Genomic DNA, 103,629 nt, shown 5'->3' with positions numbered 1-103,629 from the left:
AATCACACACGCGAAAACAACGAATGCGGGGACGGCAGAATGGCTAAACAAAATTTACGAAGTCAAATTAATCACTTATAATTTCGTCCCTCGTCATTCGTCCCTCGTCACTCGTCACCCTTAAGGCGCTAGTCATCAAGTATAACGATCTCCGGCACCAGCCTTCCGTTTTGAATGACCAGCTTGGCAACCGATAGGGGCTTTCCGGACCTTCGCGGCCCGGCGCTGCCGGGATTGATGTACAGGACGCCTTTGTGTTCGCTGATTGCGGGCTGGTGCGTATGTCCGGAGATGACCGCGGCGATGCCGGCCGCTGTCGGATCCAGGTCCAGATGGTGAAGGTCGTGAATCACGCACAGCCTGTTTTCAGCTATTTCGGTAAGATCGAATGCTGCAAAACCTTCCGCCCAGGTTCCCCTGTCCATGTTGCCCCGGGCGGCCAAAACCGGCGCAATTTTTTTTATTTCCGCCAGAACCTCGGGCGTATCAAAATCCCCGGCATGAACGATCAGGGCTGAACCATTTAATTCATCCACAACACTATTACGCAACAGACCATGGGTGTCTGAAACAATCCCGATAACTGTCTTGTTTTTTTCCACGCGCGAAATACCTTTTGAAACGAATTTAAAAAATAAAACGCCTTTCACCGGCGTTTTTTAGAGGGATTATAACTGGATTTAAAATTTATTAAAACAGATATTTTACTAATGGATAAGTTTCTGGGGGTCGATCTCTTTCCGGCGGATATCCAGCATTTCCTGTGTCGGCGGTTCGGATTCCATAAAACGCCGTTTTTCGTGCTGCATGAAAATGGAACATGTCTCAAAAAATGAGATCGGTTATAGAAGCCATTTCAAAACCTTGGATCAGGTCTGAGAACAAGGCGCAAGCCGATAAAAAAGCGCCGTCCCGCCAAGGCGGGAGGAGTTGTGAGCATTTTGAAGAGGCTCGCAATCCCGCTTACAGCGGGACTATCAGACCTCAGACGGGGTTTTGAAGTGACTTCTAATCACTTCTGCGGCAAGACAGCCGGCGTCATGAATTTATCTGCCGCCAAAGCCTGTTGTTTCATTGTGCCGGCAGCGGTATTTCAACATCCAGCAGCGGCGGGTACTGCTGGCAGCCGAAGATGTCCGCATCACCCGGGCTGCCGCTGGGCTGTTCGCGCCGGATGGTGAACTTGATCGCATAGGCCGGATCGAATTCAAGAAAATCGCTGATACGGTCCTCCGGGATGCTGAATAGCTTTGCCATCGTTTTTTTACTCAACGCCCGGCTCTTTTTCACCAGTTCGTAATTTTCCTTTTCCCGAAAAATAATATCAAAGGTAATCCGGTCCGTGCCCGCATTCTTGCTCCGGATCGTTTTGGCAAGTTCCACCAGCTTTTTTGTTTTCATCAACGCACCTCTCATGATTGGATCGTAAATTCATTGAACCGGATAAATTCCAGCGGATCATCCACCGGCAGTACATGGTTCATGGTCCACATATAGGCCGGCGGCGCCGGCAGAACGCCGTCGACGAGAAATGCGGCCGTGCCGGCGGTCCCTTTCACCTCCGGCAGCCGGGCATAAAAAATCTGCCGGGAACCGATCAGCGCCACCTCCTCGGCCATCTCTTTCGATGGAGCGATGCCTTCTGTGACAACGCAGAGTTCGTGGGACCGGATCTCCTTTACCGGCTCCAGCGCACCCATGACGCCGTTTTTACCGTAGATGTGATAGAAGAGCTGGTAGGTCTGACCGGCAAACCGTTCGTCCACCTGGCTGCGCGCCCAGTCGATGACCTTGTCGATATTGGCAATGGTGTAGGGATCGCGAATACCGACAATGCCGATGAATCGCTCGCCGACTTTTCCCGACCCCTCAAGCTTTACCTTGATTTTTCCCTCGGTGGGAAGAAAGACCTGGCCGGTGATTCGGGTGGTCTTTTCATCCACCTGCTCGTAGCGGCAGTGGGTCATATCGAGGGTGCCGCCCGCAAAATACTCGAAATAGGCATTCGATCGTTCGTACATGGCATGACCGGCCACCGAGGCGATGGTGCAGCGCTGCTTCGGGTGCATGGCCGTAACCTTTACGTCGTCGCGGGTAACGGTTCCGATTACGGTTTCCTTGGCCATGTACGGTTCTGCGCAGAACGAGGCGCATTCCAGGACCTTGCCGACATAATAGGCATGGTTTTCGGGAATCCCCTCGAATATCGCTGCTGCGGCAAAAATAGCGGCATCGCTGCTTCTGCCGCCGATCACCACGTCGGCGCCCATCTCCAGTGCCCGGACAAAGGGATGCACGCCGGCCATGGCCACAATCCGGTCGGTTTTTTCAAGCGCTTCCAGGGTCAGATCCGGGCGGCCTTCCAATCCCGCCACCACGGAGCCTTCTTGCATCTTGTGCTGTACATACGATTTTTCCAGCTCCGAATAGAAGCTGACCAGCTTAAAAGGCGCCAGGCGGTGCTTTTTTGCCAGATCCCGGATCATCTGTACGTACCGGTCGACCCGGCTGTTGGTTCCCGTATCGCCGGCCGAACCCACCATCATGGGCACCCCCTGTTTACGCGCCGCAAGGAGCATAAGCTCCAGATCATGTTTTTGCCACTCATAGGGGCTCACGCAGATATCGCTGCCCAGCGGGTTCGGACCGATATCATCGCTGCCGGAATCGCAGCAGTAATAATCCGGTTTTGTTTCCGCGCCGATCCAGAAGCTTTCCTCCTTGGTCGGCGCAAACCCCATATGTCCGTTGGGGCAAAGAATCCGCATCTGACGCTTCTTCATCTTCTAACCTCCTTAGATTGACTGCTGTTTTTGTTGTAATTTTTTATACGATCCCAATACTTTTGGTATAAAATGAGTGCTATCCCAAGCGCAAAACCGATAATGTCGGTATATACCTCCGGAATAATCAACACCAACCCGGCAAGTGCAAGCAATAGACGTTCAACGAAGCCGCATGCCTTAAAAAAGTATCCGATGACTCCAGCGGCCAGAAAAAACATCCCAATCAGTCCGGTCACGAAAGAATAAACAACTTTTAGAGGAGTTGCCATTCCCAGAAGCGCATTGTTGTAAACGAACATATAAGGAAGAATCCAGGCAGGAAGCGCCAGCTTTATTGCCACACCGGCTGTTTTCAACCAATGCGCCTCTGCAATACCCGCGGCCACATACACGGATAAACAAACCGGCGGTGTAATGGTCCCGAGGATGGAAAAATAAAATATAAACATATGCGCCACAAGCGGTGGAACGCCAAGGGCTATAAGAGCCGGCGCCGCTGCAGCGGCAGCGATAACATAGGCAACGGCCGTGGGTAATTCAAGACCCAGAATTAAACTGCTGAGCATGGAAAGTAAGAGCGCGTAAGGTAAATACCCTCCGGACAACTCGACAATGAGCGTTGTAACCTTGATGCCGAGCCCGGTCATGTTCATTACGCCTAAAACGATTCCGGCACAGGCACATGCGCTGGCGATACCCACAACGTTTTTTGCTCCTTCTTCCAAGGCCTTAAGAATTTTCTTGTAGTTCAGCCTGGTTTTTTTCTTAAAAGAACTTACCAAAAGCGTTGTGATGATTCCATACCAGCAAGCTTTCATGGGCGAATGCCCTTCAATAATAAAATAGATGATGACGATAACCGGGATAAAGAGGTAACCCTGCTGAAATATAATCTTAGTCATCTTTTCACTTTCATGGTCTGAGACCAGGTTGGTTCGATAAGCTTCAAATCTTACGGCCAATAGAACCCCTAAGAAATATAAAACAGCAGGCAGTGCGGCAGCTTTTATAATGTTTGAGTAAGGAATATTGAGCATGTCCGCCATGATGAAGGCGCCGGCTCCCATAATCGGCGGCATGATTTGGGCCCCGGTTGAAGCGACCGCTTCTACCCCAGCGGCAAAGTGAGGTTGATACCCTTTGCTTTTCATCAAGGGTATAGTAAACGAGCCGGTGGTGGCCACATTTGCGGTGGAACTGCCGGTTACGGTTCCCAGAAGCGCGCTGCTGATGACCGCTACTTGTGCCGGACCGCCCGCCAGCCTCCCGGCCAATGCAAAAGAAAAATCCGTAAAAAAATTTCCAACCCCCGCACTATTGAGAATAGAACCAAAGATCATAAACAAAACAAGTACGGTCGACGATACCCCAAGTGGAAGGCTCCAAATGCCGTCGGAGGTCAGGTAAAGATAGCCAAAGATTCTGTCAAACGAAAGACCGGGAAATCCCCAAGAGCGGGGAAAAATATTTCCGAATTTAGCATAAAATAGAAAACAGAATACCAGAATAGGAAGAGCCCATCCGGTGCTGCGACGGGTTGCTTCCAGTATTAACACCACGGTGACCAGGCCGATAAGGGACTGGATGCCTAAGGGAATGCCGCTCTGTTCTCTAATTGCCTCCCAGTTCAGGATAAAGTAACCGCAGCACAACCAGGCGAGCAGCACAATAAAAAAGTCAATTTCAGAGGGATGGTTTTTGTTTAAAGGCTTAAGGAAAAACACCATCGCCAGCACAAACGACAGGTGAACACCGCGCTGAACGAAAACGTCAAAAGGAAGCGTGGCAGCCGTGTACAAATGAAAAATTGCAGTGATCAATGCGATAACACGTAAATAATATGTGATGTGTTCTTGCCTGATAAAGAAAAACAGTTTGCGTGGTTGCATATTTTCCCTCACCTATTGGATGGGTTTTCTACCCGGAAATATTTTTCCGGGTAGAAAACAGCAGCATGAGGTTTTAAGGCATCGCTGCTGCAGGTATTTCAGCCCCCTTTTCTTTGTAATACTTAATGGCGCCTTTATGCACCGGCACCGTTACATATCCGATGTTTTTCAGATCGATTACCTCAGCGCCTTTGGCTGCTTCAACGATAAGTTTCTTGTGTTCATGAATTCCTTTGGCGATTGCGTATACAAGATCGTCAGACACATCGGCCCTGCACATCATCAGTGCCCAGGTGGCGATATTTTGAACAGAGTCCGGGGTTCCCTTATAGTAGGCGCCGCTTGGAAAGCGGCTGGGAGAAAGATGCGGAAGTTTTTCTTTAATTTTTTTTACGTCAGCATCTGAAAATTCGATGACCCTTATCGGTGTGCTCATGGAATATTCCATAAAAACCGGGGTCGATCCACCTAGAAAGTGGGCATCAATCATACCGGTCTTAAGCGCCTGGGCCGCTTCGCTATGGCGATGGTAAGAGGGCGTGATGGGGATATTCAGTTCACTGAATATGCTGGTGCCTGTCTTTTCCGCAGAACTGCCCTTGGGCTGGAGATTAACGCGTTTGTCCTTAAGGTCCCATATGGTCTTAATGGGCGAATCGGCATTGACGATGATATGCCACTGCAATTGGTGAATAGGCGCAATAACATACAGCGGAGTCCCTTTACCCGCGAATACGCCCTTTTTGGCATGCGCCATTCTGGCGGTATCATGTGCGACCAATCCCATGTGTCCATAACCGACAAACATTCTTTTGGCATTATCGATATAACCAGAGGTTGATTCCATCGTAAGGCGAATATCCGGAGCAACTTTTTTGATAACCTTGGCAACCCCGGTGGAATACTGAAATCCTACCCCTCCCACAACCGACGACATAACGACCAGATCCTCTTCTTTAAAAGAAAAGGCATTTATTGCGGTCCCCGCGACCATCATGCTCGCCAAAATTGCTCCGGTTAACCATAGTAGAAACTTTTTTTTTCTCATTTTTTTTCCTCCTTTTTTTATATGTTTGGATATAGGTGCTCTCAAATCCCGATAGACATCAGCGGGAAAGATAGCCTGGAGAAATAGCGGCTTCGACCACTCCCGACAGGAGAGTAATCATGGCCATATGCATCCCGTCTTCCATACCGTCCGCCCCGGGAATGCAAAAACCCGTCATGCCGTCGATGAGCCCTGCATCTGCGCCCATGCGTAGAATTCGAGCCTCCACCCGGGGATCATGGAGTATTGCTGAAGATTTGGATAAGACGGCCAAGGCTGCTAGTATTCCATAGGCGCCCCAGTTGGAGACCGTTGCCGGAACGACAGCATCGGTGACAGTGGCCGGTGCGAGCCCCCCGCCGCAGGGGCACTGACACTTGGCGCCATATGGAATATGTTTTCTGATAACTTCACCAATGGTGCCCATACCAATCTCGTTGCCGCCGTCGCCGATCCCAATAGTTAAAATATTTTTGGCGGCAGCCGCTTCCATCAGCATATCGACTTTTGCCATATCTGCAGTCGTATCAACCCCCCTGCTATTATGAATGACACCCTTTTCGTTCATGCCACCCTTTTCAATGGCGATAACCGCTGTGGGAGAAAAAGTCTCAATCAGCTCAAAAGCGCGCTCTTGCGCCTTTTGCCGGTCTACGGGAAAAGGCAGCACCGCGCATCCATGAATCGGTGACGGCGAGGAGATAGCGGCCACTGCTTCGGGTGCTTCCATAATCCTGAAACCGGCCCCGGTCAGGCATGCTTTCATAGCTTCCGTTAATTGTTGCTCAATTAGAACGATGGGTACCGCATTGAGACCGATATGCAGCCCGCGGGCCAGCGCTGCTGCACCGGGAGGACCGTCCAGCTCGGCAATTGCCGGGTTTATCCAAGGGCGATCAGGCCAGCCTGTCGCAATCAGGACAACACTTCTTTTTGTGACGCGCTCTTTCAATCGTTTGGCGGCCAGCATCGTCAACGGTTCATTAAATTTTTCTCTGGCAAAATTATAAAGGATAGGGATACTTCCCCTTGCCTTCACATCCACAGTAATGAGTCGATCGAGTGCATCTCCTATTTTGGTAAGTCGTTCATTCTCGCCCATATTGTTCACCTCAAATAGTATGTTTTATTATTTTCACTCTTGTCCAAAATAGGCTTAAGAGAGTAATGTTATAAGTCATAAAAAAATCCTCTTTGAGGGCAATATTAATTGATTACCCTAATTCTCAACTCAGGCGGACACTAAGGCTCTCGGCGTAATCAGCTTGTTCAAAACCAGCGCGACGACCGTCAGGCCAAATCCGCTCAGCGAGAGTGTAAAACCGGGAAAAAGCAACAACGCACCGCCGATGAAAAACAGTCCCCGCAGCGGGATGTTAAAGTCGCTGTCTTTCCATCCGAAAAGACCATAGGCCATGGTGAGCGCCCCGATAAAACCGGTTACCGCTGCAAAAACGATGTCCCCAGGCGCTCCCCTTGCAGCAAGCGCCGGATGAATCACCATGAAGTAGGGCACGCAAAAAGCGACCGCCCCGAGTTTCATCGCTTCGAGGCCGGTTTTCATCCAGTCTCCTTTTGAAATGCCGGCGGCCACCACCGCCGCTTCGCATGTCGGCGGCGTGATGGCGCCCAGCACCCCCCAGTAAATGAAAAACAGGTGTGCCGCCACTACATCGACCCCCAGCTTTAACAGCGCCGGTGAGAGGATTGAAACCGAAAGCAGCGCACCAAAAACCACGAACATAGCGATGAAGGTTGCCGACATGCCGGTCACCGAGCCGTAGATCCCCAAGGGTGAATAATAAATGGAGTTGAACAGAAATCGCCAGGAGAGCCCCCGCATCTGCCAGACTCCCCCCAGATAAGGCGCAATAAAAATATAACCAAACACGCTTAACCTTGTAAAGCTGATTTGGATTGATGCCGTTTTGACTGCTGCCGGATTACGAACGTTTGATGCCCTCCCTTAATGGAGCATAAAAGTGAAGTGAAAAGACGGACTGGTAATTACCAGTTATGCTGGTAATTACCAGTGTTGTGGGCAGCGTGTCAAGAAAAATTTTAAAAAAATTAATTTCAAATTATATTATTCTGTTACACACTTTTTCGTAAAATTCTTTCCGATTTGAGCGACTCAAGACAGGCATCAGATGCAGCAATGAAGTATCAGTTGGAGGAAGAGAGTTGATCGACTTTTAGCGGACATCAATTTAGCTTCAGCTATGCGGAGAATTCTCTGAGGATATGAAATTTATATCTGTCGGCACGATAGGTGGCCTTGCGGAACTCAAGGGGTTCCTGATTTCCATTCAGGAAAATCGATGTAATCAGCAATACCGGCGCACCCTTTTCCAGATTCAGGACCTGGGACAAGCGGTCATCGGCTGCCGTCGCCTCAAAGGTCTGATTGACCGTGGCCGGGAAAATACCGGTGGGTTCTCCGTACAGATCGTATGTTGAAAAAGGAATTCCCTTTTTTCCCCGACCTATCGCTTCCCCGATCATCTTCCGACCGATTTTCGGATGAAAAAAGGATTCATACAACACCAGGGGGTCTTCATCCCCCTTGCCCAGTAACGCCAGCTTTTGAAAAAGCGTGGCAATGGGCAGATTAAAGACCTTTGACACATGCGCATCGGCGGCGATCGACTCCATGGACAGAATCGCAGTGGAAGGCTTCAAACCCAGCTCCAGAACCGTCCGGCTGAAATTGACGATGCGCGCCAGCCCCTGCTTAATCTTTGACGGGGCGACAAATGTCCCCTTTCCATGTTTGCGGTAAAGCATGCCTTCATTGGTCATCTCTTCAATACAGCGCCGCACCGTGATGCGGCTCATACTGTATTGCTGACAGAGACTTCTCTCCGAAGGTATTAACTGGCCCGGCTTGAAAAGCCCGGTTTCAATCTGATCGTAAAGACTTTTTTTAAGCTGCTTGTACAGCGGTACGGATCCGTTGATTTTTTCCAATGAAAACTCCTGTGAGCCTTTTATTTGTTTCATAACATCAATTAGCGTTTTTTTTCAACACCCGGGTGAATATCGGTAGAATAAAAACACTGGTTATCTATAAAATCTAACTGGACTTAAACGAAGTCGCCATGGTGATTCGATTTGAAGCGTGTGACTGTCTGAACGGATTAGGGCGCGTTGGATGGAACCGCATAAAGATCGTTTTCGGTATCATCCATTATCGAATTCATGCTTGAAGGGATGCTGCGGGTTCGATCCGGTTCCGTGCACCGCCCCCTTATGCGTGAGTTTCACACGCGCAGAATCGGATTATTATGGCGGCCACGCACCTTGCTATGGCTTTTTGGATGACCATGTAAAAAAATGCTTGACAAAAACTGCGGCGCTGACTATAGTTCGATATATGCCGAACAATAAAACCAAAAATATTGAAAAATTTGCTGATATTTTCAAAGCCCTGTCCAATCCCAACCGCCTGCGGATCTTCCTGCGGCTTGTGAGCGGCTGCCGACCCGGGACCGTCAGCGTGATCGACGCCAATGATTCAGCCTGCGTGAGCGATCTCGGCCAAAACCTGGGGATCGTAAAATCAACGATTTCACATCACATCAAGGAATTAAAACGGGTCGGTCTGATCCGGACCCGGCGCCAGGGCCAGAAAATCGAATGCTGGGTTGCGCCGGACATCGTGGACGCGCTCAGAGAATTTTTTTCATATTAACCTGAACCAAAAAATTTTGGCTTATTTGTTCGATAGTTGTCGAACAGACGGTCAAGGGAGGTGGCCCATGGAAAAACAGTCCAGCGACAGTATACGGAACACTGTCAGAAAATATTACGGCAAGGTGACGGAAAAAAATAATCCTGCGCCCGGGTGGGGCAGCACCTGCTGCGGCAATGGGCCCGGGTCGTTTCCGGTGGACACAATCGGCCGCACCATCGGGTATTCAACTGAAGACCTGGCCGCTGCCCCAGTGGGCGCCAATCTGGGGCTCGGCTGCGGCAACCCCCATTTATTGGCCGGCCTGAAACCGGGGGAAACCGTTCTGGATCTGGGCAGCGGCGGCGGGTTCGACTGCTTTATTGCCGCCAAAAAAGTCGGTGAAACCGGCCGGGTGATCGGGGTGGACATGACCCCGGAAATGATAACCAAAGCACGCCGGAATGCCGCCACGGTTGGGGCAACAAATGTGGATTTCAGGCTTGCGGAAATCGAACGCCTGCCGGTGGAAGACGGCTGCATCGACATTGTCATCTCCAACTGCGTCATCAACCTATCACCGGACAAACCCGCTGTAATCAGCGAGATCTTTCGGGTTTTAAAGCCCGGGGGGCGCCTGGCAATTTCAGATATCGTCGCCACCACCCCTCTTCCGCCGGACGTTTGCAGCGATCCCCTGCTCCTGTGCGGATGCATCGGCGGGGCGGCAGCGGTCGATGAGCTGTCTGCCATTCTGCGCAAGACCGGCTTTACAGACATTGCCATTCAGCCCCGTGAAGAAAGCCGCCGGATCATTCAGGAATGGTTCCCGGACCATAAAATAGCGCCGTATGTCGCCGCAGCAACCATCACCGCCATAAAACCATCAGCCTAAGGAGGAAACCATGAAAACCAATCTTAAGGGACTCGATCCGGAAACCCAGATATTAATCTCACTGGGGGCTGCCGTGGCCTGCGGTTGCCAGCCCTGTCTGGAAAAAATCGTCGCCCAGGCCCGCACCGCCGGCATCAATGAAGCCAAACTTAAAAATGCGGCCATCATCGGTCAGTTCGTTAAAGACCAGCCCGCCGCGCACATGAAGCAACTGGCAGATCGGTTGCTGGGCACCCATCTGTCCGCAGGGCAGCAGGGTGCCGGATGTCCCATGGACCCGGCGGAGGCTTCCGCCAGACCGGACAAACCGGCAGCCGCCCCCGCCGGCTGCGGTTGTTCCGGCTAAAGATATATTTTTTGTTATCAGTTCGGATATATTGCGAAATTGAAGAGCCCTGCAGTCCCGCCACCGCGGGACGGGGAATGCGCTCGCTGCTGCGATTCATGCTTTTTTGCTGAAAAAACGGTGCCTTTTAAAATGCATGGCAGGGATGAATCTCGGCCCTGATGACTTGACGGTCTTTTTTCTACAGTCCGTTTCCCCACAGGGCATGATAAAGGCCCCGTGCAGCGCTGCGAATTAATCTTGTGATTATTCGACGCGGCGCTGCCGCGCCAGTGAGCACCGCATTGGACCATGAGGGCAATACCAAAAGATAATGAATAGAGGAGAAAAACCATAATGCATGTACTTCGTTGTTTTCGACTATCCTAACATATGTTTCGCCCTGTTGGTTGCAGGTTTTTCTTTATTGCATGTAACGGTTCACGGCCGCCACGAATACCGTATAACCTCTTCTTTGCAGCCGTCCACGCATGTGCCGCATAGAATGCACTCTACGTTTTCCATGCGGCCCTGATTCACCATATCCTCAACCGGGAGGCTCATGGGGCAGTGCGCCGTACAGGCATGACAATGTTTGCAGATTTCCGGGCCAGACTTTAGCTGCAGCGAATTCCATTAATATGATGCCTTTTCGTATTTTCTGCCTGGTTTTCACATGACACCTGAAATGGGTCTGGAAGCTGTTGTGGCGGAAAATTGCGACTGCAGACAGCAGGCTTAAAAGTTGGCCAGGATGCCGAAAAATCCATGAATGCAGGCTACAACAAACAGCAGGATACCCGTTTTTCGGTGAACGCCGAACTTAACCTTGACCCAGTGCAGGCCGGTAGAAAGCTGAAACAGCAGCAGCAAAAAATTGACAACTCCCAAAATTAAAATAATTGAAACGCCGCCAATGACCATAGCAAAACTTTTTTTTATTTTTTTCCCTTCTCCCTATCCGCTGAAAAGGGGGGCCGAGGATTCGAGGCGTCAGGGGCTTGCGGCGAGCCCTACGGCAGTGGGCTCAGGGCCGAACGACTCAGCCGAACGGTTCAAGGGTTGGGTCATTTAATGTTTCCAACCCTCCAGCTTCCCTCGTCACTCATTACTGCAGTTGGATCATTTTTTTGGCCGGCCCCTGGCCGCCGTGCAAATTGCAGTTTGCCTCGGCCACAATCTCCATCGGCTCGGTGACCGTCAGTTTTATTTCCTTGGTGAATTTGGCGTCCTCAGGCCGGTTGCCTGCGGAATATTCCCACAAAGCCGCATCCTTGCCGTTTACGATGACTTTTACCCAGTTCGTATAATGGAAGTAGTTGTTGGCGCTGTGGGTGATATGGATCTTGACCGTAATTTCCGTTCCCTTCGCCGCCTGGTCGGGTGCCTCAATGGTCACCGCGGATTTATCAGCCAGGGAGACCCCGCTACAAAAGGTAATTACCAGGACCATCACCGCCATTAATATTCCGACCCTTTTGATTTTCATACGTTTAATCCTCCTGATCATCAGCTTAACCGTGTTGTTGCAAAAACCGAGGATGCCCGGAGGCAAGACGTCCAAAGGCGCGCCAAGATCAAAAAAACAGCAGCGTCCGTGCCCCCCATGGCACCTCCCATATCGCTCATTGTTCCTGATTTACAACACCGCCGCCCGACCCCGATAGTCATCCGTCAAAGTAGTCCGGATAGTACTTTGGGCAAAAACAATTCTTGTTGTTTCTAGGCGGGTCCAACACCCTTAACGGCGCGGTTACCAGGACCTTTTCCAGCGCTTCTGCTTTAGCAACGTTTTCGTCCGTAACCTCATAGCTGCCGCCGCTGACAGACAATCGAATTTTACCCTTCTCACACCAGATAAAAACCGGAATACCCCCAACCCGGCAGTGACCCGGTTGCTCTATCCATTCGGTGTCTTTTATCAGCCGGGGAAAGAGCGCAAACACATTGCCGGGATATGGCACCCCTGTTTCCGGTTGGGGGGGTTTTGTGGCGTGCTGCACCAATTCAAAACCAAGGAAGTCAAGGAAGTTTTTAATGTCCTGGGCTGACCCATAGGAAAATGTTACTTCTAAAGAATCGCCGTCATTGGCGTGGCCGCCGTATGCCCGGCAGTAGCGGAACAGTTTAAGCCGCTTGGCCCACCTGCGCAGTTCCGCTTGAGAATGCGCTTTAAAAAAATACTGGTCCCCGCTGTCCATCGTTATCTCCTTTCCTTCGGCGGTAACGGGTGGGGTTGGCTTGCGGTCCCGGACCGCAAATTTTGTACTGTTTTCTACAGGGTTTCTCCTTCTTCGTATACATTACAGATACAGCACAGGAACATGCCCGGCTCGCTGCCGATATTCTTCATGCCGTGGGGCTCCATGCTGGGGATGTAAATGGCGGTGCCGGGGCCGCAGACTATTTTTTTTGCCTTTTCGCCGGTTTCCGGGTTGAATTCCCAGCATTCAAATTCACCGGCCAGGATATACATGGTCTGATGATAAAAGTGGTTATGGATGGGAATCTGGCCGCCGGGCTGGGTGGTAAAAAATCTCAAGCCATACTCGGGATATCCGTTACCGTCATCACCGTGTTTCGACAGCCAGCGAATGCTGGTGCCGATCACCTCATTAAACTCCCCCTTGTAGGGAAACTTGTCGATTTTAACGTCTTCACAGTCCTTCCAGTGTGTTACCTTCATGAAAATTCTCCCTTTCTGAGTCGAAATATCACAATCGGTTCATGCTATCAATCAGAAAATCTGACGGATGCTTGAGAATTAGGACTTTCGATTTTTCAACTGCTGTAATATAGATGGTTAAGCGCCGGGCGTTGCCGCCCAAATCATCTGCGCCGAATCCACAGCCAACTTATAGCGGACATAAGGAGATAAATGATCCCATGACAAAACTTCGAAGCCAAAAAATTCTTCAGCGGCCGCGGTGGTCAAAGGTTCGCGCGCTTTTTAAATCCATGGGTTACAGCGACACGGATTTGGACCGCCCGTTGATCGGAATTGCCAACTCCTGGAACCGTTTGGTGCCCGGTCACTATAACTTGAAGCAGGTCGCCGAGTATGCGGCCCAAGGGATACTTCAGGCGGGCGGCACCCCCATAGAGTTTGGAGTCATTGCCGCCTGTGACGGCGTCGCCAACGGGCATGAGGGCATGCGCTATATCCTGCCTTCGCGGGAGCTGATTGCCGGCAGCATCGAAATCATGGTGCAGGCGCATCGATTGGACGGCATTGTGTTGCTGGGTTCCTGCGATAAGATTGTTCCGGCCATGCTCATGGCTGCTGCACGGCTGGACATTCCGGCAATCCTCGTGGTGGGGGGGCCTGCCGAAGGCGGCTGCCAATTCGACGGGCGGGCGGCTGATACGACCTCCATTGCCGAGGGGTTGGGCATGCTTAAGGCCGGGCGGATCGATAAAGCGACTTACAACCAGCTTGAAAACGCTGCGATGCCCAGCTGCGGGTCCTGTTCTTTTCTGGGAACGGCCAACTCCATGGGTTGTGTTGCCGAGGCCATGGGCATGAGCCTTGCCGGGTCTGCCACCATTCCGGCAACCCATGCCGACCGCCTTCGCTACGCCCAGCATTCCGGACGACGGATTGTCGACCTGGTGCTGAAAGGAATCACGGCACGCCAAATGATCAATCGAATGGGGATAGAAAACGCCATCCGGCTGACAGCCGCCATCGGTGGTTCCACCAACGTGGCCCTGCATCTGCCTGCCATCGGATACGAGGCCGGTGTTCCGGTTCCCATGACCCTTTTTGATGAGCTCTGTCGAACCACACCCCATATTGCCAAGATGAATCCGGCCGCAGCTCCCAACGTACCCGACTTTCACCGGGCCGGCGGCGTCCCGGCCGTCATGAAAGAAATATTACCCCTGCTTCACGCCGGGGCGTTCACCGTGTCCGGCAAGACCGTTGCCGAGAATTTGGTTCATACGCCTCCCGGCGATCCGGCCATCATCCGCTCCCGCAAGGACACATGGAGCAGCCAGGGCGGCCTGGCGGTCCTGCGCGGCAACCTGGCCCCCGATACCGCCGTCACTAAGCCTGCCGCCATCCATGCGGACATGCATACTTTCGCAGGCAAGGCCCGATGTTTTGACTCTGAGGAGGAGGCCAACCAGGCCATCCTGGAGGGGAAGATCCAGGCAGGAGAGGTATTGGTGATCCGCTATGAAGGCCCCAAAGGGGGACCGGGCATGCGGGAAATGGCGACGGCCATGAAGCTGCTTTACGGCTGCGGACTTGCCATGAAAACCGCCGTGGTTACCGACGGGCGCTTTTCAGGTACAAACAACGGCTGTTTCGTCGGCCACATATCCCCGGAAGCTGCCGAGGGCGGTCCTATCGCTGCCGTTCGTGACGGTGATATCGTCACCATCGACATTCCCAACCGGAGCCTTCGGCTGGAAATCAAAGATGATGAGCTACAGGCGCGATTGTCCAAGTGGCAGCGGCCGCCCTCAAAGTTCACCAAAGGCTTTTTGAGCATATACGCCAAACTGGCTGCTTCTGCAGCAGAGGGCGCCATTCTAAAAACCGATTAGTCCGAGCCCCCGACCCATCGTCATTCGGGCAGGATTTCAAGAATCCGGCCGGAATCTGTTTCGAGATTAAACCAGGCCTGACGCAGCGAGGCCAGGGCCAGGGCCAGTCGGCTCTGGGCGGTGGTCAGGTCCCGCTGGGCTTCATTCAGGCGCACCAGGGAAACCTGTCCGGCGGCATATTCTTTTTCCACCAGGTCCCGGTTCTGCCGGTTCAATTCCATGTTGGCCCGCTGCAGGATCATCTGACGCTGGGTGGCGATCACCTGGGTGCTCGAAATCCGGACCTTCGCGCCGGCCCTAAGGCGCAGATCTTCAAGGCCTTTTTGCAGTTCGAGCTCCCGGGCCTTAAGCTCCCGGGTCCTGGCGCGGTCGTATCCGCCGGCAAAGAGGTTGTAGGTGAGGTTAAAGCCGATCGTATGGCCGAAATCGTCCTGCTCGAATGCAGGATCGTCCCGTCGCAGGCCGTCGGCCGACGCCGCAAGATTGATGGAGGGATAAAATCGGCTCTTTGCGTTTTTTATCTGGGCCCCGGCCTGTTTTAAAGCGAACTGACTTTCCTGAATATCCGGCCGATGGGTCAGGGCATAGCGGGCCAGCACATCCGGGTCGGGCGCCGCCATTTCGTCGGCTGTCTCCTGTTCCAGGCGCGCAATCTGCACGCCGGAAGGAAAGCGCGACGCCGGGGCTCCCAGCAGGGCCGCCAGTGCGAAAAGGGTTTCTTCAAAAACCCGCTCGGCGTTGATCAAACGGGTTTTGGCCTCATTGACCCGGATCTTGAAATTGAGCACATCGCTGAGCGAACCGGTTCCGATTTTATGTCGGGCTTCGGCGTCCACCAGCTGGCGCAGGTTAAAGGTTTCGTCGGCCCTGGCAATGGCGATGTCCTCCAGGGCCAGTTGGGCCGCAAAATAGGACGCTGCAACCGCGGACAATATCAGGCGTTTGGCTTCATTTTGGGCGGACTCGCTCTGATCCCGGCCGTAACGGGCTGTGGCATTGGAAAATTTTCGCGAAAACCCGTCGAACAAAACCCAGGTGGCGGTCATGGCGGACTGGAAGCGTTTTTCCGGATCGTCTCCTAAAATGTTGGGGTTGTTTTCGGCATATGAAATCCTGGCGCCCGATAGGGTGGCGTCCAGACTGGGCCAATACCTGGCACGGGCCTGCTCCAGGCGCTCCCGGGCCTGCTCGACCCGGGCCTCGGCCGCCGCCAGGGTCGGGTTGTTTATCAGCGCTATTCTGGCGGCCTGCACTAAATCGAGCGTTCGGATCTCATCCCAGCGCACGGCTTGGGTTTGTCCGTCCGGCGCCATTTGCGGGAAAGGAATTTTATCTGCGGCGGGTGCGTGCCCGCCGGCAAACAACACCAGGCTTAACGCTGCGATCAACCGCAAAGGGTTCCATAGCTTTTTAGGTGACATCGGTCTTTTTCTCCCGTAATCAAATTGGTTTTTCTGTAAATCAGGTCTGCACCCCGGCTGTTTCCGGGCGCTGCGGTGTTTTCGGATCGTCGGCCAGCGGGTCGTCGTGCCGGTTGCGGGCCGGCTCCACATCTACCCGCTTGGGCCAGACACCGTATCGCAGGCGATGAATCAGCAGGCGCAGGTCGCTGAGTATCGCCAGCAGGCTGGGTATCAGCACCAGGGTCAGGACCGTGGCAAAGGCAACGCCGGCAGCCAACGACAGCGCCATGGGAATCATAAAACGGGCCTGGAGGTCGGTCTCCATGATCAACGGCGCCAGTCCGCCGATGGTGCTGAGGGACGTCAGGAAGATGGCCCGGAAGCGGCGCGCGCCGCCCTGGATAATGGCCTCGAAAAACGGCAGGCCTTCGGCCATATTTTCATTGACCCGTTCGATCAGGACGATGGCGTCGTTGACCACGACCCCGGTCAGGGCCACCATCCCGAAAATGCTCATAATAGATAACTCAAACCCCAAAACCGGATGCGCCAGAACAGCGCCGATGATGCCGAAAGGAACCGTAAACAGGATCACAAACGGCTGGGTGTAAGAGCGAAACATGGTGGCGATGATAATGAAGATGCCCACCACTGCCGGGGGAAAACCGATATAAAGGGATTCAAACGATTCCCGCATTTTTTTCTGTTCGCCCTGCTGCGCGACGCTCAAATTTGGAAAATGGTCTATGAGCTGCGGAAAGTAGTTGGCGTTGAGCTCCTCAAAAATTTCATTGGCATTGGCATTGTTGGTATCGATATCGGCGCTGACGGCTATCCGGCGCAAACCATTGGTGCGTTTGATGGTGGAGTAGCCGGGTGAAAAATAAATATCCGCCACCGACAGCAGGGGAACCTCATGCCCTGCGGGCGTGCGGATATATACTTTTTCAAAATCCGACAGCCGGCGCCGTTCGTCGGCTGTGTAACGGACCTTTATCCGGACATCGTCCCGCCCCCGCTGAAGGCGGACGGCTTCGTCCCCGTAATAGCCCGCATACACCTGGCGGGCCAGGTCGTCCACCGTCAGGCCCAGGGTTTGGGCCTCGGGTTTCAGTTTCAGACGCAGTTCGTTTTTGCCGCGGGAATAATCGGAGCGAATCTGAAAGACGCCTTCGAACTTGCGCAGGCGCTCTAAAAGGTCTTCCGAGGCCCGGATGATGGTGTCCATATCATACCCCTGCAGCCAGACTTCAATGGGCGCCCCCGGAGGGCCGTGCTGCATCCCCTCGAAAATCAGCGATTTCACGCCCGGGATTGCACCGACCTCCTTTTCCCACGCCACCATCAGGTCCTTGGTATGGATGCCGCGCTTATCGGATTCCAGCAAAATAGCCTGTACCGAGCCGACATGGGGGCCGGTATCCGGGATCTGCTGCAGGGTCTGGCCCACCAGCGAAAGCCGATCCTTTATAAGGGGATCCCCCGAGCGGGTTCCTGTTCGCCGGGCCAGCCCTAAAAGCGCTGCGTCTATTTTATTGACGGCATCTTGGGTGATCTCCACCGGGGTTCCGTCCGGAAATTCAACCGTGGATGTGATGATAAAACCGTCCACAGCCGGGAACACCTCGAACTTCAGCAGTCCGCTGCGCAGAAGACCGACGGTCAGCAGTAAAATGGCAATGGCCGTGGCAAATGAAATATAGCGCCAGTAAAGCGTTTTTCCCAGAAAGGGTTTATAGACCCTGTCCACGAACCATTCCATGCCCCGGGCGGTCAGGTGGTGCAGGGCTTCCAGCCGGCGCGTAATGGGGTTTATATGTTTTTCTTTCCTGTTGGGATTTGGCAGGTCGCTCAGGTGGGCCGGCAACAGAAACAGGCATTCCAGCAGCGAGATCATCAGGCAGGCGATGACCACCAAGGGCAGGATGGCGATGAATTTTCCCATGATCCCACCCACGTAAAAGAGCGGAACAAAGGCCACAACGGTGGTCAAAACCGCCGCCACCACCGGCATGCCGACCTCGCTGATGCCGTCCACGGCAGCCCGCAGGGGCGGCTTGCCGCTTTTGCGGTGGACGTAAATCGCTTCACCCACCACAATGGCGTCGTCCACCACGATCCCCAAGACCATGATCAGGCCGAACAGCGACACCATGTTGATCGTTCCGCCCGCAGCCCACAGGATAAACAGGGCGCCGGCAATGGAAATGGGAATCCCCATGCCGGACCAGAAAGAAAGCCGCGCGTTTAAAAAGGTCCACAACAGCAGAAACACGATGCCCAGGCCGATGATGCCGTTTTTCAGGAGCAGGTTGATGCGCGAGCGCAGCATCTCGGTGTTGTCGTAAAGGACCTTTAGATTGGCCCCGGCCGGAAGCACCTGCTGTTTTATCTTGACGAACGCCTGCACGGCTTTGGATATTTTCAGGGAGTCTTCTTCCGAGGTCTTCCAGACCATGACGAGAACCGACGTTTCGCCGTTGATGGTGGCGGCGATGGGATCTTCGGTAAAGCCGTCTTTAATAACGGCCAGCCGGTCGAGGGTGATGATTTCACCTTCCGGCCGGGCCAGAACCACGATCCGGGCGAGCTCTTTGCCGGTGTATTTTCTGCCCACCGTGCGGATGCGGATTTCTTCTCCCCTGCTGCGGATGGTGCCCCCGGCCAGGTTAAGGTTGCTGCGGCGTACGGCGGCCGCCACATCGCTTAATTTAAGGCCGTATTTGCGCAGCTGCGCCTCAGAGACTTCGATGGAGATTTCATATTCCCGGGAGCCGAAAATACTGACCTGGGAGACTTCCGGCAACTGCTGAATTTCATCTTTGATCCGTTCGGACCATTCCTTGATGCGGCGCTCGGTCATCTCGCCGGAAAGGTACAGCAGCATCACGGCGTCCTTGATGGTCAGTTCGTCGATCACCGGCTTTTCAGCGTCGGCTGGAAACGTGGAGATGGCGTTGATCCGGGTGCGAACATCTTCCAGGACATCCGCCACCGGGTAGTTTTCCTTGACCTCGATCAGGGCCGTGCCCACGCCCTCTTTGGACGTGGTGGTATACTGTTTGATCCCTTCGATCTCTTGAACGGCTTCTTCGATTTTCTGACTGATCCCCTCTTCAATTTCTTCCGGGTCCGCCCCGGGGTAGACAACGGAAACGGTGAGCATCTCCAGGGAAAACTCCGGAAAATTTTCCCGGATCATGGACATGGCCGCGATGCCGCCCCCCAGAAAAATCAGGATAAACACAATATTGGCAAAGACGGTATTTCGGGCAAATTGGGCAAACAGGCGTCTCATGAGCGGCCGTCTCCTTTGGTGTGGCGGGTGATGTCAATCAGAGAATTTTCCAGGGGATCGATCAGCCGGGTGGTGATGACCGTGTCGCCGTTTTTAAGTCCGGCCGAGACGTATGTGGTTTCCCCGTCGATGCGGGCCACCTCCACCGGGAGGGTCTTGAGGCGGCTGTCGATGACCACGTGAACCGTATTTTCAAAGCTGACGGCCTCGCGGGGGAGCTGGAAAACATTCTCAAGGGTCCGGCCCGGAATACTCACCGTACAGAACATGCCGTCAACAAGGGGCAGCCGGCCGTCGGTGTTTGAAATCACATCCCGGCCGCTGACCCGCACGGCAACGGTCAGGGTGCGGGTCTTTTGCTCGAACTTGACCACCCGGTGCAGGGTCCCTTTCCAGAAATGTCCTGCTTTGTCTTCGGTCCAGCGGATCCGGCATGAAACCGGTTTGAGCGCAGAGAACCAGGCCGTGTTTTGCGACGGACTGCTGTTTGTAAACTGAAGCCATTTGCGGGCGTCCAGACTGTCCAGGGAAATCTGAATTTCAAGGGCGGAATCATCCGCCAGGGTCAGAACATGCTGGCCCGGGGATACGAACTGGCCTTTTTCCAGCCCGACGAACTTGACCCGGCCGTTAAAGGGCGCCCGGACCCGGCAGCGTTCGAGATTGGCCCTGGCCAGCGACAGGCGCGCCTGGGCCGAAGCCAGGCTGCTTTGGGCTTCTTTGATCTGAATCGGGTAAAGCGCCAGGGCCTGATTCATCTGGTCCACCCCGTCGGTGGCTATGTTAAACCCTTTTTCGGCATTTTCAACCCCGGTGCGGGTGCCGACGTTGTCGTCGGCAAACAGTTTACGCAGCCGTTCGAACTCGGCCCCGGCCAGATCCCGGTTGCGCTGGAGGGTTTTCAGCCGATCACGGTCGAGGGCAAATTGCTTTTCGAGCCTGGCGATGACGTTTTGAAACTGATTTACTGCGGCCTGGGCTTCCGCAAGTGCCGCCTGATAGTTGGTATCATCGATCTTAAAAAGCGTCTCGCCTCCGGGAATCGTTTCGCCCACGTCCAGCCGGGGGTGAATTTCCACAACCCGGCCGGATACCTCGGGGGCGATCATCACTTCTTTCTGGGCCCGGGCTTCGCCAAATCCGGTGATAAAAACCGGGGTGTCCTGGGACTGTACGGTCATAACTTCCACCCGAACCATGCGCTCCTTGACGACCTTTTCAGCCGGTGGTTTTTTTAAACCCGCCAGTTTGGACATGCCGAACAAACCGAAGCCCAGGATGATGATACAAATGAAAATCCGGAAAAAAATATTCAGTACCGGTCGCTTGGTCTTTTGGTGATTATTTAGCGTCATTTTTGTTAACCCCTTACTCCGATTCCAACACCGTTATTATTTTTTCGAGAACTTGGCACCATTTGCGGGTGGTTTCAGGACCGATTTTTTCCACCATGCCGACAAAAAATGCCAGAATGGTGTTTTCAATTTCGCTGCTGGTTTTGGTTGTTTCCGGCGAAATCTGTACAACGACTTTGCGCCGATCCTCGGTGCTCTGCCGGCGGACCAGAATCCCTTTGTCCACCAGCCGGTCCACCATCACCGAGGCCGACGGCGGGGAAACCCCCATCTGCCGCGCGATATCTGAGATGCTCATGGCGCCCTGGTTGCGGATATTCATGACCACATGGAGCTGAACCAGGGACAGATCCTTAAACGTTTTAGCGCCCTCGCAGGTTACCAGGTGCGAAGAAATTATCCGGTCGATACGGTCGTGTATGAGTTTGCCGGTGGTGAAAATATAGCGGGCCTGTTGCCATATTTCGTCATTTTTCATTGCCGTCTTCTCCGCCAAAAGAAACAAAGTCAAATACGTAAATCGCTTAATAATTAGTCTAATTAATGTTTAGTCAAACTAAATATTAATTAACCTATGCTTTGTCAAGCATTTTTTTCAACCTTGATGACCTGCTTGTTCCAGGCCAAATCCACCGAACTACCCCCGTGGCCATTTTTTCCTGTTTCCTTTTAAAATGGTGGGGTGTATCATCAGCGTCATTTTTTCCAACCCCGTCTTTATAGCAGGAGGATATATGTCTTTGACCTTTCGACAAGCGGCATTTACGCTTTGTTTCGCTTTTTTTCTTTTATTGCTGCCGGCGCCTTCAGCGCAAAGCGCTGCCAAATCGGAGGCGGAAAAACTGTGGGACCAGGGCCAGGCCGAATACGAGAATGGCCGCTACGAGCAGGCCCTGCGCTACTACGAAAGCGCCCTTGCAGCCTCCCGGCGCACAAACGATCTTGACGGCGCCGGAAGCACCCTCTACAGCATCGCCCTTACCTACGAGGGCCTCAACCGATTCGACCGGGCCCTTGCCAGCTACGAGGCTTCGCTTTCAATTTACCGGCAGCTCAAAAGCGCCCCGGACATGGCAATCAACCTGCTCAACATGGGCTCCATCGAGTACCGCACCTTTGCCAGGTACGACGCCGCCCTTTCCCATCTCCAGGAGGCCCTGAAAATCTTCCGGCAGATCAACGAGGAGGAATTCGGCGCCCTGGCCGCCTTTCAACTGGGAACCCTCTACGTGAACACCGGACAGTACCGGTCGGCGATGGGCTACCTCGAGGATTCTCTGCAAACGAACCGGAAACTCAAGAGCGCCGAAGGAACGGCGTCGGTCCTTCACAACCTGGGCAGGGCCCATGCCGGTATGGGTGAATACCAGCGGGCGATCTCCCTTTACGAAGAGGCTGTTTCCATCGACCGCAGGCTCAACCGTTTCGACGATCTTGCCGCAGGCCTCACCAGTCTCGGGTATGCCTACAACGATCTTTACAAGTACGATAAGGCGCTTGATTATTACCGCGAAGCCCTCGATCTGGCCCGCAGCCGCAAGCTGCCGGGCCGGGCTGCGACCGCCCTGAACAACTTGGGCACGCTTTATTTCGACCTCGGCCGGTATGAAACAGCCCTGGCCACCTACCAGGATGCCCTTAAAATCAACCGGGAGCTTTCCCGGGAGTCGGAGATCGCCGTCACCCTCAACAATATCGGCAACCTCTATGCCGCCATCGGCCTGGACCACAAGGCCCTCCCCTATTTCAAGGAGGCCCTGGCCATCAACCGGGCCCGGCAGCGGCCGGCCGAAACCGCCGTGAACCTCAACAACATCGGCACGAACTACTACCACACCGGCCGCTACGACAGCGCCCTCAAATACCTGGGCGAGGCCATGAAGATTCGAAAACAGCTCGGCAACCCCCACGAGGTTGCCCGCATTCTGGACAACATCGGTGCGGTCTACCTCTTCCAGAAGCGATACCAGGAAGCCGAGGCGACGTTTCTGGAAAGAAAGGCGCTCCAGCCCAAAATCCAGGGGATCCGCCTCAACTATTCGGGCCTGGTGGAAACCTGCATTGCCACCGGCCGGTTTGCCGAAGCCCGCGCTTACCTGATGGAAATGCCGCTGCCCGATGCCCGCCAGCGCGATGCCTACCGCATCGACTACCACAGCCAGCTCGGCCGGTTATACAAGGGAGAAAAGCGATACGCCGATGCCTCCGCCGAACTGCTCAGCTCGGTCCTCATCATCGAGGAGATGCGCCAGACCGCCGGTGAAAAGGGCGGTTTTCTCGGCGGAGGCAGTGCCGGCGGCCGGGCCCGCGCATACAGGGCGCTCATCGAATCCCTGACTGAACAGGCCATCGCCGGCAAAGCCGTCGATTCCCGCTTTTCAGCCTTTGGCCGGGATGCGGCTGCTGCGGCCTTCTATTTTGCCGAGGCCACCAGGGCCCGGACGCTCCTTGAAGCCCTGGCGTCGTCATCGAAAAAGCAGGGCGGCGCGCGGCTGACGGACCACCTGAAGGAAAAGGAAGCGGCCCTGCTTTCCCGGCTCGACGAACTGGAAAAGCGCTGGGAAGCCGTCTACCGGCAGGGGGGTGCGGCCCTTGACGAGATGGTCCGGGAAAAGGCGCGGCTCACGTCCCAACTGTCTTCCCTCGTGGCCAAATTGAGAAAAGACGCGCCGCTGTATGCCGCCCTGTACTACCCCCGTGCCATGGCCCCGGAAAGCTTGTCCCTCAAGCCGGATGAGGTGCTTCTGGAATACGCCCTGGGGGAAACGGCCTGTTATGTCTTTGTGGTCGAAAAGGGCGCTATTTCCCGGATCATCCGGATTCCCGAGGGGCGCGAGGCGCTGGAGGCAAAGGTAAAGCGTCTGGTGGAATCCATATCTGAAAATTCGGGCGCGGGGTTTTCGCCCCCCAGCGCCCGGGAACTCTACGACCTTCTCCTTTCAAAAGCCCTGGCCCCGGTGGCCGACAACACCAAAGTCATCATTGTGCCCGACGGTATTCTCGGACTGCTCCCCTTCGAGGTGCTGGTGGCCACTGAAGGCGCCCCGACAGTATACGCATCCGACCGCTGGAACTTTACCTACACCCAGTCGGCCACCATCCTGGGACTGTCGCGGATGCTCCCGGCGCCCCGGTCGGACCGACCGCTCTTTGCCCTTGGAAACCCCATATACTCCAAGGACGATCCCCGCTATGTCGCCCGCCTGTCCGGCAGCCCGACAACCCCTTCACCGGCCGGTGACGACCCCCGCTACGGCTTCAGAGGGGTGACGGTTGTGCCCCGGGACGACTCGGACCGAGACGAGTGGCAATCCGTCTATTTCCCGCCACTTCCAGAAACCGAGGACGAAGTCAGGGCGATTGCCGCTATCCTGGGTGTTTCCGTGGGAACGCCGGATGTGCTCCTGGGCATTAACGCCAGCGAGACCCGGCTGCGGAAAGCACCCCTGCGCGAGTACCGGACGCTTCACTTTGCCACCCATGCCGACCTTCCCGGGAAGGTACAGGGTATCCGTGAGCCGTTTCTCCTGCTCGGCCAGGTTGAAAACCAAGGCAATGACGACGGGTTCCTGACCCTGTCGGAGGTGCTCGACCTCGATCTTGACGCGGACCAGGTGGTGCTTTCAGCCTGCGTCACCGGAAAAGGCAAAGTCATGGAAGGCGAAGGGGTGGGTAGCCTGGCACGGGCCTTCATCCACGCAGGCGCACGGAGCGTGGTCGTCAGCCTCTGGAACCTGGCGTCAGTGGAAGCGGTCGAATACATGACGCGCTACTATGATTATCTCAAGGTGGAAAAGGACCTGTCAAACGCCCTCCGGCTGGCCCGCAGGGACATGAAAGCCAAATACCCGAATCCGTTTTACTGGGCCGTCTTTGTCATGCACGGGGAGGATTGATCGCAAACTGCGACCGCCTTGTATATGTGTATAGGGGACATATCGAGTTTTAAATTCTTGAGGACGGCCGGATCACTTCAGTCGGTAGACAGGGGAATCCTTTCCGAAATTGATGATCAGGGGCGTCTGCGGGTGCCCGATTGTTTTTGATATGTCTGTTGTGGCCTGTTTCGAGTATACGCCAAGTTCTGTCAGACTGACCGCCCCGTCCTGGTTGCGGTCCGCCGCCTGCTTGTTACTCAGGCCGTCCAGCAGCGTGTGGGTGAAAAGCCCGTTGCCCCGGTAACCGTCCAGGGCCGCCTCTTTTGAATTCGCAGATGCATACAGGTGCAGCCCCATCTTTTTGGCAAGAACCGACATCCGCGCATCATACAACCCGCTGACGATATAGTCGATCCCGCCCGCATGGCAGGTATCGAAGATTAGCAGCTGAGAGAGGGATTTAATCTTCTTTGACATCTCGACGATCTCGTTCGAACTGAGCATGGCGTCCGGCCTTATCATGCCGTCGTAGTCGTGGGTGAGCATGTAGTACTGGTTCTGAAGAAGGATGCCATGGCCGGCTGCAAAGAAAATAAAACTGTCATTGGGCCTTATCTGTTTTGAAAGGCTGCCGATCGTGTCCGTTATGTTTGACCGGGTCGCATCGGCATTGGCGAGAACGGTGCGGTGGATGTTCCGGGAGGGGTAAAGGGTCTCTGCTTGTTTGACAAGCCTTTCTTCAATGTCATTTGAATCTTTTACGGCATACTTGAGGTTGATGGTATCGTCTTTGTAGCGGTCGATGCCGATGGTGAGGATATACAGACGGGGTTCTTCTCCCGCTATCCGGGCATTGAATTTTGCCGTCTTCATATATCCCTGGACCGTGTTTTCCCTGTTAAAGGCGGTTACGCTGATCTCGTTTTCTCCTGAAACAGCCTCGATTTCCCTGCAGTCTTTGAACACCTCTCCTTTTGATCCTGCCGATACCGGGCCGATGTCGACCTTTTCGTTTATTTTGATGCTGCGCATATCCGCATAGATCGCCCGGCTGTTGAGGGTCGCCAACTGCGTTTTTTCAGAGGTTGTCCGGACGATGTCCTTATAATAGCCGTCCGATTCAATCAGCTTGCCGTTATGGAACAATCTGACTTCGCCGATGCCGCCGCCCGTGCTGTTGATCTGGTAACAGACCTTGGCCGTCGGAGATGCGGCAGATACCGAGACCGGGCTGATGTCAACCACCGGCGGCGGGCTTTTGGCGGCGTCCTTCATCGTGATCGTGATCAGGTCTTTTATGTCATCTCCCCTCAATTTTGCCGCCACAATATCCGGGCGATAGAAAACGTCGTAGAACTGGTCTACGCTGTAATCTCTCCCCTCATAGTTGACCTTCAGGTATTGCGCACCTTTCGATGAGGCGTTGTAATAGCCTTCCGGTGCAACCACCAGCCATTCGCCGTCGTCAAACAAAACCAGCGTGGCGATTTCGTCGCCCGTCGTGACGTCGAAGATCCTGAACGAGGCGTCCGATCCCATGAAAATGATCCGCTTGCTGTCCGGTGTGAAGGAGACCCAGCCGTTGACGATCCCGCCGAATCGTCTGATATCGACAAAGCGGTCGTCGGAAACCTTGAATGCCCTGAACAGTGATCCGGAAGAGATATCCCACAGCTTGGCAAGACCGTCCGATCCGCCGACGGAATGAATCCACCTGCCGTCGGGAGAAAAGGCCACCGCCTTGGTTCCCACGCTCCCGGCGTGGCCCTGTATGGTTTTCAATTCCACTCCGGAAGCGATATCCCAAAGCCGTACCGATCCGTCTGTCCCTCCCGAAAGTGCGTATTTTCCATTCGCTGAGAAAGCCATTGCCAGGACGGCATGTCCCAAACCCTTATTTGCTCCTGTGCCCGCAAAGGTGCGGACAAGCGCCCCCCTGGATACATCCCACAGACTTATGGTTCCCCTGTCGGCTTCCACCGCTTTGCGGCCGCCGCCCCCTGTGGACATCGCATAGTTCCCGTCGGGTGAAAGCGCGATGATGCCGCCGCCATGCCCGGCATTCCATTCGGCTATCTTGGCGCCGCTCCGTGCGTCATAAAGGACCATCTTGTCCTCACGGAAGGTGAATTCCGCTGGATCGCATATCAATACCCTTTTCCCGTCCGCCGACACACCGATGCTTTCCGCAGGGTCGTTCCCTATTTTCCTGATGAGTCTGCCCGATGACAGATCCCACAAGTTTAGCTCTTCCCCGCCGGACAAGGCGTGCCGGCCGCCTGAAGCAAAGGCGACGGGAATCAGACCCGTTGTCAGCAAGGTGCCCATGATTTGGGGAAGCTTCGCCGAGTACCTGCTGATCAGCACGCCTCTCGAAATATCCCAATATGTGAAACCGTCCATTCCTCCGGTCAACAGATATTTTCCGTCTGGAGAAATATCCGCTCCTCTTGCAATAGGTGCCGATTGCGTCAGGCTCATACGCGTTTCGCCGACGACGACATGGAGATTGGGGGTCGCCGTCATGCAGGATGCCAGGAGTATCGTCAGAAAGACACAGAAAAAAGACCTGAAACGCATGCACGCCTCCTGTCATATGAAGGGGGTGTAAATAAAAAGTGAGGAAAGGTGGAGAGATAGTGCTCTTTTTTCGGGGTGAAATTATAATGGGATTTCGCCAGGGGTGTCAAGGGAAATGCAACGAGGGTCGAGGGTCGGGCCATGGCGATTGCTTGATTTTTCGTTATTAAGGTCCCGCAAAAAAGTGTTTTCAATGCCTATTTCGTTGTTTTCGGCCCAGAAAAGAGCATTATAGGAAGCAGATCCATCCCGGAGCCGATACCCTTCACTGCCCCCTTTGACATCCCTTCCGACAAAAACAGCGTTTTTGGCCTCGAAAAAGTTGTTATTGCCCCTATCCAGGCTACAAATTCAAAACCATTTCATACAATATCAGTCTCTTACCGTTGCCCGACCCCAGACCCGCATTTATCAACACCATTTCTATTTCTTAAAGTCTATAAGATCCTGACTATCAGCTGCCCCTGTGGCCTTCCATTTTCTACTTTTTTTCAGCCAGGCTGATACCACATCTTCATGCTGACGCGCATATTTCTGATTGATGAGAACATCCACATCGAACCATTCCAGCGCTGCATACCAAGGAGGCTGGCCGGTTTTAAAATCTTCATCGAGTGTAACATCGTAAAAAAACAGAACATCAAAATGCATTTCGCCGGGAACAATGGACAGTTCATAGTAAAAAGTCTGCACAAGGGGTTCCGAATACGTCAGACCTTTTGGGAGCAGCAAAATTTCTTCGGCGATCCTCCGGGCGGCGTCCAGCGGATCTTCACCGAATTTCAGGTGGCTGGCAGGCACGGTGAAGCCATGCTGGTTGGCCTTTACACGTTTTTCATCCATGCCGGCGATCTTTTCCCAGGCCGGATGCTCTCTGTATTTTCCGAGAAGAACTTCGCGCCCCTTCACGACAAAAAGGAAAACGCAAAGGCACATCCCGCCTGCCGGCACACTTTTATATCCTTTGGGCGGAGCAAACGGGGCCAGCCACAAAAAGGTGTCATTCCGGTCTGTTTTTTGTGAGCACATGTCCTTTACTCCCTACCTGTTTTTTTCACCCCTGAAAACTACATCTTTTCCTGATTCATATTGATCAAAAAGGCAAATAAAGCCATACTCGCCAATGGACATTTTTTTCGCTGAATATGTCCGCCGAATTCGGCGGCGCGGCTTTCCTCAATTGAACAACGGAATAGTTATTTACTTATTTGCGGACGTCCCTGTTGTCTGAAGATATTTTATTCGGATAGCCACCTCAACGTGCTAAAATTTTTGACAAGCGGATTCACAAAACGGACGCCTTCAATGACGCCGCCGACATTAAAATCTTCAGAAAAAATTGTTGGAATTTGGTGAAGTCGCGCTGATGCCCAAATCTGCGCATCCCAATAGGCCATCTTATGCTCACGAACGCCCCGGACAGCCTCCAGCACGACCGGTCCCGTTACATCCAGGACTTCCCAGGCAAGCAGGTAGTTTTGAATTCGCTCGTATGCCTCTTTAACTGTCAGCGGCGGAGCGAGTTTCTGGGTGGCATTGACATAAAATTCACCCAGTATCTGAGACGAGAGAACGCCCAGCCCCTCTGCTACCAGATCCTCCAGAACTGCAAGGGCTTGTGGCTGTTTCTCCGGTTCTGCCTGGTCGTAAGCATAAAGCAGGATGTTGGTGTCAACTAGTATCTTATTTGCCGCCATAACGTTTTAACCTGCCCTCGTAAGCATCCTCGCGTCGGAATCGGCGCCCGCCTCGGCCTGCCGCCATCCTTTTTGAAATAAAAGCCTTTTCCTTCTCCCAGGCTCCTAAATCTCGAACGCCGGAGGTGAGCAAAACCGTTTGCCTGTCAATGACACTGCGAATGACCTCCGCCTCCGTAACACCCAGCATGCGTGCTCTTTTTTTGAGTATGACATCCTGTTCAGCTTTTATATAAATCTGCTTTCGAATCATCTGAGCCATATTGACACCCTTTCTTCAAAATTATACATCGCATTATACATCGCGGATGCGGACCTGTCAATCATTGCGATTGCGTCTATATGTTAATAGATCCTGTCTCAAAAAAGTCTTTCCTCAAAACCATTCCACACGAGATTAGTCACTTGCCGTGGCCCGACTCCAGATTCTGATAGCTGTACATAAAGTTCAGCGGCTCGAGCCAGGCAAATCAGAATTCATATGAGATAGTATTGTTACTTTCAGAGATCAAATTGTTTGCAAAGAGAATATCAATGATCCTGTCGACGTCGCTCTGCGTAATGTTCTTCTGAAACATTGATGAAATGTGCTGAGACAGCGTTGCGTGCCTGCGGGGGCGCGACTTCTTTTCCGATTTGCTTAACACTTCAAAAACCCGCTTGTAATTTGGTTCTTCCGTAGCGGCAGATTTAGGCTCAAGTTCAAGCAGGCTGTTAATCCGCTTACATTTCAGGCCATTCTTGTTCAAGTGCCGAAGCAACGGATCAAATCCTTTATCTTTTGATAGAACAATGCAGTGAAGGTCTGGCGACTTCTCGACCACACGACCGAGATGGCACGCGATGTAAAAATCAAGGGCATTGCTGCCGTTACCCTCGACCCGTTGCCACTCAACTCGGTCGCCAAGTCTCTGAGCACAAGCGACAAGATCGATTGGCACACTCTTCTGGCTCGACCCGACAAAGATAGTGACGTGGATGTTTTCCCCAAGATGGGTCAAATCTACTTTCTGAATGTTTTCGAAATCTATGAGAAGTAATTTTTGAGTCATTTCAACCTCAACTGTTAGTCGAGACGTCCACGGACACGGCCTATCCTTAGTTATTTAATTATTTAAAAACGTCCCCATTGTCCATTGTCTAAAACAGGACGAAGAACACGCCGTTGCCTACCAGCGCCAGCCCGATGAACACTGCCAGCAGTCGATCGCTCATGTCGCCAAGCCCGAGCCGCAACGCCAGAAATATTGCCGGGATTACAAGCACATATGTGCACAAGGCCATGCCGAAACGCTGCAGCCGCACCCGCTGCGCTTTACGGACAGCGTTGTCCGGCGACACGATTTGTTCACTCGTTGTGTTCTGTTCGTTCGTCGTCATCGATTCTCCGCCCGGTAAAGCGGTTACTTGCAACGGCATCTCCGTGCAAGACAATTACGGATCATATAATCACTTTTCTCCAAAGAATGAATCAGGTTATCGGCCAGCCTCAAATTTCAACCATCAGCTTTGGAGGAGCAAGGGCTTTTATTAATCCCGGATATTTTAATCTGCCCAAGGCAGACATGTGCGGCAGGTTAAGATTTATAGGCGTGAAAGCGAACATTAGATAAATGAGGTCAGCTTGTCAACTGATTTAGGAAAATTAAAGCCCAAGGGCCGATGTGCCAAGAAAAGGTCCTAAAAAAATCCTTAAAAATCATACCGTATCTGAAAACCGACAACCTGCATCGTGTTTATTATTGTTTCGAAGAAACCCCTCTGTTCCCGGTCCGAAAACGGCTCTTCAAGGCCGAAGTCTTCCGGGGGGTGATGCCAATCTTTATAATTTGAAATATAAAGACCCAGGCCGAAAGCAACGTTCCAGTTGTTGAGTTTGCCTGCATCGCGATCCCAGCTAAAGCCCAAAAGCGGCTGGCTGGCGAGGCTGGGGTTGTAAAGATCAGGCGGTTCGAAGAGAGACGGGGGGTAAATCATTTTGGCCGGCATCCACTGCATTTGATGCAATTCACTTGGCAGCAGCATCAACGCATTTGCCGGCAGGAGGTCTTTTTTAATCTCTTTTTTTTCATCAGCGCCGCTGCGGACGAGATCAGGAGATAGAGTGCCTGGCGCCGCCGTCTGTTTTAAGTTCGGCACCGGCGGCGGATTGGCATAAAGCGCCTCGGAAAAGGCCGGCTCCCCCGCAGCAGCAAATCCAGGCGCACCGAATATCATGACGGACATGCTTGCGAAAAGGACAATCTTTCTTTTGTTTTTTTGTTTCATCGGCGACCCCTTTTTGAGGTTTTTTTGCCGCTGCTGCGCGTCCAGCACCAACTAACGATCCTCAATAGATGCTTTTCGATGTATTTAAGATGCAACTACCATGCCGTCCGGAGAAATTTCGCTGTATCGATTAATACGTTGAATAAACAGTTGGTTATGCCGGTTTTCGCTGTCGGATCTTCCGTGCTTTCCTGAAAATCTGTATCCTTTTTTGAACGGGTGTGAGTTTTAATGTACTTTTCGGCGATAAGAAAGGGGCGTAAGGCTCACAGCGCAAGGCGCAGAGGGAAAGGACAGAAAAGACGGAAGTAACGAATGACAAGTGACGAGGGAGAAGGGGTGGCGCGTAGAAGCTGATAAGAAAAGAGGGCATAAGGCGAACGGCGCAGGGCGAATAGAAGTGACGAGTAACAAGGGACGAGGGAAACGACAAAAGGCGTAAGGCGCACAGCGAAAATCCTGGGAGGCTGGGACTATCTATTATCCAAAAGATTTAAAGATCCCCGTTCTAAAGCTATTTGTCTCGCCAAAAACATTTTTGCAAGGCTCTGATAGGGTACATCTTTCTTGTTGGCCAGGATTTTGAGTTCCTCCAGCATGGCCTCAGGCAGACGAATTGAAATTGATTTAAGGGAGGGTTTTAGGTTCGGAAACTTCGCTTTTTTAAAACGGCCTGCTTCAAAATAATCAAGCGGTGAATGTTTAGCCCAAAATTCGCGCTCTTCATCTTCATTGCTAAACTTCGGAATTTGTTTGTCCGTTTTCTTCATAATATTTCTTTTCCTTTTTATTCATGTCTCTTGCCGAAATAACTCTCAGCAGCTTGCCTCTTTTAGTAAAAATGCCGGTAAGAAGCCGATCAAAATCAGTATACATATCAAGATTTTTTTTCCAATGCGCCGGGAAAAAGTGGTAACGCTGGGGGGTTTAGACAATGTTTTTTAGCTGTCTGCTGAAACCGGCGGCCGTTTGTCAAACCAGGGCTGGGCTTTCTCCAGTTGCCCGGCCAGCCGGAACAGGGTATCTTCCGCGCCGAAAGGTCCCATGAACTGCGACCCGCAGGGCAGATTGTCCGATGTCCAGTGGAGCGGCACGGTCATGGCCGGCAGCCCGGTCAGGTTGGCCAGCTGGGTAAAGGGGGTCCGCTCCAGGCTCTGCTGCGCCATCTGGTCCACGAAGTCCGCCCGTTTTAACAACCACCCCAGTTTCAGGGTGCTGACCGTTTTCATTAATAAAACCTCTACGGGTTTGGGCTGAAGTTCGCCGATTTTGGCCGGCGGAAAGGCTGTGGTGGGCGTCAAATAAAGATCATACCTCTGGAAAAAGCGTCCCATGGCCCGGGCAGCCCGGTCCCAGCGGCGCAGCGCCGTTACCATATACCCGGCTGAAAAGCTGCGGCCCAGTAGACCCAGTGTCCAGGTTAACAGCTCGACATCCCCTGGTCCGGCCTTACGCTTTAAAATTATTTCCAGCTCTTCGATGTCGGCAGCCGTTTCGCCGAAATATAAGGTAAGAAAGCTCCGGACCAGGCCTTTTCCGTCAATGTCCGGCCGGTCCTCCGTTACATCGTGTCCCAGCTCCTGCAGCAGTTTGGCGGTATTTTCCACGGCCCGGATGCATTCCGGGTGAACCGGCCTGCCGATGGGAGATTGGGTGTTAAATGCGATCTTCATTCGGCCGGGGTCTTTGCCCGCCTCCGCCAGATACGGCCCGTCAGGCGGCCGGATTTCATAGGGCGCGCCGATATCCGGGCCCTGAAACGCATCCAGCATGGCGGCGCTGTCCCTGACCGAGCGGGTAAGGACATGATTCTGGACCGCCCCCTGCCACACCTGTCCGTAATCCGGGCCGGTGGGATTGCGTCCCCGGCTGGGCTTGAAGCCGAACAGCCCGCAGCACGCCGCGGGGATGCGGATGGACCCGCCGCCGTCGCCGCCGGTGGCCAGCGGCACCATGCCGGCGGCCACCGCTGCCGCCGAGCCGCCGCTGGAGCCCCCGGGTGTATGGTCAAGATTCCAGGGGTTGCGGCAGGCGCCGAAAAGTTCCGGCTCGGTGATTCCCAGAAGGCCGAATTCCGGGGTGTTGGTCTTGCCGATGATTACCGCGCCGGTTTTTTTCAGGCGCACAACGATTTCGTCGTCATGATCGGGAACATAATCTTTAAGCGCCCGGCTGCCCAAAGTCATGGGTACGCCGGCATAGGCATAGGCCAGGTCTTTGATCAGGACAGGAACGCCGGCAAAGGGCCCCCCGGGCCGGGAGGCTGCCGCCGCCCGGCGGCCCTCTTCGTACATGGGGGTGACCACCGCGTTTATCTTGGGGTTGATCTGCTCGATTCTGGCGATGGCCTCTTCGCAGAGCGCCTTCGGGCTTACCTGTTTGCTTTGAACCAGCTCGGCCAGACCCAATGCGTCGTAAGTGTCGTATTCCTTGAATGCATTCATGATTCTTTTCCTCGTTGCTTTGTTAACATCAACAGACGCGGCAAATAGAACCGAAAATATCCATTGTTGATTCCCCGGATATTTATACGCTGAAGCGTATTCATGTTTTCACGGCTTCATCCGGAAGCCGTGAAATTAATCCAGTCAGAAAATATTTTGGCTTTATGTCTAAATATCTCTGAAATCATAGATAAAAAGCTCTTTAAGGATATTTGAAAAACACTGCCGTCCCGCCACTGTGGGACGGGGAATGCACTCGCCGTTGCGGTTCAGCTTACAACTTGAAGTGCACATCAACCCACACTGCCCCCCAAAAAAATCAAGACATACCCGGCCATCAGCAGGAGGAGGGACCGCTTTTCTTTAGGGTTGAGCGGGTCGAGAGAGACAAACAGATACAGGATCGCGAATATGCCGAAGGTCCAGAAAGGTTGTCGGACAGCCGCCCGTCCTCCCTTTACAAAAGGGGGCCAGGGGGCTTTGGGCTGTTTTCTCATGCGGCCTTGCGCTTGGGCCAGGCTTTGACAGATTGAATGATTTCACGAACAAATGCGCATTCGCAGTGGGCCGGGCATGGGCTTAAGTCATTCTCGTGAATACAATGCTCGGGACATTCCTCGCTGCCGGTGGCCCGCTCGCTGAAAACAGGACCGTCGTACAAATCTTCAAATGCTTCAGCAGGTATGGCAAGGGTCGTCATGCAGGAATGGTTGAACAGAAAAAATCCCGCTAAAAGCGCTTCAAAGTTAACTTGGTATCCGATCAGTTTAATGGACGGATCTTCCAGAAACCGGGTGCGGTTTGACCATTTGGCGCCGCACGAGGAGCATTGCTTGAAACCGGTGTAATCTTCTTCAGGTCTTTTTTGGGTTTTCATATGGCCCTACTAGGATACCATTAAAAAGGCGTAGCGGTTCATTTCCTGACTATAATCGGTACACACCGAAATGGGAAACCCGAACTTGCGGACCGTCGAATACACATCCACGGCCATGGCTTCGGGGGCCGGGCGCGACATGCGCGGCTCCCGGCACGCTTCACGGCTGCCGCTGCACTCCTTGCAAAAGCAGCAGCTGTCCATAAAGAGCAGAAAGGCGCGCTCATACCCGGCCAGAAACACCTCCCGCTCCAGTTTCAGCAGCTTTAGATTCACCTTGCGGGTCCAGCTAAAGCGGTCCTCGGGTTTTTTGACCTTCTGGGGAAACCGCAAAATAACGGCATCGCTGTATTCGTGAAAAAATCTTTCGCATTCCGCCACGGTCGGGGTGTTGGGGGGACAGGCGGCACAGTGGCCGTACTCCCGGCAGCCGAACATGCACTTCATCCGGACCCACTGCGACACCACAATCTGGTCGGGGTCCATCCACTTGTAGTCGCGATAGCCCTGCTTCCTGATGAGCGCATCCAGGATTTTACGCCGGCTTGCGGCAATTTGTACCCGGTTTTCCATAAGGTCACTCCAATAATTTTCTCTGAACCAAGATCGCGTTCATCATAAGTACATAGATTCGTCTGTTTCGGCAAGAAAAAATTGGCACCTGAACCTTGGAAGAAAATTTGAAATAAATACTGCTTTTCTTTTAAGGTTGACAGTCCGGCAGGGCTCCACTATTGTGCCTGTCCCGCAACGGAAATACGTATGCATCCTAGTTTAAGAAGACATTATAGCGAGGCAGCGTCATGCAGGTCTTGAATTCTATCTCCATAAAACTTTGGGGTCACACCGGGTGACGCCATGAAGCGGTTTACCCTTTATGGGCTGATGGCCCTTCACGTGGGGCTTTCGGCCGGAACCTACGTCTTCAGCAAAAAGGCGGCTGTCGGATTTTCCAATCCCGAGGCCCTGACCCTGGCTCGCGCCCTGGGGGCGGCCGTCATATTTTTGCTGCTTTCCGGCTGGGCCATCCCAAAACCGCGCTTCGGCGTCAAGGACTGGATGAAGATCATCGGCCTGGGCATCCTGCTCGTCCCGGCCAACCAGTATTGTTTTCTACGGGGGCTTCAATACACCGTGCCCAGCCATCCGGCCCTTTTTTACGCCCTGACCCCCCTGGGGGTGCTGCTGATGGTCACCACCCTGCGGCGCCAATTGCCGCCCCTTGAAAAGACCATCGGGGTTCTGCTGGCGCTGGCCGGTGTGGTCATCGTTCTGCGGCCATGGGAGGCGGGCGGTTTTGCAAGCGAACTGCGCAGCGGTGATTTCTGGGTCCTGGCGGCCGTGCTGTGCTGGATCATATACACGGTTGCCGCCAGGGGGATGTGCCGGGACCACGATCCCCGCGTGGTGACCGCCTGGAGCCTGATTGCCGGCGCACTGGCCATGACGCCCCTGGCCGGGCATGCTCTTTTAACCCTGAACTTTGCGGCCCTTGAAGCCGGCGCCTGGCTGGGACTGGTCTGGCTGGTGGTAATCACCAGCGTCACCATGATGCTGGTCTGGAACATCCTGCTGCGGCACCTGGAGCCCGTGGCCGTCGCCATCTGCGCCAATGCCCAGCCGCCGGCCACGGCCGCACTATCGGCCTTTCTGGCCTGGACCGGGCTGCTGGCCAGCGACCAGGACCTGGGCCTGCTCTTTTTCCTGGGAATGGTTTTGGTCATCAGCGGAGTTTGGCTGGTCCAGCGTTCCGGCCCGCCCTTCTGGCGGGCCTTCGGCAAGGTGTTTCACCCTAAATAAACAACTGCGCCCCAAGCCGCCATGCGGCGGTGTGCGTTTCCTGGCCTTGAACCGCTCGGCCGAGCTCGCCGCAAGCCCTTGAGCCCTTTTTTCAAATCAGTCGGTTTCGTAGCATTCCAGAATTTCCCCGAAGTATAGGGTGTGGTAATCTTTTTCCGGATAAAGGAACTGATCATAGTCTTTGTCCAGATGGGACGGATCCATGGCGGATTTATAAACAATCTTGCACTCGTAGTGGCGCCCTTTGGTGGCGATAACGGGGGAGTCCACCTGGCGGCTCTTGGCGGTTTTAAGGTTGCATTCCTTGAATTTATCATAATCGCGCCCGGACTTCGAACCGCAAAAGGCAACCGCTTTGCCCATATCTCCCAGGGGGATCGTGACCGTAAAATCCTTGGCCGCTTCAATGATCCCAAAGGTATGCCGGGTAAGCCGCACGGCCACCATCATGATGGGTTTTCGCCAGACAAAGCCAAAGGTTGCCCACCCAATCGTCATGGTGTTCAGTCCGTTTTCGGATTTTACGGTCAAAAATGCTCCCTTTTTGATCTTTTTGACGGCATCGTCCGCAACGCCCATATAATCCACAGTTTTCATAAAAAACTCCTTTTCTATCCGCCAACGGTTTCCGAAAACAGGCCGGCCGGCGCTTCACAGGCTGCGGCCGCTTTTTTGGTTTCAACATGATGCGCTGCAGCCAGGGCGGCTGTGGCGCCGTCAGCGGCAGCGGTGATGATCTGGCGCGCGTATTTTTCACGCAGATCGCCGATGGCAAACATGCCGGGAACATTGGTTTCGCACTTATGATCGGTGATGACCTGGCCGTTTGGATTCAGGCGAACATCCGGGGGAACCAGCCCGTTGTTGGGATCAAAGCCGATAAAAATAAACACCCCTTCGGTGACGACTTCTTTTTTCTCCCCGGTTTTGGTGTCCTGCAGCGCCACCGAACAGACGCCGCCGTCATCGCTGTTGATGGCAGTGGGAATCGAGTTCCAGAGGATTTCAATCTTGCACTCGTCCTTGACGCGCTGCTGCAGGAGCATGCCGGCCCGCAGCGCATCGCGCCGGTGTACGATATACACCTGTTTCGCAAGCTTTGCCAGATAGAGGGATTCTTCGGCGGCGCTGTCCCCGCCGCCGATAACAACGACGGTTTTATTGCGGAAGAAAAACCCGTCGCACACGGCGCAGTAGGAAACGCCTTTGCCGTAATTGGTTTCTTCCCCCGGAATATTAAGTTTGCGCGGGTTGCCGCCGGTGGACAATATAACGGCGTGTGCGCTAAGGCGCTCTTTATTGTCCAGCACGACAGTATGAAGCTCCCGGCCGGGCTCCACGGCAACCACCTCGCGATTCAATATTTCAAGACCGTAAGACTGGGCGTGCTGCGTAAAATTCATGGCCAGATCCGCCCCTTTGATGCGCTCGGTCCCGGGCCAGTTTTCCACTTCATCGGACAGCGTTATCTGGCCGCCGGTCAGTCCCTTTTCAATCAGGACTGTTTTAAGGGCCGCCCGCATGGCGTAAATCCCGGCAGTAAGCCCGCCAGGCCCCCCGCCCACAATAATCAGATCATAGATATCGTTTTGCGACACTGTAAGTCTCCTTAATTATAATTATTTTACCCGACAATCCTTAGCCGGCATTCGTTGTTAAATTTAGACCTTTTTCTGGGTATCCGGGAGAAAGGGGTTTGGAAACGCTTCGCGTTTCGCTGGGACGCCAGGATGCTTGGATGCCCATCTGTCAGGAATTCTTCTTGTTATCTTTGCTGCTTCACAGCTTCATAGCGTCCCAGCTTATAGCTATTCTCTTTTCCCTTGAACCATAGAACCCTTTTTTATGAATATTATATGACTAATTTAAGATACCGCAACCTGTTTTTTTAAATCCCTTGGACGGCCGGCTCTCTTGGCAGCCTGTTTTCAAGATTCTTTTTGCGGGTGTAGGAAAAAAGTTCGATGAGCTGATCCCGGCGAAGGTGCTCGGTTTCAACGGCAAAAGCGGTGGAGCGGTAAAGGTTCCAATTTAGACGGATTTTGTCCGGAACATTCAGGGTATCGAACAGAGCGCTTCCCGGCGGCAGATAAAACGGGGAAGGCCCCACCAAAACCCCCAATTCCAGCAGGTAATCGATGCTTTCCTTGACTTCCGCGTAGGTCTGTCCCGGCAGGCCGATGATCACATAGACCGTGATCATAAAACCAAGCTCCCGGGCGGCCGTAATGATCGATCTAAAATCCCCGCGCGGCATTGGGCGATGGTAACGTTGCTGGAGACCGGCGTCGCGGGTCACGAAAGAAAGGTTTATCCGGGTGAAACCGGCCCGGCGCATCAGCATGAGCAGGGCGCTGTCAAGGGTCGGAAAGCACATCCCGTTCATAGCGGTCAGTTCAATTTCTTTCAGAATCGGGTTGTCGATCACGGCCCCGAGCAGCTGACGGAACCATTCCTTATCAAAAGAAAGGTTGTCGTCTTCGAAATTAAAAATCCGCACGTCCCGGTTCAGATAGTTCCATTCCATTTCACGAACGACCGCAGCCACCGACCGGTATTCAATTCCGCGACCAAACATGGCCCGAACGCTGCAAAAGTCGCACCCGTAGGGACACCCCCGCCCGGCGGTAAGGGACATATAGTTTTTTTTGCCCATGCGGTAGGCCCCCGCCGCCAGCAGATCGTGGGCCGGCGCAAGTGTTTTCCAGTCCAGCGGCTCCGGATCCGCCCCACGCCCCCTGAGACGGGAATATATAAAGGCGGGTAGACTCGACTCGGCCGGACCGGTTAAAACGGCATCGATCTGGGGGGCGCGCAGCCGGATCTGGTCGGCAAAAACACTGGCATGGTTGCCGCCGATAAAAACAGGCACGTTCGAATGCAGCTTGATCAGGCTGGCCAGCTTTTCCACGCTGCTGAAATAAGCGGTAAACTGGGAGGATATGCCCACCATGTCCGGGGCAAATGCATCAATGCGCCGGAGCGTTGCCGCATCTGAAATGCCGAAGCGGTAGAAGCGCTTGAATAATAACGGGTCCTGCTCTAAAAACGGCTCCAGGTAGCGAAACTCCGGCGGCAGCGGCAGGTGCTTTTTCCTTAAGGGGTTGAGACAGTCCAGTATCCCAACCGCAACACCCAACGTGCGGAGCACGGCGGCGGCATACACCAGCCCCAGGGGGTACAGGCGGATGGCGGTGGTATAAAAATCCTCAAGGGGTGGTTGAATGAGCAGGACGCGCATGTCTTTTCGCTGCAGAGGTCGGCGTTGTTTGTAATTTGGTCTTTGGATTTTGTATTTTTAAACACAAAAATCCAAGGCAAGCCGGTTAACGCTGACCGGACCATATTCACCCGGTTTTTCTTGTTAGAATAAAATCGCTCTATCGCCCGGGGACAACAATACGGGACTGTTCCTGCTGCTGGGCTTTTTTGGCCTCTTCGATGAGGTGGTCCATGGCCGCTTTCATGGTTTCGGGGAACTTCTTGAACGCCTGCTGCAGGTCTTTGGCCTGAATCATGCTCTGGATCGGGATCGGTCCGGCCGGGGTCACCACGTGGGTCTGGCCCACATAAAGAATTTTGCGGCCCTTGTCCGGTGAACCGTCCGGATTGACCGGGGACAGTTGCCTGACGGTACAGGCCCTCATATCGGTATAGGATTCTTCCTTGAACAGATTGGCTCGGTTTACCGTTAAATTAAAAGATTCGTTCTGTTCGTCTGCCATGAGATGTTGCCTCCTGTGTGATGAATAGACGCTTTCAGCCTGTCGGCCGCCTGCACCTCTATCAGATCAACCCCCGGAACGCAAACGAATAGCGGTCGGATCGGCATTTCTCTGAAAATAAAATGAACCGCCATAAATTGCTCATGCAAGCCGGCGGATCGTTCCCGAAAAGGACCTGAAAACGGCTTGACAACTTTCGGACATGTCGATTATCCTTAACACTGCAACAACTATAACGGTTTTATCTTTTTACGTTTGTTATAAACATTCGGTTCGGGCGGAATTGTCCGTCACCCATTTCGATTCACAGGAGGAGGCAATATGGCAGGAAAAATTAGATGGTTGGGTCATTCATTTGTTGAATTTACCACGTCCGACGACAAGGTGATTCTTTTCGATCCCTGGACCAAGGATAACGGCAACCCGGGTTGTCCCGTCGACACCGAAGAAATAGAGCGGGCAGATCTGGTGCTTCTGAGCCACGACCATTTTGACCACATGGGTTCTGCCGTGGACCTCTGCAACAAGACCGGCGCGCTGCTGGGCGGTCCGGTCCAGACCGTCAAGCGGCTGGTGGCGGAAGGTTTTAATGAAAAACAGGTCGTCAACTTCGGCTTCGGGTACATGGTCGGCGGTGGGGTCCAGCTGGACTGGGTCAAGGTCACCTCCACGCCGGCATTTCATGCATCGGATACGGCCTGTGCCCTGGGCAATATTGTCCAGGCGGCCGACGGCACCACCGTTTATCATGCCGGCGACACCAGTCTTTTCAGTGAAATGGCCCTTTACAGCCGGCTCTATCCCTTGGATGTCGCCATCGTGCCCATGGGCGGCGTTTTTACCATGGATGCCTATCAGGCGGCCGAAGCGGTTAAAATGCTCGGCCCCAAGAAAGCGATGCCGATCCATTACGCATCCTTTCCCATCGTTGCCAAAACCGCCGATGAGTTCATCAAGCTGTGCGGTCAAAAAGCGCCGAACGTGAAAATCATGGCCCCGGCTGGCGGCGAGAGCGTGTCCATCTAATTGATTCGGATGCATCAGAAACCTGTTCTTAAGAATGAAGCTCCCCGCAGCCCCGATAAACCGGGATCTTCGACAAGCTGCGGGGTATCAAAGCGGGGAATTCGACAGGGGCACCGCTTGACTTGCCGCTTCCGGGTCTTATGGTTTTGTTAATTTTATGAAACAGGAGTTTGGTATGCCCATTTTTGAATATGTTTGCGAAAAATGCGATCACTGCTTTGAACATCTCACGTTTTCCAGCAGCGACCCGGGGCCGTTTTGCCCCCAGTGCCGCGGTAAAAAAGTACAAAAACTTATGTCGGCGGGATGCGTCCGTCCCAATGGAATCCCCACCGGCGCCGGTGGGTTCACGCAGCCGGCCTGCAAACCCGCAGGCGGCGGTTGAGGCATCTAGCAGATCCCCTGGAAGGGGATCCACACCTTGAGATCTTTATAGAAATTTTATAATTTGGTTGATATGAGGATACCGGCTAGCGCTGCCGCAAACCGGCACGATAAATGTAAATGGCCACTATCGCAGCGACGGCGTATATGCAGGCGGCGGCCAGAAAAACACTTCGCACCCCGAACCAAATGGCCATCGAGGCCCCCAGCATCGGCGCCAGGCTGCGGCCGGCTGCGGTAATACTGGCGTTCAGACCGAAAATAGCGCCCTGGCTGCCGGACGTATCCTGTAAATTCATCAGGGCCGCCACTGCCGGAATCATACCGCCGTTGGCCAGGCCCGTCAGGGCCTGCAGCATCACCAGCTGCCACGGGGCGGTGACAAAAGACTGGGGCAGGTAAAAGACGATGGCCGCCAGCGCCGACACCAGCAGTATCCGGCCGTGGCCGATACGGTCGCCCATCCGTCCCATCAAAGCCCCGCTGACAGAACTGGTCACCGCCATGGCGCCCATCATGATTCCGGTTACGGTGGCAGCCCCAACCGTTGTTCCCATCAACTGCATGATAAACAGCGCCGCGACCGGCATGATGATCATGCGCCCAAGGGCCTGCAGGAAGGTAATGGCATAAAGTTGGATCATGACGGGCGTCTGCAGCAGCCAGCGATAACCGGCTATAAATCGCGGCCGTTTAGCTTTATCCACCGGATGAAAGTCTTCCTGAACCCATAACAGCACCGCGGCGCCGGAAATGGCCAGCAGTGCGCCGGTTATCCAGAAGCTTTCCCTGAAACCAATGGCATCACCGATAACGCCCCCCACCAGGGGGCCGACGGCAACGCCGATCCAGGCGCCGGTCTGGAGCAGGCCAAGGGCTTCGCCGGAATGTTCCCTGGGGGCTGAAGCCGCCACCAGCGCATTGGCAGCCGGAATGGTGCCGGTTACCAGCCCCTGCAACGCCCGCAGCAGGACCAGCTGCTCGGCGCTTTGGGCAAACCCCATGGCCGCCAGCAACACCGCGCCGCCGAATGTGGCCCGCGCCAGCATCAACTTTCGGCCGAAACGGTCCGCCACCGCGCCCCAGATGGGTGCGGAAATCATCATGGTGAGGGCCTGGGCGGAAAAGACCAAACCCGACCAGAATTCCGTCGAGCCTCCCGTTGATATGCCCAGCTGTTTTATATAAAGCGGCAGAAACGGAAACACCAGACTGAACCCCGACATGGAAACCAGCTGTACTGCAAACATGATATAAAGATTTCTGCGCCATGGCCGCATCTAAATTTTTCCTTCCAAAAAATTTTTTCAAAAACCCGCTAGGATGGATATAACCCATCAGGGTATATTTCGCAAAAGATTCTTGCGATACGATCAACCCGGATCAGGAGGACTTGTTCGCGTCGGCGGGTCGTTTGACCGGTCAAAAGATCAGCCCCGTGTCGGATTATAGCCCTGAAAATGATTTCCGAAAGTATAGCGCTGTTTTATTTGTGCGATGGTTGGGGGGTCGGGGTTAAACGGCACGGTAGGGATTGGCGTCAAATCCATCCGGTGGCTGCTGGCAAACGGGGTTTCCTTGATTTTCAGGTTGTAAGCCATCACCATCAGGGTCTCAAGGTTGACCGCATCCTGGATATTGTAGGCCAGGAGCGTTTGCAGGGCTTTTGTATTTTTATATTGCCGATACTCGTTCCACAGCAAGACGGCAAAAAAACCATCCACCCCGGCCAGATCCCCCCGCGCAAGACCCAGCTTGGCTTCACAGCGTTTGAGGCCCCCCGTAATCCCAAGGCCGGCCAGTACATAGCGCAAATCAATATGGGCCTGGGGGAGCCGTATATTCAGATCCTTTTCGACAAACGGAATATCGAAACATTTCCCGTTGTAGGTGACGATCAGGCCGTAACGGGTAATATCGGATTTAAACCTCTCCAGGTTTTGTCCCGCGATGTAATAAAACACCGATCGTCCATCGTAGAGGGCGATGGTCGTGATGGACTGATCATAGGGGTCCATGCCGGTGGTTTCGATATCCAGATACGCCGTCGTGTTTCTGAACTCGGGAAAAATACGCCAGTGCTGGCTTGAAGGCAAATGACCGGTAAAGTAACCCGGATGGTTGTCTAGAAGATATTTTTGCGATGTTTGCAGCCCGACCCTACAGGCCGCCGTTCGGGCCGAAGACCATTTTAAGGGGTTGGGTTCCTTAAAATCATCCCAGGCAAGAATGCCGGCCGACCAGATTTGCCGCTCGGTGAGTGCGCCGATTCCCGGCAGATGATGAAACGTGTTTTTCAGCATCAGATCAGTCCCTGCTGTTTTAACACCGTCATGGCGCGCTGGCCGATGGTGGTCACCCGGCTGAGCGCCCGTGTCAGATGAAAAGTCGCTTCCGGCAGGACCTGTGAATCAATCATCACCAGGGCCATATCCAAATGCTTTTCAATTTCGCGCCAGGAATCCCCGCCGCCCAATTTCCCGGCAAGGTGCAGCTCGTGATAGATCATCGCCAGCGTCGACCGGATCACGCCGGCCGCTCCTTTTTTTTCAAGATCCGGCAGGGTGACGCTTTGGTTGACGGCCTGGGAAACCCAGATCAGACCGGCTTTTATTTTTTCGCTTTGAGAAAACGCCATGACGGCTTGCCGGAGCGTCATGGGCGGTGTTCTGTCACCCTGCTGTGCTGTCATTTTATACTCCCTTTGTTTCGATGAATTTATTCCATATAGGTCCAGACCGGCCGTGGGCTCGTCCAGAAAGATAATTTCAGGATCGTTGATAAGGGCTTTGGCAAGGTTCAGCCTTGTCATCTGGCCGGTGGACAGTTGTCCGGTCCGCGTACGGAGCGTGTTCTGGATGCTGAAAAGCTCCAGCAGCTCCTTGATCTTGCGCTCCGGTTTTCTGAGACCGTAGCACTTTGCAAAGACATTCGGATTTTCCCATACCGTCAGATTGGTGGGCAGATTTGTATAGGTTGAAGAAAAATTTACCCGCTGCAGGATGCGCCTGCGATCCCGGTTCAGATCCAGGCCAAAAATGAGAATCTGCCCGGATGTGGGCGTGGTTACCCCCAGCAGGAGTTGAATGGTGGTTGTTTTTCCAGCCCCGTTCGGTCCGAGCAACCCCAGTATTTCTCCCCTTTGAACGGAAAACCGGATATCGTCAACGGCCGCTATATTGCCGAATTGCTTGATCAGGCCGCTGACCTCAATCAGGGGGACGTCGGCGGGGGTTTCCGCTGTTTCGCTGCGCACGATCATCGGGTATCATGGACTCCGGTAAATATTACCAAACAGCATATCCGCCATCTCCGCATTCAGGCCCTTTAAAATCTTATATTCCCCGAGCGCGGCGGCCTTATCGCCATTTTTTAAATAGATAATCCCCATGTTAAAATGGGGCGGCGCATAATCCGGATCAATCCGTATGGCCGCCGTATAGGAGGCAATTTCATCGGCAACATTACCGAGTTTCCCAAACGCAATGCCGAGCCGATACAGCGTCGGCAGCGACTCCGGATCGATCTTAAGGGCCTGTTGATAGGCCTGTACGGCGGCGTCATAGCGGCCGCGTTCGCTGTAGCCCAGCCCGATAAAATAGTATGAAAGCGCATGCCACGGTTCTATCCGCAGAACCTCTTTAAACGCCTGTTCGCCCGCACCAAACGCTTCCTGTTTGCTGTATATGATTCCCAAATCAAAGTACGACATGGCGTGATCCGGATCCACTTCAACGGCTTTTTTATAAAACGAAATGGCCTCGTCGTAACGTTCCAGCGAGCTGTAGAAGCGGCCCAGGTTATAGTAGGGGGTTGGGTTCTGCGGGTCTACCCGAACCGCCTGCAGGAAAGCTGCGATGGCCGCTTCGGGGTTGTCCAGCCCCACATAACAGCTTCCGAGGCCATACCAGGCCAGGGCATCTCCCGGGCTTTTTTCAGCGGCTTCCTTATAATAATTGAGCGCTTCTTTGAACTCCCCCCGGATAGAAAAGTTAAAGCCCTTTTTACACAGTTCCTCGGCAAGCCGTGGGGTCTTGCGGCCGGTGTCATAGGTCCATTCCGATAGGGACTGGGCCTTGTCCGTATTCTTTAAATTAAGGACCCCCTGGCTGGCCACTGCAAAATTTAAATTTTGCCCCATCATTGCTTGAAATGAAACCACCCCGACCACCTTGCCCTTCATGTTCACAACCGGTCCGCCGCTCGAACCCGGTGAAATCGGAGCTGACAGCTGAAATACCTTTCCCACGAGCGGCAGATCCCGAACCGCCGACTCAATCCCTTCACTGACGGTCTGCTCAAGGCCCAACGGGCTGCCCACAACCAGGATCCGTTCTCCGATAACCGGTTCCTGTTCCGTGAGCTTTACCCAGTGAAATTCTTTTTCGCCGATTGAGACTTTGACCTTGATAATATCCGCCTCTTCGTTTTCGGCAACAACCGATTCGATGGAATATTTTCTGCCGTCACGGGTCTTTACTTCGGCACTGTAGGCGCCTTTGAGCACATGATAGTTGGTAATCAGGTGGCCCTTTGCATCCATAAAGAAAGCACTGCCCAGGTCTGCTGCGACGCCGTTTATATCGTAGGTAACGACAGTGACGACCGCGGGCTGAACTTTTTGAACCAGCCCGATCAGATCCGCTGACGCCTGTCCGCGCTTTATGGTAAAATCCGCACAACCGAACAGAAATAAAAGTATACCGACGCAGACCATCCAGCCGTTATTGTTTTTTACATTCATTTTTTTGACCGCCTTGGGCGCTGCCCGCGCATTCTAACAACCCGGGTGTCGCCGATTGAAAACTGAACCCTGCCCGGGGGTATTCTGTGCCCGCCGCCAAGCTTTTTCCAATTTTCGCCGTTTCAATTACAATATAAATCCTGGCGGTACAACCTGTCAACATAGGGCTGCTTCTGCCGTGCAACAATAAGATCCGGAAGTCCATGCGCTGCAGGCGACCTTGCTCGCCGTCGCCCGCTATTGCGGATAGGGGCTGAGGGTGATATAATGGTCACTGTTATTCACGCTGACGACATCGACAGAATTTGAAAATAATCTTTCAAACACGAGCAGCCGTTTGAAATAAACCTCAGGAGCATCAAATGACCCGGAAAAAAGATCGACCCGAGACTGTTACGGCAAAAGACATGAGCGGATACAAGAAAAAAATTCTGCCGGTCAACAAAGGATCCCTCACCCTTGAAAGGGATCTCTATTTTATCGGTACGACCCAGCGGGGCTATGAGGTGGAATATGATCCCAAGTATGAAGAGGGCTGTTCGCCCACGGAAACGCTTCTGCTGAGCGTTGCGGGCTGCCTGGCCATCGACGTGGTGACCATATTACGAAAAATGCGCTGTACCGTGGCCTCTTTTCGCGTTGATGTTGAAGGGATTCGAAAATTAACGCCGCCCCAATATTATACCGACATCACACTCATGATCCACGTCTGCGGAAAAGACATCACACCCCAAAAAATAGAGCGCTCCATCGCGCTGTCCCGTGATACCTACTGTTCGGTATATCATTCCCTGCGAAAAGATCTAAAAATCGATATTCGCTATGAAATAGAATAACGGTTTTTTGGGCTTATCGCTGTGAATGCCCAAATTGTCAAAAGAGACCCGTTCACCCTAAAGGGTCTAAGCTTGCGCGCCGACAGGCATTTCACATGGGTTGTTCTGCTTGGTCCCGCCGATCAGCAGGCTTTTTTTGAAGAACCCTGCAGTCCCGCAATGGCGGGACAGTCCCGCTGAGGCGGAATTCGACCGTAAGGACTATTAATCTAATTTTTATATTCGCTTGCTATTGCGGTTCAATCAGCGTCCGCCGGCACCCGCCCACCAGCAGACCGTCAGCACTCCGGAAGCAATCAACAAGCAGACGATTTGATAAGGCGTTGACGCCGGCCGCTTAGGAAAATAGCCATAAAAAAAACCTGACACCAACCCGCTTCCAAAACCAAACAGGTGCGCCGCCAGATCCGCATGCGGCGCCGTCCCCAATATACCCAAAAGAGCAAGACCGCCGCCCAGCGGAACCCAGGCCCTGATTCGACGCCCCGGCGCACGGTACCGTTTCAGAAACTGCGCTGTCGCCAGAAATCCCACGGCGCCAAATACGGCCGTGGAAGCCCCGATGGACAGATGGTCTGTTTGAAAAAATACCGCTGTCAATAAATTGCCCGCAGCGCCGCTCATGAGGATTATCAGCCCCCCCACGCCCCACCCGGTCACAGCGCAAACGGCCGTTCCAAACAGGGCGATGCCCACCATGTTTCCTGTTAAATGAACGCTGTCGAGGTGCAGCATCAGGGCCGTCACGGCCCGGTAATACTGGCCGTTTATAATGTCTTGGGCAGAGGCGCCGTACCGGACGATAAACGCCCGGTCACCGACCGTCTGTGTTATAAAGATATGAACCAGCAGCAGCAGCAGCGCGGCCCACACGCCGGCCATTGTTTTTTGATGTGCCTCCGGGGGGGCTGTCGCTTTCTGGTGATGACCCTCATTTTCCGACAGATACGATGTGATCGCCTTGCAGGCGCGCTCGTAATCTTCGGAATCGACCCGAAGGTTCCAGCCCCTGGACCCCCTGATAAAATCAAATTCAATTCCGGCGGCGGACAACACCACGGCATACGTCCGGGCCTCTTCTTCCTTTAGATTTTCAAACATAAAGCTCACTGGATCCTCCGGACTTCCATCCTTTCCCCTCGCAGCCGGGCCGGTAATCACCGGCCGGTGCATGGGGTTTGACGCCTCTCGCCGGGCGAACCATCCGACACCATGGGTACCACGCCCTAAAATCTTGCTTGTAATACCAGTCGACTTGTGGTTTTTTGCTTTTGTTTATTCGCTTCCTTTAATTTCGGATATATCCGATTTGCTTTAACGAAAGCTTAAAAACGAAATACCATGTACAGAATCTCATACGAGTTTTGCTTTGAATCCGGCGACAGTAAACACTTTCATGCCGATCTGGATGCCGACACGCTGATCATTGCAGCGCCGGATCCAACGAATGCGCCGGGCTGGACGCGGCTGGATTTCAAGCCGTGCCCCTGCTGTCCGCTCCAAAAAGAAAAACACCCCCACTGTCCCATTGCACTGAACATTGCCTCGGTGGTGGATTCTTTTAAAAACACGCTCTCTTATGAAACCTGCGCGGTCCGATGCGTAACGCCGGAAAGAATCTATCTTAAAAATACGTCCCTGATGGAAGGGCTTTCCTCTTTGCTGGGACTCATCATGGCCGCCAGCAGCTGCCCGATAATGGCGCTCTTCCGACCGATGGCGCGTTTTCATTTGCCGTTTTCATCGGTTGAGGAAACGACCGTTCGCGCAGTTTCGCTGTATCTTCTTAGACAATATTTCATACATAAAAGCAAACGGGTCGTTGATCTGGATCTGAAAAAACTGCAGAATCATTACGAAACGATTCAAAACTTAAACACCGGACTGCTGGAAAGAATCCGGGGGCTTCACCAGAGCGACGCGGACAGAAACGCCATCTGCATCTTCCATTCACTTTCGCAACTGCTGTCCACGGAAATCGATACGGATTTATGTTCGCTTAATTATCTGTTCCCGGCTTGATTTCATGAGTTTATCCCCGCCCGAAATGCGCTCTCTGCGGGCGGATTATGAGATAGGTTCTATTAACTTTTCAAAACTTGAGGATCGTGATGGACCGAACCGTATATACACGAATTGACGCGGATCTCTGTGTCGGCTGTGGGGCGTGTGTGCGGGTGTGCCCCTCCCAGACGATTACCATGGCGGCGGATAAAGCGGTTGTCAGCGGCGACCAGTCGCTCTCCTGCGGTCACTGCGCGGCGGTTTGTCCCGCAGATGCCGTTAAAGTAACCGCTATGGATGAGAACGTATCCCGTTTTAAAACGTTTCCCGCTGAAGATCGCTGGCTGCCCCACGGAGCGTTTGATACCGCCGGTCTGGTGAGGCTGATGCGCTCGCGCCGCTCCTGCCGGAATTATCTCGACCGGCCGATAGACCGCCCCGTGCTGGAAGATCTGGTTAAAGTCGGCATCACCGCCCCGTCCGGGACCAACAGCCAGAAATGGACATTTGCCGTTTTACCGACCCGTTCCGCCGTTATGGATGTTAGTCTTCGCATCGCCGGATTTTTCCGGCGCATGAATCAAATGGCCCAAAGAACCTGGCTGCGCCGGCTGCTGAAGCTGGCGGGAAAAACCGACCTGGATCATTATTACCGGGAATATTACCGCTCGGTGAAAGAAGCGCTGGAAGAATGGGAAAAAACCGGCCGCGACCCTCTGTTTCACGGGGCGCCGGCGGCCATACTGGTGGGTTCCGGACCGGGCGCCTCCTGTCCCATGGAAGACGCCCTTCTGGCGACCCAGAATATACTGCTGGGCGCCCACAGCATGGGGCTGGGAACCTGCCTGATCGGATTTGCCGTTGCCGAACTGAAAAACGATCCCTCCATCGCTCGCTTTATGAATATACCTGAAAACGAAAAAATCTATTCCGTGATTGCCCTGGGATATCCCGATGAAACGTATATGCGGACGACCGGGCGAAAAAAGGTATCGCCCCGTTTTTTCGAAGGCGCTAAAGCATAAACTCCAAAACAGGTTATCGTATGATGTATCAGAAAAGTTCCAGCTGGCGCTGGGCTTTTTTCTTTTGATCAAAGGACGCCTGTGCCTCTTTCAGGGCGGAATCGATCTGTTCGACAAAGGGCGATACCGTTCGTATTTCATTTTTACCATAAATCCGACGCTTTCTGGCATGGGTAAAAAAAAGCCTTTCTTTCGCCCGGGTCATGGCCACGTAAAAAAGCCTTCTTTCTTCGGCGATATCCGTTTGGGCTTTCCCGGCCCGGCGCAGGGGGATATATCCGTTCTCACAACCGCAAATAAAAACCACCGGAAACTCCAGTCCTTTGGCGGCATGCATTGTCATCAGGGCAACCCTTTCCGACTGAGGCAAATACGTGTCGGTATCGGTTTGCAGCGCCAGGGCGGTGATAAAGTCCATAAGCCGCCGGCCGTAGTTTTCTGAAAGGACCATGAGCCTGCGTAAAGCCAAAATTGATTGTTCTTTTTTTTGAGCATCCGGATCCGGACGGTTTTGTTCGAAGATATGGCGTATGGTTTCCCGGACGGTCATGTTCTCTGTTTCCTGCCGTAATTGATCGAGGCGATCTAAAAATCGATTCAACTGCTTCTGGTCTTTTTTGCTCATGCCGGAAATCGGAAAACGGCGTACATTGTTAAGGGATTCGTGCAGGTTCGTTTTGTTCTCAAACGACCACTTGCTGAACGTATTCAAAATTCCCGGGGTTAACCTGGGAGATATGATGTTTTTTAGCCGTTCCATATCCAGCAAGGAACCCGCTTTGGCCAAGATCCTCAATAAAGAGAGGGTCTCGCAAACCTTCTTATCGGCATATGCGCTGCCCCGATGGACGAGCTGGTGCGGTATGCCTGCCGCGCTGAAAACGTCCGAAAATATTTTCCCCTGGCTCCCGGTTCGATACAAGACTGCAAAATCGGAAAAGCTTCGGTCCCTTTCAGTCGTTTCCGTTTTTGGGGTGTTAAAATCGATAAAGTGAAATCCGGTGCCGCCGATCATGGTTTCAATGATCTTGCCCACGGCGACTGCTTCGGCCCGTTCGGTTGCGGTCGCTATTGTCACAATGGTCTTAAATCCCTCTTTTGTTGAATAATTTCGCCTGCAAGATTCATCCGTCAAAAGAGGGGCAAACCGATCCGAATCACGCTTCGTCCCGGCAGGGTGGCGCACGATGATCTGTTGGGCTGCGTCGACGATTGTCCGGGTTGAGCGGTAGTTTCGCGTCAGTTTGATGACCTCGGTATCGGCAAAATCGGAAATAAACCCATGAAAATATTTTACATCGGATCCCCTGAAGCCATATATGGATTGGTCCGGATCACCGATAACACATAATTGGGTGGCGGGATGTGATAAGAGTTGCAACAGGCGGTGCTGACCCAGATTAATATCCTGAAACTCGTCAACAAAGATAAATAGGAATCTATCCTGATATATTTTTCGGGCCACCGGATCGGATTCCAATCTTTTAACGGCTTTAAGAATCAGATCTTCAAAGTCATAGAGGCGCTGGTGAGATAACAACTGCTGGTATAGACCGTAAAGCCCGGACAACGCGTCAACCCCAAGGCCGGTGTCGAAACCAGGCGCGTCCACGCCCCCAATGTCGTCCGGCTCCATTAATACCTGTTTGGCAAGCCGTATATATTCCAATCCCCTTGCGGGATTCGCGGAAACCTTTCCCCCCTGACCCTTAAAGAGGTCGACGTCTGCGTTGAAATAAAACACCTGCCCGGATTCATCGATGATGGTATGGGAGGAGGCGGTGGCCGAGCCGTCTACACAGGGTCCGTTCAGCTCGCTTAAAATTTTATAACAGAGCCCATGAAACGTCGTTATCAGGGGCATCTTAGAAGCGGCGCTATTCAATACCGCTATTCTCTCGTGCATTTCCTGGGCCGCCTTGTTGGTGAATGTGACCGCCAGAATGTTTTCAGGTAAAACTTTTTGGGTTTTCATCAGATGAACGATGCGGTGCGTAAGGGTGAGGGTTTTGCCGGTGCCCGGTCCTGCAACGATTAATACGGCCCTTTTATTAACCTGAATCGCCTGTAGCTGTTCCGGGTTTAATTCCTTTGTTTCCATGTTTTTAATTTCAGAATTCAAAGCCGGCGTTTTTGAAACATCCGTTCTTATCATCGTCCCTATTTGCGGGACATCCGCTATTGTTTTTGGGGGATCCGGTTTGTTTTTTTCGGGTAATTCAAAAAGTGTTTTTTGTCCTATTTATTTTTCCCTCTCGCCGGGATTAAAAATTTGAATTTTGCCGAATTCTCCGTCATACCCAGAATATATAGACAATTCTCCGCGCCGCATCCGGGAGATGGCTTCTGCCAGGCGGGTCGCGCCGGACCGCTCTATGGTTTCCGTCGATATGCCGTGTAAAATGTTATATTCGGAACCGAATTTGTCGAGAAGGATGCGGTAATGGTTTTGAACGGTCTTGCTTTTGGGACCTACCTGTAAAATTTCCGCTAAAATATCCGTTAAGGGAATAGCGCTGTAAAAGGGCGGATGTTTTTCAGGCATACCATTTAGCGGCCTGTCCGCCAATTCTTCAACCCGATATAACACCCCAAGCGTCAACGGTTTTTCACATTGAGGACATATTCCTTTGTTTTGGATGGATTCTTTTGGAGAGAAACGAACTCTGCAATTTCGATGCCCGTCAAAATGATACTTGCCTTCTTCCGGATAAAACTCATACGTTCCTAAAAATTTTTCTGGGTTTCTGTTTTTGATGGCCAAAAATATTTGCCGATAGGAAAGATCGGTGTTGAAAATATTGGCTTCTCGGCCCAGATTCATCGGTGAATGCGCATCCGAGTTTGATATTAATGTGTATTTATCCAGACAAGACACCCGCCAGTTCATGGCCGGGTCTGAAGAAAGCCCGGTTTCAACTGCAAAAATGTATTCGCTGAGTTCTTCAAAACATTCCTCAATGGAGTCAAAACCGGATTTTGAACCCATTACCGAAAACCAGGGCGTCCATATATGCGCAGGAATCAAAAAGGATTCTTCTGACGTTTCAATCAATATTTCCAACAGTTTTTTGGCATCCAAACCCAGTATGGGTCTGCCGTCTGAATGAATATTACCGATAGCACCCAGCCGTTCGCTGAACCGGGCCGCCGTCTCTATATCGGGTACAACAACCAAATTATGATTCTTGCGCGTTTTATCCCCTTTTTTATAAATATTGCTGATTTCAGTTGTTAAAACAAAACGTACCTTTGACCGGCAGGATATGGGGACCGCTTTATCGCAAACGGCAGCGATATTTTTTTTTAAGCGATAGAGCCCGTCTTCAGCCGGGACAAGTTTTTCACTTATTTCCAAAAACCATTGGGGATGGGTAAAATCGCCGGTCCCGACAACGGTAATACCTTTCAATTGTGCGGCAATATATAAATTTTCAAGGTCAAGTTTTTGAGAGGTTGCTCTGGAAAATCGTGAATGAACATGAAAATCTGCGATAAATTTCATAAAGACCTTTAAAATGATAATTTTGTTGTAAAATCAAGTAAAACACGCTATATATTTATTCCAAATAAAATTGAATACAATATATGGATATTTTTCAGTTTAAACATATTATAATATAAAAAATAATTTAATAAATTGTTTATAACTTTCTACTTATGAGAAAGACGAATCGTAATGGTATATAAGGTTGAAATTTTTTATATAAAATTTAACTTTATTAATAATAAAATTATATATTTTTTAAAATAAAATAAGTAATTTATAATGTTATTATATTTATTAACACCCCTTATTAATATTACTATAAATATATAATAATAGGGAATACAAATGAAATTTATAATAAAAAAAGAATCGCTGGTGGATGTGTTGTCAAAGATTCAAGGTTTAACCGGGCGTAAAAGCAATCTGGCTATTACGGCTAATGTTTTAATAAAAACGACCGACAGGGGGTTGTTATTAACGGCAACGGATCTTGAAACCGGATTTGAGGGATATTACCCTGCTAAAATTGAATCGGAAGGCAGTATCGCCATTAATGCCAGGAAATTATATGAGATAGGCAGAGACTTTCCGAGTGATGAAATCATTGTGACGGAAGTTGAAAACCGTTGGATAGAGATCGGTAACAATAATGTTGAATATCATCTGGTGGGGATGAATCCGGATGATTTTCCTTTAATACCAAAAATAGAAGACGCCGGCTTTTTTGAAGTAGAAGCCCAGGACCTTAAAAATATGATTGAAAAAACACTGGTGATCGGCGCGTCAGATGATAAACGCGCTCACATCGTGGGTGTATTTTTCGAGAGAATACAAGCAAACAATGAAAAAATTATAAGGATGGTTTCTACCGACGGCAGCAGGCTTTCAACGGTTGATGTTATTTTTGACAAGGCGTTTGATCTGCCCATCGGACCCGGTATCATCATACCTAAAAAAGGGTTAAATGAAGTTAATAAATTTTTAGACGAGGCCGGTCCTGTTCAAATAGGAGTGAAAGATAATAATTTTATTGTTAAAAAAAATATGGAAACCATTATTATAAGACTGCTGGAAGGTGAATTTCCTGCGTATAAAGATATTATCGTAAAGGGGAAAATAAATGTGATTAAATTTGACAGACAACTTTTTTTAATGATGTTAAAAAGGATGTCTATTTTGTCTTCGGATAATTACAAAGGGGTTATATTTAATTTTTTAAAAAACCGGCTGCTTATCAGTTCAACCAACCCGGATATCGGTGAATCAAAAGAGGATATGGAAATTTTATATGACGGTAAACCCATGGAGATTGCCTTTAATCCCCGCTACTTCATTGATGCACTAAATGTAATAGATGATAAAACAATCATTTTAAATATGGATAATGAAGAAAAACCCTGTCTGATTGAAGGAGAGGAAGATAAAAAATTTTTAAGCGTCATCATGCCGATGAGAATATAATAAAAAAAATAAAAATATTAAGATGGATGGAATAAAAAATATGAATAGGGATGTAATTAAATATAACGAAGATAATATAAAAATATTAGAAGGTCTTGAAGCGGTTCGTAAAAGACCGGCAATGTATATCGGGAATATAGACGCAGAAGGACTTCATCATCTGGTTTATGAAATTGTCGATAACAGTATTGATGAAGCCATGGCGGACGCCTGTGATACGATTAATGTTTTTATCCATAAGGACAACAGCGTAACGGTCATCGATAATGGCCGTGGTATACCGGTAGGAATTCATAAAACCGAAAAAGTACCGGCGGTAGAAGTTGTGATGACCAAGCTGCACGCCGGCGGTAAGTTTGACAATGATTCTTATAAAGTTTCAGGGGGTCTTCACGGCGTCGGCGTTTCCGTGGTAAATGCGCTTTCCGTTTTTTTAGAGCTTGAAATTTATACGGAAGGACAAATTTATCATCAGACATATGAAAAAGGAAAAAAGACCAGTGCATTAACCGTTATTGGTAAAACCCGAAAACGCGGAACCAAAGTACATTTTAAACCGGATTTGGAAATTTTAACGACGGACAATTTTGTTTTTGAAATATTGTCGCGTCGATTAAGAGAATTGGCCTTTTTAAATAAAGGGTTAAAAATAACCATTGAAGATGAACGCTCGGACCAGCGCAATGAATTCCTTTATAAAGGCGGCGTTGAATCCTTTGTTAAATATCTGAACCGGCGCAATACGGCCATACACAAACCGATCCTGATACAGGGTGAAAAAAATGATGTTCAGATAGAGGTTGCCATACAATATAACGACACCTACAAGGAAAAACTTTTTTCTTTTGCCAACAATATTAATACCATTGAAGGCGGCTTTCATCTGGTTGGATTTAAAGCGGCGTTGACCCGAACCATTAATCAGTATGCCAGCAATGGCAATAATATGCCCAAAAACATGAAGGCTAAAATAAGCGGTGATGATGTCCGCGAAGGGTTGACGGCTATTATAAGCGTGAGAATTAAATCACCGCAATTTGAAGGACAAACCAAGACTAAACTTGGGAACAGCGAAGTTAAGGGTCTGGTTGAATCACTTATAAACGAAAAATTGAGTGTTTATTTTGAAGAAAACCCGTCTATAGCCAAAAAAATAATCGGTAAAGCGGTAGACGCCTCCCGGGCCCGGGACGCTGCTAAAAGAGCACGGGATATGGCAAGGAACAAGGGGTCCCTGGTTGACGCAACCCTTCCCGGGAAGCTTGCCGATTGCCAGTCTTCAGAACCTTCCGAACGCGAAATTTTTTTAGTGGAAGGGGATTCCGCCGGCGGCAGCGCAAAACAGGGCAGAGATCGGAAGTTTCAAGCGATCCTGCCGCTAAAGGGCAAAATATTAAATGTTGAAAAGGCACGTTTTGACAAAATTTTAAAGAGTGAAGAAATCAAAAACATCATCACCGCCCTTGGTACAGGAGTCGGCAGTGAAGAGTACAGTATCGACAGGATCCGGTATCATAAAATCATTATCATGACGGATGCGGATGTTGATGGTTCTCACATTCGAACACTCCTGTTGACCTTTTTCTACAGACAAATGCCTGAAATTATTGATAAAGGATATTTATACATCGCCCAGCCCCCCTTATTGAAAGTGGGCAAGGGCAAGAATGAAATGTATCTTAAAAACGAGAAGAATCTAAACGATTATGTGTTGAAAAAAATTTGTGAACAGAAAAACATAAAATTCGGGAATGAAGAAAAAACATTGTCTGATCACAAGCTGTATATGTTCCTGGGAGACCTTTCTGAATATTTTTCAGCGGTGGCGAGACTGGGGCGAAGAGGGTTTAACCCGGAGCTTATCGAAGATCTTATTAAAAAAGGGGTTGCCGATAAAAATTTTCTGCAGAACCGGGAAAATATGTCGGAGCTTGTGTTATTTCTTTCTCAAAAAGGGTATGAGGTCGGGGAGTTGGCCTGGAACGAAGAGCGCAGCATTTATGAGATGATGGTAAAAATACCGGTTCAACTGCAAGAGGTATCCCCGACTTTTTTCAAGGATGTAAAACCGGTAAAAATCGGCAGGGAACTTATTTATTCATCGGACTATCAACAGTGTCTGGTCTTGGGAAATAAAATTTTTCAACACGACCTTCCGCCCTTCAAGGTTCTAAACAAAGAAAATGAAAATGGATATGCAGTTGTTGACGACAAAAAGATGTTGTTGGCCCTGCTGATGGAAGAAGGAAAGAAAGGGTTGGCGGTTCAGCGTTATAAAGGTTTGGGTGAAATGAATCCGGAACAGCTTTGGAATACCACCATGAATCCCGAAAAAAGAATTATGCTCCAGGTAAAGGTGGAGGATGTTGTTGAAACCGATGAGATATTTACGATTTTAATGGGTGATGAAGTGGAACCGCGCAGGGAGTTTATCCAAAACAACGCCCTGGAAGTCAGCGTTCTGGACATTTGATACAAAATGCTCAATATCATATCCATTCAAGCCAGAGATATTCCGGACGCCTGGTTCCAGTGTGTTTACAAGATTTTAGACTTCGGCCATACCTATGTGATCGAAAGAGGAAGTTGTGAGGGTCAGGAGCGGCTTGAGTTTGATTATGTAACCGTGCACATTCAATATCCCGGCGTTCAACCCCTTATCCCGGACATTCCCCCCGCCCTGGGTATTCCCAACCCTGTTGCGGATGGATATGTGGAGGAATACCTGCCCTATCTGATGACATCCGCCAAACAACCCAATGAGGACTATACCTACGGCCAGTATCTTGAGTCGCAAATTTCCGAGGTCATTCGGATGTATACAGAAGACGGTTACGGCACCAACCAGGCATACATGACCGTAGGGGACCCGGAGGCTTTATATTTAAACGATCCGCCCTGTCTGCGCGGGATCGATACCCGTATCCGATACGGCAAACTTCATTTTATGGTTTACTTCAGGTCCTGGGATCTGTGGAACGGCTTTCCGGCCAACCTGGCGGCCATTCAGCTCTTAAAAGAATACATGGCCCATGAGATCGGAGTGGGTGACGGTGAACTTGTTGCTGCCAGCAAAGGACTTCATTTGTATGATTATATTTGGGAGCTGGCAAAATTAAGAACCATGCGGACAGATAAATAATTTGGAAAGTGCTTCAAAATCCAATACACCCGCCGTCCTGTCGGGATAAAATAAAATATTATCGGTATGCCGGAGTGTAAAACCGCTAAAGACACCATCTGTAACAAAGCCTTCTCAGTCCGGACGAATTTCCCACAAATGAGTGGCTTGCTCAAACCCTCAATATCTGGTAGCTTCTGAAACCCTGCGGTTTGATAAAAAAAGTGACCGGTTAAAGCTGGGTTGTGTTCAATTGGTATGCGCTTTTGTTTGCGAGTTTTTGCCGATTGAAACGGAATTGTCCGACGGCTGAATCGCAACATAATTATGACAATGGCAATAATACGGCTGAATCATGACTGAACAAAAAAACGAATCATCAGATAATCTAAAAACAGACCTGCGCCGCCGTGCGGCGAAACGGTTATCCAGAATTTTTCGATGGGTTTTCGGACTCATCGCCGTCATAACGGTCTGCACGACCCTCGCCATTTTGGGCGTGTATTTCTACCTGAGTAAAGACCTTCCACGGATTGCAACCCTGGCCGATTACCGGCCCCCCATCATCACGACCGTTTATTCGGATGATAATCGAAAAATTGCTGAATTTTTTAAAGAACGCCGCATCGTTATTTCCCTGGATGAAATGCCCCTGTTGCTGAAACAGGCGTTTGTAGCGGCTGAAGACTCACGCTTTTATAAGCACCAAGGGATTGATTTTTTCAGTATTATTAGAGCTTTTTTTAAAAATATCGAAGCCGGAACCATTGTCCAGGGGGGCAGCACCATTACCCAGCAAGTGACAAAATCTTTTTTTCTGACCCCGGAAAAAAGCTATACCCGTAAAATCAAGGAGGCCATACTGGCCTATCGAATTGACCGGGCGTTTAAAAAAGAGGAAATTCTGTTTTTATATTTAAACCAGATATATCTGGGTCATGGCGCTTATGGCGTTCAGGCGGCGGCCGAGAATTATTTTGGCAAATCCGTTTCGGAGCTAAACCTTGCCGAATGTGCCATTTTAGCCGGATTACCCCAGGCCCCCAGTCGATACTCACCCTTCCGATATCCGGAACGGGCCCAGGAAAGACAAATTTATGTGCTAAACCGTATGGTTGCGGAAGAATATATTTCAAATATCCAGGCCACCGAAGCCATCAACACACAATTGGAAATTAAGGATCGGCGCAATTGGTATATCGAAGAAGTGCCGTTTTACACCGAATATGTGCGCCAGTACATCGAGAGCAAATATGGTGTGGATATGTTATATAACGGCGGACTGCAGGTTTACACGGCCGTTAATATTGAAATGCAAAAGATCGCTATCGAGGAAATCGGAAAAGGCTTATTAGCGCTGGATAAACGCCAGGGATATCGCGGGCCGGTCCGACACCTGGCAGCCGAAGAAATCGAAGCGTATTCAAAAGAAATCCAGACAAAACGGGAAGAATCGGTTCCACAGGAGGGGCAGACGGTTGAGGGGGTCGTCATTGCCGTTGGCGACGCCCAGGGTTCAGTAACCGTTCGAATGGGAAAAATGATCGGAATGATTGAAGTCGCCGATATGCGCTGGGCGCGAAGACCGGATCCGGAAGTTGCCTTCTATGAAACCCGCTTGAAACATCCCTCGGAAGCAGTAACGGTTGGGGATGTCATTCTGGTCAGGATCAAAAAGAAAAAGATAGAGCCGGAACCCTGGGAGCTGGCCCTGGAGCAAATTCCGAAAGCCCAGTCCGCCTTGTTGACCCTGGAGGCTGAAACAGGCCACGTCAAGGTGATGGTGGGGGGAAATGATTTTAAGCGCAGCCAGTTTAACCGCGCCACTCAGTCCCGGCGCCAGCCGGGCTCAGCGTTTAAACCGCTGGTATATGCCGCCGCCATCGACAAAGGCTATACCCCCGCCACCGTCTTGATCGACTCGCCGATCGTTTTTCAGGATTTGGAAAATGATTTAAAGTGGAAGCCGCAAAACTATGAAGAAAAATTTCACGGGCCGACTCTCCTGCGTAATGCCCTGGAAAAGTCCCGCAACGTGATCACCATCAAGATTTTAAAAGATATCGGTATCGATTATGCCATCGAGTATGCCCACAAACTGGGAATTACATCGGAGTTGAATCGGGACCTCTCCATTGCGCTGGGTTCGTCCGGTGTTTCTTTGCTGGAGCTCGTCACGGCATATTCCGTGTTTGACAACGCCGGATACCTCATCGAACCGGTTTTTGTGGTAAAAATTCTAGACCGGGACGGAAATGTCCTGGAAGAGGCGGTACCCGCCCGGGAGAAAGTAATCGAGAAAAGCACCGCTTATATCATCACCAGCCTGCTGGAGGGGGTGGTCAAGCAGGGCACGGGACGACGGGTTCGGGCGTTGAACCGGCCCGTGGCCGGCAAAACAGGCACCACCAACAACCTGTATGATGCCTGGTTCGTCGGGTATACGCCCCGGTATATCACCGGGACATGGGTGGGGTTTGATGAGGAAGGATCTCTGGGCAAGGGAGAAACCGGCTCCAGGGCGGCCAGCCCGATCTGGCTGGGTTTTATGAAAAAAATTCTGGCGGATAAACCCATCCGGGTATTTCAGGTGCCGGAAGGCGTTGTCTTTTCAAAAATCGATGCCGAAACCGGCCTGCTGCCGATTCGTGAATCGAAAAAAGTTATTTTTGAGTGCTTTAAAGAAGGAACAGCGCCCACCGAATACACCAAAAAACCGAATACGGTCACCGAACCGGAAGACTTTTACAAGCAGGGGATGTAAAAATTTATATGGCGCCTTCTCTTTTAAACTTTTCGACTTCTTCAGCAGAGAAACCTAAAAGATCCTGATAAATGACTTCATTGGCCGAACCGACGGGCAGGCCGGCAAACCGGATTTTAGCAGGTGCGCCCAGCATTCGGTAGGCAATATCCGGCATTTTCATCATAATGCCGGTGGCCGGGTCTTCTATTTCCACCAGCGTTTTTCTTTCCCGGTAATGTTTATCGGCATCGATATCCTTCATATCGGGTATCGGCCCGGCCGTAAGGCCCAGTTTCGTGCAGATGTCGAGAAACTCTTCGGTGTCCTTGCTTCCGATCCATTCCTGTATGGTTTCATTCAGAATGCGGCGGCTTTCCGTTGAGATGCGCTGTTCGTTGGTCAGAAAACGGGGGTCTTTGATCATATCCTGCCGGTCCATGGCTTCGGCCAACCTTTCCCAGGTTCCCTGGGAAGAACAGGACAATGCCACCCAATCGCCTTCCTTGGTGCGGTAATTGTTTCTGGGGGCTGCTCCGCGAAGTTCATTGCCGATGGGCCGGGGAACTTCGCCGGTGAGATAATAGGATAAAAAATCAGCGCCCAGCAGGCTGAAAAGCGGCTCAAAAAGGGATATATCAATCACCTGGCCGCCCGATTTCATCCGTTTTTGAGCCCGCAGGGAAACGACCACCGCAAAAGCCAAATGAAGCCCGGCGATAAAGTCCGCCAGGGCCATGGGCGGACTGGTGGGCGGGCCGCCGGGATGGGCGTTAAGAAAAGTGAATCCGCTGAAAGCTTCGGCCAGTGTACCAAACCCGGGTTTCATGCTGTAGGGCCCGGTTTGTCCGTAGCCGGATACCTTTCCGATGAGCAGCCCCGGGTTTAACGCCAGCAGCCGGTCGGCCCCCAGGCCCATCTTTTCCATGGATCCGGGCCGCAGGTTTTCAATGAAAACATCCGCCTGCTGGATCAGCTTAAAAAATATCTCTTTGCCGTCTTCGGCTTTCAGGTTGATGGTGACCGGAAATTTATTGCGCCCGATCATGGCATAATAAGGTTGAATACCGTTTTCTTCAACGACACTCCAGGCCCGCAGGCCGTCCGGCACCTTCGGGTTTTCTATTTTAATCACCTCCGCACCGGCATCTCCCAACAACATGGCTGCCGAGGGTGCGGCCACAATGGTGGACATGTCCAGCACCCGCACCCCTTCAAGGGGGAGGCCAGTGTAATTTTTTCCATCCCGCTGCTGCCCGATAAACCGGATCAATTCTTCTTTAGATTTCGCCATTCCTGTCTCCTTTTCATCATTATTTTTGCTTAATTCATTTTAAGAAAACCAATTAAACTATCCGGCAGGCAATAGTTCAGATAGTGATTTTAATGTGTCAACATGTTCGAGGCGCTTTATGGTTTCAATTAATTTGGAAATGCGATCAACAGAATAGACCGGCTGGACGAGTTCCTTATATTTGGCGATCAGCTCTTCCCATGTCAATGGATTTTCCGGATCCCCCTTGGGAAAATCAATTTTAATAGAAAATTCCTGTCCGCGGCCCGTTGTTATCGCCACCCGGGCAGGCCATTTTCTGGGAAAGTCCTTCTCCAGCTCGGCATCCGCAACACAGCGGATCCGGCTCATCATTTTCCGGACCTCGGGGGAACTCAGGTTTTCCTGAGAATATTCATCCAGTGAAGCCTTTCCGAACAGGATGGCAACCGCCGCGCCAAAGGGCATGCTGAACTGGGCATCCACGATGGATTGCGGATTTTGCTTTTGGGTTTCGGGCTCCACCACCAGCGCAAAGCCTGTTTTTAAAACGGCGAGTTCGACCGACTCAATATCTGCGGCCGTGAGCCCGTGTTTCCGCATGATCGTGAGGATTCCGTCAATCGGGCCCTGTTTGTAGCGGCAGCAGGCATGGGGTTTAATACTGGTTTTCATGACCTGGTAGGGGTTTCCCCAGGCGGCCAGAACGCGATCGGGATCCGGCCTGTCGGAATAGGATTTTAAAAAACCGAATTTACCCTCGATAACCGTGCCGGGTCCTGTAAAACCCTCTCTGGCCAGCAGGGCTGCCAGCAGGCCGCTATGGGCGGCCCAGCCGGCATGGAAACGCTTGGTAAAAGCGCCGTCACTTAAAAACTCCATCAAGCCGGCTGCCTGGCTGCCGGCGATTCCCAGCGCGTTTTTCATTTCAACAGCACTTAAGCCTAAAATCTTTGCGGCCGTTATGGCCGACCCCAGCGCACCGCAGGTAGCGGTGGGATGAAATCCCCGGGCATAATGGGCGGAGGGATCCAACCCGATGCCGAGGCGGATTACGACCTCGTAGCCGGCGACAATTCCCGTAATGAGTTCTTTGCCGCTGCGGTTTGCCAGGTGACCGGCGGCCAGTGCCGCCGACATGACGGTTACCCCCGGATGGAGGGAGGCCTCATTGACCACATCATCGAGCTCGATGGAATGTGCGGCGATTCCGTTTAGAAGGGCGGCATAAGGGGGGCTGGCCGACTGCTTCGTTCCAATGACAACCGCTCCTTTTGGGGCGGATTCCAGATTAGCGACCATTTTCCGGGCGGCAACAGCGGAGTCGCTCAAAGCACCGCGGCCGGCAACCCCCAGGTAATCCAGCAGTAAATATTTAGCCCGATCGACGATTTCCGGCGGCAGGTTTTGAAAATCGAGCGCCTGGCAGCGCTGGATCAGTTCGGCGGTTTCTTTCATGACGTCCTTCCTTTATAACGATAGCAGTTGAAAAAAAGTTATCTGTCCTAACCGCCGGACCATCCCCTTTTCAATCCGGCGGGTTTTTGAATCATATCCATGAATGCACTTTTCAGCAAGCATAAGCCTTTATCCCTTCCTCGTAAAGATCCCGGCCATGGACGTCATTGGCAACAAGAACCGGAAACGATTCGACCTTCAGCCGCCGGACAGCCTCTGTCCCCAGTTCCGGATAAGCGATGACCTCTGACGACAGGATGCATTTTGAAATCAGGGCGCCGGCGCCGCCGATGGCGGCAAAATAGACCGCCCGGTAACGCTTCATGGCGTCTTTAACCGCCTGGTTGCGGGCCCCCTTGCCGATCATACCCTTTAATCCCCGGGCGATCAGGGCCGGCGCGTACGCATCCATGCGGTAGCTGGAGGTGGGGCCTGCGGCGCCGATGGGTTTTCCGGGCCTTGCCGGAGATGGACCCATATAGTAGATGATGTGTCCCTGTATATCAAAGGGCAGGGGCTTGTTTTCGGCCAGCAGCTGAAACAGGCGCAGATGGGCGGCATCCCGGGTGCTGTAGAGCATGCCGCTGATGAAAACCCGGTCGCCGATATGGAGCTTTTCAAGATCGCTTGTTTTGAGCGGGGTGGTCAGCCGGATGCTTTCGGTCATTTTTACATTTCCTTTCACAAGAGAAGGTCATGCGGCGCTTTACAGCGCTATTTCCTTGTGGCGCGAGGCATGACATTGAATATTGACCGCCAAAGAAATGCTGGCAATGTGGCAGGGCGCTGCAATGATGTGTACGCCCAGGGCCGTGGTTCTGCCGCCCAGTCCCTGGGGGCCGATTCCCAGCCGGTTGATTTCCTGCAACCAGTCCTTTTCGAGTGCCGCCAGTTCGGGGTCGGGATTTTCACTTCCCAGCGGACGCAGCAGCGCTTTTTTGGCCAGAAAAGCCGCCCGCTCCAGTGTTCCGCCGATGCCCACCCCGATGGTGGTGGGGGGACACGGATTGGGGCCGGCCGCTTTTACCCGGTTTACCACATAATTTCTGATGCCGCTAAACCCTTCCGCCGGCGCCAGCATGGTGACCCGGCTCATGTTTTCGCTGCCGAAGCCCTTGGGGGTCACAACGAGTTTAAAGCCGTCGCCCGCAACCACATCAAAATGAATGATGGCGGGGGTGTTGTCCCCGGTGTTTTGCCGGCTCAGGGGGTGGCAGACACTTTTGCGCAAATACCCGTCCCGGTAACCCTGGCGGACCCCCTCGTGGATGGCTTCTTTCAGATCCCCCCCGACCACATGAACATCCTGGCCCATTTCCACAAAGACCACCGCCATGCCGGTATCCTGGCAAATGGGTATTTTTTCCTGATGGGCGATGGCGGCGTTTTCAATCAGGCGCTCCAGGATTTCTTTTCCCACCGGTGAGGTTTCCGTCTCCAGGGATCGATGGAAAGCGTCCAGCACGTCCGCCCCAAGATCCGTATTGGCCCGGATGGACAGGTCGCGAATGGCCCGGGTGATGTTTTCCACAGGGATTTCCCGCATGCGTACGGTTTCCTTTCATTTAATTGAGCGATAGTAGCTGTCAAGGGTATAAATGGCGGCCAGGGGGTTATGGCCCAAAACGCGGTCTTTGACCGCAAAGACAGTGCAGGGCGCCTGGCTGTATTTAAAAAAAAGCGAGTCATGACCGACGCACAGCCCCATGAGAACATTGAAGTCCGTTTGGGCTTCGTTCAGGACATATGCCTGGGCGATGGGATTGCACATGGACTCAAAGCTGCCGATGCGTATTTTTTGATCGTCCCGGACCCCGATGGATTCTTTTGCGGTTCGTCCGATTTTACATAAAGACGACACCACCTCAAAGCCTTTGGAAACGAAGAGTTTTTCGACCTCCCGGGCTTCTTTGCGAAGACCGATGCAAAACGCAAGCCCCAGGCGTCGGTAAGTCATACGTTCGGCAAACTCGATGATTTCCATAATGCGGGGCTTAAGCGGCCGAACGTGATCATAACCGCGCTCCTTTTCGGCATAACCGCAGCCTTCCTGGATGGAAGCCTGTTTTGCAAATTCTTGGATGTCGGGGTTTTGGAATTCCTTGAGCGCTTTCTCAATGACGCCGGCTTTAATGACGGTGGTGCAGTAAGGCGGCGCTTTGCCGTCTTCGTTCTGACAAATTCTCTCCGATGGTTGAAATGAACAGCGGGCGCAGCCCGGAATTTCCGTTTTCATGTTGCATCTCCTGCTGAATTAGGGGTTCGGGTCAAACCGGCCGGATTTAGCCAGCGCGATAAAATAGGCCACATCGATTTCCTTGGGACAGACAAAGGAGCAGGCCTTAGAAGTATGACAGCGCCGGACCCCCTGGTCGCTGTAAAGCAACGCCAGGCGGTCGGTTTTTTCCTGTTCGCGGGGGTCCATTACCCGGACGATGCTGGCCAGCAGGGCGTTGGGCCCCAGAAAAGCTTTGGGACTGCTGATACAGGCCTCAGCACAGCAAAAGCAGTTGATGCAGCGGGTGGCGGCGACGTATTTTTCAAGCTCCTGGGGCGTGATGCAATATTCAGCAGCCTTTTCAGCGGCCGGTTTGGGGGCAATGATATAGGGCTTGGCCCGGTTGACTTTTTCATAGGCCTTTTCAATATCGACGACCAGGTCGCGAACCACCGGGGCAATGGTAAGGGGTTCTATATCAAAAAGCGTGGTGTTAAAATAAGCCACGGCGTTTTCCACCAAAAGTTCGCAGGACAGCATCGGTTTGCCGTTGATCCGGACCGCACAGGAACCGCACTGGCCGTGTTCACAGGATGAATTCCAGGTTAAAGACGGGTCCTGTTCATCGTTTATTTTGCGAAACAGATCGACAAAGCGCAGGATGCGGCCGGCATCTACCCGGTATTCCTGGATCCAGGAACGCTCGATATCCGGATCGTAGCGATGGATTCTTAAGGTAATCTTGTAGATTTTTTCCATACGGGTCCTTAATATTTTCTCTCAATCAGGTTGAAATTTTCATGATGTGCGCCGCCGGCGTTGAAAACGCTCATATCAACCGTCCGCCGGGCAAGCGCGACATCGCCGAAAACGGTCATGGAAGCCAGGGTGTGGTGGTTAAATTCGTCGCGGCGCTCGGGAAAATCTTCGCGGAAATGGGCCCCGCGGGATTCTTTGCGCGCCAATGCCGCCCGGGCGATGACCATGGAGACCGCCAGAAGCGCATCCATCTCCCAGCGCTGCATAAGCTCTTGATTCATGGCCAGGCTTTTGTTTGACAGGGAAACTTTTTGAGCCCGCTCATTCAGTTCTTTTAGGGCGCCAATGGCTTCCGATATGCCGGATTCCGTGCGGAAAACGCCGACATTGGCGGTCATCAGCGTTCTCAAGGCATCGCGAATTTGCCCGATGCTGTCTGTGCCCCGTCCTTCCAGATACTCGGAAAACCGGCTGAAAGTTTTTACAGCAGACGCTTCGGCCGGTTTTTGCGGGGCCTCCTTTAAAAATTCCAGGACGCTCTCACCGACAAATTTTCCCATGGTGATGAGTTCCAGGATGGAATTGGTGCCCAGGCGGTTAAAGCCGTGAAAACTGGCCGCCGCACATTCGCCCACGGCATACAGGCCCGGAACGGGGTTTTGGCTGCTGTTGAGAACCTGACCGGACAGGTTCGTCGGGATGCCGCCCATATGATAGTGGTTGCTGGGGCGCACCGGGCAGAGTTCTGTCCGGGCATCCAGGTTTACATATTGTTTAAAAAATCCGGAAACTTCAGGAATTTGCTCTTCATGGACCTTTTGAGACAGATGCCGCAGATCGATCCAGACATGCTCGATATGGTGATCGGGATTCAATACGCCCCGGCCTTGGCGGATTTCCGTTTCGATGGCCCGGGACACCAGGTCCCGTGGGGCCAGGTCTTTCATTTTGGGCGCATAGTGTTCCATGAACGGCTCCAAATCCTTGTTGCGCAGAATGCCGCCCACCGAACGCAGGGTTTCGCTGGCCAGTATGCCGGGACCCACGATGCCGGTGGGGTGAAACTGGACAGCTTCCGGATCCAGGATCGGGAGGCCTGCCTGGAGGGCAATGGCCAGGCCGTCTCCGGTATTTTGGCGGCAGTTGGTGGTGACTTTGAAGACCTGACCGCTGCCGCCGGTGGCAAGGACGGTTGCCCGGGATAAAATCCGGGCGAATTTACCTTCTTTTTGGAGAAAAACCATTGCGCCGACACACTGGTCGTCACTAAACAGCAGCTCGGCGGCAATAGACTGGTTTAAAAAGGAAACCCCCTGTTTCATGGATTCTCCCCAGGCCGTATCCATGATTCCTTTTCCGGTACGGTCGGCCTCGAAAACAGCCCGAAACGCGGAACGTTCACCAAAATTCAAGGTGTGGCCGCCAAAGGTCCGCTTGCTGAGTTTTCCATCCTGGTTCCGGGAAAAATGCATGCCGCGGTTTTCCAGCCAGATAACCTGCTCCCAGGCGGCTTCACATATTTTTTTGACGACATTCTGGTCGGCCATGCAGTCGGAGCCCTTCCAGGTGTCAAACATATGGTAAATGATTTTGTCGGCCGGATCGGCCGGATCAACAGACGCCAGCCCCCCCTGGGCGGTGGAAGTGTGGGATTTCTGCGGGTGCGGGACCTTGGTCAAGGCAATCACCCGGCTGTTCGGTCTTTTTCCCAGCACCTCGGCCGCGCAACGCATTCCAGCGCCGCCCGCGCCGATGATCAGCAGGTCGCAAAGAAGGGTTGCCGATGTTTGCAGGGCCCTGTTCATTCACATACTCCTCTATATAAAAAGCGTTAATTGAACGCCGGCCAAGAAAAAGAAACCCATGATGATGAGGATAAGCATGGCGCAACAATAGTGTAAAAACCTGGCGGGGAGATAGTCCTTGATAATGGACAACAGGCCGTAGCCGCCGTGATAGAGACCTGCGCTGAGCAGCGCAACGGCTACGGTTTTAATAAAAACATGCTGCATTCTGGCAATAATAACGCCGGCATCATGACCGATTGCGGGCTGCAAATGCATAAACAAGAGGTGCGCCGGTATCATCGGCAGCAAAAAACTGCCGCTGATGCGCTGCAGTTTCCAGCCCAAGGAATTTTCGCCGGGCCATGTTTTTAAAGCAACGACATAGGACAGGCAGACGCTCATGGCCAGCAGGCAAAGCCAGAACAGAAATGGGGATACCGCCTGATCCCCCCTGATCATCATCAACCCCAGCAGACCGACATACAGCACTGAAAATATCAGAACCCCCCGGGTGATGGCTGCATCCGCCCGGCTGTAAAAGACTTCGTAAAGAATCAAACGGCCCCCGTTGAGTGCATGAAAGATCACCGGCACAGCCAGCGCCCATTCCAGAAGCACAAAAAAGGCTCCCTGAAAAAGCTTCATTTTTAGAGCGAAAACATCCGGTGTTGCCAGCGCTGTAAGGGTATAAATATGGAACCAGACATACAGGACCAGCAAAAGTCCGGTGGCGCGATGGGTCCAGGAAAGGACAAAATGCCACCCCCGGGTTTTGGCGTAAAAACCGATCAGGGGAAGTGTTTCCAGTTTTTTCAATATGCGCTGCTCCATATGGTTATAATCGAAAAGGGTCGTTTCCATTAACATTCTCCTCTAACAGGCCCATAGAGCAGCCGGAAGGTTCCCGCAAGGGGATCTGAAAAATTTCAAGGCTCTTCCAGATAGGCCAGAAATTTTTCAGAAGCCGTTTCGATGTGGTGTTGCACCAGTCCAGCCAGCATGGCCGGGTCTGTCTGCGGGTCATTAAAAAGATTCAGAATTTTCCGGTGTACCGCCAGAGACCCGGGCAGATCTTCGCGATAATATTTATAGGAAAACCGGTACCACAGGCTGTGCATCCGCAATGTCTTCAGGATATGGATGAGAACGTCATTGGCGCATGCCGTGATAAAGATTTCGTGGAAAAGAATATGCTGTTTCCAATATGCCTTGGGATCATTTTCCTTTACAGCCTGTTCCATTTTCAGCAGCACCTGCTCTATGCGGGAACGGTCTTTGGCATCCATTTTATGAAAGGCTTCTTTGGCGGCAAGTCCTTCCAGGGTTGCACGAACCGGAAAATTTTCCTGGATGTCTTTGCTGGCAATACGCTTTACAAATGTTCCTTTCCGGGGGGTAATGGTCACCAGGCCTTTTTTTTCAAGCTCACGGAACGCTTCGCGAAGGGGAGAACGGCTGATGCCGAACTGTTTTTGCAGCTCTGATTCCACCAGCTTGTCGCCGCCCTTTAATACATCCTCCAGGATAGCTTCGGTGAGAATTTTTGATACCTGCCCGGCCAGAACATCGGGTCGAAAGTCATGTTGTTTAATTTTTTTGCTCAGCATCGGGGTGTTTTTCGCCCAAAAAGATCACCATGTTTTTTTGTCGACGGTCGACTATATACGTTCTGGGGGTGTTGCTGTCAAGTCGAAAATATTAAACCGGTCATACATGTTCTTTCTTTGACGACCGCGGTGGTGCATAGAAGCGACAAAACCAGTTTTACCTGGATATGGGGTTCGACATCAACAGCTTGACCGGCATGGCGGGGAAGCCCGTTCAGCAATATCAAATCAGGGTCTTGTATCGGTTTCATCTTAATTCCGGATGCAATTGTGTTAAGTGTTGACCCATAACACATATAAGAATTATACAAACAACTCTTATTCCGATAGTTGCCTGTTTGACAAGCTAAAAGGTTGCCTTTTAAGCAGAAAAGGGTTAGCCCGTGAGCAGTGGATAACCCGTTCGACGATCAGAAATAGAATCTGCTGCGACGGGAAACGGTCGCATTTCAATGAGACTTCAGGAGGTTCGTATGGTTACGCAGAAAGACTTGGTTTACGAACATGCGATTCAGAGAAACAGTGGATGGGCTTACGAGCTGAAAAGGGGGCAAGTCCTGCGCGTCATGGGCACCTCCATTGCCGACCTGGTTGCCTTTTCTCAGAAGGACCAGACAGAACGCTTTGATCAGGCCCGCACAAAAGTCTATAATCGGAAAATTTTCATCAGTACCGGCGATGTGCTCATGACAAAGTCAAACCATGCCCTCATGACGATTTTGGAAGATACGTTCAAGACGGGCACCCATGACCTGCAACACGGCATGTGCAGCCGGTCTCGTTTCGAGTTGGCTGCCAAAGAGGGCCGCCTGGCGGAATATTACTTTCGAGACATACCGGCTGATGAAATTCCGGACCATGGCTGCTTTGAGAATCTGATCAGAGCGCTCAAGCCATGGAAAATTCCGCCCTGTGACATACCCAGCCCGTTTAACCTATATCAGAATGTCGAAATTAATCCCATAACCGGTCTGATGATCAATCGGCTGACCCGTCCGGAACCCGGAACGTATGTAGACTTTAGAATAGAAATGGATTCTCTGGTGGGCATCAGCTCCTGTCCGGACCTGTGGGCCGGCGGCAGCCAAGGTATCGATGTGAAGGTTTTTGGTGAGGGGTTCTAATAACTATGGCAAACGTTATGAAAGCTTTTTTTTCACTTCCTGTTCAAGGCGTTTGCTGTAATCTCTTAAATCCGCTTCGGTTTCTTTGAGCTTTTTGATGGCAGCCTGGGCATGGGAACCGAAAAGCAGAAAGACGCTGAAAACCATCAGGCGCCTGTATAGACCGAGTAAATCCGGCTGAAATAGCTGCTGAAAAAAACTTTGGCCATGGGAAAAGACATATAAAAGGGACTCAACGAACCAGTATAGAACCGCAAGGCCGATTCCTACAAATACCAGCAGGTTGTCCGAAAAGATGTTGCCGTTTTTTTCATTCATCGCTTTGCTCCCATCCGTGTTAACCGCTGTGAATGCTTAAAAAGTGTCCCTATCCCGTTTGTATAGTTGCTGAATATTATAATAAAAAAATTTTTATGTCAAAAAAGATTTTAATCCGGACGGATGAGAAATGCATCAGAAAAATAGAATTTCGCCGGAGACTTGCCGCTATACCGCTTTCCATAATAAAGTTCCAAAACAATGAATTGCGGTATAAGCGGTTGTAGAAAAAAACGTTGGGATAATGGAACGTTTTTTTGACAACCGCTATATCGGCAATTGATAAAAATACGCTTGAAACGCTTTTTTGACAATTACCCGATGGTCCCGAACAGCAGGCGGCGCAGATCCGCAACGGACGCTGAATGCCGGGCGACCCAGTGAATGCCGTCATCGATGGCCGCCACCAGCGCGGACAGTCCGCCGAACCGCTCCACCTCCTGCGGTTTTGGCTTAAACCGAAGCGACACCCGGGAGCCCGGCTGCCCCAGGGCATTTACGGTGATCATACCATGATGCAGCAGCCAGTACATGCCGATACCCGCGGTGACTTCAGCCGGGACAAGCGGCAGGGGTTTTTGGCTCATGCCTAAAGACCGGACCAGATACCAGGCATCTTCTTCGGTAATGGTTGCACCCAGACCGGTTTGACGGACGGCTTCGGCACCATACTGCCTGCAAAGGCGATGGTATATTTTTTGTCCGAGAACAACTTCCTGCTGAAGCTGCCGGGGGTCGAAATTCTGCAGCGAGTGACAAACGTCGACCGCCAAAGTCGGCCTTGCCTCCAGGCCCAGCTCGGCTGCACGCGCCAGGACCCGAGTCACCAGGTCCGGCCGCCCGGCCATCAGCCCCGCCCGGGGGCCGCCCAAACCGGCCTTGTCGCAGCTGGTAATACCTATATCGATACCGGTTTCAAGGGTTTTGGGCTGATGATACACTATGGGTCGCAGGCGGGCGCCATAAGCGTCGTCCAATAAAGACGGAACGCCATTCATCCTGAGCCGCCAGCCCGGAATCACCCAGAATGCAATGCCGCTGAAGGCCGGTGAAATTGTAAAAGCTGTCCCGTCCATGCTTGGCTGCTCTTGTTTGGATGAGGCGAAGCGCATGCTGATAGCGCCGGAACTCATCCAGCGAAGAAGACAAGAGGTTGCCCCGGGCATATCCGACATCCGGATCCATGGGGTGACCGCAGCGGTCACGGAGAACGGATTTGTTTTTAGAAGGTTCAGTCGGAGCAGACATTTTAAAGAAGCTCTTTTTCAGGGTTTCACGGATCTATGGTTTCATCGAATTCAAAACCATATCAACCGCCCAGCTTCCGGAATGTAAAGCTGATGGCATAAAAGATGGATATTTACCCTATTTAATACCTGAATATTGCATGAAAATTGATGATAAGCGCTTTTGTTGCTTCATACAAAAGATTCAAAAAAAATTCAATAAAACAAAAATATTACCCAAAAGACAAAAAGAAGAGGGGCATTTTAGCTTGACATGTTGCCAAGAAAGAATAATTGTTTGGCAAATATTTTTTCAATTTCTGACGAAAACTTTTTCAGATTCCGGCACCATATGACCAAATGGCCATTTAAGAAGGTTACCCAATGAATTTAATAAATGTTCTGATTCAGACAATCGGCGGGTTGGGCATTTTTATTCTGGGAATGCGGATGATGACGGACGGCCTGCAGATGTCCGCCGGCGATAAAATTAGGCGCATCCTGGGGGCTGTCTCATCCAACCGGGTGATCGGCTGTCTCACCGGAACCGGTGTTACCGCCATCATTCAGTCTTCATCAGCCACCACCGTGATGCTGATCGGGTTTGTCAGCGCCGGGTTGATGTCCCTTGAGCAGGCGGTCGGGGTGATTCTGGGGGCCAATATCGGTACTACGATGACGGCCCAACTGATTGCATTTAAATTGAGCGATGCGGCATTGCCGGCCATCGCCATCGGGGTTTTTCTAAAATTTTTCACCCAGAAAAAGAAATACCGATATGTGGGTGAATTCGTCCTGGGATTCGGCCTGCTGTTTTTCGGCCTGACGGTCATGAGTCACGGCCTGGGGCCGATCAAAAAAGATCCTGTTTTTATCGCTTTTTTTACCCGCTTTAACGCAGACGACATCGGCGGCATTCTGCTGTGTGTGTTTGTCGGTACGGTCTTGACGGTGCTGGTTCAATCCTCGTCTGCCACCATCGGGTTGACCATGGCCCTGGCGACTCAGGGACTGGTAACCTTTCCGGCGGCCATGGCGCTGGTCTTGGGGGAAAATATCGGTACCACCATTACGGCCCAGCTGGCCCGGCTGGGCTCCACAAACATAAACGCCCATAGAGCCGCCAATGCCCATACCATTTTCAATGTCATGGGTGTAATCATAATGATATTTATTTTCCCATATTTTCTTGATGTGGTCGGGTTTATCACCCGGCACATGGGGACCGGATCCGCTGAAACGGTCGTGAACGGCGAAGCCGTCAATGTTGCCCGCTATATCGCCAATGGGCATACCCTGTTTAATGTCATAAACGCCGTCATCTTTTTAATCTTCATGCCGTTGCTGGTGAAGTTAAGCATCCTGCTGTCGCCCAAGCCGAAAGGGGAGGAAGACATCTACCGGCTTCCGGACTTTAGCCTCCGACTTATCGACAGCCCCATCGCAGCCCTGACAGCCGTGCGCAGTGAAATCGTGCGCATGTCGCAGACCGCCGCAGAGATGTTTAAACATATGATATCCTGTATCGAAGAAAGGGATATTAAAAAATTAGAACGCTGGAGAAGTGTTGAAGGCTTTCTGGACGCCATGCGAAAAGAAATCACCACGTATTTGACCCGATTGTATCAAAGCGAAGTGAGCGAATCCGAAGCCAAAGAAATTTCCAGCCTGATGCGCATGGCAAATAATATCGAAAGAATCGGAGACTCCACTGAAGATGTCGCGCAACTGATCGAAGGTTTTATTGAAAATAATATGCAGTTTACCGCCATGGCCCAGGAAGATTTAAAAAAAATAACCGGTCGGGTGCTGATGTTTCTGGACCTGATTACCAGCGGAATCAGAGAGGGGAACCCAGACATTATGGAACAAGCGCTGGTCATTGAAACTTCCATCAACGACATGAGGGAAAGCATGCGTCAGAATCATATCAGCCGGCTTCGCTGCGGGGATTGCTCTATTGATCCCGGCCTGCTCTACATCGATATGCTGGCGCACTTTGAAAAAATGGGCGGCTACTGCTTCAACGTCGCCCAGGCCGTAGCCGGCGTTAAATGATATCCACGGTCTGTTTTAAAAAACAGCAATTTATTTGACACAAACGTCTCAATTCACTATACTCCTCTAACAAAAAACAAATTCTTGTCATTTCTGTCTTCACGGCGGGGGCATCCGAGTCAGGTGTAAACCGTTTCAGACAACACCGATGGAATTCCAAGCATTATTGAAACCGGATGCGATAACCGATTTGCAGGCGCCCGGTTGAACACGACTTTTTGATAGGCCCGGTAAAATCCTTCAGTCCTAAATCAATATAAGCTTCGACAACACCGGGACGGATAATAAATTTGCCGACATTAAGGCGAAATGCTTCTGGTAAGTGGAGGTGACGAATGGTTTGTTTGCGGAAAATGATACTGTATTTTATGGGCGCTGCTTTTTTACTTTCCCTCAACGCTGCCCTAGCTGTTTCCCCGGATTTTAATGCCGACAGACGGGTAAATATCAAATGTCCCACCACCATTGATAGAGACCGGGAAGGTCAATTTGAACCGGACGGATTCATCCAGACCGTCCGGCGGCTTTATCGCGAACTGGATCAAAATCTGCAGACGGCTGAAAAAAAAGGAGCTGAAAGCGGCGGCGGACAGCGGTATGTTTTCAGTTCCGATCCCAATCACGGCGCCTTCTTTATTGCGCACGCCAAGGCCTTTCTTCCGGCAAACAGCCTAACCAGCCTGGTCCCCCAAGACCCGCTTCAATTTCAGGAAGTTTTTTACATCACTGAAATAAACTGGGACACCCTGCAGCTGACAATGGTGCGGCAAAAAGATAAAAAAACATTCCGCATGGATCTGCCGGATTTTGAGAAAGCCTTTTTATGGTATAATGCCCTGCTGGATAAACAACGGGCGTATATTCCCATATATGGTTTTTTGAGCCTTCCGGGAGAGGCCGATGAGTTCCCCACCATCTGGAACAGCTGGCAGGGCAGTAAAAAAGACACCGCCACCCCCCCGGAGAGTCTGGTGGATTATGATTTTTATAAAATCCTCGATTATCGCGAAGGGTATTATTTGCTTGGCAAAGATTTTAACGAGCTCGACTACCGCAATAACATCGAGGAATTTGGCATCATTGGCTGGGTCGAAAAAAAATACATAACCCTCTGGCGTTCGCGGCTGTATTATCATCCGCTTCAAACCGTTCCGTTTTTCAATGATAAGAATGATCGTGAGCCTGCCAGGGAATCTACCGAAATAAACAATTTTTATGTGGATCATATTTATTTAAAGGAAAGGCTTTTTAATGATATTGTTGAAAAACTGGACCAGGAAAGCCTGCATAAATTTTATTCCCATTTCGGCTTTCCCCAGTTAACCCATCCGGAAGATGTGGCCGAAAATCAAATCGCCAAAGTATTCATTCCCGGCGCGTTTACTCCCCGCCTGATGCGGCTCCTGGGAGAATCCATCAAAAAAAATCTGAACACTTTCTTTTTAATCGACGTGTCAGAAAGTATGCGCCCTTTTGCGGATTATGTGAAGTCTTTTAACAAGAGCGTCAGCGCAATGAAAGAAAAAGGGATCGGGCTCAGAATGAACCGGGTTTATGCCTACTGGGATACCCCGGCGAGTGACCGTGACATGACGGGCGAGCCCCAATTTATGAGGGTCAAAAGACCGGAAAGTATCGAGTTCGCCCACAAAACCGGGGATCGAAACTATGCCGAACCTTTGACAAGAGCGTTTATAAAAGTGCTGGATGAAATCGAGTCGCTGCAAAAAGAAAAGCTGATGCTGCCGCTGCATGAAAAGTTGCTGTTTATCATAACCGACGCAGGCCCCAATGACATGACGGATGGGGCCTTCAGCGACATCGTTGCCAGGGCTCAGCTCCTGAATCTGCGGATATACTTTGTTTATCCCAGCCGACACGGTGTCAGAAATCCCAGCTCACGGCTGGAAGACACCCCCGCCGACGTATATAAAGGACTGGAAGACATGATTGCCCGTTTTGAAAAAAGCAGCTTGCCTGGCCAGGCGGTCAGCTTCCGGCGGTTTCAGTTTGAAACGGCAGCGCTGCAATCTCAGGCCCAACGCCAGGAGGATTTTAATAGGCAGCACCGCCGCCTTTTGGAAGGAATTGAAGCCTATATTGATCACGTATTTAAAAACGCCCGGGGAAATGAACTGTCAAAGGATGTCATCCTGTATTTTTCTGATGAAAATCTTATGGAAAAGATGCGGAAATGGAGCGACCGCAAAATTCAGGTGTTAAACCATGTGGTCAAGTTCATTCATTCGGTTGACAACCCGGCGGTATGGGAAGAAAGGATCGCAATCCCCGCCAAACCGGTGGAATCCTATTTGCGGGCGATTAGAACCCAGGACGATGTGACCTTATCGGACCTCAAGAAACTGATCATTATCAACTCTCTGGTCAGTGTGGACGATGTGGAAAAGAGCCGAAAACTTTATGATCATATTAAACCGCTCATCGAAAAAAAGACCTTTAAAACTGCTGATGAGGTCTTCTACACTGCGCTGACCAATAGAGAGGCGGGTCAGAACATCCAATGGAATAAATCCCTGGGAGAAACCAATGAAAAACTGGGCGACTACCTGGCCGGGCGGGGATTCCATCTCAATTCTTTCAATCAGGCCGTTCAAAGTAAATTCATGTATTTAAAAGTTGAAGAGCTTTACGGTCAGTGACAGTAATTGTATCGGGTTGTCTGGTATACCATCGTCCGGGAAAGGCGCGGGTTGTTCATAAAATAACGTCTGGTTTCAGCCGCCGGATAAATCCGTTAAGCAGCATAAAAGGAAGACGAAAATGAAAAGGCAGCCGATTCAATGGTTCTGGATCCTTTTAATTGCCTGCTGGGGTCTCACCGAAAATGTTTGCGCCGAGGGCCTGTTTAAAGACCGGCAGATCAATTTAAGCAACGATAAAAATAAAACCTTCAGCGTCGGGGTAACCGGCACCACCGCCGGATATAACTATATCGCCCTGGTTGAAAACGCCAAACAGGAGTCCATCTCTCTGGGGGAACTGGGCTATTGGGAGCGGGTGGCGGATCCGCCGTCCTACCTGCGAAACTACGATCTTCAGTTGATTGTAAAAAATCAGGCCACGGGCCGGTTTAAACTGGAATTTGAATATGACCGGCAGCGGCAGAACATCAATTATCGCATTGTTGAAGGGGCGGTGGACGTTCGACTGGATCCCAACGAATATTATCCCCTCTTGATCATCACCAGTGTTGTCCCGGTAAAACCCGTGCTGGAAGCGGACCGTCTGCCAAGCGGGGCCAGACGGTTTTTGTTTTTGGACTTTAACAGTTTTGATGTGGATTTAAGAAAGTATTACGGCAGCGTGAAGGTGCTGCTGAAAAATCCGGACTACACCCCCCATTTTTATTATTATGAAGCCGGTCATTACAACAGTTACTATTTCAAAACGTTGCAGACCGCCGAAGGGCTGGACATCGATAAAATGGGGCTTTCCCTGGAAGACGGAACACTGACGTATTACCAAAAAGTGCTGGACAATCTTAAATCCCGCCTGGGCACCGATTTTGCAGATCAGATCATCATCGTGTCGCGGTTCGGCAAGAAATTTTCAGAAGAAATAAAGCGCTATGCATATGAAATCGGAATGAACCGGAAGATAGTGATAACCCTATGGTCCTATGACGACATCCGGTAAACCCCGGTGCCGGCCGGGGGGGCTTTTGACGGACGCTCAGCCGGTTGCCAACTTCCCATCGAGACCTGAAAATGTTTTTCAGCAGGGACTTTCTTAAACTACAGGTCGTTTGTCTGAAAATGCTTTTCCGAAAGTCCACGCGGAAACGATTCGTTTTTCTGGTTTTTACCTTTTTGTTCATGATGGGCTTTAATACCTGCAGTTATCTCATGAAGTTTCATAAAACCGAAACGTTGAAAACGGAAGTTCTGGCAGAGAAAGCCTTTAAGGTTTTTTTCACAAGAATGCGCAGCGTAAACGATTTTGAACGGTTTCTATACAATCATCGCCAGCCGCTGCTGGACCTTGGCGCGAATATCGTTCAGAAAGCCTTTATTTATCAAAATAATCTGTATATTCATTTTTTATTGCCTTCTGTACAGGAAAGCGGTTCGGACACGGATGAAAAAGAGGCCATGTTGTTGCTCTATGGCATGTTTAACCTCCGCCAAGCGGTTGCCGAATTTTATACGGTGGACCACGTGGACGGTTATCGATCCAGGGTCAGAAATCAATATATGGATTATAATGGAAACCGCCTGGATGAAGACACCGTCCGAAACCGGCACGATACCCTTAAGGCGGACTTGGTGGATATCGCCGATATGATTCGATCCCTTTCACGCGATAAGAGAAAGGACGTTATCTATTCGGTGAGAAAGACAATGGTTGACAGCCTGAAGCGGACGGCCGGGAATAAAGCGGATGAACCCAATCTGTATCTGAGCCGGGTTGAGATCGTTGTCCCGATGAACTTTCTGCACATCTGGGCGCATATCCAGCAGGACAACACCACCGATATTATGGATCTGCTCCATTCCGTCCTATCCAATCCTGACGGCACCATTGAAACCGATAATGCTTTTTTGCAGGTTCCGGAGATATATACCGGCAAGGCTCTGTACAAAGACATCGACATCTATCCCCGGTATGTGCCTTTATATATACCCGGTTTGCTTAAACCGCACTGGAACTGGCTCTTGTATCAGAATATCCGGATAAAAAAAGACTTTATGGACTATCTGAACCAGCTGCATTTTAACGGGCACTACCTGTTTTCTTATGAAAAGTCACAAATCCTCCAGGACAAGGTCAAGAATCTAAATGATGATATTCAAGCCAACCACATTCATTTTTATCTGACGGATCTATCCATGGGAATTGCGTTTCCTTTTATGATTTCCCTGTTTGCCTTTATTCATTTAAAAACAGAAATCGCTTTCCTGCTCATGTTCAAGAATCGCGTGCAGGAGATATTGTTCATATTCTGGCTGCTGCCGTTGAGCCTCATGCTCATGGTGAAAAGCGGGATTCTGACAGGATATTTCTTTTACCTCTATAGCAGCGGCGGCGGACTTACGCTGCTGCTGCCTCTGCTGGCTTCATTTATCGCGGTGGCGGCGGGGTTTTATCCGATTAATAAATGGTGTTTTAATCAGTTTACCGGAGATACCCTGAATTTATATGCTCTTCACAAAGGACGATAGCGCCGTGCAAAGCTGTTTCAGCGTTAAATTCCCACTGGTTTTAAAATGGGATGATGCGTTTACGATTACGTTTACATCATCACAATCGCCCCAGCTGGAGTTTAAAAGCGGGTTCTACTTCCTCTGCGGCGATAACGGGTCCGGCAAAACCACCTTTTTGAATATGCTGGCCCTGACCGCCGGAAATATCGGAAAAAAAGCCGCCGGCGACAACGGCCGCATCGCCTACAACGCGGAAGCGTACAACCGGCCGGGATTTAATCATATTCAGGCTGCCAAGATACGTGAAGGGCAATTTTGTATTTTCCCACAGAAGGCTTTTTTTCTGCCGGTATCGACCCGCGACAATTATACCATTTTAAACGGCTCGGATCTTAGCAAAGAGGCCGGTTTTTCATATCAGGAGTATCCGGATTTGCTGTCGGGCGGGCAGCAGCAGAAAATACTGATGGATATCATTTTGGATGAAAAAAAACCGGTATGGTTTCTGGATGAGCCGCTTTCAAATCTGGACGCGGAACGGCGGCACTATTTTTGGGAAATTCTGGAGAAAGCCTATCGGCAGAAACTGCAAACCGTTTTTTTTATCGATCATGGAATGGGAAATGAAATCAAAAACGATCCACAGTTTCGTTTCGTCGACACCCTTTGTGCGGTTACGGAGAACCGCCAGAAAAACAGACCGCCGGAGATTGGCCGCCGACACATTGAGATATATGCGAACGATTCACCCCAAAATTTTTTTAAAAAAAAGATCAGGGAACTGGATAATGCAGCGGCCGTTACCATTTGAACCCAACTTATTAAAAGGATAACAATTGAAAAAAATGAAAACATGGATACGAAGTATTTCAGGTCGTGCCGTTGTTGCCGCCTTTTTCCTCGTGGGGTTGTCGTTTTCACCGGCGGTGGGGATTGAGCTGATTACCCGGGAAACCTTTGAAGCCGAAAAGGGCGCCTATAAAGATTATCCATTTCATCTCCTGTTTAAAAAGCTGGCCGAAAGCAGCGGCGTCGAAAAACAACTGATAAAGAATTTGATTATTTTAAAACAAATTTTTGATCCGACCATGCAGACCAAAGAGGCGGCCGGAGTGATCACCTACCAGCGTACCTACGGTATCATCAAAACACTTGATAATGAAAAGCTGAAGATTTATTCGGCTGACACCGGAAAGGATGTTGAGTTCCATGTTGGCATGGACCGGGTACCCCTGCAAAATCCGAACAAATATAATGTCAGCGACCAAAATATCGGGCGATACGCCGCTGTGGTTTATACGCTTGATAATCGCGTTTATAAAGTTGAAACAAGCTTTCTGATCGCAAGACCAGAGGAATTGTCTCTTAAACGGGAAAACGACAAGAACCGGATCGGCTGGCGCCAACCCCAAACCGCTCAGCAGCCAACCGAGTATAACGTTTTTATTAATGACAAACCCTATCAAACCGTTGAAGAGACAACGGTCGCTGTTCCGATAAGAAGCGGGCAGGTGGACACATATCGCGTTCGTGCGGTCTATTCACATGGAAAAGGTCGGATAGAATCGGATGCATCACCGCCGCTTCAGGATACGATCACCAGGGTTGAAATAGAACAGGAGCGGTTGGCGGCAACGATGTTTGCCCAAGTATTGTCAGGGTTAAAGCCGGGGCAGTGGGAGGCTGCCCGCAGCCGGTTGTACGACAGCCGGGGACTGTTAACAGCGAGCCTATCGGGTCCGCAGCAGTCGCAGGCGACGGGTCTGACGGCATTTTTTAAAACGGTGGAAGAAGGCGACCTTGCGCTGGGAAAAGCGCCCCAGACAGTCGCGGGAATCGATGAGGCGCTGGCGGCTTACAGTCGAGCGGGTCAGCAGGCCGCCGGTCTTTCGCCCGGGATCGAAGTCGGGTTTATCGTAGCGGAGAAGACCGCGGCAGCGACCGAGCTTCAGGCGGCGCTAAAGACACAGCAGCAACAGGCGCTGGCGGCGGCGCAAAAGCCTGCAGCTGAACCGGCCGCACCACCAGCGCCCGTCGTATCTGCGCCGCCACCGCGCGTTGTTGATAGTGGCGCTGAAATCCAACAGGCCCTTGGCCGTTTTGATGAAAAAAATTATACAGAAGCTTTAAACCATTTCGCAGCCGTCTACAGCAGTCAGATCAGCAACCTCCAGCAGCGTGATCAAAGGCAGATTAAAGGATTGCTGTCGCTGCCCCCGAAATATAGGGCGGAGATAATTTTTCTGATTGAGTTTGAACGGATCCGCAAAAAGAGCAACAACGACCGGGACCAAATAAAAATGGGCCTTGAGGACTTGCTGCAGGACATCGAGAATCGCCAGGGTCCCTGGGTACTTATTCCTGAAATCAGAAGGGAGCGCATTAAAAAGCATATCAATGAGTTTCAATAGACATGTGCGATCTGCGTCTACCCCGCAACAGAAGGGTAACTGTTTCGGAATAAGCCATAATTATCTTGACAAATAAGAAGCGACTCTAATAAGTACAAAGACGGTCATTCGTCGTAAAAAAGGAAATTTTGAAAATGATTCGGTCGAAAACAAGAGGTTTTTTTTGGCGCTGGTGGTGGATCTCTGAAAACGCGGGGAGCGCCATCGGTTTTTTTTCGACATAGACAAATAAAGCAAAAAATTTTAAAAAGAACCGTGGGAACTCCCAACTCCCACGGTTCTTTTTTTTTAAGGGCTGTGGATGGTGCCGGAGCCTTTTTTATTCTGATCATTAATTGAGTCTCAAGGAGGTGGTATCATGTTGGTTGTAATGGAGAAAACGGCAACAACCGGGGAAGTTCACGCCGTTGTTACGGCTGCTGAAGCCCGTGGGTATCAGGCCCGAACGATTCCCGGGGGAGAACGGGTTGCCATCGGCATTTTGTACAACAAAGGCGCAGTGGATGCTTCTCTGTTTATGGGGCTGGCAGGGGTCAAGGACGTGATCCCCGTTACCCGGCCGTATAAGCTGGTCAGCCGTGAGTTTCAGCCTGACGATACCATTGTCCGCATTGGCGATGTGACCGTTGGAAAAGGTCATTTATGCATCATTGCCGGGCCGTGCGCGGTGGAAAGCGAAACCCAAGCCCTGACGATAGCCAAACTGGTGAAAAAATGCGGTGCACACATGTTCCGGGGCGGCGCCTTCAAGCCGCGGACTTCGCCCTATTCCTTTCAGGGGTTGGGAGAAGAGGGGCTTAAAATCCTGGCGCGGGCAAGGGATTTGACAGGCATGCCGATCGTTACAGAGGTTATGGATTATGAAAATTTTGATATGGTCGAGTCATACACGGATGTCATTCAACTCGGCGCACGCAATATGCAAAATTTCAGCCTGCTGCGCCGCGCCGGACAGTCCCGAAAACCGGTAATGCTGAAAAGGGGGCTGGCGGCAACGATAGAAGAATGGCTGATGGCAGCCGAATATATCCTGGAAAGGGGTAACTCACAGGTTATATTATGTGAAAGAGGCGTTCGCACCTTTGTTCACCACAGCCGAAACACACTGGATCTTTCGGCCGTCCCTTTTGTGAGAAAAGAAAGCCATCTTCCCATCATCGTTGATCCCAGTCATGCCGCCGGCCGCAGAGACCAGGTCATCCCCCTCAGCCAGGCGGCTGTGGCGGTTGAAGCCCAGGGGCTGATGGTGGAAGTTCACCATGAGCCGGACAAGGCACTGAGTGACGGGGCGCAGTCTCTTTACCCGGATCAGTTTGAAAGGTTATGCCGCCGGGTGGAACAGATTTACAAACTGCTGCAGACCCAGCATCAAGACACAGCGGCACCATCTTTGTAGAGCAATCGTCAAAAACAGGTGCCGGTTGAACCGGAACGACACGGCGGCTATTTGGGAACATTATTTGGACAACCACACAATACATCCGTGAGGGTATCATGAAGCAGTTGGAGATCAGCGGAAAAACCGGAAAATCCACCATAATGGTGGGAGAAAAGCTGGCAAATCTTTCCCAATATATTCCGCCGTCTGAAAAAGTGGTGGTGATTACCGATACCCATGTCGGGAAACTTTACCAGGAGCAGTTTCCCCGGGGTGAAACCATCCGCATCGGAACCGGCGAAGCCATTAAGAACCTGAACACCGTTCAACAGATATATGAACAGCTGGTGGCGCTTGAAGCCGACCGGGCCGTTTTTATTGTCGGCATCGGTGGCGGGGTGGTCTGTGATATTGCCGGGTTCGTGGCGTCTACCTATCTGCGCGGAGTCCGGTTCGGGTTTGCAGCGACCACCCTTTTGGCCCAGGTGGATGCCAGCGTGGGGGGTAAAAACGGTGTTAATTTCCGGGGGTACAAGAACATGATCGGGGTTTTTCGGCAACCCGAGTTTGTGCTCTGTGATCCGGCGCTTTTAACCACGCTTCCGGAAAAAGAACGCCTGAGCGGATTTGGTGAAATCGTCAAACACGCAGCCATCGGCGATGAGGCCTGTTTCGAATTTCTTGAAAATGCTTATGAAAAAGCATTGAAACTGGATCCCGCGGTGATCGAACAACTGGTATACGCGTCTGTCGTTCTCAAGGCTGCCATCGTGAACCGTGATGAAACCGAAAGGGGCGAGCGGCGAATATTGAATTTCGGGCACACCTTCGGCCATGCCATCGAAAAGATAACCGGCGTAACCCATGGGGAAGCCGTCGGGTTGGGAATGGCGGCCGCCTGCAGACTCTCACAGAAAAAAGGGCTGCTTTCCGATGAGGCCGCTGAAAGGGTGATCCGCCTGGCCGGCAACCTCCACCTGCCGGCCCGCATTGGGGTTGACGGGAACGCACTGCTGGACGCCCTGCGACGGGATAAAAAAAGAGAAGGAGACAAGGTCCATTTTGTTTTGCTGCAGGAAATCGGCCGAGCCGTAATCGAACCGGTTCCACTGGACGAACTGGAAGCGATGTTTGGGGATCTGTTTGGGAAGCCTTAGCGCGTTGGGTTTTCGATTCCATGGTTTGGTCAAATAAGGAGTGGATCGGTCGGATCAGAACCAGAGGTGAGGGATGAACCTACAGACTTCTAAACCGGACCGGCAATACCGGGCATATTGGGTGTTATTGGCAGCCTGCCTGACGGCGTTTATTCCCGGCTCTCTGATTTTCGGTTTTCCGGGGGTTATGGGGCCTTATTGGCAGAAGACCTTTAACGCCGGCAGGGCTGAAACCGGTCAAATTCTGTTTTATGTTTTGGCTGCAGCCGGTCTGCATATGTTCCTGATCGGGCGCCTGCAGGAACGGCTGCGGCCATTCTGGATCGCGGGGATGGGCGCGATCATATACGGGACCAGCCTCATGATGCTCGGCCGGGCGTCACACATGAACGGTGTATATCTTTGGGCTTTTTTAACGGGCGCTTCATCGGCCTTTTGTTATCTACCCCCGCTGATGGTCGTGCAGCGTCTGTTTCCCGGTCGAAAGGGTCTTGTCTCCGGCCTGGTCAGCATGTCGTTCGGCCTGTCCGGAGCCCTCATGGCGCCGGTTTACAGCCATATGCTTCAATCCCTTGGCTACATGACCATGACACGGCTGGCGGGGATCAGCTTGCTGCTGGCGGGTTTGGCCGCCGCAGCCGGCATTGGCCTGCCCGCTGCGTCATCTCCGGTCGCTGCCGCCGGCGCCCCCACCCATGGTGACGGTACACTTTCATTATCCATCCGGCAGAGCCTGGGGACCCGTTCGTTCTGGCTGCTGTGGTTTACCAATGCGTTTGTGGGCGCCGCCGGTATTGCAATGGTGACCCTTGTCGATACCTTTCGGCATGGCCCGCGGGCTGGGCGGCGCAGAGGCGGTGGTCCTGCTGATGGCATTTAATATCACCAATGGCACGAGTCGCCTGGTGAGTGGTTTTCTTTCGGACAAGGTCGGCCGGAAACGGGTCATGAGCAGCGCTTTTTTCCTGGCAGGTTGTGCCTATCTTCTGTTTCCACACGTGGATGGTCTCGCTGGCTGGGCGGTTCTGGCCGCCGTCGTGGGGTTTGCGTTTGGAACCCTGTTTGCCGTATCCGCCCCGTTTGTGAGCGACTGCTTCGGAATGGCGCACTTCGGATCCATCTTCGGACTGGTTTTTACCGCCTTTGGTTTTTTTTCAGGAGCCCTGGGGCCTTGGCTGAGCGGCTATCTGCTGGATAGCTCCGGTGGGAACTTTACCCTGGTGTTTCTCTATCTGGGCGGTCTGATGTTTATCTCCGCCCTGCTGATACAGGTTGCCACACCTTACACGGAGTGTAAATTATAGGGTTCGGGTATAAAGCGTCTTAAGGCGTCCGGTTTTTCATGCGGTATTCAATTGAAAAAGCGTGGTCGTTATGCCGGGGATCGGGATCGTATTGCGAAATCAGATAAAACCCTTTTTCACCGATAACCGAATGGGGCCGGACATCGATCCTGTTTTCATCCGGAAAGAACAACAGGCTTCTCAGCCAGCCGTTTCCGCTTTTGGGTTTTTCAATATCTCCCCCCGGATGCTCGCTCTGGTAATCGGTTAAAATTTCATGGATCGGATTGCCGGATAGACCGATGCGCTTCTTATGTTCAACATCATGCACATGGCCGGATAAAACCATAAATATGTTTTGATGCCGACGGATAAGATTTTTCCAGACCGTATCACCGCCGCTGCCGTCAAGATGATATCTTTCGGCGCAATTTTTTTGATAGCCGCCCGCACCGGTGTCGCCTGCGGGCGATTTGGCCAGATAGCAGTGCATAACAACAATGACGCGATGATCCTTGAATTTACGGACGATGTCATTGGCCCACGCAAGGGCTGCCCGGGTTGGCGCAAATTCAAGGCCGAGCACCATGAATTTCAGACCGCCGCTGTCAAAAAAACTGTAATTGTTTTCATTGCCGGGGCCCAAATGCCCGCCATACCAGGTTTTTCCCGCAAACCGATGAGGACCGAAATAGCGGTTGAACAGAGAAGTGTCGCGCTTTCGGCCCAGTCCATCGCTTGGCATGTCATGATTTCCCGGAACCACGCTGAAGGGGATACCGGCCTGGTCGAGTATCTGATGGGCCTTATCGGCAACTTGCCACTGCCTCGTGGTGTTGTCCTGGGTGATATCGCCCATGTGAATAACAAATTTGATATTGAGCCTGTCGCGGTTGTCGGCGATCCAGCGGGTCTGTTGGCGGTAAATCTGGGGATAATATTTTGTATAATACTGGGTATCCGGTACAAGGATGACGCTAAAGCCGGAGGATATCGTTGTATCCTGACTGAAGCTGTAAGGGGCGGTCGTAAACGCAACTGCAAAAAATGCCAGCAGTCCTAAAAAGATCCTGTTGCGTCGGACCATGAACTATACTCCACGGATAGGTTCAAGATGACAGTCGGACTTGCAAGTGGGTGTTGGGTATAGGTTTTCCGATAAAATCGTATTGGTCCCGTGACTATGGTGGGATGTTTATAAATTTAATAGTTTTTATGGTAATTCACTGTTTAAAAAAAGATTACCTACAGTTTCGCCCGAGGCGGAACGGCCGGAACAAATCTGAAGGGTTTGGATTATCGGTCGGCATTATCCTTGGTACTGATTCTTCCGACAATAAGGTTCTGATCATCGGACTTAAATCTACTGAAAAGAAATGTTCCTTCTTTAATACCCTTGTGCTTTGTTTTGAAACTACAGAAAAAGAAATTAGGACCGTCTGGCTTTTCATTCAGTAAGTCCGGCAGGTGCAGGGGGGCATTTTCCAGATCGGTCAGCAGGTCCTGCAAATTGCTTTTCTGCAACTCTTCCCGGGAGTAGCCCATAAGCGCCCGCGCATCATGATTGGCATCTTCAATTTCGGCGGTTGCGGCGTTTATGAGAACGAACGGCGCCGGAGCGGATTCGAAACTCTTCCGATATTTTTCTTCGCGTTTTTTGATGAGCTCGATGGTCTGTTTATGAATGTCAATATCTCTGGCGGTGGATAAGACCAACGGACGTCCCCCCAGATCAACCGGGTAGGACCGCAGTTCAACATTGATGGACTGGCCGTCTTTTCTAATGATGGTAATTTCTTCCGGATCGGTGGGTATTTTTCGTGAAATCTTGTAAAGCAGCTCGGCAGCCTTCTGGGTCTGATTTTTAGGCAAAATACCGAGAGACAGGAGGCTTTTTCCAACCACCTCATGGCGTTCATACCCAGTCAACTTTTCAGCCGCGCGGTTTGCGTCAATCAATACACCGCTTTCATCACAGATGAAGAACATATCCGGTGCGTACTCAAACAACAGCTTAAATCGCTTTTCGCTCTCCTGCAGGGCTTGTTCCGCCTGCTTGCGCCAGCGAGCCTCGTTTTCCAGTATCCTTACGCGGTATTCAAGCTCCTCATATGTCAAGGTGTCTGTCATCGCTGCCGAATTTTTAAAGATATGTGTTTAGCTGCAACGGAAAGACGGATGAAATCCGGCCTTCCTGTAGGCAATTTTCCGGAAATAAACCTGCGGGCTGTGCTTGGGACACTTCCGTAAGCAGGTTAATATCATATTTTTGGCAGAGACGATAGAACAAAGATAAAATTAAATAAAACTCGGAATATAGTTGTTTTGAAATGATGGGAACATACCCCGCGGTAGGCCCGCAGTCGTGCCTGCGGCTGAATTCGCTCGCAAAAAACCCTTTTAAAGAGTCTCGGGTTGTTTAACCCGGAGTGTTGTGGTAAAGGATCACGAAAACTGCGATTCAGCGCCAAGAGGGTAATTTTCAGCGGGATCGTGTATATCCATGTGGTTATCAATATTTATTCATAAAAGGATTGTGATGAAGCATGAAGGATTCATTGTGTGAAAATTTAAACTTTAGCGTCAATAATTACCCGATCATTCTGGGAAAAGCGTTGGATGTCCCCCAATTGCAATCTCACGGCATCGAAAAAGTCGGTTTTTTTGCCCGGCTGATTTTAAGGCCGGAAAAGGGTGAGATGCCGTATTTGTCCAAAAATTCCGTATTAAACTATCTTTCCGGTGACGACTACACGATCATGCCGGTCGTGGATCAAAATGATAAAAAGAAGACCCGGTTCGGGACCATCGCTTATTTGTGGTACAAAGAGAACAGGCTTTCAAAGTTTGGTTTCCAGATCGTACAAAATGCGGCGTTTGTAGCCGTAACCATTTTTGAAGAACTTGAAAAAAGAATTACAGAATCCATCACGCCTCCCACCGATTCCACAAAAACCCAGAAGGTCTGGGACAGCAAAAACCAAAAATTGATTTTATCGTTACCCCTGAACAATCAGTATGGATATATCCATTTGATGTTTAAAGAATAATTTGGGTAAAACCCTGAAGCAATCCCCTTGACGATCGGCGTATTGATAGGATAATCTGGCTATAACGGGCTTTTATGGAAAATCTATATAGACGCTTTACAGTATCCAGGCATTCTGACCACGGGATATGACACCTTTTCAACCCAGACAATATGGAAAATATCTGCTGATGGACAAAATCGCTTCCGGCGGTATGGCCGAGTTGTACCGGGCCAAAATCATCGGCGATCGGGGTTTTGAGAAGATTGTCGCCGTTAAAAAAATCCTTCCGTACCTTGCTTTCGATGATGTTCTGGTATCTTCTTTTATTGATGAGGCCAAGCTCGCGGCCCTGCTGCAGCACCAGAATATTGTCCAGATTTATGATTTCGGCACCATGGCAAACAGCTATTTCATTGCCATGGAATTGCTGGCCGGCAAAGACCTGCGCCTGTCGACAAATAAGTCCAAACAAAAAAACATGCCGATGGATCTGGAAACAGCGCTTTACATCACCGCCCAGATCTGTGACGGGCTGGAATACGCTCATAAGCTGCGCGATTTTCAGGGAAAACCGTTGGGAATTATCCACCGGGATATCAGCCCGCCGAATATTTTGATAACGTTCAGCGGGCAGGTGAAAATTATTGATTTTGGCATTGCCAAAGCCAGGAACCAGAGCAAAGACACCCAGGTGGGGATTATCAAGGGAAAAGTCGCTTATATGTCACCGGAACAGGCCGATGGCAAGGTGATTGATCATCGTTCCGATATTTTTGCGACGGGTATACTCCTTTATGAAATGCTGTCGCGCCGGCGGATGTATACCGGCGAAGACACCCTCCAGGTGCTTTCCCGGGTGCGTGAAGCCCGGTTTGAGCCGCCTGAAAATGTGATTGGTTATCGATATCCCGAGCTTTTTAGAATTCTCAACCGGATACTTGCCAAAAATCCGGACGACCGCTACCCTTCCAGCGGTGAAATGCAGGCGGACATTGAAGGGCTGTTAAATAAGCTGCCGAACCGGCCGTCTACCCAGGGTATTTCTCAGTATATGCATCGTCTCTTTGAGAAAGAGATTTCAGATGAAGATCTGGCGATGCGTGCCGCAATGCAGGTTCAGGCGCCGACGGAGCTCCCGGGCGCAGGATACGACACGGCAGACACATTAACAGGTTTCGAAGACGCAGCTTCAAACATAACCGAGGTGATCGAGCCGGACCCGGGGCCGGCCGAAGAAAAAGCCGCAGTATCAACCACTGCCGAAAAATCCAATTGGAGCGAAAGGCGCGGCGTAAAGTATGCGGCTGCGGTTTTTTTTGTGGGGATACTTGTGCTATGGTCTTTATTTGTTTACCGAAAGGTGTTCTTGTCCGGCGACAGCGGTGGCGGCTTAAGCCCTGCAGGTTCGGACAAATTAAGGGCCGCCGCCGTGACCGCTTTTGAAGAAAAGCAGTATTCAAAAGCAGCTGAATTGTTACAAAAGGCTGTTTCGGAAAGCCCCTCTCGAAAAGGGGAACTGTTGCCGTACTATACCAAAGCATTGCTGGGACAGGCATCAGAGCTGGCTGGGGCAGATCCCGAAAAGGCAGAAGGGTTAATTATCAGGGCGGTTGAGTTGAATCCGGGAGACCCCGAAGCACTTTTTCAACTTGGGCTTTTTTATACGCACCGGGAACAATATCAAAAAGCCATCGCAGCATACAGCAAGGCAGCCGAATTAAACCCGCAGCATCCCAACACCTTCTACAATCTCGGTTATATTTATGCCAAAATAAAAAATTACGGGAAGGCCGAGGAAATGTTCGAACGCACGGTTAAACTTTCTCCGCCTTTTATGGATGAGGCCTTGTTTAATCTTGCAATTGTTCAGCAGCGGCTTGGCAAGCGGGAACCATTTGTCAAAAACCTTAAACTGGCCATAGAAGCAAATCCGAACAATAAACTTGCCAAAGAATACCTGGATCGAATTGACCGTGTAAAAAGGAAATAGACAGGAATTTATTTGAAAAAATCCTTTATTCATATTCTTCGTTTGGGGATGATCGGGCTCCTGCTGGCGCTGGTTTGCAGCAGTTGCACCTATTTAAACAAGCTAAACAAGCTGATTTTTTGGGACGAGGGTTATTACGTGCATCAGGTCAGATGGGAGGGTGAAACCCTATCCATTCTTGCCAAGTGGTACACCGGGAGCCTGGATAGCTGGATGGCCATTGCCAATGCCAACCCGACGCTGGATCCCAACAGGATCATTATTGGAAATGACATCCGGATTCCGGCCAAGTTGCTGATAACCCGTAATCCGATGCCGAAAAGTTTTCTGGCCGGCTTCGGTATGGAAAAAAAAGCCAAGCTGCCGACGCCCGAGACAATTGTCCGGCCGGAACCCGCGGGCAGTCCCGCGCCTGCCAAGACGCAACCCCAAACGGAACCGGACAAAAGAGCGGTGCCGCCCGATAAAAGCCGACCGGCTGATGCTTCGGATCTAGAGATCCCGACTGCGGTTATTCCACCCGCCGGGCCGGCAATAAAACCAGGTCCTGCTGTTAAGGGGGAAAAGCCGGTTTTGCCGGAAAAGGAATCCCTTCCTTTAACGGCGCCCCCCCTGCAGCGTGAAAAAAAACAGAACCCGTCCCAAACAAACCGGCCGACCGGACCGTCTGACCAGCCACTGCCCACGGTTCCGTCTTCCCAACCCAATGTGGAAAAAAAACCGACGCAACCCAAGGCCGAAATTGCGCCGGAAAACGATGAACCGCCCTTATTCGGACCCAAGGGTTATTCCGATTAACCCGATTGGGTTTAGAGATTGCCTTTCACCTCCGGAGAGCTCTGCTTCTCAGCATTCATTTTCTTCTTGCCAAAATCATCTTTTTGGTGCATATTCCCGCGCCGTCATCGGGTTAATATCTCTTTAAATATTCGTATGTAACAGCCATAATAAAGGCTTTAAAAGTCATGATGCATCACGTAAATCCCTGCCTGAGGTGCGGGGCCTGCTGCGCCTATTACCGGGCTTCCTTTTACTGGGCTGAAAGCAATGATCTCAGCGGGGTACCGCCGGATCTCACCGAAAAGTTAAATGATTTCTATGTGGTAATGAAGGGCACCCATAGTCCCCGGCCGCGTTGTATCGCCCTGGAGGGCCAGATCGGAATTGCAGTATGCTGCAGCATTTATGAGCACCGCGCTTCGGTTTGCCGAAATTTCACGCCTTCCTGGGAAAGCGGCATCCCCAATGAGCGTTGCGACAAGGCCAGAGCCGCCTGGAATCTGAAACCGCTGGCGCCTGCCACCTGGTACCAGCCGGATTGCCTTGATAAAGCCGCCTGAAAGGCAGAAACACAAACAGGAAATTTCGTTACCATTCGATGAACCGGCCGGTTGCCGGAAAAGGCAACCGGTGTGGGATTCCTGCCCTAAATAGCAAACACAACTGTGACGCTGCGGTCATCATTTGAGACTTGTAATATGAGCATGTGTGGCATATAAGCGTCAATGACACTGTTTAGAAGTCATTTTAAAACACCAGACCAGGCCTCTGGTCGGGTTTTGAAATGGCTTCCAAATACAAATCACTGGTGGCCACCTCCGTTGTGTGCCGGGAACTTCTCATAACGGGGAGGCCTTATTTTTAGCTACATCCGGCTATCATAACCGTTTCACCTCTTCAGCCACAAATTTTAATACGATTCACTATCGAAAAGATGAAAAAAATTTTTACCGACAAATCCTTTTTGGTTTTTACCGGGATCGCACTTCTTTCCGGTTATGGCTGTTATGCCAAGGGGGGAAACGAAGCGGTTTTAAAAGGGCTGAAAGCTGCCTGGTCCATGGTGGTTCTGGTGGGTCCCAGGCTGCTGGCAGCCTTTATCCTGGCAGGATTTGTTCAGGTGCTCCTGCCCAAGGGCCTGATCATAAAATGGGTGGGAGCCAAATCAGGCCTGCGCGGAATTTTAATCGCTACTTTCGTTGGTGTGATCACGCCGGGCGGGCCCATGATTTCTTTCCCGCTGGTGGCAGCCCTTTTTAAACTCGGGGCCGGCTATGGCCCTCTGGTTGCCTATCTGACATCTTGGAGTGTTCTGAGTATTTATCGTATTGCCATATGGGAAATTCCTTTTATGGGGGTGAAGTTTACCGCGTTAAGATTTTTTGTCTCTTTGATACTCCCGTTAGTGGCGGGGCTGAGCGCTCAAAAACTGTCGCGGTTTTTTGAAGACCCCCTCGCAGAGGGACAGGAATAATATTATGGATGCGATCTCTATCGGCATGTGGATTCTGGCTTTGATAATGGGCGGCATTGCGTTTTTCCGACCAGGACGGCTCCATCTTCAGGGGGCCAAAATTGCTGGTGACAACCTCCTGATTATGATACCGCGAATTTTCATGGCGATTCTGGTTTCCGGTTTTTTTTCCGTCATTGTTCCAACGGAGCTGGTGGCTAACTGGCTGGGTAAGGATTCCGGAATGAAGGGAATACTTATCGGTTCTATGGCGGGCGGATTGACGCCGGGAGGGCCGATCATCTGTTTTCCCATTGTCGCCATTATTTTTAAGGCGGGCGCAGGCATTGGTCCGTTGGTCGCCTATTTGACTTCCTGGTCCGTGTTCGCGCTTCACCGCCTGTTTGCATTTGAACTTCCCATGATGGGCCCGCGGTTTGCAATGATCCGGCTGCTGTCTTCGGTCATTTTGCCTTTTATTGCCGCAATAACAGCACTGCTTTTTGAGGATTTTTTTATGGGGAATAATTTCTAACGACAATCGGGTTCTTCCATAAAAAACCTCATGAACCATTCATAGGCTTCGTCCGGGGCTTCCTCGGTCACGTAGTGGCCGCAGTTAATGGGCCCGCCGATGACATCGATTGCATAGTTTTTCCAGACGGCGAGGACATCTCCGTGTACTTTGCCGGTATGGCTGTTGGCCCCCCAAATCACCAGCAGGGGACACCTTGCCTTTTTGTCTCTGTCGGCCGTGTCCATCTCAAAATCGCAGGTGGCGCAGGCCCGGTAGTCGGCGCAGGAGCCCCGGATGGTCTTTTCATTGAAACAGCGCACATATTCGGCAAAAGCTTCCTTTGTGAACGGTTTTAACCCGATCCCGGACTTTGAGATCTTTTTCTCCATATACCATTCCGGCGGGACGGCGGACAGCATCCTTTCGGGTAAATCATAGGGCTGTATCATGAACAGCCAGTGCCAGGACTTTGTGGCCCATGCTTTAGAGGCGTGGGTCCAGACATGGTAATTGGGTAAAATATCGATAATGGCGGCTTTCTTTACGCGAGGGGGATGATCCAGACACATGCGATGCACGGTGCGCGCCCCGCGGTCAATCCCTGCCACAAAAAACCGTTTATATCCTAACACCTCCATTACCTCGACCTGGTCCAGCGCCATGGAACGGAAAGAGAAATTTATATTGTTTTCACCGGGATCGGGCGCCGAGCTGTCTCCGTACCCGCGCAGGTCAGCGGCAACCACATGAAAGTTTTCGGCCAGGCGGTTTGCGATTTTATGCCAGGATACGTGGGTCAGGGGATTGCCGTGCAGTAGGAGCAGCGGCGGACCGTTGCCGCCATGGCGTAGATGAATCACGGCCCCGCCGGTCTTTATGTCCTTAGTCTTAAAACCATCAAACATATCTCCTCCCGTGCTGCATGATTTTTAACAGGGAACGATTGACAACCCGTTGATAGGGGACAGGCTTTGGTCTTGTGCTTGCCCCTGGCAGGGGACATAGCAAATTTGTTTGTAAAGGAATATTCATCCAGATTTTAAATTAATCCTGAAATAATTACAACTTTAAAAGAGACGCTATCCTGTTTGCCGTCTGATTGACTTCTGTTCTTCAATATGTTAGCCAATAGCGCCTTTCATGCGTTGCACCCCACGGAGATGGGGCTTACAGTGTAAAAAAATTCGAACTCAGCTTGAACAGATGCCAAAAGCAGCTTCCAAATATCTTATCCCTCAATTCATGCTGGCTCATTTCAGTTACCATGTATGCACCGGCGTCTTGATTCCGCTGCTTCCGTTGATGCGTGAAAGTTTAGGGCTGAATTATTTTCAATCAGGCCTCCTGGTATCCTGCTACACGATTTCTTACGGGCTTGCCCAACTTCCCATGGCCATGCTTGCAGACAGATTCAGCAGCCGCCTTATCATCATCTGGGGCATGATCTGTATATCCCTGACCGGCATCGGCGTGAGCTTCACCCAGTCCTACGGCCAGATGGTACCTTTTTTTGTTGCCATGGGCGTCATCAGCGCATCCTACCATGCGCCTGCCACATCCTTTATTTCCCAGGTTTTTCTTGCGCAAAAAAGAGGCCGGGCTTTGGGCTTTCATAATACCGGTGGTAGCGCCAGCTTTTTGTTGACGCCGGCCATGGCCCTGGGGGTCGCATACCTTTTCAGTACCTGGCGGGCTCCTTTTTTCATACTGGCCCTGCCGGCCCTCCTGGTCGGGGTTATCCTGCTGCTCACAACGACTGAAATTAAAGGAGATATTGAAGCGCCGGACACAAAACCAGAACGGTCGGAAACCGGCAGCCGCAGCAACGAATCTACCGGCAAGGGGGCGCAGCAGATAAGCTGGTCGCAGATTATTGTTTCCCTCGGAATCGTAGCCTTTCTGTCGGTGACGATTCAGCTATTTTCTGCAGGGGTGCGGTCTTATTTGCCGTTATACATGGTGGATCGCCACGGCATATCACCACAGTTGGCCGGATTGGTGATCAGCCTGATTGCCGGTTCGGGGATTATCGGGGCGCCGCTGGGGGGCGCTTTATCGGACCGGTTTGGGCGAAAAAAAGTGATCCTGTTCTCCCTTTCCCTTTCCGGCCCGCTGCTCCTTGCGGTTACGAGAGCCCCCTACGGCATTCCGCTCCTGGTGTTGCTGCTGCTGTATGGAATGACCATGAGCGTAAGGATGCCCAGTATGTTGTCCCTGATCGCAGATGTGGTTCCGGTCGGCCGGCGGACAACGGTTCTGGGGATTTATTATTTGATAGGAGAGGAAATTGCCGGCATCACAACCCCCCTCATCGGCCATTTGATAGATATCTATGGCATCAATCTCACCTTTACCGGCGTGGCCGTGGGGTTATGTATAATCCCGACCATTGCATTGATTTTTCGAAAATACATTTAATTAAGTCTCCTCTCAAACAGGCACACCGGTATTGGCCGATCTGATACCGGGAGTTTAAATGTCAAGAGGTTTTTTTAAATCATTGTTGGAAAAAGGGAGACATTCTACTAATTGTGCTAACTTTGGCGCCGCAGAATTTGGGCAATCGCCGAAGTGGAAACGCCTATTTGTCGTGCACTTTCAGCTAACGATAAAAACCGGATCGTTCACCAGTTGCAAAGCCGGAAGCGTTCGCAGCGTTGTAATTTTCTTGATACGACTACCGGAACGAAGTATTTCAATATTCATATTTCAATTTAAAATCCCATGCTGATTATCGCTGCAGCTTCTTTATTTAGGTCTTTTACGGACAACTGCTTTTTATATTTTAAAAAAATTTAGAATCGACTTTTGCCGCCGGTTGCCTCCAGAATTTCAGACTCTTTTACAGTGGTCAGATCCAGGCGAACCTCAACTTCGGAGAAGTCGGCGTCGGAGAAGGCCGGCCATCTCAGTTTGTGTGCCAAGTCAATCATGGCCCGGTTTTCCCGCAGCACGAGCCCCCAGAGGGTCTTGAATCCGCGGCGAACGGCAATGACCGCCAGGCGCCGCAGCAGCTCGGCGCCGACCCCCTGACCCTGCCAGGGGTCTCCGACAATAATAGCAAATTCGACCGTATCGGACCCCGGAGCGCTTATCAGACGTGCCACCCCGAGCATCCGCTGGCCGGCGGCGCTTGGCTGAAGCGCCACCAGCGCAATTTCCCGGTCATAATCGATCTGGGTGAATCGAGCCAGCAGCGCCGGCGTTAAATCCGTAACCGGTTTGGCGAATCGGTAATACAGGGTGCGGGGTGAAAGCTCCGACCACAACTCCTGCAGCAGCGGGGCATCCTCCGGTTTGATCGGCCGAAGGAAGAGTGAAATACCGCCGGAGGTGACCGTGTTGACTTCATATTCATCCGGATAAGGGCTGATGACCAGGTGCAGGGGCGAGCGTTTGTCCGACGGTTGGATGAAGATCCGGGCGTTACAGGCCCGGGCCTGGCTTCCGCAGACCGCCAAGGGATTTATTTCCAGTTCGAGGATTTCAGGCAAATCGGTAACGAGATGCGAGAAGTTGACCAGCAGTTCTTCCAGGAAGGGGACAGCGGACGGGGATTTCGTACAGAGGAAGCGGTAGAGCATCGTACGCTCCATGAGCTGACGGGCCAGCAACCGGTTCAAGGGCGGCAGCCCCACGGCAAAGTCCGTGGACAGCTCCGGCGGCAAGCTGCCTGTACCGAACAGGATGACGGGTCCGAAAGGAGGCAGCTGCCGGCTCACCAGGCAGATGGTTGCGTCCGCCTGGCGGCTTTCGGGGCTGATAGCTGTCTCATCCGCCGATTCACGACCCTCCGGCACTTTCACCGTGGCCATGGAAGAGCCGTCGTCGGCAGAAGCAGACGCCGGACAATTTGTTGCGGACAACAGTTCCGACTCCTCTGCGGTTCCCCAGGCATGAACGGCCGGAAAACAGTCTGCCGGAATATCATACGCCTGAAGGAACATCAGCGCACGCCTGCCTTCGAGAACGCAGTCGTTTGTCTGCAGGGCGATTCTCATAACGGCCTGGGCGCGGGCGCGATGGGTGGCAAAACGTCCGGAAAGCCGCGGTGGAATTTCCTGCAGCTGTTGAATATTGTGGGCGTAGGTGGTTAGATTTAAGAATGCTTCCACAGCCCGCTCGGGGACATCGTAGGTCGGGATGCCTGCTTCACAAAGAATCCGGCGCCCGTTTTCACAGCCGTTTTCACCCATCCACACGGCAATGAGCGGGGCGCTTTTTTTATCAGCGGCACCAGTGATTGCACGGGCCACTGCGTCCGGGTCTGTTAGAAATCGGGGAACGAGAATGACGAGAAGCGTCTGTACTTCTTTGGCGTCAAGACAGCGGGAAACGAGCTGGCCCAAGGGCCGGGCCGGTATATCGGCCGGTAACGTCAGGGCGGTATGCGGCCGGTCGGCAGACGTTTCGACAAGCGGGGCAAGCGCCGCCAGGATTTCGCTGCTCAGGGGCAGCGGTTTCAGACCGTGCTTCTGCAGCGCGTCCACGGCCATCACTGCCGGTCCCCGAGCATTGCTGACGATAGAAAGGCCTGACCCCCGGGGTCGCGGATGTTTGCTGAGCAAATCGCCGCAATCGAACAGCTGCTCGACGGTTGCCACTCGAACGATGCCTGCCCGCGCGAAGGCGGCATCGTAGACGATATCTTCGTCGATGAGTTTTCCTGAAGGTGTTTTCGTTGTCTGCGAAATGCTGGAACATCTACCGGACTTAAGTACGACAACTGGCTTGAGGCGGGCGGCGGAACGAGCGGCGGACATGAATTTGCGCATGTCGCCAATATGTTCGACATACAGCAGGATAGCGCCGACCCTGAAATGAGTGGCGCTGTAATCCAAAAGGTCCGCACAGTCAACCTCAACCATGTCTCCCAAATCAACCAGCAAACTCAGGCCGATGTGCCTGGAAATGGATAAATCAAGAAGATTGGAACAGATCGCGTTGCTTTGAGATATGACGGCCAGCTCGCCGGCCGGAGGAAGTTGTCGTCCGAAACCGGCGTTGAGGCTAGTCCAGGGGCTGCAAATCCCCCAGGCGTGCGGGCCGATCACACGAACGCCTGTTTTGCGGGCTTGTTCCCGGATAGGCGCGATCGCCTCTTCCGGCGTCGCCTTCAAAGAGGGGATGAGGACGCCGCTCACGCCGGCCTGTCCGCAAGCCTCGATAGCGGTCGGTATATATTCCGGCGCCAGGGAAAGAATCGCCAGATCAATCGGCTTCTTGACGGCCGCAAGGTTTGCGTACACCGGCAGTCCATTTACCTGGCCGACGTTTTTAGAAATCGGGTAGACGGCGCCTTGATATCCGCCCGCGACGATGTTTGCTAAAACACGGCGCCCGGGATTTTCCGTCCCCTCATCAATACCTAGCACCGCTAGGGCAGAAGGGAAAAACAGCTTGGACAGCCCTCGAATGCTCATGAATCTATCTCTTCGCTTTTAAAAACATATCGAACACCCGGTCGCCGCGTTGGGTGCTGAACCGGCATCTTTATGCGCCCGTGTGTGTCAGCGGACAGCGCTTTCCCCCTGCCCGGAGGCCTTACGCTCGAAGCGACCCCCAAATGGAAATCCTGCTGTCCGTTTCAAGCCAAACATTTCGCAAAAATATAGCCGAGCCGGTTGCAGCTTGCGGCTCGGGTTATCGGCCGATAATCAGTCGCAAGGGATCCACTTCTCCTCTTAAAATTCTTAATTCCTCTTTGGTGGGGGGCGGTGTCATTCGGATAAAATCAGCTTCGGGCAAATCGAAGCCGGTTTCTTCTTTAATCTGCTCCAGCGTTACCCCCGGGTGAACGGATTCAATTTTCAGCCGTTTGGTTTCTTGATCAAATCCGAGAACAGCCAGATCGGTAATGATCTTGTAGGGCCCGCTTCCCGGGGGGAGGCCGGCCGCTTCCCGGGCGCCGGGGCCGGAAAGATATCCCGGGCTGGTGATAAAATCCAATTTCTCCACGAAGCGTGCTTTGCTGTGGACGGTCATGATCAGTGTTTTCCAGCATAAGGAGGCAAAGTCATTGGCCCCGCCACTGCCGGGAAAACGGACCTTAGGCCGGTAATAATCACCGATAACCGTCGAATTGATGTTGCCGTACCGGTCGATCTGGGCACCGCCCAAAAAACCATAGTCTACCAGACCGCGGCTGCAGGTCGTCATCATTTCGATCATTCCGGCCGCCATTATTCCTCTGAAAAAGGTTCGTGAATCACCGACCGAGATCGGCATTTGCGGCAGCAGGGGAGCGAAGCCGCCGGCCTCAAATAGGATCACCAGGTTCGGTGAAGCCGTCTTCTGGGCCAGCATGGCCGCGGCACAGGGCGCACCGGTTCCGACGGCAACCGTTTTGCCGTCCTCCAGATAGCGGGAAGACGCACAAATCATCATTTCTGTCTTGTTGTATTCATCTTTCAAGGCAGGTTTCTCCTTTCCTGTTTGTCAACCAGGTTTTCAAGTTCCTGAAGTTCCTTGAGCCGGGCCAGACCGCCGCACAGGTCCAGATATTCCTGGAAACTGGAAACCCCATAGATGTGGTCGTCCAGGAATTTGGCAAATTCAGCCGGATCTTTTTCGACCCGGAGCCATTCAGCGAGATGTTTTTCATCCGAAAAGTAGTGGTAGGGCATATTCCCCGGATAACTTCCATAAGGCACCTCGATAACACCGTCCACCAGATAGTAAGGGATGGATGTCTGGGTCGGCCGCATTCGGATGCTCAGGTTGTCCACAAATCGTTCGGCGGTGACGATTAAGTGCTTGGTAGCGCGGGCCAGCTCCAGATCGGCGGCGGAAATCCCCCTGATCTGACAATTGCCGTAAATATCCGCCTGGTGTACGTGAATGACGGCCACATCCGGCCATAGCGCCGGTACAGCGGCAAACTTTTTGCCGGTGAAAGGGCACACAACGATTTTAGCGCCGGACATTTCGAAGGTGTCAGTTCCCAGCATACAGCGAATGATCGCGAAAGAAACGCCTTCAGCGGCGGCTTTTAAACGGGCCGCCAACGCGTAATTGGTCCACTCGCACACCTGAACCTCACCGGATTGCATAATCCGCCGCGCGTTCAGCGACAGCCCCCGTGCCTCCAGACCGACAATATAGGCCGCATCCACGCGGTTGATGCAGCGGCCGGCGCATAGCAGCTGAAAGTCATGGGTCGAGGTATGTCCAAGGAAGCCAAGGTTTTTGCGGCGGGCCCGGAGGATTTCATGGATGACCGCCGTCGGGATGCGATTCGAGCCGAATCCGCCGATCGCCAGATAGCAGCCATCCGGTATGAATTTCTCCACAGCCTCCTTTACGGTCATACGCTTGTCGGTCATCGCCCGGGATTTGGTTTCGAAAAACGCCCGCGCCTTGTCCGGGTCGGGATCCATGAACAGGGGGTTTCTGCCTTCCGTAAGTATTTTCATACGTGATCCTTCCAAGAGATTGAAAAATTGTTGATGGATTGTTCCTGACTCTAATTTAAAGGTCTCAAGGAATAAAAGCCAACTCTATTTTTTTAAATCAAGAAACATGCCAACGGTTAAATAATAAAAAAACAAATAAAAACAACTTTATAGGATTGACTGCGACAAATTGGCGGAAAAAAGCGTCATTTTATTTTACAGATTGTAAAATTTATTGCGCAAAGCGAAAAAAATAAAAGGGGGGACATTGTTTACTAATTGTACTAACCATGACGTCGCAGAATCTGGGCAATTGCCGAAGTGGAAACGCTAATTGCCGTACGCTTTTAGCTAAAGATAAAACCAGATCGTTTACCAACTGTAACGCCGGAGTCGTTCGCAGCTTTGAAACTTCCTTGATACGACTACCGGAACGAAGTATTTCAATATTCATATTACGTGTTTGACAATTCTTGCTGATTATCGCTGCGGTCTTTTTATTTGATAGGAGACGAATTTGCCGGCATAACCACTCCACTTATCGGCTATTTGATCGATATATATGGGATCAATCTCACCTTTACCGGTGTGGCAGTCGGGTTATGCATTATTCTGATCTTTGCGCTGGTTTTTCGAAAATACATTTAAAGGTTTTAAAGCATTTTCAGCCCAGATAATCCACAACCGCCCGCGAAATAATTTCAACCCCGAGAGGCATAACGCTTTCGTCTATATCGAACCTGGAAGCGTGTAAAGGATGGACGATTTCCTTGGCAGGGTTCATACAGCCCAGGCGCACCAGGGCGCCGGGGATTTTTTCGGTAAACAGGGCAAAATCTTCGCCACCCGTCGTGCGACTGATAAAGGACACATTTTTTTTACCCACCACCTTTATGGCGGCGTCATAGAGGGTCTCGGAAACCGCTTCGGTATTGTTGCAGGCGGCGACCCCTTCGACAAACCTGAATTGGGTCTTTACCCGAAATGCTTTTTTCATACCGGCGATCATTTCCTTGAGCCGGCTGATGACCAAATCCCGTCCCTCGCCGGTAAATGTGCGAATGGTCCCCGCCAGTTCAACCTTGTCCGGAATGATGTTGGCGACCGTGCCTCCGGCGAATTTACCGATTGTCACAACGCCGGTATCGATGGGATTGATGTTTCGGCTGACGATGGTCTGGAGCGCCGTCACAAAGTGCGCCCCGGCCACCACCGGATCGTTACCTTTGTGGGGACGGGCGCCGTGCGTACTTTTGCCGGTAATGGTCAAATTAAAAAAATCCGTTGCCGCATGACTGAACCCCCTGTATAGCCCCACCTGTCCCACCTTGCCCTCGGTCCACATGTGGCACGCCAGGATGCGGTTCATCGCAGGTTCCTTCAGCACCCCCGCCTTGATCATGGCCCGTGCGCCCTTTAATGTTTCCTCGGCGGGCTGAAAAATAAACTTGACCTTGCCGCTGATTGTTTGCGCCTGGCCGGATTCAATTAAATTCTTGGCCACGCCCAGCATGATCGCCGCATGGGCGTCATGCCCACAGGCGTGCATCCGGCCCCGGTATTGCGATTTATACGGCACGTTATTTAATTCCTGGATGGGAAGGGCGTCTATGTCGGCCCTTAGCCCCAGCACCTTTTTGCCGGGCCTTCCTTTTAAAACACCCACCGCGCCGACCTCAAGGCCATCCAGCTTCTTCAGCTCAAGCCCTAGCGCCTTCAAGGTTTCTTTAATCCTGGCGGTTGTCTCTATCTCATTAAAGGCCGTTTCCGGGCGGCGATGAAACTCCCGGCGAAGATCTTTTAACCAAGCGAACATGGGGTGTCGGGAAAAATCCATGCTTCCTCCTTTAAAATGGTTCAAGTCTACGATTAACCTTTAAGGCCCAGGGGGGTGGTTTTTGAGCTTGCT

General features: G+C 51.6%; 92 protein-coding genes. 34 read left to right on the top strand and 58 right to left on the bottom strand.

The window, feature by feature from the left end:
• Nucleotides 1-128: 128 nt before the first annotated feature.
• The 8 genes from P1P89_01260 to P1P89_01225 all read right to left on the bottom strand — a co-directional run bounded on the left by P1P89_01260 (nt 129) and on the right by P1P89_01225 (nt 8,693).
• The gene (locus P1P89_01260; GenBank protein MDF1590114.1) at nt 129-602 is read right to left on the bottom strand and encodes a metallophosphoesterase family protein; all 474 of its coding nucleotides are present in this window, start codon (nt 600-602) and stop codon (nt 129-131) included.
• Nucleotides 603-1,071: 469 nt separating this feature from the next.
• Nucleotides 1,072-1,401 (bottom strand): DUF4387 domain-containing protein, encoded by a 330-nt coding sequence (locus tag P1P89_01255; protein ID MDF1590113.1) that lies wholly within the window; start codon nt 1,399-1,401, stop codon nt 1,072-1,074.
• An 11-nt stretch (nt 1,402-1,412) separates the two neighbouring features.
• Nucleotides 1,413-2,783, bottom strand: coding sequence for an acyclic terpene utilization AtuA family protein (locus tag P1P89_01250; protein ID MDF1590112.1), 1,371 nt, complete (start codon nt 2,781-2,783; stop codon nt 1,413-1,415).
• Nucleotides 2,780-4,675 carry a TRAP transporter permease gene (locus tag P1P89_01245; protein ID MDF1590111.1) on the bottom strand — a complete coding sequence of 632 codons (1,896 nt, stop codon included), beginning with the start codon at nt 4,673-4,675 and terminating at the stop codon, nt 2,780-2,782. The genes P1P89_01250 and P1P89_01245 overlap by 4 nt, the downstream gene beginning before the upstream one ends.
• Before the next feature lie 73 nt (nt 4,676-4,748).
• Complete coding sequence (locus P1P89_01240; protein MDF1590110.1) at nt 4,749-5,723, bottom strand: TAXI family TRAP transporter solute-binding subunit; 975 nt, start codon at nt 5,721-5,723, stop codon at nt 4,749-4,751.
• A 58-nt stretch (nt 5,724-5,781) separates the two neighbouring features.
• A complete protein-coding gene (locus P1P89_01235) occupies nt 5,782-6,825 on the bottom strand; it encodes a DUF4392 domain-containing protein (GenBank protein MDF1590109.1) in 1,044 nt (347 codons plus the stop codon).
• Nucleotides 6,826-6,954: 129 nt separating this feature from the next.
• On the bottom strand, nt 6,955-7,614 hold the full coding sequence (locus tag P1P89_01230; GenBank protein MDF1590108.1) for a TRAP transporter large permease subunit: 660 nt from the start codon (nt 7,612-7,614) through the stop codon (nt 6,955-6,957).
• A 329-nt stretch (nt 7,615-7,943) separates the two neighbouring features.
• On the bottom strand, nt 7,944-8,693 hold the full coding sequence (locus P1P89_01225) for a GntR family transcriptional regulator (GenBank protein MDF1590107.1): 750 nt from the start codon (nt 8,691-8,693) through the stop codon (nt 7,944-7,946).
• 406 nt (nt 8,694-9,099) lie between these two features.
• On the opposite strand from P1P89_01225, the gene P1P89_01220 reads away from it, so the two are divergent.
• The 3 genes from P1P89_01220 to P1P89_01210 all read left to right on the top strand — a co-directional run bounded on the left by P1P89_01220 (nt 9,100) and on the right by P1P89_01210 (nt 10,637).
• Nucleotides 9,100-9,417 carry a metalloregulator ArsR/SmtB family transcription factor gene (locus P1P89_01220; GenBank protein ID MDF1590106.1) on the top strand — a complete coding sequence of 106 codons (318 nt, stop codon included), beginning with the start codon at nt 9,100-9,102 and terminating at the stop codon, nt 9,415-9,417.
• 67 nt (nt 9,418-9,484) lie between these two features.
• Nucleotides 9,485-10,291 (top strand): arsenite methyltransferase, encoded by an 807-nt coding sequence (arsM, locus tag P1P89_01215; GenBank protein MDF1590105.1) that lies wholly within the window; start codon nt 9,485-9,487, stop codon nt 10,289-10,291.
• 10 nt (nt 10,292-10,301) lie between these two features.
• Nucleotides 10,302-10,637, top strand: coding sequence for a carboxymuconolactone decarboxylase family protein (locus tag P1P89_01210; protein MDF1590104.1), 336 nt, complete (start codon nt 10,302-10,304; stop codon nt 10,635-10,637).
• Nucleotides 10,638-11,354: 717 nt separating this feature from the next.
• Here P1P89_01210 and P1P89_01205 read toward each other — a convergent pair.
• The 4 genes from P1P89_01205 to P1P89_01190 form a co-directional block, all read right to left on the bottom strand.
• Entirely contained in the window at nt 11,355-11,540 is a 186-nt protein-coding gene (locus P1P89_01205) for a hypothetical protein (protein ID MDF1590103.1), read from the bottom strand.
• 184 nt (nt 11,541-11,724) lie between these two features.
• Entirely contained in the window at nt 11,725-12,105 is a 381-nt protein-coding gene (locus P1P89_01200; protein MDF1590102.1) for a desulfoferrodoxin family protein, read from the bottom strand.
• A gap of 178 nt (nt 12,106-12,283) precedes the next feature.
• Nucleotides 12,284-12,817, bottom strand: a complete 534-nt coding sequence (locus P1P89_01195; protein ID MDF1590101.1) for a hypothetical protein — start codon at nt 12,815-12,817, stop codon at nt 12,284-12,286.
• A gap of 74 nt (nt 12,818-12,891) precedes the next feature.
• Complete coding sequence (locus tag P1P89_01190; GenBank protein MDF1590100.1) at nt 12,892-13,302, bottom strand: cupin domain-containing protein; 411 nt, start codon at nt 13,300-13,302, stop codon at nt 12,892-12,894.
• A 200-nt stretch (nt 13,303-13,502) separates the two neighbouring features.
• Here P1P89_01190 and ilvD point away from each other — a divergent pair, with 200 nt between their 5' ends.
• Entirely contained in the window at nt 13,503-15,173 is a 1,671-nt protein-coding gene (ilvD, locus tag P1P89_01185) for a dihydroxy-acid dehydratase (protein ID MDF1590099.1), read from the top strand.
• A 20-nt stretch (nt 15,174-15,193) separates the two neighbouring features.
• Here the strand turns inward: ilvD and P1P89_01180 are convergent, their stop codons facing one another.
• Genes P1P89_01180 through P1P89_01165 form a run of 4 tightly spaced genes read right to left on the bottom strand, consistent with a single transcriptional unit; the run spans nt 15,194 to nt 21,707 of the window.
• Nucleotides 15,194-16,594, bottom strand: a complete 1,401-nt coding sequence (locus tag P1P89_01180) for a TolC family protein (protein ID MDF1590098.1) — start codon at nt 16,592-16,594, stop codon at nt 15,194-15,196.
• Nucleotides 16,595-16,634: 40 nt separating this feature from the next.
• On the bottom strand, nt 16,635-19,874 hold the full coding sequence (locus tag P1P89_01175; protein MDF1590097.1) for an efflux RND transporter permease subunit: 3,240 nt from the start codon (nt 19,872-19,874) through the stop codon (nt 16,635-16,637).
• The gene (locus P1P89_01170; protein MDF1590096.1) at nt 19,871-21,229 is read right to left on the bottom strand and encodes an efflux RND transporter periplasmic adaptor subunit; all 1,359 of its coding nucleotides are present in this window, start codon (nt 21,227-21,229) and stop codon (nt 19,871-19,873) included. Before P1P89_01170 ends, P1P89_01175 begins: the two co-directional genes overlap by 4 nt.
• A 13-nt stretch (nt 21,230-21,242) precedes the next feature.
• Nucleotides 21,243-21,707, bottom strand: a complete 465-nt coding sequence (locus tag P1P89_01165) for a MarR family transcriptional regulator (protein MDF1590095.1) — start codon at nt 21,705-21,707, stop codon at nt 21,243-21,245.
• 256 nt (nt 21,708-21,963) lie between these two features.
• Between P1P89_01165 and P1P89_01160 the strand changes: the two genes are divergently transcribed.
• Nucleotides 21,964-25,125 carry a tetratricopeptide repeat protein gene (locus P1P89_01160; protein MDF1590094.1) on the top strand — a complete coding sequence of 1,054 codons (3,162 nt, stop codon included), beginning with the start codon at nt 21,964-21,966 and terminating at the stop codon, nt 25,123-25,125.
• Nucleotides 25,126-25,197: 72 nt separating this feature from the next.
• Here P1P89_01160 and P1P89_01155 read toward each other — a convergent pair whose 3' ends face one another.
• From P1P89_01155 to P1P89_01100, 12 genes are all read right to left on the bottom strand, one after another.
• A complete protein-coding gene (locus tag P1P89_01155; GenBank protein ID MDF1590093.1) occupies nt 25,198-27,687 on the bottom strand; it encodes a caspase family protein in 2,490 nt (829 codons plus the stop codon).
• A gap of 423 nt (nt 27,688-28,110) precedes the next feature.
• Entirely contained in the window at nt 28,111-28,716 is a 606-nt protein-coding gene (locus P1P89_01150; protein ID MDF1590092.1) for an NUDIX hydrolase, read from the bottom strand.
• A gap of 209 nt (nt 28,717-28,925) precedes the next feature.
• The gene (locus tag P1P89_01145) at nt 28,926-29,384 is read right to left on the bottom strand and encodes a PIN domain-containing protein (GenBank protein ID MDF1590091.1); all 459 of its coding nucleotides are present in this window, start codon (nt 29,382-29,384) and stop codon (nt 28,926-28,928) included.
• Nucleotides 29,371-29,646: a hypothetical protein gene (locus tag P1P89_01140; protein ID MDF1590090.1), complete on the bottom strand. Its 276-nt coding sequence runs from the start codon at nt 29,644-29,646 to the stop codon at nt 29,371-29,373. Before P1P89_01140 ends, P1P89_01145 begins: the two co-directional genes overlap by 14 nt.
• A gap of 208 nt (nt 29,647-29,854) precedes the next feature.
• A complete protein-coding gene (locus P1P89_01135; GenBank protein MDF1590089.1) occupies nt 29,855-30,436 on the bottom strand; it encodes a PIN domain-containing protein in 582 nt (193 codons plus the stop codon).
• An 88-nt stretch (nt 30,437-30,524) separates the two neighbouring features.
• Nucleotides 30,525-30,764: a hypothetical protein gene (locus P1P89_01130; protein MDF1590088.1), complete on the bottom strand. Its 240-nt coding sequence runs from the start codon at nt 30,762-30,764 to the stop codon at nt 30,525-30,527.
• A 312-nt stretch (nt 30,765-31,076) separates the two neighbouring features.
• On the bottom strand, nt 31,077-31,652 hold the full coding sequence (locus P1P89_01125) for a hypothetical protein (GenBank protein ID MDF1590087.1): 576 nt from the start codon (nt 31,650-31,652) through the stop codon (nt 31,077-31,079).
• Nucleotides 31,653-32,125: 473 nt separating this feature from the next.
• Entirely contained in the window at nt 32,126-32,422 is a 297-nt protein-coding gene (locus P1P89_01120; GenBank protein MDF1590086.1) for a BrnA antitoxin family protein, read from the bottom strand.
• 171 nt (nt 32,423-32,593) lie between these two features.
• Nucleotides 32,594-34,096 (bottom strand): amidase, encoded by a 1,503-nt coding sequence (locus P1P89_01115; protein MDF1590085.1) that lies wholly within the window; start codon nt 34,094-34,096, stop codon nt 32,594-32,596.
• A gap of 293 nt (nt 34,097-34,389) precedes the next feature.
• The gene (locus tag P1P89_01110; protein ID MDF1590084.1) at nt 34,390-34,593 is read right to left on the bottom strand and encodes a hypothetical protein; all 204 of its coding nucleotides are present in this window, start codon (nt 34,591-34,593) and stop codon (nt 34,390-34,392) included.
• Entirely contained in the window at nt 34,590-34,973 is a 384-nt protein-coding gene (locus tag P1P89_01105) for a hypothetical protein (protein ID MDF1590083.1), read from the bottom strand. Before P1P89_01105 ends, P1P89_01110 begins: the two co-directional genes overlap by 4 nt.
• Before the next feature lie 9 nt (nt 34,974-34,982).
• Nucleotides 34,983-35,546, bottom strand: coding sequence for a DUF2284 domain-containing protein (locus tag P1P89_01100; protein MDF1590082.1), 564 nt, complete (start codon nt 35,544-35,546; stop codon nt 34,983-34,985).
• Nucleotides 35,547-35,831: 285 nt separating this feature from the next.
• Here P1P89_01100 and P1P89_01095 point away from each other — a divergent pair, with 285 nt between their 5' ends.
• A complete protein-coding gene (locus tag P1P89_01095; GenBank protein MDF1590081.1) occupies nt 35,832-36,773 on the top strand; it encodes a DMT family transporter in 942 nt (313 codons plus the stop codon).
• Nucleotides 36,774-36,869: 96 nt separating this feature from the next.
• Here P1P89_01095 and P1P89_01090 read toward each other — a convergent pair whose 3' ends face one another.
• The 4 genes from P1P89_01090 to P1P89_01075 all read right to left on the bottom strand — a co-directional run bounded on the left by P1P89_01090 (nt 36,870) and on the right by P1P89_01075 (nt 40,498).
• Nucleotides 36,870-37,370, bottom strand: coding sequence for a flavin reductase family protein (locus P1P89_01090; GenBank protein ID MDF1590080.1), 501 nt, complete (start codon nt 37,368-37,370; stop codon nt 36,870-36,872).
• A 14-nt stretch (nt 37,371-37,384) separates the two neighbouring features.
• Entirely contained in the window at nt 37,385-38,371 is a 987-nt protein-coding gene (gene trxB, locus P1P89_01085) for a thioredoxin-disulfide reductase (GenBank protein MDF1590079.1), read from the bottom strand.
• Nucleotides 38,372-38,661: 290 nt separating this feature from the next.
• A complete protein-coding gene (locus P1P89_01080; GenBank protein ID MDF1590078.1) occupies nt 38,662-40,014 on the bottom strand; it encodes a radical SAM protein in 1,353 nt (450 codons plus the stop codon).
• A 139-nt stretch (nt 40,015-40,153) separates the two neighbouring features.
• On the bottom strand, nt 40,154-40,498 hold the full coding sequence (locus P1P89_01075) for a cytoplasmic protein (protein ID MDF1590077.1): 345 nt from the start codon (nt 40,496-40,498) through the stop codon (nt 40,154-40,156).
• A 321-nt stretch (nt 40,499-40,819) separates the two neighbouring features.
• On the opposite strand from P1P89_01075, the gene P1P89_01070 reads away from it, so the two are divergent.
• The gene (locus P1P89_01070; GenBank protein ID MDF1590076.1) at nt 40,820-41,524 is read left to right on the top strand and encodes a metal-dependent hydrolase; all 705 of its coding nucleotides are present in this window, start codon (nt 40,820-40,822) and stop codon (nt 41,522-41,524) included.
• A 175-nt stretch (nt 41,525-41,699) separates the two neighbouring features.
• A complete protein-coding gene (locus tag P1P89_01065; GenBank protein ID MDF1590075.1) occupies nt 41,700-41,909 on the top strand; it encodes a zinc ribbon domain-containing protein in 210 nt (69 codons plus the stop codon).
• An 85-nt stretch (nt 41,910-41,994) separates the two neighbouring features.
• Here the strand turns inward: P1P89_01065 and P1P89_01060 are convergent, their stop codons facing one another.
• The 4 genes from P1P89_01060 to P1P89_01045 form a co-directional block, all read right to left on the bottom strand.
• On the bottom strand, nt 41,995-43,188 hold the full coding sequence (locus tag P1P89_01060; protein MDF1590074.1) for an MFS transporter: 1,194 nt from the start codon (nt 43,186-43,188) through the stop codon (nt 41,995-41,997).
• A gap of 150 nt (nt 43,189-43,338) precedes the next feature.
• A complete protein-coding gene (locus P1P89_01055; protein MDF1590073.1) occupies nt 43,339-44,211 on the bottom strand; it encodes a ribonuclease H-like domain-containing protein in 873 nt (290 codons plus the stop codon).
• Nucleotides 44,211-45,170, bottom strand: coding sequence for an ABC transporter ATP-binding protein (locus tag P1P89_01050; protein MDF1590072.1), 960 nt, complete (start codon nt 45,168-45,170; stop codon nt 44,211-44,213). The genes P1P89_01055 and P1P89_01050 overlap by 1 nt, the downstream gene beginning before the upstream one ends.
• A 6-nt stretch (nt 45,171-45,176) precedes the next feature.
• Nucleotides 45,177-46,652: a tetratricopeptide repeat protein gene (locus P1P89_01045; GenBank protein MDF1590071.1), complete on the bottom strand. Its 1,476-nt coding sequence runs from the start codon at nt 46,650-46,652 to the stop codon at nt 45,177-45,179.
• 362 nt (nt 46,653-47,014) lie between these two features.
• On the opposite strand from P1P89_01045, the gene P1P89_01040 reads away from it, so the two are divergent.
• Nucleotides 47,015-47,488, top strand: a complete 474-nt coding sequence (locus P1P89_01040; GenBank protein ID MDF1590070.1) for an OsmC family protein — start codon at nt 47,015-47,017, stop codon at nt 47,486-47,488.
• Nucleotides 47,489-47,731: 243 nt separating this feature from the next.
• On the opposite strand, the gene P1P89_01035 is transcribed toward P1P89_01040, so the two are convergent.
• Complete coding sequence (locus P1P89_01035; GenBank protein ID MDF1590069.1) at nt 47,732-48,589, bottom strand: rhomboid family intramembrane serine protease; 858 nt, start codon at nt 48,587-48,589, stop codon at nt 47,732-47,734.
• A 240-nt stretch (nt 48,590-48,829) separates the two neighbouring features.
• On the opposite strand from P1P89_01035, the gene P1P89_01030 reads away from it, so the two are divergent.
• Together P1P89_01030 and P1P89_01025 are read left to right on the top strand one after the other, a co-directional pair.
• Nucleotides 48,830-49,510: a hypothetical protein gene (locus tag P1P89_01030; GenBank protein ID MDF1590068.1), complete on the top strand. Its 681-nt coding sequence runs from the start codon at nt 48,830-48,832 to the stop codon at nt 49,508-49,510.
• An 89-nt stretch (nt 49,511-49,599) separates the two neighbouring features.
• Nucleotides 49,600-50,517 (top strand): nitroreductase family protein, encoded by a 918-nt coding sequence (locus tag P1P89_01025; protein MDF1590067.1) that lies wholly within the window; start codon nt 49,600-49,602, stop codon nt 50,515-50,517.
• 28 nt (nt 50,518-50,545) lie between these two features.
• Here P1P89_01025 and P1P89_01020 read toward each other — a convergent pair whose 3' ends face one another.
• Nucleotides 50,546-52,618, bottom strand: coding sequence for an ATP-dependent helicase (locus tag P1P89_01020; protein ID MDF1590066.1), 2,073 nt, complete (start codon nt 52,616-52,618; stop codon nt 50,546-50,548).
• 141 nt (nt 52,619-52,759) lie between these two features.
• Nucleotides 52,760-54,022: an endonuclease Q family protein gene (locus P1P89_01015; protein ID MDF1590065.1), complete on the bottom strand. Its 1,263-nt coding sequence runs from the start codon at nt 54,020-54,022 to the stop codon at nt 52,760-52,762.
• Between the two features lie 330 nt (nt 54,023-54,352).
• On the opposite strand from P1P89_01015, the gene dnaN reads away from it, so the two are divergent.
• From dnaN to P1P89_00995, 4 genes are all read left to right on the top strand, one after another.
• Nucleotides 54,353-55,468: a DNA polymerase III subunit beta gene (gene dnaN / locus P1P89_01010; GenBank protein MDF1590064.1), complete on the top strand. Its 1,116-nt coding sequence runs from the start codon at nt 54,353-54,355 to the stop codon at nt 55,466-55,468.
• Between the two features lie 40 nt (nt 55,469-55,508).
• Nucleotides 55,509-57,941, top strand: coding sequence for a DNA topoisomerase (ATP-hydrolyzing) subunit B (gene gyrB, locus P1P89_01005; protein MDF1590063.1), 2,433 nt, complete (start codon nt 55,509-55,511; stop codon nt 57,939-57,941).
• Between the two features lie 6 nt (nt 57,942-57,947).
• Nucleotides 57,948-58,610, top strand: a complete 663-nt coding sequence (locus P1P89_01000; protein MDF1590062.1) for a thymidylate synthase — start codon at nt 57,948-57,950, stop codon at nt 58,608-58,610.
• A 334-nt stretch (nt 58,611-58,944) separates the two neighbouring features.
• On the top strand, nt 58,945-61,353 hold the full coding sequence (locus P1P89_00995; protein MDF1590061.1) for a PBP1A family penicillin-binding protein: 2,409 nt from the start codon (nt 58,945-58,947) through the stop codon (nt 61,351-61,353).
• A 4-nt stretch (nt 61,354-61,357) separates the two neighbouring features.
• On the opposite strand, the gene P1P89_00990 is transcribed toward P1P89_00995, so the two are convergent.
• The 10 genes from P1P89_00990 to P1P89_00945 form a co-directional block, all read right to left on the bottom strand.
• Nucleotides 61,358-62,626, bottom strand: coding sequence for a CoA transferase (locus P1P89_00990; protein ID MDF1590060.1), 1,269 nt, complete (start codon nt 62,624-62,626; stop codon nt 61,358-61,360).
• Nucleotides 62,627-62,683: 57 nt separating this feature from the next.
• The gene (locus tag P1P89_00985; protein ID MDF1590059.1) at nt 62,684-64,063 is read right to left on the bottom strand and encodes an MmgE/PrpD family protein; all 1,380 of its coding nucleotides are present in this window, start codon (nt 64,061-64,063) and stop codon (nt 62,684-62,686) included.
• Nucleotides 64,064-64,175: 112 nt separating this feature from the next.
• Complete coding sequence (locus tag P1P89_00980; GenBank protein ID MDF1590058.1) at nt 64,176-64,730, bottom strand: Fe-S-containing hydro-lyase; 555 nt, start codon at nt 64,728-64,730, stop codon at nt 64,176-64,178.
• A 39-nt stretch (nt 64,731-64,769) separates the two neighbouring features.
• Entirely contained in the window at nt 64,770-65,609 is an 840-nt protein-coding gene (locus P1P89_00975) for a fumarate hydratase (protein ID MDF1590057.1), read from the bottom strand.
• A gap of 15 nt (nt 65,610-65,624) precedes the next feature.
• The gene (locus P1P89_00970) at nt 65,625-66,299 is read right to left on the bottom strand and encodes a DUF1847 domain-containing protein (GenBank protein ID MDF1590056.1); all 675 of its coding nucleotides are present in this window, start codon (nt 66,297-66,299) and stop codon (nt 65,625-65,627) included.
• 18 nt (nt 66,300-66,317) lie between these two features.
• A complete protein-coding gene (locus P1P89_00965; protein ID MDF1590055.1) occupies nt 66,318-67,040 on the bottom strand; it encodes a 2Fe-2S iron-sulfur cluster-binding protein in 723 nt (240 codons plus the stop codon).
• 8 nt (nt 67,041-67,048) lie between these two features.
• Nucleotides 67,049-68,845 carry an FAD-binding protein gene (locus P1P89_00960; protein ID MDF1590054.1) on the bottom strand — a complete coding sequence of 599 codons (1,797 nt, stop codon included), beginning with the start codon at nt 68,843-68,845 and terminating at the stop codon, nt 67,049-67,051.
• A gap of 12 nt (nt 68,846-68,857) precedes the next feature.
• Nucleotides 68,858-69,688 carry a hypothetical protein gene (locus P1P89_00955; protein MDF1590053.1) on the bottom strand — a complete coding sequence of 277 codons (831 nt, stop codon included), beginning with the start codon at nt 69,686-69,688 and terminating at the stop codon, nt 68,858-68,860.
• Between the two features lie 65 nt (nt 69,689-69,753).
• A complete protein-coding gene (locus P1P89_00950) occupies nt 69,754-70,434 on the bottom strand; it encodes a GntR family transcriptional regulator (GenBank protein MDF1590052.1) in 681 nt (226 codons plus the stop codon).
• Between the two features lie 77 nt (nt 70,435-70,511).
• Complete coding sequence (locus P1P89_00945) at nt 70,512-70,685, bottom strand: hypothetical protein (GenBank protein MDF1590051.1); 174 nt, start codon at nt 70,683-70,685, stop codon at nt 70,512-70,514.
• Between the two features lie 222 nt (nt 70,686-70,907).
• On the opposite strand from P1P89_00945, the gene P1P89_00940 reads away from it, so the two are divergent.
• Nucleotides 70,908-71,558, top strand: a complete 651-nt coding sequence (locus P1P89_00940) for an urea carboxylase-associated family protein (protein MDF1590050.1) — start codon at nt 70,908-70,910, stop codon at nt 71,556-71,558.
• 15 nt (nt 71,559-71,573) lie between these two features.
• On the opposite strand, the gene P1P89_00935 is transcribed toward P1P89_00940, so the two are convergent.
• Together P1P89_00935 and P1P89_00930 are read right to left on the bottom strand one after the other, a co-directional pair.
• Nucleotides 71,574-71,876 (bottom strand): hypothetical protein, encoded by a 303-nt coding sequence (locus P1P89_00935; GenBank protein MDF1590049.1) that lies wholly within the window; start codon nt 71,874-71,876, stop codon nt 71,574-71,576.
• Nucleotides 71,877-72,190: 314 nt separating this feature from the next.
• Nucleotides 72,191-72,952 (bottom strand): hypothetical protein, encoded by a 762-nt coding sequence (locus tag P1P89_00930; GenBank protein ID MDF1590048.1) that lies wholly within the window; start codon nt 72,950-72,952, stop codon nt 72,191-72,193.
• Nucleotides 72,953-73,092: 140 nt separating this feature from the next.
• On the opposite strand from P1P89_00930, the gene P1P89_00925 reads away from it, so the two are divergent.
• The 11 genes from P1P89_00925 (at nt 73,093) to P1P89_00875 (ending at nt 86,575) form a co-directional block, all read left to right on the top strand.
• Nucleotides 73,093-73,458 (top strand): hypothetical protein, encoded by a 366-nt coding sequence (locus P1P89_00925; GenBank protein MDF1590047.1) that lies wholly within the window; start codon nt 73,093-73,095, stop codon nt 73,456-73,458.
• A 28-nt stretch (nt 73,459-73,486) separates the two neighbouring features.
• Nucleotides 73,487-75,160, top strand: coding sequence for a Na/Pi cotransporter family protein (locus P1P89_00920; protein MDF1590046.1), 1,674 nt, complete (start codon nt 73,487-73,489; stop codon nt 75,158-75,160).
• Between the two features lie 335 nt (nt 75,161-75,495).
• Nucleotides 75,496-77,820 (top strand): VWA domain-containing protein, encoded by a 2,325-nt coding sequence (locus P1P89_00915; GenBank protein MDF1590045.1) that lies wholly within the window; start codon nt 75,496-75,498, stop codon nt 77,818-77,820.
• A 121-nt stretch (nt 77,821-77,941) separates the two neighbouring features.
• Entirely contained in the window at nt 77,942-78,817 is an 876-nt protein-coding gene (locus tag P1P89_00910) for a hypothetical protein (protein MDF1590044.1), read from the top strand.
• A 209-nt stretch (nt 78,818-79,026) separates the two neighbouring features.
• On the top strand, nt 79,027-80,343 hold the full coding sequence (locus tag P1P89_00905; protein MDF1590043.1) for a hypothetical protein: 1,317 nt from the start codon (nt 79,027-79,029) through the stop codon (nt 80,341-80,343).
• Nucleotides 80,321-81,136 (top strand): ATP-binding cassette domain-containing protein, encoded by an 816-nt coding sequence (locus P1P89_00900; protein MDF1590042.1) that lies wholly within the window; start codon nt 80,321-80,323, stop codon nt 81,134-81,136. The genes P1P89_00905 and P1P89_00900 overlap by 23 nt, the downstream gene beginning before the upstream one ends.
• 34 nt (nt 81,137-81,170) lie before the next feature.
• Complete coding sequence (locus tag P1P89_00895) at nt 81,171-82,736, top strand: hypothetical protein (GenBank protein MDF1590041.1); 1,566 nt, start codon at nt 81,171-81,173, stop codon at nt 82,734-82,736.
• 358 nt (nt 82,737-83,094) lie between these two features.
• Nucleotides 83,095-84,132: a 3-deoxy-7-phosphoheptulonate synthase gene (aroF, locus tag P1P89_00890; protein ID MDF1590040.1), complete on the top strand. Its 1,038-nt coding sequence runs from the start codon at nt 83,095-83,097 to the stop codon at nt 84,130-84,132.
• Between the two features lie 98 nt (nt 84,133-84,230).
• Nucleotides 84,231-85,271 carry a 3-dehydroquinate synthase gene (aroB, locus tag P1P89_00885; protein ID MDF1590039.1) on the top strand — a complete coding sequence of 347 codons (1,041 nt, stop codon included), beginning with the start codon at nt 84,231-84,233 and terminating at the stop codon, nt 85,269-85,271.
• A 73-nt stretch (nt 85,272-85,344) separates the two neighbouring features.
• Nucleotides 85,345-86,151 carry an MFS transporter gene (locus tag P1P89_00880; GenBank protein MDF1590038.1) on the top strand — a complete coding sequence of 269 codons (807 nt, stop codon included), beginning with the start codon at nt 85,345-85,347 and terminating at the stop codon, nt 86,149-86,151.
• A complete protein-coding gene (locus P1P89_00875; protein MDF1590037.1) occupies nt 86,099-86,575 on the top strand; it encodes an MFS transporter in 477 nt (158 codons plus the stop codon). Before P1P89_00880 ends, P1P89_00875 begins: the two co-directional genes overlap by 53 nt.
• A 19-nt stretch (nt 86,576-86,594) precedes the next feature.
• Here the strand turns inward: P1P89_00875 and P1P89_00870 are convergent, their stop codons facing one another.
• Both P1P89_00870 and P1P89_00865 read right to left on the bottom strand, forming a co-directional pair.
• Complete coding sequence (locus tag P1P89_00870; GenBank protein MDF1590036.1) at nt 86,595-87,641, bottom strand: metallophosphoesterase; 1,047 nt, start codon at nt 87,639-87,641, stop codon at nt 86,595-86,597.
• 209 nt (nt 87,642-87,850) lie between these two features.
• Entirely contained in the window at nt 87,851-88,684 is an 834-nt protein-coding gene (locus P1P89_00865; GenBank protein MDF1590035.1) for a PAS domain S-box protein, read from the bottom strand.
• Nucleotides 88,685-89,100: 416 nt separating this feature from the next.
• Between P1P89_00865 and P1P89_00860 the strand changes: the two genes are divergently transcribed.
• From P1P89_00860 to P1P89_00835, 6 genes are all read left to right on the top strand, one after another.
• Complete coding sequence (locus P1P89_00860) at nt 89,101-89,604, top strand: hypothetical protein (GenBank protein ID MDF1590034.1); 504 nt, start codon at nt 89,101-89,103, stop codon at nt 89,602-89,604.
• Between the two features lie 169 nt (nt 89,605-89,773).
• Nucleotides 89,774-91,576, top strand: coding sequence for a protein kinase (locus P1P89_00855; GenBank protein MDF1590033.1), 1,803 nt, complete (start codon nt 89,774-89,776; stop codon nt 91,574-91,576).
• A gap of 12 nt (nt 91,577-91,588) precedes the next feature.
• Complete coding sequence (locus P1P89_00850; GenBank protein ID MDF1590032.1) at nt 91,589-92,374, top strand: hypothetical protein; 786 nt, start codon at nt 91,589-91,591, stop codon at nt 92,372-92,374.
• Nucleotides 92,375-92,541: 167 nt separating this feature from the next.
• Nucleotides 92,542-92,916 carry a YkgJ family cysteine cluster protein gene (locus P1P89_00845; protein MDF1590031.1) on the top strand — a complete coding sequence of 125 codons (375 nt, stop codon included), beginning with the start codon at nt 92,542-92,544 and terminating at the stop codon, nt 92,914-92,916.
• Between the two features lie 374 nt (nt 92,917-93,290).
• Nucleotides 93,291-93,830, top strand: coding sequence for a permease (locus P1P89_00840; GenBank protein MDF1590030.1), 540 nt, complete (start codon nt 93,291-93,293; stop codon nt 93,828-93,830).
• Between the two features lie 4 nt (nt 93,831-93,834).
• Complete coding sequence (locus P1P89_00835) at nt 93,835-94,344, top strand: permease (GenBank protein MDF1590029.1); 510 nt, start codon at nt 93,835-93,837, stop codon at nt 94,342-94,344.
• On the opposite strand, the gene P1P89_00830 is transcribed toward P1P89_00835, so the two are convergent.
• Nucleotides 94,341-95,231, bottom strand: coding sequence for an alpha/beta hydrolase (locus P1P89_00830; GenBank protein MDF1590028.1), 891 nt, complete (start codon nt 95,229-95,231; stop codon nt 94,341-94,343). The two genes, P1P89_00835 and P1P89_00830, sit on opposite strands and share 4 nt — an antisense overlap.
• Nucleotides 95,232-95,529: 298 nt before the next feature.
• Between P1P89_00830 and P1P89_00825 the strand changes: the two genes are divergently transcribed.
• Nucleotides 95,530-96,744, top strand: a complete 1,215-nt coding sequence (locus tag P1P89_00825; protein ID MDF1590027.1) for an MFS transporter — start codon at nt 95,530-95,532, stop codon at nt 96,742-96,744.
• Between the two features lie 377 nt (nt 96,745-97,121).
• On the opposite strand, the gene P1P89_00820 is transcribed toward P1P89_00825, so the two are convergent.
• The 4 genes from P1P89_00820 to P1P89_00805 all read right to left on the bottom strand — a co-directional run bounded on the left by P1P89_00820 (nt 97,122) and on the right by P1P89_00805 (nt 103,557).
• Entirely contained in the window at nt 97,122-99,749 is a 2,628-nt protein-coding gene (locus tag P1P89_00820) for a GNAT family N-acetyltransferase (protein ID MDF1590026.1), read from the bottom strand.
• Nucleotides 99,750-99,969: 220 nt separating this feature from the next.
• Complete coding sequence (locus P1P89_00815; GenBank protein ID MDF1590025.1) at nt 99,970-100,740, bottom strand: 3-oxoacid CoA-transferase; 771 nt, start codon at nt 100,738-100,740, stop codon at nt 99,970-99,972.
• On the bottom strand, nt 100,737-101,741 hold the full coding sequence (locus P1P89_00810) for a CoA transferase subunit A (protein ID MDF1590024.1): 1,005 nt from the start codon (nt 101,739-101,741) through the stop codon (nt 100,737-100,739). The genes P1P89_00815 and P1P89_00810 overlap by 4 nt, the downstream gene beginning before the upstream one ends.
• A gap of 643 nt (nt 101,742-102,384) precedes the next feature.
• On the bottom strand, nt 102,385-103,557 hold the full coding sequence (locus P1P89_00805) for an amidohydrolase (protein MDF1590023.1): 1,173 nt from the start codon (nt 103,555-103,557) through the stop codon (nt 102,385-102,387).
• Between the last annotated feature and the right edge of the window lie 72 nt (nt 103,558-103,629).

It is taken from the genome of Desulfobacterales bacterium (assembly GCA_029211065.1).
Taxonomy (GTDB): domain Bacteria; phylum Desulfobacterota; class Desulfobacteria; order Desulfobacterales; family JARGFK01; genus JARGFK01.
This window is presented reverse-complemented; position numbering and strand designations above follow the sequence as displayed.

Coding starts and splice junctions, on each gene's coding strand:
- P1P89_01135 (MDF1590089.1), bottom strand. CDS start 30,436: ATGACTCAAAAATTACTTCTCATAGATTTCGAAAACATTCAGAAAGTA.
- P1P89_01025 (MDF1590067.1), top strand. CDS start 49,600: ATGGACCGAACCGTATATACACGAATTGACGCGGATCTCTGTGTCGGC.
- P1P89_01015 (MDF1590065.1), bottom strand. CDS start 54,022: ATGAAATTTATCGCAGATTTTCATGTTCATTCACGATTTTCCAGAGCA.
- P1P89_01065 (MDF1590075.1), top strand. CDS start 41,700: ATGCCCATTTTTGAATATGTTTGCGAAAAATGCGATCACTGCTTTGAA.
- P1P89_00845 (MDF1590031.1), top strand. CDS start 92,542: ATGATGCATCACGTAAATCCCTGCCTGAGGTGCGGGGCCTGCTGCGCC.
- P1P89_01115 (MDF1590085.1), bottom strand. CDS start 34,096: ATGAATGCATTCAAGGAATACGACACTTACGACGCATTGGGTCTGGCC.
- dnaN (MDF1590064.1), top strand. CDS start 54,353: ATGAAATTTATAATAAAAAAAGAATCGCTGGTGGATGTGTTGTCAAAG.
- P1P89_01070 (MDF1590076.1), top strand. CDS start 40,820: ATGGCAGGAAAAATTAGATGGTTGGGTCATTCATTTGTTGAATTTACC.
- P1P89_01125 (MDF1590087.1), bottom strand. CDS start 31,652: ATGAAACAAAAAAACAAAAGAAAGATTGTCCTTTTCGCAAGCATGTCC.
- P1P89_00980 (MDF1590058.1), bottom strand. CDS start 64,730: ATGACCGAAAGCATCCGGCTGACCACCCCGCTCAAAACAAGCGATCTT.
- P1P89_00930 (MDF1590048.1), bottom strand. CDS start 72,952: ATGGACGGGACAGCTTTTACAATTTCACCGGCCTTCAGCGGCATTGCA.
- P1P89_01055 (MDF1590073.1), bottom strand. CDS start 44,211: ATGCTGAAAAACACGTTTCATCATCTGCCGGGAATCGGCGCACTCACC.
- P1P89_00835 (MDF1590029.1), top strand. CDS start 93,835: ATGGATGCGATCTCTATCGGCATGTGGATTCTGGCTTTGATAATGGGC.
- P1P89_00990 (MDF1590060.1), bottom strand. CDS start 62,626: ATGGCGAAATCTAAAGAAGAATTGATCCGGTTTATCGGGCAGCAGCGG.
- P1P89_00870 (MDF1590036.1), bottom strand. CDS start 87,641: ATGGTCCGACGCAACAGGATCTTTTTAGGACTGCTGGCATTTTTTGCA.
- P1P89_01030 (MDF1590068.1), top strand. CDS start 48,830: ATGTACAGAATCTCATACGAGTTTTGCTTTGAATCCGGCGACAGTAAA.
- P1P89_00840 (MDF1590030.1), top strand. CDS start 93,291: ATGAAAAAAATTTTTACCGACAAATCCTTTTTGGTTTTTACCGGGATC.
- P1P89_01110 (MDF1590084.1), bottom strand. CDS start 34,593: ATGAGAAAACAGCCCAAAGCCCCCTGGCCCCCTTTTGTAAAGGGAGGA.
- P1P89_00830 (MDF1590028.1), bottom strand. CDS start 95,231: ATGTTTGATGGTTTTAAGACTAAGGACATAAAGACCGGCGGGGCCGTG.
- P1P89_01190 (MDF1590100.1), bottom strand. CDS start 13,302: ATGAAGGTAACACACTGGAAGGACTGTGAAGACGTTAAAATCGACAAG.
- P1P89_00960 (MDF1590054.1), bottom strand. CDS start 68,845: ATGAACAGGGCCCTGCAAACATCGGCAACCCTTCTTTGCGACCTGCTG.
- P1P89_00805 (MDF1590023.1), bottom strand. CDS start 103,557: ATGGATTTTTCCCGACACCCCATGTTCGCTTGGTTAAAAGATCTTCGC.
- P1P89_00985 (MDF1590059.1), bottom strand. CDS start 64,063: ATGAAAGAAACCGCCGAACTGATCCAGCGCTGCCAGGCGCTCGATTTT.
- P1P89_01060 (MDF1590074.1), bottom strand. CDS start 43,188: ATGCGGCCATGGCGCAGAAATCTTTATATCATGTTTGCAGTACAGCTG.
- P1P89_00810 (MDF1590024.1), bottom strand. CDS start 101,741: ATGAAAATACTTACGGAAGGCAGAAACCCCCTGTTCATGGATCCCGAC.
- P1P89_01180 (MDF1590098.1), bottom strand. CDS start 16,594: ATGTCACCTAAAAAGCTATGGAACCCTTTGCGGTTGATCGCAGCGTTA.
- P1P89_00920 (MDF1590046.1), top strand. CDS start 73,487: ATGAATTTAATAAATGTTCTGATTCAGACAATCGGCGGGTTGGGCATT.
- P1P89_01120 (MDF1590086.1), bottom strand. CDS start 32,422: ATGAAGAAAACGGACAAACAAATTCCGAAGTTTAGCAATGAAGATGAA.
- P1P89_00955 (MDF1590053.1), bottom strand. CDS start 69,688: ATGGAAACGACCCTTTTCGATTATAACCATATGGAGCAGCGCATATTG.
- P1P89_00945 (MDF1590051.1), bottom strand. CDS start 70,685: ATGAAACCGATACAAGACCCTGATTTGATATTGCTGAACGGGCTTCCC.
- P1P89_01170 (MDF1590096.1), bottom strand. CDS start 21,229: ATGACGCTAAATAATCACCAAAAGACCAAGCGACCGGTACTGAATATT.
- P1P89_00900 (MDF1590042.1), top strand. CDS start 80,321: ATGCTCTTCACAAAGGACGATAGCGCCGTGCAAAGCTGTTTCAGCGTT.
- P1P89_01095 (MDF1590081.1), top strand. CDS start 35,832: ATGAAGCGGTTTACCCTTTATGGGCTGATGGCCCTTCACGTGGGGCTT.
- P1P89_00880 (MDF1590038.1), top strand. CDS start 85,345: ATGAACCTACAGACTTCTAAACCGGACCGGCAATACCGGGCATATTGG.
- P1P89_01155 (MDF1590093.1), bottom strand. CDS start 27,687: ATGCGTTTCAGGTCTTTTTTCTGTGTCTTTCTGACGATACTCCTGGCA.
- P1P89_01040 (MDF1590070.1), top strand. CDS start 47,015: ATGACCCGGAAAAAAGATCGACCCGAGACTGTTACGGCAAAAGACATG.
- P1P89_01000 (MDF1590062.1), top strand. CDS start 57,948: ATGCTCAATATCATATCCATTCAAGCCAGAGATATTCCGGACGCCTGG.
- P1P89_00935 (MDF1590049.1), bottom strand. CDS start 71,876: ATGAATGAAAAAAACGGCAACATCTTTTCGGACAACCTGCTGGTATTT.
- P1P89_01090 (MDF1590080.1), bottom strand. CDS start 37,370: ATGAAAACTGTGGATTATATGGGCGTTGCGGACGATGCCGTCAAAAAG.
- P1P89_01145 (MDF1590091.1), bottom strand. CDS start 29,384: ATGGCGGCAAATAAGATACTAGTTGACACCAACATCCTGCTTTATGCT.
- P1P89_01050 (MDF1590072.1), bottom strand. CDS start 45,170: ATGATCGTGCGCAGCGAAACAGCGGAAACCCCCGCCGACGTCCCCCTG.
- gyrB (MDF1590063.1), top strand. CDS start 55,509: ATGAATAGGGATGTAATTAAATATAACGAAGATAATATAAAAATATTA.
- aroF (MDF1590040.1), top strand. CDS start 83,095: ATGTTGGTTGTAATGGAGAAAACGGCAACAACCGGGGAAGTTCACGCC.
- P1P89_01210 (MDF1590104.1), top strand. CDS start 10,302: ATGAAAACCAATCTTAAGGGACTCGATCCGGAAACCCAGATATTAATC.
- P1P89_00910 (MDF1590044.1), top strand. CDS start 77,942: ATGAAAAGGCAGCCGATTCAATGGTTCTGGATCCTTTTAATTGCCTGC.
- P1P89_01100 (MDF1590082.1), bottom strand. CDS start 35,546: ATGGAAAACCGGGTACAAATTGCCGCAAGCCGGCGTAAAATCCTGGAT.
- ilvD (MDF1590099.1), top strand. CDS start 13,503: ATGACAAAACTTCGAAGCCAAAAAATTCTTCAGCGGCCGCGGTGGTCA.
- P1P89_01105 (MDF1590083.1), bottom strand. CDS start 34,973: ATGAAAACCCAAAAAAGACCTGAAGAAGATTACACCGGTTTCAAGCAA.
- P1P89_01250 (MDF1590112.1), bottom strand. CDS start 2,783: ATGAAGAAGCGTCAGATGCGGATTCTTTGCCCCAACGGACATATGGGG.
- P1P89_01200 (MDF1590102.1), bottom strand. CDS start 12,105: ATGAAAATCAAAAGGGTCGGAATATTAATGGCGGTGATGGTCCTGGTA.
- P1P89_01150 (MDF1590092.1), bottom strand. CDS start 28,716: ATGTGCTCACAAAAAACAGACCGGAATGACACCTTTTTGTGGCTGGCC.
- P1P89_01080 (MDF1590078.1), bottom strand. CDS start 40,014: ATGCGCGTCCTGCTCATTCAACCACCCCTTGAGGATTTTTATACCACC.
- P1P89_00940 (MDF1590050.1), top strand. CDS start 70,908: ATGGTTACGCAGAAAGACTTGGTTTACGAACATGCGATTCAGAGAAAC.
- P1P89_00915 (MDF1590045.1), top strand. CDS start 75,496: ATGGTTTGTTTGCGGAAAATGATACTGTATTTTATGGGCGCTGCTTTT.
- P1P89_00975 (MDF1590057.1), bottom strand. CDS start 65,609: ATGCGGGAAATCCCTGTGGAAAACATCACCCGGGCCATTCGCGACCTG.
- P1P89_01240 (MDF1590110.1), bottom strand. CDS start 5,723: ATGAGAAAAAAAAAGTTTCTACTATGGTTAACCGGAGCAATTTTGGCG.
- P1P89_00865 (MDF1590035.1), bottom strand. CDS start 88,684: ATGACAGACACCTTGACATATGAGGAGCTTGAATACCGCGTAAGGATA.
- P1P89_00860 (MDF1590034.1), top strand. CDS start 89,101: ATGAAGGATTCATTGTGTGAAAATTTAAACTTTAGCGTCAATAATTAC.
- P1P89_00825 (MDF1590027.1), top strand. CDS start 95,530: ATGCCAAAAGCAGCTTCCAAATATCTTATCCCTCAATTCATGCTGGCT.
- P1P89_01245 (MDF1590111.1), bottom strand. CDS start 4,675: ATGCAACCACGCAAACTGTTTTTCTTTATCAGGCAAGAACACATCACA.
- P1P89_01255 (MDF1590113.1), bottom strand. CDS start 1,401: ATGAAAACAAAAAAGCTGGTGGAACTTGCCAAAACGATCCGGAGCAAG.
- P1P89_00855 (MDF1590033.1), top strand. CDS start 89,774: ATGGACAAAATCGCTTCCGGCGGTATGGCCGAGTTGTACCGGGCCAAA.
- P1P89_01035 (MDF1590069.1), bottom strand. CDS start 48,589: ATGTTTGAAAATCTAAAGGAAGAAGAGGCCCGGACGTATGCCGTGGTG.
- P1P89_01195 (MDF1590101.1), bottom strand. CDS start 12,817: ATGGACAGCGGGGACCAGTATTTTTTTAAAGCGCATTCTCAAGCGGAA.
- P1P89_00965 (MDF1590055.1), bottom strand. CDS start 67,040: ATGGAAAAAATCTACAAGATTACCTTAAGAATCCATCGCTACGATCCG.
- P1P89_01165 (MDF1590095.1), bottom strand. CDS start 21,707: ATGAAAAATGACGAAATATGGCAACAGGCCCGCTATATTTTCACCACC.
- P1P89_00875 (MDF1590037.1), top strand. CDS start 86,099: ATGGCCCGCGGGCTGGGCGGCGCAGAGGCGGTGGTCCTGCTGATGGCA.
- aroB (MDF1590039.1), top strand. CDS start 84,231: ATGAAGCAGTTGGAGATCAGCGGAAAAACCGGAAAATCCACCATAATG.
- P1P89_00905 (MDF1590043.1), top strand. CDS start 79,027: ATGAAGTTTCATAAAACCGAAACGTTGAAAACGGAAGTTCTGGCAGAG.
- P1P89_01175 (MDF1590097.1), bottom strand. CDS start 19,874: ATGAGACGCCTGTTTGCCCAATTTGCCCGAAATACCGTCTTTGCCAAT.
- P1P89_01160 (MDF1590094.1), top strand. CDS start 21,964: ATGTCTTTGACCTTTCGACAAGCGGCATTTACGCTTTGTTTCGCTTTT.
- P1P89_00970 (MDF1590056.1), bottom strand. CDS start 66,299: ATGAAAACGGAAATTCCGGGCTGCGCCCGCTGTTCATTTCAACCATCG.
- P1P89_00895 (MDF1590041.1), top strand. CDS start 81,171: ATGAAAACATGGATACGAAGTATTTCAGGTCGTGCCGTTGTTGCCGCC.
- P1P89_01235 (MDF1590109.1), bottom strand. CDS start 6,825: ATGGGCGAGAATGAACGACTTACCAAAATAGGAGATGCACTCGATCGA.
- P1P89_01020 (MDF1590066.1), bottom strand. CDS start 52,618: ATGGAAACAAAGGAATTAAACCCGGAACAGCTACAGGCGATTCAGGTT.
- arsM (MDF1590105.1), top strand. CDS start 9,485: ATGGAAAAACAGTCCAGCGACAGTATACGGAACACTGTCAGAAAATAT.
- P1P89_01140 (MDF1590090.1), bottom strand. CDS start 29,646: ATGGCTCAGATGATTCGAAAGCAGATTTATATAAAAGCTGAACAGGAT.
- P1P89_00950 (MDF1590052.1), bottom strand. CDS start 70,434: ATGCTGAGCAAAAAAATTAAACAACATGACTTTCGACCCGATGTTCTG.
- P1P89_01220 (MDF1590106.1), top strand. CDS start 9,100: ATGCCGAACAATAAAACCAAAAATATTGAAAAATTTGCTGATATTTTC.
- P1P89_00820 (MDF1590026.1), bottom strand. CDS start 99,749: ATGAGCATTCGAGGGCTGTCCAAGCTGTTTTTCCCTTCTGCCCTAGCG.
- P1P89_01075 (MDF1590077.1), bottom strand. CDS start 40,498: ATGGCAGACGAACAGAACGAATCTTTTAATTTAACGGTAAACCGAGCC.
- P1P89_01205 (MDF1590103.1), bottom strand. CDS start 11,540: ATGGTCATTGGCGGCGTTTCAATTATTTTAATTTTGGGAGTTGTCAAT.
- P1P89_01045 (MDF1590071.1), bottom strand. CDS start 46,652: ATGAATGTAAAAAACAATAACGGCTGGATGGTCTGCGTCGGTATACTT.
- P1P89_00995 (MDF1590061.1), top strand. CDS start 58,945: ATGACTGAACAAAAAAACGAATCATCAGATAATCTAAAAACAGACCTG.
- P1P89_01130 (MDF1590088.1), bottom strand. CDS start 30,764: ATGACGACGAACGAACAGAACACAACGAGTGAACAAATCGTGTCGCCG.